This window comes from Nonomuraea endophytica, from assembly GCF_014203235.1.
GTDB lineage: Bacteria > Actinomycetota > Actinomycetes > Streptosporangiales > Streptosporangiaceae > Nonomuraea > Nonomuraea endophytica.
Genome location: NZ_JACHIN010000001.1, coordinates 56454 through 171796, shown reverse-complemented (window position 1 = coordinate 171796; position 115343 = coordinate 56454). Strand labels below are relative to the sequence as shown.

98 protein-coding genes and 1 other RNA gene (1 of these 99 only partly in view) are annotated in these 115343 nt (G+C 70.1%); 61 read left to right on the top strand and 38 right to left on the bottom strand.

Annotation, left to right across the window (positions count from 1 at the left end):
- Positions 1-692, top strand: the 3' portion of a protein-coding gene (locus HNR40_RS00745) for a serine hydrolase (RefSeq protein ID WP_184957705.1). The gene continues 166 nt to the left of window position 1, outside the view; 692 of the gene's 858 nt are visible here — the last part of the coding sequence; its start codon lies beyond the left edge, outside the window; the stop codon is at positions 690-692.
- Positions 693-749: 57 nt separating this feature from the next.
- Positions 750-2696: an acetoacetate--CoA ligase gene (locus tag HNR40_RS00740; protein ID WP_184957704.1), complete on the top strand. Its 1947-nt coding sequence runs from the start codon at positions 750-752 to the stop codon at positions 2694-2696.
- Here the strand turns inward: HNR40_RS00740 and HNR40_RS00735 are convergent.
- A complete protein-coding gene (locus HNR40_RS00735) occupies positions 2686-3249 on the bottom strand; it encodes an NADPH-dependent FMN reductase (protein WP_184957703.1) in 564 nt (187 codons plus the stop codon). The two genes, HNR40_RS00740 and HNR40_RS00735, sit on opposite strands and share 11 nt — an antisense overlap.
- Positions 3250-3338: 89 nt before the next feature.
- On the opposite strand from HNR40_RS00735, the gene HNR40_RS00730 reads away from it, so the two are divergent.
- Positions 3339-4313, top strand: a complete 975-nt coding sequence (locus HNR40_RS00730; protein WP_184957702.1) for an AraC family transcriptional regulator — start codon at positions 3339-3341, stop codon at positions 4311-4313.
- On the opposite strand, the gene HNR40_RS00725 is transcribed toward HNR40_RS00730, so the two are convergent.
- Together HNR40_RS00725 and HNR40_RS00720 are read right to left on the bottom strand one after the other, a co-directional pair.
- On the bottom strand, positions 4270-4902 hold the full coding sequence (locus HNR40_RS00725; protein ID WP_184957701.1) for a GNAT family N-acetyltransferase: 633 nt from the start codon (positions 4900-4902) through the stop codon (positions 4270-4272). The genes HNR40_RS00730 and HNR40_RS00725 overlap by 44 nt on opposite strands.
- A 19-nt stretch (positions 4903-4921) precedes the next feature.
- Entirely contained in the window at positions 4922-6286 is a 1365-nt protein-coding gene (locus tag HNR40_RS00720) for an FAD-binding oxidoreductase (RefSeq protein ID WP_184957700.1), read from the bottom strand.
- Between the two features lie 106 nt (positions 6287-6392).
- Here HNR40_RS00720 and HNR40_RS00715 point away from each other — a divergent pair, with 106 nt between their 5' ends.
- The 6 genes from HNR40_RS00715 (at position 6393) to HNR40_RS00690 (ending at position 12696) form a co-directional block, all read left to right on the top strand.
- Entirely contained in the window at positions 6393-7601 is a 1209-nt protein-coding gene (locus HNR40_RS00715) for a cytochrome P450 (RefSeq protein WP_184957699.1), read from the top strand.
- Between the two features lie 199 nt (positions 7602-7800).
- A complete protein-coding gene (locus tag HNR40_RS00710) occupies positions 7801-8811 on the top strand; it encodes a LacI family DNA-binding transcriptional regulator (RefSeq protein ID WP_221339869.1) in 1011 nt (336 codons plus the stop codon).
- A 47-nt stretch (positions 8812-8858) separates the two neighbouring features.
- Entirely contained in the window at positions 8859-9230 is a 372-nt protein-coding gene (gene rbsD, locus HNR40_RS00705) for a D-ribose pyranase (protein WP_184957697.1), read from the top strand.
- A gap of 12 nt (positions 9231-9242) precedes the next feature.
- Positions 9243-10217: a sugar ABC transporter substrate-binding protein gene (locus tag HNR40_RS00700; RefSeq protein WP_184957696.1), complete on the top strand. Its 975-nt coding sequence runs from the start codon at positions 9243-9245 to the stop codon at positions 10215-10217.
- On the top strand, positions 10214-11701 hold the full coding sequence (locus tag HNR40_RS00695; RefSeq protein WP_184957695.1) for a sugar ABC transporter ATP-binding protein: 1488 nt from the start codon (positions 10214-10216) through the stop codon (positions 11699-11701). Before HNR40_RS00700 ends, HNR40_RS00695 begins: the two co-directional genes overlap by 4 nt.
- On the top strand, positions 11698-12696 hold the full coding sequence (locus HNR40_RS00690) for an ABC transporter permease (RefSeq protein ID WP_184957694.1): 999 nt from the start codon (positions 11698-11700) through the stop codon (positions 12694-12696). The genes HNR40_RS00695 and HNR40_RS00690 overlap by 4 nt, the downstream gene beginning before the upstream one ends.
- A gap of 839 nt (positions 12697-13535) precedes the next feature.
- Here the strand turns inward: HNR40_RS00690 and HNR40_RS00685 are convergent.
- From HNR40_RS00685 to HNR40_RS00670, 4 genes are read right to left on the bottom strand one after another with little or no spacing between them, the layout of a single operon-like run.
- Positions 13536-15008, bottom strand: a complete 1473-nt coding sequence (locus tag HNR40_RS00685) for an NADH-quinone oxidoreductase subunit NuoF family protein (RefSeq protein WP_184957693.1) — start codon at positions 15006-15008, stop codon at positions 13536-13538.
- A gap of 16 nt (positions 15009-15024) precedes the next feature.
- Positions 15025-15747, bottom strand: a complete 723-nt coding sequence (locus HNR40_RS00680; protein WP_184957692.1) for a ferric reductase-like transmembrane domain-containing protein — start codon at positions 15745-15747, stop codon at positions 15025-15027.
- A gap of 59 nt (positions 15748-15806) precedes the next feature.
- Positions 15807-17165 (bottom strand): DUF1996 domain-containing protein, encoded by a 1359-nt coding sequence (locus HNR40_RS00675; protein ID WP_184957691.1) that lies wholly within the window; start codon positions 17163-17165, stop codon positions 15807-15809.
- 16 nt (positions 17166-17181) lie between these two features.
- Positions 17182-17793 (bottom strand): DUF4142 domain-containing protein, encoded by a 612-nt coding sequence (locus HNR40_RS00670; RefSeq protein ID WP_184957690.1) that lies wholly within the window; start codon positions 17791-17793, stop codon positions 17182-17184.
- A gap of 109 nt (positions 17794-17902) precedes the next feature.
- Here HNR40_RS00670 and HNR40_RS00665 point away from each other — a divergent pair, with 109 nt between their 5' ends.
- The 4 genes from HNR40_RS00665 to HNR40_RS00650 are packed head-to-tail and all read left to right on the top strand — an operon-like array spanning position 17903 to position 24398.
- On the top strand, positions 17903-18445 hold the full coding sequence (locus HNR40_RS00665) for a sigma-70 family RNA polymerase sigma factor (RefSeq protein ID WP_184957689.1): 543 nt from the start codon (positions 17903-17905) through the stop codon (positions 18443-18445).
- The gene (locus tag HNR40_RS00660) at positions 18445-18624 is read left to right on the top strand and encodes a zf-HC2 domain-containing protein (RefSeq protein WP_184957688.1); all 180 of its coding nucleotides are present in this window, start codon (positions 18445-18447) and stop codon (positions 18622-18624) included. Before HNR40_RS00665 ends, HNR40_RS00660 begins: the two co-directional genes overlap by 1 nt.
- Before the next feature lie 60 nt (positions 18625-18684).
- Positions 18685-19479 (top strand): tryptophan 2,3-dioxygenase, encoded by a 795-nt coding sequence (locus HNR40_RS57020; RefSeq protein ID WP_184957687.1) that lies wholly within the window; start codon positions 18685-18687, stop codon positions 19477-19479.
- Positions 19480-19526: 47 nt separating this feature from the next.
- Complete coding sequence (locus tag HNR40_RS00650) at positions 19527-24398, top strand: NAD-glutamate dehydrogenase (protein ID WP_184957686.1); 4872 nt, start codon at positions 19527-19529, stop codon at positions 24396-24398.
- A gap of 157 nt (positions 24399-24555) precedes the next feature.
- Here HNR40_RS00650 and HNR40_RS00645 read toward each other — a convergent pair whose 3' ends face one another.
- Positions 24556-25581, bottom strand: a complete 1026-nt coding sequence (locus HNR40_RS00645; protein ID WP_184957685.1) for a DUF8094 domain-containing protein — start codon at positions 25579-25581, stop codon at positions 24556-24558.
- 47 nt (positions 25582-25628) lie between these two features.
- Here HNR40_RS00645 and prfB point away from each other — a divergent pair, with 47 nt between their 5' ends.
- Positions 25629-26744 (top strand): peptide chain release factor 2, encoded by a 1116-nt coding sequence (gene prfB, locus HNR40_RS00640; RefSeq protein WP_184957684.1) that lies wholly within the window; start codon positions 25629-25631, stop codon positions 26742-26744.
- Here the strand turns inward: prfB and HNR40_RS00635 are convergent.
- Entirely contained in the window at positions 26730-26921 is a 192-nt protein-coding gene (locus HNR40_RS00635; protein WP_184957683.1) for a hypothetical protein, read from the bottom strand. The two genes, prfB and HNR40_RS00635, sit on opposite strands and share 15 nt — an antisense overlap.
- A gap of 202 nt (positions 26922-27123) precedes the next feature.
- Between HNR40_RS00635 and ftsE the strand changes: the two genes are divergently transcribed.
- From ftsE to HNR40_RS00600, 7 genes are all read left to right on the top strand, one after another.
- Positions 27124-27813, top strand: a complete 690-nt coding sequence (gene ftsE / locus HNR40_RS00630) for a cell division ATP-binding protein FtsE (RefSeq protein WP_091079803.1) — start codon at positions 27124-27126, stop codon at positions 27811-27813.
- A 20-nt stretch (positions 27814-27833) separates the two neighbouring features.
- A complete protein-coding gene (gene ftsX, locus HNR40_RS00625) occupies positions 27834-28739 on the top strand; it encodes a permease-like cell division protein FtsX (RefSeq protein ID WP_184957682.1) in 906 nt (301 codons plus the stop codon).
- A gap of 23 nt (positions 28740-28762) precedes the next feature.
- On the top strand, positions 28763-29230 hold the full coding sequence (smpB, locus tag HNR40_RS00620) for an SsrA-binding protein SmpB (RefSeq protein WP_184957681.1): 468 nt from the start codon (positions 28763-28765) through the stop codon (positions 29228-29230).
- Positions 29227-31086 carry a penicillin-binding transpeptidase domain-containing protein gene (locus HNR40_RS00615; RefSeq protein WP_184957680.1) on the top strand — a complete coding sequence of 620 codons (1860 nt, stop codon included), beginning with the start codon at positions 29227-29229 and terminating at the stop codon, positions 31084-31086. The genes smpB and HNR40_RS00615 overlap by 4 nt, the downstream gene beginning before the upstream one ends.
- Positions 31087-31381: 295 nt before the next feature.
- Positions 31382-31766: a transfer-messenger RNA gene (gene ssrA, locus HNR40_RS00610) on the top strand.
- A 571-nt stretch (positions 31767-32337) separates the two neighbouring features.
- Entirely contained in the window at positions 32338-32592 is a 255-nt protein-coding gene (locus HNR40_RS00605) for a type II toxin-antitoxin system VapB family antitoxin (RefSeq protein WP_184957679.1), read from the top strand.
- On the top strand, positions 32589-32981 hold the full coding sequence (locus HNR40_RS00600; RefSeq protein ID WP_184957678.1) for a type II toxin-antitoxin system VapC family toxin: 393 nt from the start codon (positions 32589-32591) through the stop codon (positions 32979-32981). Before HNR40_RS00605 ends, HNR40_RS00600 begins: the two co-directional genes overlap by 4 nt.
- 286 nt (positions 32982-33267) lie before the next feature.
- Here HNR40_RS00600 and HNR40_RS00595 read toward each other — a convergent pair whose 3' ends face one another.
- Complete coding sequence (locus HNR40_RS00595) at positions 33268-34479, bottom strand: SGNH/GDSL hydrolase family protein (RefSeq protein ID WP_221339867.1); 1212 nt, start codon at positions 34477-34479, stop codon at positions 33268-33270.
- A gap of 579 nt (positions 34480-35058) precedes the next feature.
- Between HNR40_RS00595 and HNR40_RS00590 the strand changes: the two genes are divergently transcribed.
- On the top strand, positions 35059-36309 hold the full coding sequence (locus HNR40_RS00590) for a M20/M25/M40 family metallo-hydrolase (protein WP_221339866.1): 1251 nt from the start codon (positions 35059-35061) through the stop codon (positions 36307-36309).
- Between the two features lie 243 nt (positions 36310-36552).
- On the opposite strand, the gene HNR40_RS00585 is transcribed toward HNR40_RS00590, so the two are convergent.
- Both HNR40_RS00585 and HNR40_RS00580 read right to left on the bottom strand, forming a co-directional pair.
- Positions 36553-38421 (bottom strand): CocE/NonD family hydrolase, encoded by a 1869-nt coding sequence (locus HNR40_RS00585; protein ID WP_184957675.1) that lies wholly within the window; start codon positions 38419-38421, stop codon positions 36553-36555.
- Between the two features lie 65 nt (positions 38422-38486).
- Positions 38487-39143, bottom strand: a complete 657-nt coding sequence (locus HNR40_RS00580) for a TetR/AcrR family transcriptional regulator (RefSeq protein WP_184959311.1) — start codon at positions 39141-39143, stop codon at positions 38487-38489.
- 162 nt (positions 39144-39305) lie between these two features.
- Between HNR40_RS00580 and HNR40_RS00575 the strand changes: the two genes are divergently transcribed.
- Entirely contained in the window at positions 39306-40523 is a 1218-nt protein-coding gene (locus HNR40_RS00575) for an oxygenase MpaB family protein (RefSeq protein ID WP_184957674.1), read from the top strand.
- 2 nt (positions 40524-40525) lie between these two features.
- Here the strand turns inward: HNR40_RS00575 and kilB are convergent, their stop codons facing one another.
- Both kilB and HNR40_RS00565 read right to left on the bottom strand, forming a co-directional pair.
- Positions 40526-41053, bottom strand: coding sequence for a plasmid transfer protein KilB (gene kilB / locus HNR40_RS00570; RefSeq protein ID WP_184957673.1), 528 nt, complete (start codon positions 41051-41053; stop codon positions 40526-40528).
- Positions 41054-41076: 23 nt separating this feature from the next.
- A complete protein-coding gene (locus HNR40_RS00565) occupies positions 41077-41895 on the bottom strand; it encodes an LLM class flavin-dependent oxidoreductase (RefSeq protein ID WP_184957672.1) in 819 nt (272 codons plus the stop codon).
- Positions 41896-41978: 83 nt separating this feature from the next.
- Between HNR40_RS00565 and HNR40_RS00560 the strand changes: the two genes are divergently transcribed.
- The gene (locus HNR40_RS00560; RefSeq protein ID WP_184957671.1) at positions 41979-42890 is read left to right on the top strand and encodes a LysR family transcriptional regulator; all 912 of its coding nucleotides are present in this window, start codon (positions 41979-41981) and stop codon (positions 42888-42890) included.
- Here the strand turns inward: HNR40_RS00560 and HNR40_RS00555 are convergent.
- Positions 42879-43481: a DUF2306 domain-containing protein gene (locus HNR40_RS00555; RefSeq protein ID WP_184957670.1), complete on the bottom strand. Its 603-nt coding sequence runs from the start codon at positions 43479-43481 to the stop codon at positions 42879-42881. The genes HNR40_RS00560 and HNR40_RS00555 overlap by 12 nt on opposite strands.
- Positions 43482-43622: 141 nt before the next feature.
- On the opposite strand from HNR40_RS00555, the gene sigJ reads away from it, so the two are divergent.
- From sigJ to HNR40_RS00525, 6 genes are all read left to right on the top strand, one after another.
- On the top strand, positions 43623-44579 hold the full coding sequence (sigJ, locus tag HNR40_RS00550) for an RNA polymerase sigma factor SigJ (protein ID WP_246508273.1): 957 nt from the start codon (positions 43623-43625) through the stop codon (positions 44577-44579).
- A gap of 90 nt (positions 44580-44669) precedes the next feature.
- Positions 44670-45518 (top strand): SDR family NAD(P)-dependent oxidoreductase, encoded by an 849-nt coding sequence (locus tag HNR40_RS00545; RefSeq protein ID WP_184957669.1) that lies wholly within the window; start codon positions 44670-44672, stop codon positions 45516-45518.
- 88 nt (positions 45519-45606) lie between these two features.
- Positions 45607-47004 (top strand): MFS transporter, encoded by a 1398-nt coding sequence (locus HNR40_RS00540; protein ID WP_184957668.1) that lies wholly within the window; start codon positions 45607-45609, stop codon positions 47002-47004.
- Positions 47001-47369, top strand: coding sequence for a cupin domain-containing protein (locus tag HNR40_RS00535; RefSeq protein ID WP_184957667.1), 369 nt, complete (start codon positions 47001-47003; stop codon positions 47367-47369). Before HNR40_RS00540 ends, HNR40_RS00535 begins: the two co-directional genes overlap by 4 nt.
- Positions 47366-49111 (top strand): ABC transporter ATP-binding protein, encoded by a 1746-nt coding sequence (locus HNR40_RS00530; RefSeq protein WP_246508271.1) that lies wholly within the window; start codon positions 47366-47368, stop codon positions 49109-49111. The genes HNR40_RS00535 and HNR40_RS00530 overlap by 4 nt, the downstream gene beginning before the upstream one ends.
- Positions 49111-50817, top strand: coding sequence for an ABC transporter ATP-binding protein (locus HNR40_RS00525; protein ID WP_184957666.1), 1707 nt, complete (start codon positions 49111-49113; stop codon positions 50815-50817). The genes HNR40_RS00530 and HNR40_RS00525 overlap by 1 nt, the downstream gene beginning before the upstream one ends.
- Position 50818: 1 nt before the next feature.
- Here HNR40_RS00525 and HNR40_RS00520 read toward each other — a convergent pair whose 3' ends face one another.
- On the bottom strand, positions 50819-51364 hold the full coding sequence (locus HNR40_RS00520; protein ID WP_184957665.1) for a dihydrofolate reductase family protein: 546 nt from the start codon (positions 51362-51364) through the stop codon (positions 50819-50821).
- A 55-nt stretch (positions 51365-51419) separates the two neighbouring features.
- Entirely contained in the window at positions 51420-52121 is a 702-nt protein-coding gene (locus HNR40_RS00515) for a helix-turn-helix domain-containing protein (RefSeq protein ID WP_184957664.1), read from the bottom strand.
- A gap of 86 nt (positions 52122-52207) precedes the next feature.
- On the opposite strand from HNR40_RS00515, the gene HNR40_RS00510 reads away from it, so the two are divergent.
- Both HNR40_RS00510 and HNR40_RS00505 read left to right on the top strand, forming a co-directional pair.
- On the top strand, positions 52208-53701 hold the full coding sequence (locus tag HNR40_RS00510; protein WP_184957663.1) for a serine/threonine-protein kinase: 1494 nt from the start codon (positions 52208-52210) through the stop codon (positions 53699-53701).
- Positions 53698-56454: an AfsR/SARP family transcriptional regulator gene (locus tag HNR40_RS00505; RefSeq protein WP_312896133.1), complete on the top strand. Its 2757-nt coding sequence runs from the start codon at positions 53698-53700 to the stop codon at positions 56452-56454. The genes HNR40_RS00510 and HNR40_RS00505 overlap by 4 nt, the downstream gene beginning before the upstream one ends.
- A gap of 9 nt (positions 56455-56463) precedes the next feature.
- Here the strand turns inward: HNR40_RS00505 and HNR40_RS00500 are convergent, their stop codons facing one another.
- Together HNR40_RS00500 and HNR40_RS00495 are read right to left on the bottom strand one after the other, a co-directional pair.
- Positions 56464-57522 (bottom strand): S1C family serine protease, encoded by a 1059-nt coding sequence (locus tag HNR40_RS00500; protein ID WP_184957662.1) that lies wholly within the window; start codon positions 57520-57522, stop codon positions 56464-56466.
- 19 nt (positions 57523-57541) lie between these two features.
- The gene (locus HNR40_RS00495; protein WP_184957661.1) at positions 57542-58963 is read right to left on the bottom strand and encodes an AMP-binding protein; all 1422 of its coding nucleotides are present in this window, start codon (positions 58961-58963) and stop codon (positions 57542-57544) included.
- A gap of 67 nt (positions 58964-59030) precedes the next feature.
- Between HNR40_RS00495 and HNR40_RS00490 the strand changes: the two genes are divergently transcribed.
- Positions 59031-60254 carry a hypothetical protein gene (locus HNR40_RS00490; protein WP_184957660.1) on the top strand — a complete coding sequence of 408 codons (1224 nt, stop codon included), beginning with the start codon at positions 59031-59033 and terminating at the stop codon, positions 60252-60254.
- A 60-nt stretch (positions 60255-60314) separates the two neighbouring features.
- Positions 60315-62504: an acyl-CoA dehydrogenase family protein gene (locus HNR40_RS00485; RefSeq protein WP_184957659.1), complete on the top strand. Its 2190-nt coding sequence runs from the start codon at positions 60315-60317 to the stop codon at positions 62502-62504.
- 45 nt (positions 62505-62549) lie between these two features.
- Here the strand turns inward: HNR40_RS00485 and HNR40_RS00480 are convergent, their stop codons facing one another.
- Positions 62550-63968, bottom strand: a complete 1419-nt coding sequence (locus HNR40_RS00480) for a serine hydrolase (RefSeq protein ID WP_221339865.1) — start codon at positions 63966-63968, stop codon at positions 62550-62552.
- A gap of 60 nt (positions 63969-64028) precedes the next feature.
- Positions 64029-65849, bottom strand: coding sequence for a hypothetical protein (locus HNR40_RS00475; RefSeq protein ID WP_184957658.1), 1821 nt, complete (start codon positions 65847-65849; stop codon positions 64029-64031).
- A gap of 73 nt (positions 65850-65922) precedes the next feature.
- Here HNR40_RS00475 and HNR40_RS00470 point away from each other — a divergent pair, with 73 nt between their 5' ends.
- Positions 65923-67599 carry an MmpA family trehalose lipid delivery protein gene (locus HNR40_RS00470; RefSeq protein WP_221339864.1) on the top strand — a complete coding sequence of 559 codons (1677 nt, stop codon included), beginning with the start codon at positions 65923-65925 and terminating at the stop codon, positions 67597-67599.
- Here HNR40_RS00470 and HNR40_RS57015 read toward each other — a convergent pair.
- Positions 67594-69621, bottom strand: coding sequence for a helicase-associated domain-containing protein (locus HNR40_RS57015; RefSeq protein ID WP_184957656.1), 2028 nt, complete (start codon positions 69619-69621; stop codon positions 67594-67596). The two genes, HNR40_RS00470 and HNR40_RS57015, sit on opposite strands and share 6 nt — an antisense overlap.
- Positions 69622-69779: 158 nt before the next feature.
- Between HNR40_RS57015 and HNR40_RS55995 the strand changes: the two genes are divergently transcribed.
- Genes HNR40_RS55995 through HNR40_RS00450 form a run of 4 tightly spaced genes read left to right on the top strand, consistent with a single transcriptional unit; the run spans position 69780 to position 76285 of the window.
- Positions 69780-69914 (top strand): hypothetical protein, encoded by a 135-nt coding sequence (locus HNR40_RS55995; RefSeq protein ID WP_281395023.1) that lies wholly within the window; start codon positions 69780-69782, stop codon positions 69912-69914.
- A 10-nt stretch (positions 69915-69924) separates the two neighbouring features.
- Positions 69925-70728 (top strand): glycosyltransferase, encoded by an 804-nt coding sequence (locus HNR40_RS00460; protein ID WP_184957655.1) that lies wholly within the window; start codon positions 69925-69927, stop codon positions 70726-70728.
- Entirely contained in the window at positions 70725-71879 is a 1155-nt protein-coding gene (locus HNR40_RS00455; protein ID WP_312896132.1) for a glycosyltransferase family 4 protein, read from the top strand. Before HNR40_RS00460 ends, HNR40_RS00455 begins: the two co-directional genes overlap by 4 nt.
- Positions 71876-76285, top strand: coding sequence for an alpha-(1->3)-arabinofuranosyltransferase domain-containing protein (locus HNR40_RS00450; RefSeq protein ID WP_184957654.1), 4410 nt, complete (start codon positions 71876-71878; stop codon positions 76283-76285). Before HNR40_RS00455 ends, HNR40_RS00450 begins: the two co-directional genes overlap by 4 nt.
- On the opposite strand, the gene HNR40_RS00445 is transcribed toward HNR40_RS00450, so the two are convergent.
- Positions 76209-77375 carry an acyltransferase family protein gene (locus HNR40_RS00445; RefSeq protein ID WP_312896230.1) on the bottom strand — a complete coding sequence of 389 codons (1167 nt, stop codon included), beginning with the start codon at positions 77373-77375 and terminating at the stop codon, positions 76209-76211. The two genes, HNR40_RS00450 and HNR40_RS00445, sit on opposite strands and share 77 nt — an antisense overlap.
- Before the next feature lie 359 nt (positions 77376-77734).
- Positions 77735-78454, bottom strand: coding sequence for a class I SAM-dependent methyltransferase (locus HNR40_RS00440; RefSeq protein WP_184957652.1), 720 nt, complete (start codon positions 78452-78454; stop codon positions 77735-77737).
- Positions 78455-78588: 134 nt separating this feature from the next.
- Between HNR40_RS00440 and pgfA the strand changes: the two genes are divergently transcribed.
- Both pgfA and HNR40_RS00430 read left to right on the top strand, forming a co-directional pair.
- Positions 78589-79500, top strand: coding sequence for a cell envelope lipid trafficking protein PgfA (pgfA, locus tag HNR40_RS00435; RefSeq protein WP_184957651.1), 912 nt, complete (start codon positions 78589-78591; stop codon positions 79498-79500).
- A gap of 167 nt (positions 79501-79667) precedes the next feature.
- Positions 79668-80768, top strand: a complete 1101-nt coding sequence (locus tag HNR40_RS00430) for an NAD(P)H-dependent flavin oxidoreductase (RefSeq protein ID WP_184957650.1) — start codon at positions 79668-79670, stop codon at positions 80766-80768.
- Here HNR40_RS00430 and HNR40_RS00425 read toward each other — a convergent pair.
- From HNR40_RS00425 to HNR40_RS53455, 7 genes are all read right to left on the bottom strand, one after another.
- Positions 80755-81156, bottom strand: a complete 402-nt coding sequence (locus HNR40_RS00425) for a hypothetical protein (protein WP_184957649.1) — start codon at positions 81154-81156, stop codon at positions 80755-80757. The genes HNR40_RS00430 and HNR40_RS00425 overlap by 14 nt on opposite strands.
- A 38-nt stretch (positions 81157-81194) precedes the next feature.
- Positions 81195-82106: an RNA polymerase subunit sigma-70 gene (locus HNR40_RS00420; protein ID WP_184957648.1), complete on the bottom strand. Its 912-nt coding sequence runs from the start codon at positions 82104-82106 to the stop codon at positions 81195-81197.
- 12 nt (positions 82107-82118) lie between these two features.
- Positions 82119-82385: a PIN domain-containing protein gene (locus tag HNR40_RS00415; protein WP_246508267.1), complete on the bottom strand. Its 267-nt coding sequence runs from the start codon at positions 82383-82385 to the stop codon at positions 82119-82121.
- An 86-nt stretch (positions 82386-82471) separates the two neighbouring features.
- A complete protein-coding gene (locus tag HNR40_RS00410) occupies positions 82472-82771 on the bottom strand; it encodes a type II toxin-antitoxin system Phd/YefM family antitoxin (RefSeq protein ID WP_221339863.1) in 300 nt (99 codons plus the stop codon).
- Positions 82772-82803: 32 nt separating this feature from the next.
- Positions 82804-83613, bottom strand: a complete 810-nt coding sequence (locus HNR40_RS00405) for a crotonase/enoyl-CoA hydratase family protein (protein WP_184957647.1) — start codon at positions 83611-83613, stop codon at positions 82804-82806.
- 44 nt (positions 83614-83657) lie between these two features.
- A complete protein-coding gene (locus HNR40_RS00400; protein ID WP_184957646.1) occupies positions 83658-84284 on the bottom strand; it encodes a class F sortase in 627 nt (208 codons plus the stop codon).
- A 220-nt stretch (positions 84285-84504) separates the two neighbouring features.
- Entirely contained in the window at positions 84505-86301 is a 1797-nt protein-coding gene (locus HNR40_RS53455; protein ID WP_221339862.1) for a hypothetical protein, read from the bottom strand.
- A 289-nt stretch (positions 86302-86590) separates the two neighbouring features.
- Between HNR40_RS53455 and HNR40_RS00390 the strand changes: the two genes are divergently transcribed.
- From HNR40_RS00390 to HNR40_RS00365, 6 genes are all read left to right on the top strand, one after another.
- Complete coding sequence (locus HNR40_RS00390; RefSeq protein WP_184957645.1) at positions 86591-88135, top strand: acyl-CoA synthetase; 1545 nt, start codon at positions 86591-86593, stop codon at positions 88133-88135.
- Positions 88125-89021, top strand: a complete 897-nt coding sequence (locus HNR40_RS00385) for a Zn-ribbon domain-containing OB-fold protein (protein WP_184957644.1) — start codon at positions 88125-88127, stop codon at positions 89019-89021. Before HNR40_RS00390 ends, HNR40_RS00385 begins: the two co-directional genes overlap by 11 nt.
- Positions 89021-90004, top strand: coding sequence for a thiolase family protein (locus HNR40_RS00380; protein ID WP_184957643.1), 984 nt, complete (start codon positions 89021-89023; stop codon positions 90002-90004). The genes HNR40_RS00385 and HNR40_RS00380 overlap by 1 nt, the downstream gene beginning before the upstream one ends.
- On the top strand, positions 90004-91152 hold the full coding sequence (locus tag HNR40_RS00375; RefSeq protein WP_184959303.1) for a thiolase family protein: 1149 nt from the start codon (positions 90004-90006) through the stop codon (positions 91150-91152). Before HNR40_RS00380 ends, HNR40_RS00375 begins: the two co-directional genes overlap by 1 nt.
- Positions 91152-92726, top strand: a complete 1575-nt coding sequence (locus HNR40_RS00370) for an acyl-CoA synthetase (RefSeq protein WP_184957642.1) — start codon at positions 91152-91154, stop codon at positions 92724-92726. Before HNR40_RS00375 ends, HNR40_RS00370 begins: the two co-directional genes overlap by 1 nt.
- A 69-nt stretch (positions 92727-92795) precedes the next feature.
- Positions 92796-93419 carry an HAD family hydrolase gene (locus HNR40_RS00365; protein ID WP_184957641.1) on the top strand — a complete coding sequence of 208 codons (624 nt, stop codon included), beginning with the start codon at positions 92796-92798 and terminating at the stop codon, positions 93417-93419.
- On the opposite strand, the gene HNR40_RS00360 is transcribed toward HNR40_RS00365, so the two are convergent.
- Both HNR40_RS00360 and HNR40_RS00355 read right to left on the bottom strand, forming a co-directional pair.
- A complete protein-coding gene (locus tag HNR40_RS00360) occupies positions 93400-94026 on the bottom strand; it encodes a LysE family translocator (protein WP_184957640.1) in 627 nt (208 codons plus the stop codon). The genes HNR40_RS00365 and HNR40_RS00360 overlap by 20 nt on opposite strands.
- A 339-nt stretch (positions 94027-94365) precedes the next feature.
- Positions 94366-95232, bottom strand: a complete 867-nt coding sequence (locus tag HNR40_RS00355) for a LysR family transcriptional regulator (RefSeq protein ID WP_184957639.1) — start codon at positions 95230-95232, stop codon at positions 94366-94368.
- Between the two features lie 99 nt (positions 95233-95331).
- Between HNR40_RS00355 and HNR40_RS00350 the strand changes: the two genes are divergently transcribed.
- From HNR40_RS00350 to HNR40_RS00330, 5 genes are all read left to right on the top strand, one after another.
- Complete coding sequence (locus HNR40_RS00350) at positions 95332-95853, top strand: cysteine dioxygenase family protein (protein ID WP_184957638.1); 522 nt, start codon at positions 95332-95334, stop codon at positions 95851-95853.
- Between the two features lie 95 nt (positions 95854-95948).
- A complete protein-coding gene (locus HNR40_RS00345) occupies positions 95949-97013 on the top strand; it encodes a LacI family DNA-binding transcriptional regulator (RefSeq protein WP_312896131.1) in 1065 nt (354 codons plus the stop codon).
- Positions 97014-97029: 16 nt separating this feature from the next.
- Positions 97030-98517, top strand: coding sequence for an ABC transporter substrate-binding protein (locus tag HNR40_RS00340; protein ID WP_184957636.1), 1488 nt, complete (start codon positions 97030-97032; stop codon positions 98515-98517).
- A gap of 2 nt (positions 98518-98519) precedes the next feature.
- Positions 98520-99497: a carbohydrate ABC transporter permease gene (locus tag HNR40_RS00335; RefSeq protein ID WP_184957635.1), complete on the top strand. Its 978-nt coding sequence runs from the start codon at positions 98520-98522 to the stop codon at positions 99495-99497.
- Positions 99494-100306: a carbohydrate ABC transporter permease gene (locus tag HNR40_RS00330; RefSeq protein WP_184957634.1), complete on the top strand. Its 813-nt coding sequence runs from the start codon at positions 99494-99496 to the stop codon at positions 100304-100306. Before HNR40_RS00335 ends, HNR40_RS00330 begins: the two co-directional genes overlap by 4 nt.
- A 6-nt stretch (positions 100307-100312) precedes the next feature.
- Here HNR40_RS00330 and HNR40_RS00325 read toward each other — a convergent pair whose 3' ends face one another.
- The gene (locus HNR40_RS00325; protein ID WP_312896130.1) at positions 100313-102067 is read right to left on the bottom strand and encodes a substrate-binding domain-containing protein; all 1755 of its coding nucleotides are present in this window, start codon (positions 102065-102067) and stop codon (positions 100313-100315) included.
- A gap of 168 nt (positions 102068-102235) precedes the next feature.
- Here HNR40_RS00325 and HNR40_RS00320 point away from each other — a divergent pair, with 168 nt between their 5' ends.
- The 6 genes from HNR40_RS00320 to HNR40_RS00295 are packed head-to-tail and all read left to right on the top strand — an operon-like array spanning position 102236 to position 108507.
- Positions 102236-102802 (top strand): ABC transporter ATP-binding protein, encoded by a 567-nt coding sequence (locus tag HNR40_RS00320; RefSeq protein ID WP_184957632.1) that lies wholly within the window; start codon positions 102236-102238, stop codon positions 102800-102802.
- Complete coding sequence (locus tag HNR40_RS00315) at positions 102799-105042, top strand: YhgE/Pip domain-containing protein (protein ID WP_184957631.1); 2244 nt, start codon at positions 102799-102801, stop codon at positions 105040-105042. Before HNR40_RS00320 ends, HNR40_RS00315 begins: the two co-directional genes overlap by 4 nt.
- Positions 105039-105605 carry a TetR/AcrR family transcriptional regulator gene (locus HNR40_RS00310; protein WP_312896129.1) on the top strand — a complete coding sequence of 189 codons (567 nt, stop codon included), beginning with the start codon at positions 105039-105041 and terminating at the stop codon, positions 105603-105605. Before HNR40_RS00315 ends, HNR40_RS00310 begins: the two co-directional genes overlap by 4 nt.
- Positions 105606-105628: 23 nt before the next feature.
- Entirely contained in the window at positions 105629-106090 is a 462-nt protein-coding gene (locus HNR40_RS00305) for an RrF2 family transcriptional regulator (RefSeq protein ID WP_184957630.1), read from the top strand.
- Between the two features lie 21 nt (positions 106091-106111).
- On the top strand, positions 106112-107275 hold the full coding sequence (locus tag HNR40_RS00300) for an MFS transporter (RefSeq protein ID WP_184957629.1): 1164 nt from the start codon (positions 106112-106114) through the stop codon (positions 107273-107275).
- Between the two features lie 29 nt (positions 107276-107304).
- Positions 107305-108507 carry a hypothetical protein gene (locus tag HNR40_RS00295; protein WP_184957628.1) on the top strand — a complete coding sequence of 401 codons (1203 nt, stop codon included), beginning with the start codon at positions 107305-107307 and terminating at the stop codon, positions 108505-108507.
- On the opposite strand, the gene HNR40_RS00290 is transcribed toward HNR40_RS00295, so the two are convergent.
- The 3 genes from HNR40_RS00290 to HNR40_RS00280 are packed head-to-tail and all read right to left on the bottom strand — an operon-like array spanning position 108504 to position 110548.
- Entirely contained in the window at positions 108504-108974 is a 471-nt protein-coding gene (locus HNR40_RS00290) for a hypothetical protein (protein ID WP_184957627.1), read from the bottom strand. The two genes, HNR40_RS00295 and HNR40_RS00290, sit on opposite strands and share 4 nt — an antisense overlap.
- Before the next feature lie 47 nt (positions 108975-109021).
- Positions 109022-109663, bottom strand: coding sequence for an alpha/beta hydrolase (locus tag HNR40_RS00285; protein ID WP_184957626.1), 642 nt, complete (start codon positions 109661-109663; stop codon positions 109022-109024).
- A 21-nt stretch (positions 109664-109684) separates the two neighbouring features.
- Positions 109685-110548 (bottom strand): CPBP family intramembrane glutamic endopeptidase, encoded by an 864-nt coding sequence (locus HNR40_RS00280; RefSeq protein ID WP_184957625.1) that lies wholly within the window; start codon positions 110546-110548, stop codon positions 109685-109687.
- Between the two features lie 95 nt (positions 110549-110643).
- On the opposite strand from HNR40_RS00280, the gene HNR40_RS00275 reads away from it, so the two are divergent.
- Entirely contained in the window at positions 110644-111117 is a 474-nt protein-coding gene (locus HNR40_RS00275) for a poly-gamma-glutamate hydrolase family protein (RefSeq protein WP_184957624.1), read from the top strand.
- Positions 111118-111175: 58 nt separating this feature from the next.
- On the opposite strand, the gene HNR40_RS00270 is transcribed toward HNR40_RS00275, so the two are convergent.
- Complete coding sequence (locus HNR40_RS00270; protein ID WP_184957623.1) at positions 111176-112531, bottom strand: dipeptidase; 1356 nt, start codon at positions 112529-112531, stop codon at positions 111176-111178.
- A gap of 221 nt (positions 112532-112752) precedes the next feature.
- Between HNR40_RS00270 and HNR40_RS00265 the strand changes: the two genes are divergently transcribed.
- Complete coding sequence (locus HNR40_RS00265; RefSeq protein WP_184957622.1) at positions 112753-114135, top strand: aspartate aminotransferase family protein; 1383 nt, start codon at positions 112753-112755, stop codon at positions 114133-114135.
- A 49-nt stretch (positions 114136-114184) separates the two neighbouring features.
- The gene (gene ald / locus HNR40_RS00260; RefSeq protein ID WP_184957621.1) at positions 114185-115297 is read left to right on the top strand and encodes an alanine dehydrogenase; all 1113 of its coding nucleotides are present in this window, start codon (positions 114185-114187) and stop codon (positions 115295-115297) included.
- The last annotated feature ends 46 nt before the right edge of the window (positions 115298-115343 follow it).

The window sequence follows — 115343 nt, the reverse complement described above, 5'->3', positions numbered from 1 at the left end:
CCGACGCGGGGCGGGTCGATCTGGCCGAGCGGGTGCTGGTGCCGGTGGCCGGGCGTACGTCGGGGCCGACGGGGCTCTCGGCGATGCGGGACGAGGTGTCGATCTCGCTGCGCGACCTGGCGTACCTGATGATCGCGGTCAGTGACAACGCCTCCGCCGACGTGCTGGTCGAGCGGGTGGGGCTGGAGGCGGTCAACGCCATGCTGGCCGGGTTCGGGCTGGACGCCACCCGGGTGACCATGAACGGCGCGACGATGCTGGACAGCATGGCCGAGGACAGCGGGCACGCGTGGCCGTTCCAGGACGTCGAGGAGCTGGCCCGGATGCGGGCGCTGGACCCGGCGCGGACCAACCGCGGCACGCCGAGGGAGCTGACGCGGCTGTTCGCGATGATCTGGCGGGACGAGGCGGCCTCGGCGGAGTTGTGCGGGTGGATGCGCGAGGTGTTCGCGCTGCAGGTGTGGCCGCACCGGCTGGCGGCGGGCTTCCCGTACGACGACGTGGATGTGAGCGGAAAGACCGGCACTCTGCCGACTATTCGCAATGAAGCGGGGGTAGTGGAGTATCCCGATGGCGGTCGCTACGCCGTGGCCGTTTTCACCCGATCGTTCAGCCCCGCGGTGAACCAGCCGAGGGCCGACGCGGTCATCGGCACCGCGGCGCATATGGCGGTGGACCACCTAAGAAGGTAGCGGGATGTGTGGGCGGTCGAGTGTGACTTTCCACCTGGTGAACGACAGGATGGGCGCATGGTTGAGGAAGGTGCACTTGTCTGGGAGCCGACCGCCGAGGTGGCCGGGCGGGCCAAGCTGACTGCCTATCTGCGCGAGCAGGACCGGATCGGCGCGCGGTACGAGGACGTGTGGCAGTGGTCGGTCGACAGCCCGGCGGAGTTCTGGCAGTCGATCTGGGACTACTTCGGGGTGGTCGGGGAGCGTGGTGACGGGCCCGTCATCACGGGAACGATGCCCGGCGCCGAGTGGTTCACCGGCTCCTCGCTGAACTACGCCGAGAACGCGCTCGCCAGCGGCGAGGGCACCGCGGTCGTCTTCGTCTCCGAGGACGGCGCCCGCCAGGAGATCGGCTACGACGAGCTGCGCTCGGAGGTGGGCAGGGTCCGCGCCGGTCTGGTGCGGCTCGGCGTGGGGCGCGGCGACCGCGTCGCCGGCTACCTGCCGAACATCCCGCAGGCGCTCATCGCCTTCCTCGCCACCGTGTCGCTGGGGGCGATCTGGTCGGCCGGTTCGCCCGACTTCGGGGTGCCCAGCATCGTCGACCGGTTCCGGCAGATCGAGCCCAAGGTGCTGATCGCGGTCGACGGCTACGCGTACAACGGCAAGAGCTTCGACCGCTCGGCCGCGGTCGCCGAGATCGCCGCCATGCTGCCCTCGCTGCGCGCGACCGTGTGGATCCCGTACCTGACCGCCGCCGAGGAGGGCCGCCCGCCGCAGCAGGCGGAGCCGGCGCCCGGCCACGCAGCCGCGGTGCCGTCCGGCGAGGTGGTCGGCTGGGAGGGGCTGCGCGCCGAGGAGGGGCCGCTGGAGTTCGAGCGCGTGCCCTTCGGCCACCCGCTGTGGATCGTGTACTCCAGCGGCACCACAGGACTGCCCAAGCCGATCGTGCACGGGCACGGCGGCGTGGTGCTGGAGCACCTGAAGTCGCTCTCCTTCCACCAGGACCTCGGTGAGGGGGATGTGTTCTTCTGGTACACCACCACCGGCTGGATGATGTGGAACTACCTCATCGGGGCCCTGCTGGTGGGCGCGGTGCCGGTCCTGTACGACGGGGCGCCCAACGACCTGTGGACGATCGCCGCCGCCGAGGGGGTCACCTACTTCGGGGTCGGCGCGCCGTACATCATCTCCTCGATGAAGTCCGGTGTACGGCCGGCCGGCCTCGACCGGCTGCGGGGCATCGGCTCGACCGGATCGCCCCTGCCGCCCGAGGGGTTCGCGTGGGTGGCCGAGATGTTGCCCGGCGTGCCGCTGGGCTCCTTCTCCGGCGGCACGGACGTGTGCACCGGCTTCGTCGGCGCCACCCCGCTGCACGAGATCAGGGCGGGCGTGATCCCGTGCCGCTCGCTGGGCGCGGCGATCGCCGCCTTCGACCCGACGGGCAAGCCGGTCATCGGTGAGGTGGGCGAGTTGGTGCTGACCGCGCCGATGCCCTCGATGCCGGTGATGTTCTGGAACGACCCCGACGGCGAGCGCTACCGCGACAGCTACTTCGACGTCTACCCCGGCGTCTGGCGGCACGGCGACTGGATCAAGATCAACGAAGACGGCTCCTGCGTGATCTACGGCCGTTCCGACTCGACGCTGAACCGCGGCGGCGTGCGGATGGGCACCAGCGAGTTCTACCGGGTCGTCGAGCGCTTCGAGGACATCGCCGACAGCCTGGTCATCGACACCGGGCAGCTCGGCCAGGAGGGCCGCCTGCTGCTCTACGTCACGCTGGCCGAGGGCTCCACTCTCACCGACGAGCTGGTGACGGCGCTGAAGACCACGCTGCGCGAGGAGCTGTCACCCCGGCACGTGCCCAACGAGATCCGCGAGGTGCCCGGCATCCCGCGGACCCTGTCGGGCAAGAAGCTGGAGGTGCCGGTGCGCAAGATCCTGCTCGGCGCCCCCGTCGAGCAGGCCGCCAACCTCGACGCCATGGCCAACCCCGAGGTGCTGCGCCACTTCAGACTCTGACCGTCGCCAGCGCCCGGCTCCAGGCGACGACCTGGTCGAGCATCGCGGTGACCTGGTCCTCCTGATGCGGGCGCGGCCTGAAGACGCTGAAGTTCTCGAAGTCGGCGTGCAGCAGCAGCTCCACGCCGGCCTGCACGTTGGCCACCTTGACCTGGCCGAGCACCTGCCGCAGGTGCTCGGCCGCGCGTACGCCGCCGCTCACGCCGTAGCCGACCACTCCGGCGGACTTGTCATGCCATTCGGAGTACAGGAAGTCGATGGCGGTCTTCAGCACGCCCGGGGTGCCCCGGTTGTACTCCGGGGTCACGAAGACGAAGCCGTCGTATCCGGCGATCGTCTCCGACCAGACCTTGGTGTGCGGGTGGTCGTAAACGCCGGAAGCCGCCGCCGCGGCCAGCGTCTCGTCGAGGTGGGGCAGCTGATGGTCCTTGAGGTCGACCAGTTCGTACGCGGCGTCGTCGCGCTTGGTCGCCAGTTCGTGCACCCAGCGGGCGACGGCCTCGCCGTTGCGGCCGGGACGGGTGCTGCCGATGATGATGCCGATCTTCGTCATGCGTTCCAGAGTAGGAAAACGGATGAAGACATCCAATGCGCTGCCGTCTGCATTTTATACGTGAGCGTCTCGCGAGCTATACTTCCGGTGTGGATCTGCTGAGTGACGTGATCGCTTCCATGCGCGTCGGGCGGGCAAACTCGGTCCGGGTCGAGTGGCGCGCCCCCTGGGGCCACGCCTTCCCCGCCGCGGCGGGTTCGGCCGGTTTCCAGGTGGTTCTGCAAGGTTCGTGCTGGCTGCTTCCGCCCGAGGGCGAGCCCATCGCGCTCAGTGTCGGCGACGTCGTCTTCCTCCCACAAGGCCACCCTTACGTGCTGGCCGACTCGCCCGACAGCGCGGTCGCCACGGCCGACTGCGGCGAGGCGGGGCCCGAGCTGTTCGCCTCCGCCGTCATGGGCGGCGACGGCTCCAGCACGGTGCTGCTGGGCGGCGGTTATCGTCTCGACCCCTCCAGGCTCCACCCGGTCCTGCGCTCACTGCCCGAGGTCGTCCACCTGCCGGCCCGCCTCGGCCACCACCCCGAGCTGCGCGCCGCCGTCGACCTGCTCGGCGCCGAGATCGACCGGCCGCGCGCCGGGGCCGACCTGCTCGTCTCCTCGCTGCTCGACATGCTCCTGCTGCTGATCCTGCGCACCTGGTTCGACGGCTCGCACGAGCACTGCAAGGTCGACAACTGGGCGCGGGCGCTGGCCGACCCGTCGATCAGGTCCGCCCTCGACGCCATCCACCGCGACCCCGCCGCGCCGTGGACGGTCGAGTCGCTCGGCCGCGAGGCGGGACTGTCGCGGGCCGCCTTCTCCCGCCGCTTCACGCAGCTCGTCGGTCAGCCGCCGCTCGGCTATCTGACGTGGTGGCGGCTGGGCACCGCCGCCCACCTGCTGCGCGAGAGCGACGCGCCGCTCGGGGAGATCTCCGCGCGGGTCGGCTACGGCTCGGAGTTCGCCTTCGCCAACGCCTTCAAGCGCGAGTACGGCCTGGCCCCCGGCAGGTTCCGCCGCGAGTCGTGCCGGCTGCCGACGATCAGCGCGCTCCCAGATGCGGCAGGCACGGCTCCAGCCCGGTGATCGTGTAGCCCTCCTCCGGCTTCCAGTCCTCGCGGGCCATGCGGAAACGCCTGCTCGGCACCGCCTCGCCCTTGCGGTTGTCGACCTGGACGCCGTCCTCCCGGTAGCCGAGCTTCCTGGTCACGCCGAGCGAGGGCAGATTGTCCTCGAACGCCACCGTCCTGGCCCAGCGCGCGCCCAGCCCCTCGAAGGCCAGGTGCAGCGCGGCCTTGCGCATCTCGGTGCCGATGCCCTGGCCCTGGAAGCGATGGCCCAGCCAGGATCCGGTGACCACCTCGCGGGTGACCGCGAAGTCGACCGCCGCCACTTCCTGTGTGCCGACCACCTGGCCGTCGCGTACCACCACGAAGTTGGCCGTCCAGTCCTCCGGCTTCCAGGTGCCCCAGGACTTGAAGTGGTAGAGCACCGTCGCCTTGGCCCGCTCCTCGGGCTCGGCCTCGGTCCACGGGATGACGAAGGGCATGAATCCCTCCGCGTGCACGCCTTCGGCGGCCCGTTCGGCCAGCTCGTCGAGCTCTTTGAACGACGGCATGTGGAGCTGGAGGTTCGGGGTGGTGATCCGGAGATCGAACAGGGGCCAGTGACGCATGCATGCAGGTTTATGCCAGCTAGACGCCTTGAGGCAACCGAAATACGCGGCCCGGGTCGTAGGTGGCCTTGACCTCGGCCAGCCGGGCGGCGTTCGGGCCGTAGTAGGCCGAGCGCCACGCGCGCAGGTCGGGGTCGACGTAGTTCACGTAGGCGTGGTCGCCCAGGAACGCGCGCATCTCGCCGTGGACGCCGCGCAGCCAGGTGCGGGAGGTGCCGTCGGCGTAGTACTGCACGCTGTAGAGAGCGGCCCGGTGCGGGAAGGCGGTGTCGCGCACGCCCACCCGGCCGATGGCGCCGCCGAACGCGTCCAGCAGGACCGCGTGCTGCCCCGGCCCGGCCACCCAGGCGACCAGCTTGGCGATGCCCGCGGTGGGGAGCTTGCCGTAGGCGAGGTGCGACTTGGCGGAGAACGTCGTGCGCAGCCCCGGCCCGCCGGCCATGATCCGCATCGCCGTCAGGTACGGGACCACCCGTGCCGTGCGGGCCTGCGGCTGCCCGACCTTGGCCACCAGTGCGGCGAGGTGCCGGTTGAGCCCGGTCAGGCCGCCCAGGAAGGTCCCGGCCAGCTGGACGTGGAGGCCGCTACGGTCGCGTACCAGGTGCAGGGACGACCACAGCTCGTCGGGCGCGCCCGGCGCCCAGTCCTGCCAGGCGGCGACCGCTGCGGCCGCCTTCGGCCAGGGCCAGCGCAGGTAGAAGTGGCCGATCTCGCGCGCGGTGTGGGTGCGGAACGTGAACGAGGTGACGACGCCGAAGTTGCCGCCGCCACCGCCGCGGCAGGCCCAGAACAGCGCGGGATGCCGGTTCGCGTCGCAGTCCAGAATCCGCCCGTCGGCGGTGACCACCCGCGCGGACACCAGCCGGTCGCAGGTCAGCCCGTACTTCCTGGACACCGCCCCGATCCCGCCGCCCAGCGCCAGCCCGCCCACGCCGACCGTGGGACAGGAGCCGGCCGGGATGCTCACGCCGTGCCTGGCCAGCTTGGTGTAGACGTCCATGAGCCGGGCGCCGGGCCCGATCGTGGCCAGGCCCGCGCGGTGCGCGACGCCGTCCATCCGCGACAGGTCGACGACGAGGCCGGAGCCGGTGGACCAGCCCGCGTAGGAGTGCCCGCCCGAACGTGCGGTGACCGCGACGCCGGTGCGCCGGGCGAACGCCAGACATTTCGCAACATCTTCCGATGTTTCGCAGTACGCGATGCCGCCTGGGCGGATGCCGTCGAAGGCCGGGTTGAACAGCCGCTTCGACCGGTCGTACGCGGCGTCGCCGGGGCGAACCAGGGTGCCCTTGAGCCCGCGGCGCAGGCCCGCCCAGTCGGGAGGCGCGGTGGAGAGGGACAGGGGGACCAGCGCGGCGGCGCCCAGAAAGTCACGGCGGTTCACAGCTCATGTGACGAGGCACGGGCCCGACGGGTTGGTTACGACTGCATCACCTTCGTGTCAGCGCGGTGACGGCCCCGTGTCAGGACGGTCGGCGAGGGTGGACGCCATGAGCGAATCTCTCCACACCCTCCCGGCGATGCCGGCGGCGCGTCAGCCCGGCTGTCCCTTCGACCCGCCCAAGGAGCTGGTCGAGGCCCGCGACCACGGCCCGATCAGCCGCTTCACCTTCCCCGACGGGCACGAGGGCTGGCTGGTCACCGGCTACGACCTGGTCCGATCCGTCCTGGCGGACTCGCGGTTCAGCTCGCGCAAGGAGCTCATGCGCCACCATCCGCTGATCGACTTCGGCGACGTCGAGGTGCCGCCCGCGCCGCCGGGTGAGTTCCTGCTGATGGACGACCCGCAGCACAGCCGCTACCGCAAGCCACTGGCGGGCAAGTTCACGGTACGGCGCATGCGCCTGCTGACCGAGCGGATCGAGCAGGTCACCGCCGAGCACCTGGACGCCATGGAGAAGGCCGGGCCGTCCACGGACCTGGTGACCGCGTTCGCCAAGCCCATCCCCGCTGTCATGATCTGTGAGCTCCTCGGCGTGCCCTATGCGGACCGGGGTTCTTTCCAGGGGAACGTCGAGAAGTTCATGGACGGTCAGACCCCCGATGACGAGCTGATCGCGGCCTACACGGCGGTGCAGACGTATCTCGCCGAGCTGGTGGCGGCCAAGCGGGCCAACCCGACCGACGACGTGCTCAGCGATCTTCTCGACGGTGATCTGACCGACGAGGAGCTGCGGGGGGTCAGCCTGATCCTGCTGGCGGCGGGGCTGGACACGACCGCGAACATGCTCGCGCTGGGCACGTTCGCGCTGCTGCGGAATCCTGCGCAGCTGGCCGCTCTGCGCGCCGACCCTTCGCTCACCGAGCGGGCCGTGGAGGAGCTGCTGCGGTATCTGACCGTGGCCAAGTCGTCCATGCGGACGGCGCTGGAGGACGTCGAGCTGGGCGGGCACACCATCCCGGCGGGTTCGGCGATGATCCTGTCGTACCACACGGCCAATCGCGACCCGGAGCGGTTCTCCGACCCGCACCTGCTTGACCTGCGCAGGCAGGACGGCGGGCATCTGGCCTTCGGGCACGGTATTCACCAGTGCCTGGGGCAGCAGCTGGCCAGGATCGAGATGCAGGTCGCCTTCGCCGCGCTGATCCAGCGCTTCCCGACGCTGCGGCTGGCCGTACCGGCTGAAGAAGTTGATCTGCGGCCGGAGACGGCCGACATCTTCGGGGTCAACAGCCTTCCGGTCACCTGGGACGTGTGACCCGCAGGTCCTGGTAGCGACGTGCGCGGCGGCCGGTCATCCCGGCCGTCGCGCATTTTTGCCGCCCCGATCTGGGGTAACACCTGGATAACGTCCCATCTACACGTGTTGCCAATCCCGGAAAGGCGGACGAATACTGCGAAATCAACACGAGTTGATTCAACCGAAGGGCGAACCCGCAGTGGTCACACGCCGTGATGTGGCACGACTGGCCGGCACCTCAGAGGCCGTCGTCAGCTACGTGCTCAACAACGGGCCGCGCAACGTCGCCCCCCATACCCGCGAACGGATCCTGCGCGCGATCGACGAGCTCGGCTACCGGCCGAACGTCGTGGCCAGGTCGCTGCGCACCAGCCGTACCCACACGATCGGGCTCGTCGTCCCCGACAACGCCAACCCGTTCTTCGCCGAGCTGGCCCGCGAGATCGAGGACGTCGCGTTCGAGCACGGCCTGACGCTGCTGCTCGGCAACGCCATGGACGACGACGAGCGCGAGGCCGCGTACGTGCGGACCCTGATCGACCGGCAGGTCGACGGCCTGATCCTCATCCCCGCCCACGGCCCGCGCGCCTGGCGGTCCCTGCTGGCCGCCTCCCGGGTGCCCTGCATCGTGCTGGACCGCGAGCTCGACGACACTCCCGCCAGCCACCTGCTGCTCGACAACGAGGGCGGCGCCCACGAGGCCACCAGCCACCTGCTCGGCCACGGCCAGCGGCGCATCGGCTGCGTGGCCGGTCCCAAGGACATCCACCCCACCGTCGACCGCGTCGCCGGGTGGGCGCGGGCGCTCACCGAGGCGGGGCTCGATCCGTCGCGAATGCCGCTCGCGCACGGGCCGTTCGGACGGCGGCAGGGCTACCTGAGCGGGCGCGAGCTGCTGTCCCAGGAGGACCGGCCCACGGCGCTGTTCGTGACCAGCGACGAGCAGGCCATCGGCGTGATGCGCGCGGCGGCCGAGCTGGGGCTGACCGTCCCGGGTGACGTCGCCCTGTGCTCCTTCGACGGGATCGCCGCCTCGTCGTACACCGTGCCCGCCCTGACGACCATGCGGCAGCCGATCGAGGAGCTCGGCCGGCGCGCCGTCGAGCTGCTCGCCGCCAAGATCGGCGGCGAGGTCACGCCGGGGGAGCGGGTGGTGCTGGAGGCGACGCTGATCCGGCGCGGGTCCTGCGGCTGTCCCGACCCGGTGGGCGGAGTGGACGATGGCTGAGCCCCTGGAGAGCATCCGGTACGGCGAGCCGGCCGGGAGGGCGCCACATGCGCCCTGACGGACTCTGGCACCCGCGCCTGCTGCAGATCCTTTCGGCGGCCGGGCACACCGACCTGATCGTGGTGGCCGATCCCGGCCTGCCCGTGCCGCCCGGCGTCGAGACGGTGGACCTCGTCTGGCGCAGGGGCGAGCCGGCCTTCCTCCCCGTCCTGCGCGAGGTGCTCGCCGAACTCGTCGTCGAGACCGCCTACATCGCCGAGGAGTCGCCCGACGGCTTCCTCGACGGCGTCCTGACCCGGCCAGAACGTATCCCGCACACCCAGCTCAAAGGGCTTGCCGCCCAGGCCCGCGCGGTCGTCAGGACCGGCGAGGCCACGCCGTACAGCAACGTCGTGCTCCAAGCGGGCGTTCCCTTCTGAAGGAGACACCAGATGAACAAGAAGATCGTCGTTGTGGCCGGTCTGGCCCTCGCGCTCGCCGCGTGCGGCAAGGAGGGCGGCGGCACGACCGGTGGAGAGAGCGCCGCCGCGCCCAAGCCCGGTGAGAAGCCGGGCGTGTGCTTGGTGATGAAGTCGCTGGCCAACGAGTTCTTCCAGCAGATGCAGAAGGGCGCGGAAGAGCATGCGGCCAAGCGCGGCGACCTCACGCTGAGCGTCGTCGGCATCCAGAACGAGACCGACATCGACAACCAGGTCGCCGCGATCGAGAAGTGCGTGACACAGCAGGCCAAGGCGATCGTCATCGCCCCGGCCGACTCGCGCGCGCTGGTCGCCCCGCTCAAGCGCGCCGTCGACTCCGGCGTGAAGGTCGTCAACATCGACGTCCAGCTTGAGGAAGGCGCGATGAAGTCGGCCGGGATCGCGGACAAGGTGCCGTTCGTCGGCCCTGACAACCGCGAAGGCGCCAAGCAGTCCGGCCTGGAGCTGGTCAAGGCCGTCGGCAAGGACGCCGAGGTGGTCATCCTGGAGGGCAACCCGGGCGCGGCCAACGCCACCCAGCGCAAGGCCGGGTTCGAGGACGCGATCAAGGAGGGCGGCCTCAAACTGGTCGACTCCAAGACCGCCCACTGGGAGACGAACGAGGCCCACACCGTCTTCGGCAACATGCTCACCGCCCACCCGAACATCAAGGGTGTGCTGGCCGCCAACGACAACATGGCGCTCGGCGCGCTCAAGGCCATCGAGGAGCAGGGCAAGAAGGAGCAGATCAAGGTCGCCGCGTTCGACAACATCCCGGCCATCGCCTCCTACGTCAGGAGCGGCGCGGTCGTCTCGACCCTCGACCAGTACGGCGCGCAGCAGGCCGCCAACGGCATCGACTACGCGATGAAGATGATCGCGGGCGAGAACATCAGCGGCTGGCAGAAGACCGAGATCAAGCTCATCACCAAGGACAACGTCGGATGATGCGGGTCACCGGCCTCGTCAAGCGCTTCCCCGGCGTGGTGGCGCTGGACGGCGTCGACCTGGACATCCGGGCCGGCGAGATCCACGCCCTGGTCGGCGAGAACGGCGCCGGCAAGTCCACGCTGGTCAAGGCGCTGGCCGGGATCCACCCGCCGGACGGCGGCTCGATGACGCTGGACGGCCGGCCGTACAAGCCGGGCAGCGCCGCCGACGGGCTGGCGGCGGGCATCTCGGTCGTTCATCAGGAGCTGGCGCTGCTGCCGTACCTCACCGTGGCCGAGAACCTCTTCCTGCGCGCGCTCCCGCGCAAGGCCGGAGTGGTCGACCGGCGGCGGCTGCGCACGGACGCGGCGGCGTTGCTGGCCGAGATCGGGCTGGACGTCGCGCCCGACACCCCCGTCGAACGGCTCGGCATCGCGCAGATGCAGCTCGTGGAGATCGCCAAGGCGATCTCCACCGAGGCCAGGCTCCTGATCATGGACGAGCCGACCGCGACGCTCACCTCGCGCGAGTCCGGGCGGCTGTTCGGCATCCTGCGCGGGCTGCGCGAGCGCGGCGTCGCGATCGTCTACATCTCGCACCACCTGCAGGAGGTGCTGGAGCTGGCCGATCGGGTGACCGTGCTACGGAACGGCCGCAGCGTCGTCAGCCGTCCCATGGCCGGTGTCACCGCGCCCGACCTGGTGCGGGCGATGGTGGGGCGGGATCTGGCCCAGGAATATCCGCCGCTGCCGGAGCGGGCGGCGGGCGAGGAGATGCTCAAGGTCACGGGGCTGCGGGTGAGCGGCTTCGACGGGCCGTTGTCGTTCTCGGTGCGGGCAGGGGAGGTGGTGGGGTTCGCCGGGCTGGTGGGGGCGGGCCGTACCGAGGCGATGCGCGCGATCTTCGGCGCGGACACGGCCTTGGCCGGAACCATCGAGCTTCACGGGCGTAAAGTCCGAGTCCGGCACCCCAAGGACGCCGTGCGGCACGGCATCAGCCTGCTCACCGAGGACCGCAAGTCACAGGGCCTCGTCCTGGACCTGCCCATCAGCGCCAACGTCACCCTGGCCAAGCTGCGCGGCGCCCTGCTGTCCTTCAAGCGGGAACGCGCCCTCGCCCAGCAGTACGGCAGCCGCCTGCACCTGCGCTCGGCCGGAGTCTCCCAGCACGTGCGCACGCTGTCCGGCGGCAATCAGCAGAAGGTCGTCCTGGCCAAATGGCTCAACGCCGGATCCGACGTGCTCATCGTCGACGAACCCACCCGAGGCATCGACGTAGGCGCCAAATACGAGATCCACGAGCTCCTGCTCGGCCTGGCCGCCGAGGGCAAAGCCCTGCTCGTCGTCTCCTCCGACCTGCCCGAGCTGATGGGCATCTGCGACCGCATCCTCGTCTTCTCCCGCGGCAAGATCGCCGGAGAGGTGGCCAGAGCCGACTTCGACGCCGAGCACATCCTCACGCTGGCCTACTCCGGCTACCTCAAGAACGGTGAAAAACCATGATCAAACGGCTCGTCCTCGGCGAGGCGGGCATCGGTGTCGCCCTGGTGGTGCTCGCGGGATTCTTCGTCCTGGCCGCCCCGAACTTCGCCACCGAGCAGAACCTCCGCAACATCATGACCCAGATCACGCTGAACACCGTGCTGGCCGTCGGCATGACGTTCGTGATCCTGGTGGGCGGCATCGACCTGTCGGTGGGCTCGTCGATGGCGCTGTGCGCCGTCGTCTCCGGCACCATGATGGCCGGATCCTCATCCCCCGCGACCCTGATCGGCGCGATCCTGGTCAGCGTGCTCGTCGGCGGAGTCGTCGGCTGGCTGAACGGCTTCATCTCCGAACAGTGGCGGGTCCCGTCGTTCATCGTGACCCTGGCCATGCTCAACATCGCCCGCGGCGCGGCCGAGCGCTACACCGACGCCGCCACCATCTACAACCTCCCCGCCGCCCTGAACGACTTCGGCACCCTCACCCTGATCGGCATCCCCGCCGTGTTCTGGGTGGCCGTGCTGCTGGCCGGAGCCGGGTGGTTCGTGCTGTCCAGGACGGTGTTCGGGCGCCTCATCTACGCTACGGGCAACAACGAGGAAGCCGTACGCCTGTCCGGGCACAAGACGTCCCGCATCAAGATCGCGGCCTTTGTCATCGCCGGGTTCACCGTCGGCATCGCGGCGATCCTCTACATGGCCCGCCTGAACATCGCCAGCCCGATCCTTGGCCAGGGCTACGAGCTGAACGCTATCGCGGCCGTGGTGATCGGCGGGGCTTCGCTGATGGGCGGGCGCGGTTCCATGGTCGGCACCTTCTTGGGCGCCTGTCTGCTGGGTGTCCTCACTAACGGGCTGTTGCTGATGGGGGTGTCCGACTTCGAACGCCAGATCATTACTGGGCTGGTCATTCTGGTGGCTGTGGTTCTGGACGCTTACCGGTTGAGGTTGGCCCGCAAACTCGCTGTCACTCAACCTGCGCAGCCTGCCGCTCCCAATCCGGTGGCGTCCTGACCTCGACCTGGTTGTTGGGTTAGTCCCGCTAGCCTGCCTTCCGGCCCCGGGCATCTGGTTGACGTCCGGGGCTTGGCCTATCGGCTCCGCCGGTAGATCGCCTGTTGTCATGCGGTGCCCACCCGTCCGGCCAGCTTTTCTGGGCACCGCGCCGGTTTGGCGTCACCTGGCCGACCAGGCAGAGGAGGAATCTGCTACCAGCGGCAAAGGTAAAACCTACGGCGACTTTGACCTTCCCGCTGTGCCCGACGTAGGCGCGGTTTGAGGATGAGGGAATGCGCAGAGCTCGCTCCCACTGGGTGCTACCGGTCGCGTTCGGCATCATCGGCGCAGCGGGTGCCGCCTTGGCTGGTGCGTTGGCGGAGGGCACTCCTGCCGCCGGCGTAACGGCGGTGGTTGGGGGAACGGTCGCAGCGGTTGCGGGCTTGGTACTGGATCGCGGCTGGGAGAGGCGGGAAGCAAAGAAGACGCAGGAACGCGAGGACGAGGCTCAACGTGAGCGGGCGCGCGCAGGTCTGCGCGCGACCCAGGAGCCGATGGCCTCTGAAGTGAGTTTGACGGGGTTGCAATCCGGTGCCCGGGATCGATCACACACTGCGCCGGTTGGGGGTGGGCGTGATCGGGCCGACCACCCAACCGGGCAACGGGTGGGAATCTCAAAGCAAGGCAGCCCGAGCGGAGCGAGGCCCTACAGGGGTCGGGCCTCGGCCCGACTGGGAGTGCGCGCGGAGCGTAGCGGAGCACCTTGCATCGGGGCGGGCTCCAACTGCCCAACCACTTGGCCGGGCAACGGGTGGGCCCAGAGTAAGACAGCCCGAGCGCAGCGAGGTCCGAGCTTTTCAGGCTAGGCGGAGGGCAAGGGCGGGGCACATGCCTACTGCTCGTTTGGCCTCCTTCAGCATCCATTCCGGCACTGGCCGGAAGCTTGGGTAGCCGAAATCGTCGAGTTCCACGAACTCGGGGAGTAGGTGGGCGCACAGGCCGTGGCCCTGGCAGCGGGTCCAGTCGACGCCCAGCCTGTACTCCGGTTCCGCCACCTCCTCGGGCAAGGGCAGGACGCCGCGCACCGGGCGGCCGCAGCTTCCTCCGTCCTGGTGGGCCGCGATGTCGTCGGCGAACACGTCCAGTGCCGACAGGATGAACCGCGCGGTCCCGTCCGGGTGGAAGCAGGCGCCGCGTCTCTCGATCGCGCGTACGGCCCGCCGTACCGCATCGGGGGACCCCGACCCCCCCGCCAGCGAGCCCAGCGCCCGGGCGACGTCCGGCAGCCCTAGCCGGCACGGACCGCACTGACCCGACGACTGCGCCGACAGGTACGACGCCACCCGCGCGGCTTCCCCGAGCGGGCAGGTGGCGGTGCCGATGGGGACGACGATCCCGGCCCCGAGTTCTCCTCCGGCCAGTTTCATGCCCTCGCGGGAGATGGTGGCGGCCGCGGCGGCCGCGGGGTCTAACCAGGCTCCGTGGTAGCCGCCGACGAGCACGCCGTCGCCGGGTTCCGCGTCGCACAGGTCCAGTACGGTCGCCAGCGGCATGCCCGCCGCCACCTCGACGACCGACTCGGACGCGGCGCCGCCGCTCACGGTGAGCAGCAGGGTGCCGGGTTCGCGGGAGGTTCCGGCGTCGGCGTAGCCTTCGGTGCCGAGCTCGGCCAGTACGGCGACCTGCGCGTACGTCTCGGCGTTGGACAGCAGTGTCGGCAGCCCGTTGACGCCGGAGCTGCTGGCCCGCTTCTTGCGTCCGGGTGGCGTCGCTTCGAGCCCGTTGACCCCGCGCACCAGCGCGCCGCCCTCACCGGACACGAACCGTTCCGGCAGCCCGACGACGCGGATGCGCAGGTGGCTCTCTTCGGCGCCGGCGACGGCGGCGGCCTTGCGTTCGGCCACCGCCGCCGCCATGGACCCTTCGGCCACCTCGCCCTCGACGGTGGCGATGACCACCTCGCGGGCGTGGAGCGCCTCGGCGGCGAGCACCGCGCCGTCGAGCACCAGGTGGGGCGTGCGGACGAGGAGCATGGCGTCCTTGGAGCTGGCCGGCTCGCCTTCGACGGCGTTGACCAGCACGACGCTCTCGCGCGCGCCGGCCGCCTCGGCGACGGCCCGCATCTTGCGGGCGAACGGGAAGGCCGCCCCGCCGCGCCCCCTCAGGTCGACCTCCTCGACCTGGGCGAGGAGGTTCTCGAGGTCGCGTGGGGCTGGTGTGCCGTGGACGGTGCGGTGGGCGGGCAGGTCGAGCCGCCGGCAGTGGTCGAGGCCGGCGGTGAGCCTGGCGGGGCCGAGCCGCTGAACGCGCGGCACCCTGTGCGGAATCATCGGTGGGACTCCTTTCTCAGCCCGCCGCCCGGAACTTCCGGCGAGCGGCGTCGAGGCTGACGGGCGCCTCGGTGACCTTGGGTTCGGTGCGCGTCTGCGGCACCGCTTCCGGCGTCTCCACCGGTTCTGGTACGGCCGGCGGCCGCACCATCGTGGCCACGACCCGTACCAGCAGAGCCGCGCCCACGGCCGCGAGACAGGCCACGTACGACCAGCTCACCCATGCCGATGGCGCCCGCCCGGCGGTCAGCCCGTGCAGGACGGCGACCGGCCAGGCCAGGTACGCGCAGGCGTGCAGCGAGCGCCAGATCCAGGGCTGCGGCGAGCCGGCGAACATGCCGCGCAGCAGCCCGCTGGTGGCGGAGATGACGAGGAGCCCGGCCGCGATCGCGCCCAGTACCGGCGGCCGTTCGATCTTCAACGCCACGTGCACTGCCAGTGCCCCCATCCCGGCCATGGCCACGATCCGGTGGGCGAACTGGGCGTACACGCGGTGGCGGGCGGACAGGAAGACCCGTTCGGTGGCGATGAGGCCGAGGGCCACGGTCGCGGTCAGCGTCACCAGAGCGATCACGCCTACGTAGAAATCGAGGAAGCCCAGCAGTTCCAGCCCGCGTGGCGATCTGGCCAGCGCGTAGCCGGACAGCAGCAGTGCGGTGATCCCGGCGGTGAGGCCGAGGCGGACCGGTCGCGTGTCCAGCTTGGACGGCGCGTGCCGGGGATTTCGTCGGTGGAGCATGCGTTCCTCCCAGGGTCGGTTGAGGGTGCGACTCGGGGGAGCGCCGTCGCCGGGGGCGCCTAGCAGCGGCGCCCGCGGTTGATGCAGTTGACGGCGAAGGCCATCAGCCGGTCCGGCATCACGTTGGCGAAGTCGGCGTGGTCGGTGACCGGGTTGTGCTTCTGTTCGGGGAAGGCGTCGAGGGCGTAGGAGGCGCCCTGCGGGACGGTGTAGGTCAGGACCATCCGGAGCTGGGGTACGGCCCGGGTGCCCTGGGGGCATCTGCCCTGGCTGGGGAAGACCACGTGGGTGCGGTGGTTGGCGCTGTCGGTGTTCTGCCCGTCCCAGCAGCTGGGGAAGTCCAGGACGCGGACGACCTGGCTGAAGCGCGGGCACAGCGGGTACTGGGTGGTGATCCGGTTGGTGAAGCCGGTGCAGGTCCATTGGGCCCGCGCGTTGGCGCCGCCGTTCGTGGCGGCCTTGGCGTCACCGGTGATCAGCCTGAGGAACCTCGGCATGGCGACGACCCGGCTGTTGGACGCCGCGCGGAACTGCAGCGTGACCGAGCGGGGGCGCAGCACGCGGCCGACGTTTCCGTCCGGGTCGCTGGTGTTGTCGTCGACCTTGCGGTCTCGGAGCACCGGCCAGAAATATGTGGATTTGTCGCCCAGGCGGCAGGTGGTGCCGGCGGCGGCGAGGCTCTGGTCGGTGGAGAAGGCGTCCGTGGACAGGTTGCCCACGTAGTCGTGCAGGTGGTGGGCGCCGTTGCGGACACCCGGCGCGACGATGAAGTTGTCGGGGTTGTTGTGGCCGTTGCCGTTGGTGCCGCACGCGGACACGAACGAGCCCCTGGCCTGCAGGAGGTTGCCGCGCGAGTTCGGCCGCACCCGCCTGATATCGATGAAGTCCTCCACGAACGGTCCCAGGTCGGCGCACTCCTCCTCGGCGCTGTCACTTTCGCTGGGGGAGGGCGACGGCGAGGGGTCCTGACTCGGGTCCTGGCTGGGGTCCTGCGACGGGTCCTGACTCGGGTCCTGGCTGGGGTCCTGGCTGGGGTTCTGTGACGGGGTGCGGGTGGGCGCCCTGCTGGGTTCCCGCGATCGGGTACGGCTGTCCGCCTGCTCGGGATCCGGAGACAGGATGCCGCCACCCGCGCCGAAGTCGTCCTGCTGGTCCTGGTTGCCCTGAGGGTCGCCTTGAGGGTTGCCCTGCTGGTTCTGGTCGCCTTGCTGGTCGAGCTGGGGGTTGTCCTGCTGGTTCTGGTCGTCCGGGTTCTGCCGGTCGGCCTGGCGGTTCTGGGACTGCTGGCGGCCCTGCTCGGCCGGATCGCAGTGGTCGGCCCGCGCGGGGACCACGCCGATGACGGCCGCGGACACCAGCCCGCCGGCCACCAGGGCCAGCGCGGACACGACCGCGGCCACAGGTTTGGATCTGCTCATCGCATCTCTCCTTGGGTTAGCGCGGTGCCTGAGGTTCGGGCAGGTCGGAGTAGTTGACCAGGCCGATCGACTCCAGCAGCGTCATGTGCCTGAGCACCGCGGCGTTCGCCTTGGCGGCGAACTTCCTGACCTCGTCGTTGCGCGTTCCCGCCCGGACGGCCGCCACGACCGCGAAGACCTTCCCGTGCGCCTGGCGCAGCAGGTTGGTGTACTCGCGGTCGTAGTCGGCGGCCGAGGCGGCGGAGATCTGCGCCATCCAGGTCTGCTGGTCGGCCGAGGCGGTGCTGGGCAGCGCGACGTCGAGCTCCGCTGCCACGGCTCTGACCTCGACGTCGAGTTTGAGGTGGTCTTCGATGATGTGCCCGGCGACCTCCTTGAGCCGGGCGCTCTGGCCGCGTTGCTGGGCCTGCTGGCTGGTGGGGATCTCCCAGAGTCCGGCCTGCCGTACCTTGATCAGAAGATCGCGGTCGGCCGGCCCGAGCGGGCCCGAGTCCGTCATCGTCCAGCCCGCCTGCGCTGTTGTGCTGCCGGGAGGCAGCACCAGCAGGACCGTCACCACGGCCGCCACGGCGAACGAGCCGAGCATGAAGAACTCTCCCGCCCCCAAACGGCGGCGAAACCTACGCATGGTCGGGGATACGCGGGTTTGCGGGGGGCGGTTCACCTCTTGGGGCGAGATAGTCAGAAATGACTGGAGTTATCGGAGTGACTACCGAAGTGGTAACGAAGGTGTAAAGATGTGGGCCGTGCTAGCTCACTTCGACGGTACAGACGCCGACGAGGAGCATCGCATCTTGGTGCTCTACCAGGAGTTTCGCGGCCCGCTTCTGCGTCACGTGCGCAAGGCGACCGGAAACGACCTCCAATGGGCGGAGGACGTCGTCCAGGAGACGATCGTCCGCGCCTGGCGGAATTCGGCGAGACTGCAATGGGAACCCAGCCTCATCTGGGCGTGGCTGCTGACAGTGGCCCGCCGTATCGTGATCGACGGGCGCCGCCGCCGCAGCGCCCGGCCGCAGGAGGTAGAACCCCCGGAGGTGGATACCGTCGCCGTGCCCGACGCCTCCGATCGCGCGCTGTCGGCGATCGTCGTCGCGGACGCGCTGCGCGCTCTGTCGGACGAACACCGCGAAGTCATTGAACAGACCTACCTACGGGATCGTACGATAAGTGAAGCGGCGGAGATTCTGGGGATCCCGCCCGGCACTGTCAAGTCCCGTCTCTACTACGGGATCAGGGCACTGCGCGAACTTCTGCGTGAGAAGGGGGCAGCTGGCTGATGCACCACGAGGTGGCGGCTTATGTCCTCGGTGTCCTGGACGAAGAGGAGCATGAGGCGTTCGAGCGCCACCTCGACGCGTGCCAAGACTGTCAGGTGCAGCTCAGGGAGCTGAGTGAGGTTCCCGAGCTGCTGGACGAACTGAAGCATTCCCCCACCGCCTCGGAAGACTCACATTGACGTAGGGGTTCCTTTTGAGGTGGTATCGGTACGGCCGGTAGAAGTTGGGGGAGGTGCCCGGTGGGGTTCAACGCTGATCCCCCGGACAGGCGGTTCGGCGAAGAGGGCGGGCAGCTGTCCTACGGTGGCTATTTGCGCCTGACGGAGCTGCTCGCACAGCAGCAACCCCAATCGCAGGCCCCGGACGAGCTGCTGTTCATCACCGTGCACCAGGTCTACGAGCTGTGGTTCAAGCTGCTCCTGCACGAGCTGGAGGCGGCCCGCTCGGCCATGTTCAACGGCGAGCTGTGGCAGGCCCGGCACGTCTTCCAGCGCGTGCACTCCGTTGAACGCGTGCTCGTCGAGCAGGTCCAGGTCCTGGAGACGATGACGCCCCAGGACTTCCTGGAGTTCCGCTCGAAGCTGTCACCGGCCAGCGGATTCCAGTCGGTGCAGTTTCGCGAGCTGGAGTTCCTGTCCGGCGCCAAGGACGCCCGCTATCTCGACCGCCTCAGGGACGCCAGCGAGGAAGAACTCGCCAGGCTCCGCAGGCGGCTCATCGAGCCCTCGCTGTGGGATGCTTATCTCACCGCCCTCTCCCAGCGTGATCTGCCGGTCTCCGACGCGGAGATCATGGATTCGCTGCTGGCCGTGGCGAGGGACCGCCGGTCGCACGACGACCTGTGGCAACTGGCCGAAGACCTGCTGACCCACGACGAGACCGCTCAGCTTTGGCGGATGCGGCACGTCCAGATGGTCGAGCGCCAGATCGGCACCAAGTCCGGCACCGGAGGCTCGACCGGCGCGCCCTACCTGCGAGGCAGGACGCGCCTGCACTACTTCCCCTTGCTGTGGGAACTGAGAGCCTGGCTATGACCAGCCAGGCGATGTTTGGCAAACCCTCACAAAGGAGTGAGAGCGAGATGCCGCTCGACGAGGCCAAGGATGAGCTGCTCCAGCGAGCCGCCCAGAGATGCGCCGCCGGAAACGACCATGTGACCCCCGACGAGGCGCTGGCTTTCCTGCGCGTCTACTACCGGCATGTCGCCCCGGAGGACCTGCTCGACCGCAACCCCATTGACGTGTACGGCCCGGCGATGTCGCACAAGCAGCTGGCCGAAGTGCGCCCGCAGGGCAGGGCGGTGGTCAGGGCGTTCACCCCCACTTTGGAGGACAACGGCTGGGATCCCGGCCATTCGGTGGTCGAGGTCGTCACCGACGACATGCCGTTCCTCGTGGACTCGGTGACGATGGAGCTGGACCGCCTCGACATCGGCATCCATCTGGTCGTCCACCCGCAGATGCGGGTACGCCGCGACATGACGGGCAAGATGCTCGGCCGCGGCCAGGAGGACGTGACCGGGCAGATGCTGGTCGAGTCGTGGATCCACATCGAGATCGACCGGCAGGCCGACCCCGAGGTGCTCAGGGGCCTTGAAGCCGACGTCCTGCGCGTGCTGTCGGACGTGCGCCACGCGGTCGAGGACTTCGCCAAGATGCGGGCCCTCGCCGTGCAGACCGCTGAAGACCTCACGCTCAATCCGCCGCCGCTGGAGCCCGCCGAGGTCGAGGACAGCCTCGACCTGCTGCGCTGGCTGGCCGACGGGCACTTCACCTTCCTCGGCTACCGCGAGTACCGCCTGGAGGAGACCGAGGAGGGCGACGCGCTGCGCTCCCTGCCCGGCGCGGCGCTCGGCATCCTGCGTGACGACCGGGTCGGCTCGGAAAGCTTCTCCACCCTGCCGGCCGAGGTACGCGCCAAGGCCCGCGAGAAGCAGCTGCTCATCATCACCAAGGCCAACTCGCGGGCGACCGTCCACCGGGCCGCCTACCTCGACTACATCGGGGTCAAGCTCTTCTCGCCCGACGGCGAGGTCGTGGGCGAGCGCCGCTTCCTCGGCCTGTTCACGCACGTGGCGTACAACGAGTCGATCTCCCGTATCCCGGTGCTGCGCCGTAAGCTCGCCGAGGTGCTGGACCAGGCGGGCCTGGCCGCCGACAGCCACGACGGCAAGGACCTCATCGAGATTCTGGAGACCTTCCCGCGCGACGAGCTGTTCCAGACCTCCGTCGAGCAGCTGGTCCCGATCGCGATGGGCGTGCTGCGGCTGCGTGAGCGCAAGCAGGTCCGGCTGTTCCTGCGGCGCGACGACTACGGCCGCTACATCTCCTGCCTCATCTACCTGCCGCGCGACCGCTACACCACCAAGGTCCGGCTCAAGATGCAGGAGCTCCTGCTCAAGGCCCTCGGCGGCAGCTCGCTCGACTACAGCGCGATGATCGGCGAGTCCGCGCTGGCCCGTCTGCACCTGGTAGTGCGGGGCGAGCGCGGCAAGCAGCTCCCGCCCCCCGGCGTGGACGTCGAGGAGCTGGAGTCGCGGCTGGCCGCGATCACCCGCTCCTGGGAGGACGACCTGGCGACCGCCCTGTCCGAGATGACCTCGGAGGAGGAGGCGCCGGGGCTCATCCGGCGCTACCAGTCGGCCTTCCCCGAGGGCTACAAGGCCGACTTCCCGCCGAAGATGGCCGTGGTCGACCTGCGCCGGCTGGAGCAGCTCGTCGGCGCGACCGACGGCGAGGTCGGGATCAACCTCTACGAGCCCTACGACGCCGCCGAGGGCGAGCGCCGGCTCAAGATCTACAAGCTCGGCACCCCGATCTCCCTGTCCAAGGTGCTCCCGCTCATCCAGCGCCTCGGCGTCGAGGTGGTCGACGAGCGGCCGTACGAGGTCGACAGGGACAACGACCCGGCCACCAAGAACGCCTGGATCTACGACTTCGGGCTGCACTACACACCCTCGCCCGAGGTCGACCGCAACGACTTCAAGCGCCTGTTCCAGGACGCGCTCGGCGCGCTGTGGAAGGGCGAGATCCAGGCCGACAACTTCAACGCGCTCGTGCTGTTGGCCGGGCTCACCTGGGAACAGGTCGAGATCCTGCGCGTCTACGCCAAGTACCTGCGCCAGGCCGGCACCACCTTCAGCCAGCGCTACATGGAACGTGTGCTCGGCGGCAACGTACGGCTGGCCAGGCTGCTGGTGCGCCTGTTCGAGGCCAGGCTCGACCCGCGGCGGGCCGACGACGTCCGCGCCGACCTGGTCGAGGCGCTGACCGAGGAGATCCTGGGCGCGCTGGACGAGGTGGCCTCGCTCGACGAGGACCGCATCCTGCGGGCCTACCTGGAGATGATCCAGGCCACCCTGCGCACGAACTACTTCCAGTCCGGTGCCGACGGGCAGCGCAAGGCGTACATCGCGCTGAAGTTCGACCCGCTGGCGATCAGCGTGCTACCGCTGCCCCGGCCGAAGTACGAGATCTTCGTCTACTCGCCGCGGGTCGAGGGCGTCCACCTGCGCTTCGGCAAGGTCGCGCGCGGCGGCCTGCGCTGGTCGGACCGGATGGAGGACTTCAGGACCGAGATCCTCGGCCTGGTCAAGGCGCAGATGGTGAAGAACACCGTCATCGTGCCCACGGGCTCCAAGGGCGGCTTCGTGGTCAAGCGCCCGCCGGCCGGCGGCGGCAGGGAGGAGCTGATGGCGGAGGGCATCGACTGCTACCGCACCTTCATCTCCGGCCTGCTCGACGTCACCGACAACCTGGTCGACGGCAAGGTCGTGCCGCCGCCGGACACCGTCAGGCACGACGGTGACGACACCTACCTGGTCGTCGCCGCCGACAAGGGCACCGCGACGTTCTCCGACATCGCCAACAGCGTGGCCAAGGAGTACGGGTTTTGGCTCGGCGACGCGTTCGCCTCAGGCGGGTCCGTCGGCTACGACCACAAGGCCATGGGCATCACGGCGCGCGGCGCCTGGGAGTCGGTGAAGTACCACTTCCGCACCACCGGCGTGGACATCCAGCACACCGACTTCACCGTGGCCGGCATCGGCGACATGTCCGGCGACGTCTTCGGCAACGGCATGCTGCTGTCCCAGCACATCCGGCTCCTGGCCGCCTTCGACCACCGGCACATCTTCATCGACCCCGACCCCGACGCGGACCGTTCGTTCGCCGAGCGGCGCCGGTTGTTCGAGCTGCCGCGCAGCTCCTGGGCCGACTACGACGCCGAGCTGATCTCGGCCGGCGGCGGCGTGTTCCCGCGCACCGCCAAGTCCGTCCAGATCTCCCCGCAGATCCGCCAGGCGCTGGGCATCGCCGACGGCATCACCTCGATGGCGCCCAACGACCTGATCAGCGCCATCCTCAAGGCCCCGGTCGACCTGCTGTGGAACGGCGGCATCGGCACCTACGTCAAGGCCTCCACCGAGTCCAACGCCGACGTCGGCGACAAGGCCAACGACGGGCTGCGGGTCAACGCCGCCGAACTGCGCTGCAAGGTCATCGGCGAGGGCGGCAACCTGGGCTTCACCCAGCTCGCCCGCGTCGAGTTCGCGCTCAACGGCGGCCTGGTCAACACCGACTTCATCGACAACTCCGCCGGCGTCGACACTTCCGACCACGAGGTCAACATCAAGATCCTGCTCGACCAGGTCGTACGCGACGGCGAGCTGACCGACAAGCAGCGCAACCAGGTCTTCACCTCGATGACCAACGAGGTCGCCGACCTGGTCCTGCGCGACAACTACAACCAGAACGTGGTCCTGGCCGCAGCCCGCGCCCAGGGCCCCGAGATGCTCCACATCCACGCCCGCTACCTGCGCAAGCTGGAACGCGACGGGCTGGTCAACCGCGAGCTGGAGTTCCTGCCGTCGGACAAGCAGCTCGCCGAACGCCGCCAGGCCAGGCTCGGCCTGACCGCGCCGGAGTTCTCCGTCCTGCTCGCCTACACCAAGCTCGTGGTCGACGCCGAACTGCTCGGCTCCGACCTGCCCGACGACCCCGCGCTGGCCTCGTGGCTGGTGTCGTACTTCCCGTCGGCGCTACGCGAACGCTTCCGCTCCTACATGGACGCGCACCCGCTGCGCCGCGAGATCATCACCACCTGCGTGGTGAACGAGCTGGTCAACTCGGCCGGAACCACGTTCATGTTCCGCCTCGGCGAGGAGAGCGGCGCGTCCACGCCGGACATCGTGCGCGCCTGGCTGGTCACCCGTGAGGTCTTCGACCTGGCCAGCTTCTTCCGCGCGGTGGAGTCGCTCGACAACAAGGCCGACACCTCCACCCAGATCGCCATGCTCCTGGAGGCCCGCAAGCTCGCCGAACGCGGCACCCGGTGGCTGCTCAACAACCGCCGCCCGCCGATGGACCTGTCCGGTTCGGTGAACTTCTTCGTCAAGGGCGTCAACGGGCTCCTCTCGCACATCCCCAAGCTGCTCACCGGCCCCGACCTGGCCGCCTTCGAGGAGCGCCGCGACGCGTTCGTGGCCCGCGGGGTGCCGATGGAACTGGCCGAGCGGTCGGCCTCGATGGTGCCCGCCTACTCCACGTTCGACCTGGTCGAGGTCAGCTCGCTGACGGACCGGCCGGTCAACGAGGTGGCCGAGGTCTACTTCGACCTCGCCGACCGCCTGCAGCTCGCCCAGCTCCGTGAACGCGTCATCGCGCTGCCCCGGGACAACCGGTGGAACGCCATGGCCCGCTCCGCGCTGCGCGACGACCTGTATGCCGCGCACGCCTCCCTCACCCGCGACGTCCTGGCCCACACGGCGCCGGGCGCGTCACCGGAGGAGCGGCTGGCCCGGTGGTCGGAGTCCAACTCGGCGGCGGTCGGGCGGGCCCGCCAGACGCTGTCGGAGATCTGGGAGAGCGACAACTTCGACCTCGCCACCCTGTCGGTCGCCCTCCGCGCCATCCGGACCCTGGTCTCGGCCAGCAACCTGCCACACGCGGGGTGACACCTGACGGTCCCGGGTCCGATCTGGGCCCGGGACCGGTCAACGGCGCGGCGTCGCGGCGCGCTGCCACGTCCGACGTGAGAAGCGCCCGACGATCGGCGGCCACCCGCTGCGGCGGGAGGCGCCCACTTGGCTTGCCGTAAGGGATGGAGAGGGGTTAGTCACCAGAGGCGCGCGTGACGCCGCCGTCGTGGGCGATCACTTCGGCGCGCGTTGGCGCGGACGCCGGCGGGACCGACGTCGCATATTGGTGGATCTCCGACACCTTCAGCGACCGCCGCAGCTTGGCGTCCGAGATCGCCCACCGCGCGTCGTCCGGCACCGGGATGCCGTCGCTCTCCGCGCTCTTCGTCGCGGGCGTGGTGGTGGAGGTCCTGGTCAGCGAGTATTGGATGAGCGCGCCGCCGTCCTTGGTGCGCAGCGAGAACACGGGGTTCTCGCCCGCGCTCAGGATCGAGTCGTAGGTGAACCCGTCCTGCTCCCAGCGCGCCCGGTCCTCGGCGATCTGCGAGGCGATGTCCGTCGTGTACGGCCCCGCCGACAGCAGATCGGCGGCCACCCCACCCGAGCCCGCCTCGGCCACCGTGGCATGCAGCGGCGCCATGAACTTGGGCCCGATCAGCACGCCCTTGTCGTCCGGCGGCACCGCCGTGGCATACCCCTGGGCGTCCACCTCGACCTCCGGCGCCTTCTCCCCGGGCAGCAGCCGCGCCGCCGAGCTCAGCCGCCACTTGTCGCTCGACTTCGCGAAGATGAGGAACGTCGGCTGCCCGTCGCGCGGCACCAGCACGCTGAACCACGGCGACGTCGCGTCCGCGGGGAAGCGCGGCACGAGCATCGTCGGCTGCCCCCACGTGTGCAGCGGCGGCCGGCCGCCGCTGGAGTCGAACGCGGCGGAGGTGAGGTCGCGCAGCCCGTCGCGGGTCAGGTCGACGGCGAACCTGAGGTCGCCGGCCCGGCGCAGCACGTCGTCGGTCGCGGTGATCTCGGTGAAGATCTCGCGCGCCTCGTCCGGCGTGATGGCGGGCGCCTCGGGCGAGGTCGTGGGCGTGGCGGTGACCGGTCCGCCGGTGACGTTCGCGGCCCGCGTGGGCGTGGTGTCAGGGGAGCCCGAGCAGGCGACCGTCGCGGCCAGCAGGCCGGCGGCGAGCGCCAGCACCTTCCGCCGACCGTAAGCACGCACCTCGCCATGTTATTCGGGCGGGCGAGGGTCGCGTACCCTTGGGAGACGTGGCACTCATCGATCCGGCAGAAGAGATCAACGAGCTCGCGGGCACGCTCCGGAGCATTCAGGACGTGCTCGACCTCGACGCGATGCGCAAGCAGATCGCGGAGCTGGAGGAGCAGGTCGCCGCGCCGGATCTGTGGGACGACCCCGACCAGGCGCAGAAGGTGACGAGCAAGCTCTCCCACCTTCAGGGCGAGCTCAACCGGGTCGAGGGCCTCAGCCGGCGCCTTGAGGACATCACCGTCCTCTACGAGCTGGCCGCCGAGGAGGGCGACGAGGACACCCGGGCCGAGGCCGATAAGGAGCTGGCCACGCTGCGCACCGACATCGGCGCGATGGAGGTCCGCACGCTGCTGTCGGGCGAGTACGACGCGCGCGAGGCGCTGATCACGATCAACTCCCAGGCCGGCGGCGTCGACGCGGCCGACTGGGCGGAGATGCTGCTGCGCATGTATCTGCGCTGGGCCGAGCGCAAGGGCTACTCCACCGAGGTCTACGAGACCTCCTACGCGGAGGAGGCCGGCATCAAGTCCGCCACCTTCAGCGTCAAGGCCCCCTACGCCTATGGCACGCTCCGCGGCGAGCACGGCACCCACCGGCTGGTCCGCATCAGCCCCTTCGACAACCAGGGCCGGCGACAGACCTCCTTCGCGGGCGTGGACATCGTCCCCGTCGTGGAGCAGACCGACCACATCGACATCAACGAGGACGAGCTCCGCATCGACGTCTACCGCTCCAGCGGTCCCGGCGGCCAGGGCGTCAACACCACCGACTCGGCGGTGCGCATCACCCACCTGCCGACCGGCATCGTGGTCTCCTGCCAGAACGAGCGCTCCCAGCTGCAAAACCGCGCCACTGCGATGGTCGTGCTGCAGGCCAAGCTGCTGGAGCGCAAGCGGCAGGAGGAGGCGGAGAAGATGTCGGAGCTGCGCGGCGCCACCACCACCTCATGGGGCACGCAGATCCGTAACTACGTGCTGCACCCGTACCAGATCGTGAAGGACCTGCGCACGGGCACCGAGGCGGGCAATCCGACCGCCGTGCTCGACGGCGACCTGGACGGGTTCATCGAGTCGGAGATCCGCTGGATGCGCCGTCAGGAGTCAGGCGCCCATTAGGTGCCTGGCCGCGAGGGCGAAAAAGAGGAGCACGAGCAGCACCAGGATGATCACGGCGGGTGAGAGCCCGCCGAATCCGTGCTGGTGCATCCGGTCGCGGTTGGCGCGGCAAAGTGCGCAGCGGCCCTCGATGACCGGATGGGCGCAGCGCGCGCAGACGAGGTCTTCGCAACTCATGTCAGCCCCAAGTGTAGCCGCACAATCGTTTTGTTTCCGTTATGGACGTTCCATGCCAGTCTTCCCCCTAGACTGTGCTCTGGCCAATCGGAACGTCGATCATCAGTAAAGATGGACGCCCCCGGTGGGCCGCGGCGGGAAGTGGGCATGTGCCACCCTTGCTTCCGTCCTGACCCCTAGACTGGCATGCCGTGATGCTCTCGTGATCCATTTCGATAATGTCACCAAGGTCTACGCGAACCAGAACCGGCCCGCTCTCGACCACGTCTCCGTTGACGTGGACAAGGGCGAGTTCGTGTTCCTCGTCGGTCCGTCCGGATCAGGCAAGTCCACGTTTCTCCGCCTGATCCTCAAGGAAGAACGACCCAATTCGGGTGCGATCCATGTCGCCGGCAAGGATCTGGCCCGTCTGTCGAACTTCAAGGTGCCGCACCTGCGCCGCCGTATCGGCTGCGTCTTCCAGGACTTCCGCCTGCTCCCGAACAAGAACGTCTACGAGAACGTGGCGTTCGCGCTCGAGGTCATCGGAAAGCCGCGGCGGTTCATCCGCAAGGTGGTCCCGGAAGTCATCGAGCTGGTCGGCCTCGAAGGCAAGGCACACCGCATGCCCGACGAGCTGTCCGGCGGCGAGCAGCAGCGTGTCGCCATGGCCCGCGCCTTCGTCAACAGGCCAATGATCCTGCTGGCCGACGAGCCGACGGGCAACATCGACCCCGCGACGAGCATCGGCATCATGAAGGTGCTCGACCGCATCAACCGGACCGGTACGACGGTCGTGATGGCCACGCACGATGCGGCCATCGTCGACTCCATGCGCAAGAGGGTCGTGGAACTCGAGGACGGCAAGATCGTCCGCGACCAGTCGCGTGGCGTCTACGGCCAGGCGTACTGACAGGGAGTTACAGACACAACATGCGGGCGAACTTCATCTTCTCCGAGGTCTGGATCGGCCTCCGCCGCAACCTGACCATGACCATCGCAGTGATCATCACGGTCGCGGTCGGCATGGCGATGCTGGGTGTCGGCCTGATGATCAACACCCAGGTCGGCATGATGAAGACCTTCTGGTACGACAAGGTCGAGATCTCGGTCTTCCTGTGCAGCAAGGACTCCGCCATGCCCGCCTGTAAGGGCAAGGGAGCCACCCCGGCCCAGGTCGAGACGCTCAAGGGCGAGATCCAGGGCATCCAGGGTGTCAAAGACGTGATCTTTGAGAACCAGACGGAGGCCTACAAGAACTTCCAGCAGTCCTTCGGCAGCAACCAGGCGCTCGTCCAGGCCGCCCGGGCCGAGGACATGCCGGAGTCGTTCCGCGTGAAGCTGCACGACCCCGACAACTACCAGCCGGTGATCCAGGCGCTGACCGGGAAGACCGGCGTCGCCCAGGTGATCAACCACAAGGACCTGATCGGCAAGTTCTTCGAGATGCTCGACACCCTGAGATGGGCCGCCGTCATCGTGGCCATCGTCCTGGTGCTCGCCGCCGCCCTGCTGATCGGCAACACCGTCCGGTTGTCGGCCTACAACAGACGCCGGGAAACGGGCATCATGCGCCTGGTCGGGGCCTCGAACCTGTACATCCAGCTGCCGTTCGTCATGGAAGGCGTCATCGCCGGCCTGGTCGGCGGCGTCGTCGCGGCCGTCATGCTGATCGTCACGAAGGTCTTCATCTTCGAGGCACTGTCCAAGTACCTGGGCACCTCCACCGCCCTGGGCTGGGACTCCGTGGCCTCGGTCATCTCGGCCACGATGGTGATCGGCGTGTTCATCTGTGTGCTCGCCTCGTTCGTGACGCTCCGCCGATACCTCAGGGTGTAGCGGAACGCCGGTACAGTCGAACCATGCCACGTGAGACCGGGCGGAAGGTCATCGCCCAGAACAAGCGTGCCCGGCACGACTTCCACGTCGAGGACACCTTCGAGGCGGGGCTCGTGCTGCAGGGCACTGAGGTGAAGTCGCTGCGTGAGGGCCGCGCCTCACTCGCCGACGGCTATGCCAGCATCGACGACGGCGAAGCGTGGCTGATGAACGTCCACATCCCCGAGTACGCCCAGGGGACGTGGACCAACCACACCGCCCGCCGCAAGCGCAAGCTGCTCCTGCACCGCAAGGAGATCGACAAGCTGGCCGCCAAGACGAAGGAGGGCGGGCTGACGATCGTGCCGTTGGTCCTCTACTTCAAGGACGGCAAGGCCAAGGTCGAGATCGGCATCGCGCGCGGCAAGAAAGACTGGGACAAGCGGCAGACCCTGGCCGATCAGCAGGCCAAGCGCGAAATGGCCAGGGCCCTACGGCAACGCAACCGATGAGCAGGGCCCGCCGTATCCTCGCCGCGGCCGTCACGCTGACGGCCGCGAGCATGACGCTGACCGGCTGCTTCGAGGAGCCGTCGGCGCACGACGCCGTGCGCGACTTCCTGGTCGGCTGGCAGTCGGAGGACTACGAGCTGGCCGCGAGCCGCGCCGACGGAGACCCGGCCGTCGTGCGCAAGGCGCTCGAAGCCGCCAAGCTCGACCTTGACGCCGCCTCCTTCCGCTTTCGTGTGAAGTCACTCAACCGGCAGGGCGACGCCACGACCGCCCAGTTCGGCGCCGAGGTGGACCTGGGCGAGAACAGCCCGTTGTGGGAGTACGAGAGCACGCTTCCGCTGCACCTGGTCAACGGGGTGTGGAAGGTGCGCTGGTCGCAGTCGGTGCTGCATCCGCAGCTCAAGGACGGGCAGCGGCTCGCCGTACGCCCGAGCTCTGAGCCCCGCCAGAAGGTCGTCGACCGCACCGGAGAGGCGCTGCAGCGGCCCGGCAGGCTCTACGTCGTCGGCGTGACTCCGTCCGCGCTCGGCGACGAGACCTCAAGCGTCGTCAAGCAGCTGGCCGCGATCACCGGCTTCGCCGAGGACCGGCTGCTGAGCCGGGTCAGGTCCTCGCCGCCCGGCGACTTCGTGCAGCTCGCCACGTTCGGCCGGGACCGCTATCTGCAGGTGCAGCAGAAGATCGCGGAGATCCGCCCGAAGGTCCACGTCCAGCCCCAGGACCAGCCGGTCGACCCGGCCCCGCCGCGCGACATCGTCGGCAAGGTCGGCGCGCTCACCCCGGAGACCGAGGTCAAGCTCGGCGGCCCGCAGCGCGCCGGCGACTCCGTGGGCCGCAACGGCCTGCAGAAGGCCTACCAGAACCACCTGACGGGCTCCACGAAGACCCAGGTGATCACCCTCGACCTCAAGACCGGCGAGGACGTCGCCGTCCTGAAGGAGTGGCCCGGCCGTCCCAACGGCCCCGTCCACACCACCCTCGACAGCCTCACCCAGCAGGCCGCCGACGCCGCCGTGAGCACCACCCAGTCCGGCACGCTCGTCGCCGTCAAGGCCTCCACCGGTGAGGTACTCGCGGTGGGCGCCAAGGACATGGGCCAGGTCAAGGACGCCCTGGGCGGCAAATACCCGGCCGGCACCGCCTTCTCCATCGTGGCCGCCGACGCGCTGATCAAGGCGGGCGTGAAGCCCAGCCAGCGGCTGCGCTGCCCCGCCGAGCGGACGGTGGGCGGCGCCAGGTTCGTCTTCACCGGCCAGACGCAGCAGCCCGCCGCCACCTTCCAGGAGAGCTTCGCCAGCGGCTGCGTGACCGCCCTCGCCTCGTTGGCCCGCCGGGTAGGGGCCGAGCAGCTCAAGCGCAGCGCCGAGGCCTATGGCATCGGCGTCAACTGGCAGCTCCCCCTCAAGGCGTTCACCGGCAAGATGCCCAGCCTGGTCACCGACGCGGAGAAGGCCCAGGCCATCGCCGGCCAGAACGTCGAGGTCAGCCCGCTGACCATGGCGCTCGTGGCCGCGGCGGTCAAATCCGGCACCTGGCGGCCGCCGTCGCTGGTGACCAGCCCCGACCGCCCCGACCCCGCCGCCGAACAACTCGCCACCAAGCCGCCCGCGAGCGTGCCGGTCGATCCCGCCGTCCGCACCGCCCTCACCGCGATGATGAAGGCGGGCGTCGCCAGCTCACCGTCCGCACAGGCGGGAGCGGGCAGAGTGTACGGCGTGGCCGCCGCCCTGCCGAGCCAGCAACTCGGCTGGTTCGTCGGCTGGCAGGGGGATGTGGCGGTAGCCGTACTCACCAAGAACTCCGACGCCGCGGCGACGGCAGGCCGCTTCTTCGGAGCGCTTCGTAACCCTAGGTGATTTTCTGATGACGTTGAGCAACCAATCCGACCCCCGGCTGCGTCTTACTGGATGACTGGGCCCGCTCGGGGGGTTGCGGACTCAGTCACCGCGACGAGACAGGACTTCATCTCGGGGGAAGTCCTGCCGTCCGGACCGGCTCGACCCTGCCGGTCGACCCCGGGGACGCGTGCTGCTGTGCCGCGTCTCCGGGGTTTCGGCATGTCCGGCGGAATATGAGTTGGCGTTGGTGGCGTTGTGAGGAGTATCTTCTTGTTGCTCGGCCGCTTCGGTGGCCGTGTTGACAACAGAACATGGGGGTGACTGGCTTCGACTTCGACTTTGCAAGTCAGGGGAAGCGGGCCGAGGACGGCGGACATAACCTCGTTAACACTGTGACCGCAAACAATAAGTGCCAATAAGAAGCACTCTGAGGTCAGCCAGGGTTCCCTGGCTCTCGCTGCCTAAGTAGCGAAACCTCTGTCAGCCTGGGCACGCCCTCGGCTCAGGACCTGGCATCGTTAGAGGGCTCCACCGCTCGACCCGGCCACGGGGGAGAGCGGGAAAACAAACAGTGGCTGAGCCTGTCGGCGACGCGCCTGCGTGAGCGCCGGGGCTGAGAAAGCGTTAAGCAGGCTGCGCCCGGAGAAGCCCTGATTTGGGGTTGAAGGACGCGGGTTCGATTCCCGCCACCTCCACCAGCATGGTCTTGCCCTCTGCGCCCTTCGGGCGTGGGGGGCAAGTCTGTTTTTCTGGCCTTATGGGCATGCTTCGCTCCGCGCGTCCCTCCAGTCGGGGCACAGCCCCGACCCCTGTGGGTGCTTCGCGCGCTCTTTCTGGCCCGCCCGTTGCCCGGCTGGGTGGTTGGGCAGTTGGAGCCCACCCTGGTCAATGGTCCTCGCTGCGCTCGGGCGTCTTGATCGGGCGCGCCTGCGGCGCACGGCTTGCGCACTCGGTCAGCATGTTCAGGCGTCGATGGAGCTGAACTGGTGCTCTGAACACGGGCGAAAGGCGCTGAACTCCACGCCGGTTGCGGGCTGGGCAGTTGGGCGGATGCTCTGATCGACGTGGCGCGTCCACGCGTGAGGCCCGGAGGGTATGTGTGCGGGATGTCGTGCGCGCAGACATGCGCTTGCCTGTCGTCCAGCGGTGTGCGTCACCTGACACGTCTCTCGTCGCGCCGAACGATGAGATCGCGGACTCCTGTTTCTTCCCTTCAGCCTGATCTCGACGGTAGAATTCTTCTGTGCCGAGGTGGAAAGGTGGACTCCCGTGAGTTTGAACATCAAGAACGCCGAGGCCGAAGAGCTCGCACGCAAGCTCCAGCGGCTGACGGGAGAGAGCCTGACGCAGACGGTCATCGTCGCGATGACCGAGCGGCTGAGGCGTCTCGAACAGCGGGAGACGGACAAGGCGGAGCGGTTGCTGGCGATCGGCCGGGACATGGCGCGACGCATGGGTGAGGGCTACACGTCCCAGGATTTCGACGCGATGTTGTATGACGAGGCGACGGGGCTGCCCAAGTGATCGTCGATTCGAGCGCGATCATCGCGATCATCACCGCCGAGCCCGACGCTGCTGTCTTCGCCAAGGCGATAGCGGAGGCCAGGTCTGCCCGAATGTCGGCCGCGAACTGGTTGGAGGCTTCGATCGTCGCTGACGGGCGGGGGGATCCGGTGGTTCGCCGTGAGTTCGACGAGCTCATCGCGCAGGCTGACATCGTGGTGGAAGCGGTGACGTTGGAACAGGCCCGTATCGCCCGGGAGGCCTATCGTGACTTCGGGCGGGGCAGCGGTCATCCGGCGAAGCTGAACTTCGGCGACTGCTTCGCCTATGCGCTGGCGAAGGATACCGGGGAGCCGTTGCTGTACAAGGGCAATGACTTCTCGCACACAGACCTGCCCTCTGCTCTCTAGAGCCAAGGCGTGTCCCATCCAGCGGCTAGTCTGACCGGTTCCTGTTGATGCTTCGCGCTCTTTCCGGGGCCTGCCCGTTTGCCCGGCTGGGCAGTTGGAACCCTGTTCCATGGACCTCGCTCCAAGCACGCCTGCGGTGCGAGGCTGGCGCGTTCAGTCGGCATGTCAGTCGTTGAAGGCGCTGAACTGGTGCTCGGAACACGGGCGGAAGGTGCTGAACTCCACGCCGGTTGCCTCTTCGCTTCGCGTCCGGCTCTTGACGGCCGGACGCGAAGTTGAGGGGGCGTCAGGAGATGGTGAGTGTGCCGTTCGCGTTACGGGCGCACGAGACGGTCGCGCGTGGCGCTGCGGTGAAGGCGCCGGCGAGGCACTGGCCAAGGACTACATGGCCTGCGGCGTTCGGGTGCCAGGACTCCTGGCAGGTCTGGAAGTGGGTGACGCAGGTGTTCGCCGCCCGCTGGATGCCGATCTTGTCCCAGCCGGACAGGCTGGTGATGAACGTGCCGGACGGGCCGTCCATTACCCGGACCGGTGTGGCGAGCGCGCCTGTCGGGCTGTTGGGGTTCTCGCAGAGTCTGGCGCCGTCGAAGGCCTGCTGGACGTCCAGCACGCGCACATCGGCCGCTGGGCGTTCGGCTGCCAGTGTGCTGTGCGCGTTCCTGACCAGGGAGCCGAGGTTCTGGGAGAACACATGGCCGGGGGCGAGGCTGGCGCGGTGGATCGGGCAGCCGGCGGCGTACCGTTCGGCGCCGAGGGCGCGGAACTTGTCGCGGGTGTCGCTGCGGTTGTCCTCTTCGTGGTACTGCGAGGCGATCTCCGGGGGGAGTGGGTTGGTGTAGGTCTGCAGGATCACCTGGTGGATGCCGTCGGCGTCGACTTGGGCGAGGGTGTCGAGGATCTGGCGTAGGGCCGCGGTCGTTTCCGTGGTGGCGGCGGCTACCTCGGCGTTGGTGGCCAGGTCGGAGGCGGTGCAGGGCTTCTGCGGTACTTCGCCCTTCAGGTAGGCCCAGAACTCCCACCAGCCGGTCCAGGCGTCGGCGATGAAGCGGTTGGCGCACAGCGAGGCCACGTCGCCGAAGGTGAACTGGGTGTTGTTGGAGCCGAGGCCGACGAGGACGACGTCGATGTCGTGCGTCTGGGCGACGGCGCGCAGCTGGTCGAGTTGCGAGGCTACGGCGCGGCCCTCGGCTCGGGCGCTTGAGGGGGCGGCGATGTCGGCGGGCTGGCCGCCGGAGCACGCGAGGTTGAAGCGTTGCTGGATACCCGGGAGGGACGCGGTGAACAGGGAGGCGTTCGCCGACCGGTGACAGAAGTAGGCGTTGCTGTTGGCCGCGGACCAGCCGGGGAAACCCTGTGACGTACCGGAGGTGTCGACTACGGGCTGGTAGTTCCCGGCGCCCTCTCCGCTGACGAAGCTGTCGCCGAGCGCGACGGCGGCGGTGGGCAGAGCCGCCTGCGCCGGTCCGCCCTGGACGACCTGGATGCCTGCCGCGCTCACCAGGAGCATGGCAACCGCGGCGGCACGCTGGAGTAACCTCAAAACCGCCTCATTTCCTACTAAATAAGTACGAAATAGCGCATGAGTGGATCACAACATGCCGCACCAACGGCGTCAACATCTCCCAGGGGCCACGCTGATGACTGGCCGCCCCGGGCGGAGTTCAGTGCCCGGTTTTGCCTTCGTGGAGGCTGGAAGGGGCGGGCATCCTCGACGAGCGCGGTATCGGCTCGTCCGGCCATCCAAAGGTGTGGCCAACTGCTAGGTCGTGGCCAACCCCTCGTAGGGCGGACGGTGTGCGAGGGGTGAGCGAGCGCGGGGCTGTTGATGATGCTTCCGGCCGGATCGTGGGTGGTGGACATTGTGTGAGATCGGAGTTGGATGCGAGTCATGGAAAAGAGTCAGCCTCCCTTAGGTTCGCAATCCACTCGGCGCGCTTTCCTCTTCGTCTCCGCCGCCACGGCGGCCGCGGCACCCCTTCTCGCGGACACCGCGTTCGCCGAGGTCAACCATGGTCACGTCCCAGGGCCGGGGCGGCCCGTCACCCCGCAGAAGCCTGAAAAGGAACTGCGGAAACTGTTGCGTGAGATCGACCGCGAGCGCCTCAGGGCCACGGTCGGACGGCTGACCCGGTTCGGGACCCGGCACACGTTGTCCAGTCAGACCGATCCGGTAAGGGGCATCGGCGCGGCCACCGAGTGGGTGTACGCGCAGATGCAGGCCATCGCCGCCACCTCCGGCGGCCGGATGACGGTTCAGAAGCAGTCGTTCGTCCAGCCCGTCTCCCCGCGCATCCCGGCGCCGACCACCATCACCAACGTCATCGCGACCCTGCGCGGAACCGCCGCGCCCGAGCGGGTGTATGTGATCACCGGTCACCTCGACTCCCGCGTCACCGACGTCATGGACTTCACCAGCGACGCCCCTGGCGCCGACGACGACGCCTCCGGCGTCGCCGTCGTGCTGGAACTCGCCCGCGTCTTCGCCACCCGTCAGACCAGCGGCACGCTGGTGTTCGCCGCGGTCTCGGGCGAGGAGCAGGGCCTGTACGGCTCGACGCACATGGCCGCCCAGATGAAGGCGGCCGGTACGGACGTGCAAGGCATGTTCAGCAACGACATCGTCGGAGCCAGCTCCGCATGGGACGGCAGCCGCCCCGATCCGCGCACGCTGCGCCTGTTCGTGGAGGGTGTGCCCACCGCTGAGACCCCGGCCGAGGCGTCCGTCCGTCAGTCGATCGGCGGCGAGAACGACGGGCCTTCACGTCAGCTGGGCCGCTTCGCCAAGGACGTGGCGGAGAACGACGCGACCGACATGAAGGTCTGGGTGATCTGGCGGCGCGACCGCTTCCTGCGCGGAAGCGATCACATCCCGTTCCTGCGCAACGGCTACCCGGCGGCCAGGTTCACCGAGCCGCGCGAGAACTTCAACCACCAGCACCAGAACACTCGCGTCGAGAACGGCGTGCAGTTCGGTGATCTGACCGAGTTCCTGGACTTCGACTACCTCACCCGGGTGGCCAAGGTGAACGGCGCGACCTTGTGGTCGCTGGCCCAGGGGCCGGGCACCCCGAAGAACGTCAAGATCGTCACCGCGGCCCTCACCAACGACACCACCCTCACCTGGAGCCGCGGCACCGATGCCGGTCTGGCCGGGTACGAGGTGGTCTGGCGGGAGACCACGTCGCCGTACTGGACCCACGCCATCGACGTCGGCGACGTCATCACGGCGACGATCGGGCTGTCCAAGGACAACGTGCAGTTCGGTCTGCGCGCGGTGGACCGTGAGGGCCGGCGCAGCCCGGTCGCGTTCCCGCAACCGGCCACGTGATCGACCCGGCGCGAGGCGGGAACCCGGGCACCTGCCTCGCGCCGTGGCGGGGTCTCGCCGTCATGCAGCCGGGTCACGTAGCCGTTGATCAGTCCGGCCGTGCTGTGCGGCGTGGCCAGCGGGCCCGGGTGGAGGAGCTCAAGCGCTCCGGCTACGAGCGCGACGGCTACGTGGTGCTGAACCGCCCCTCCGGCCCGTGGTCGCGACCGCAAGGGCCGCGATCACGGGCGATGATCTGCTGGGCTACTTTCTGGTCGAGGCGCCGGTGAGCAGCGGTAGCTTGACCGAGGTGCCGCCCAGGTCGACGGTGACCTTGGCGCCGGTGCCGGGTTCGGCGTCTTCGCCGCCGGTGTCGTTGAGGTTGGCGTCGTCGTTGGTTCCGGTCAGGATCAGGCCGAGGCGGTGCCCGGCCTTGAACTCGTAGTCCTGCGGCTGCAGCTTCCAGGTGATCTGGTACGCCTTGCCCGGCGTCAGCGGCGTCGAGTGGCTCAGCGACTTGTGGTTCTGGGCGTCGATGATTCCGCGGGTGACGACGTTGAAGGCGGAGGCCGCCGTGTTGTCGGCGGCCTTCAGGTAGCAGCCGTCGTCGTCGCTCGTGCTCTGGCCGACGCAGTCTTCGCCGCCGATGAACTTGAGGCCGTGCGCGCGGTCGGGGCCGATCTCGCGGTAGTCGATGCGGGTGTCGGTGCCGTAGTCGACCAGCAGGACACCCAGGTTGGCGGCCGGCTTGTCCAGTTTGACGCGCATGGTCACCGTCGGAGTTCCGGACAACCTGGTCGCGGTCTTCAGGGGCGAGGTCAGGTAGGCCAGCCGGTTGGTGTGGGTGGTGGCGGGGTTCTCGGACATCGCGATCTCGGTCCTGGCGAGGTCGACGTAGCCGCCGGTGCCCGTGGACGGCGTCCCGGCCAGTGAGCCGTTCTTCTGCGGTCGCAGGGTGACGGTCTTGGCGGGTGCGGGCCACTCGGCCTGCGTGATCCAGCGGTCCGGTCCGTGCTGTACGTCGATGCGGGGCCGGCGCAGGATGTCGTTGTCGACGCCCATGAGCTCGTGGTCGAACCACTTGTGCAGGGTGTCGACCCACACGTCGCGGCGTGCCCAGAAGGGGTCGAGGTGGGCGTACTGCGTCACCCACGCCTTGCGCTGGACGTTGCCGGGCAGGGCGGCCCACCAGGTGGAGAACTGGCTGGCGACCACGTTCCGGTCCTGGAATCCCATCACCGAGAAGACGCTGGCGCGCACGTCGCTCGCCTTGGACAGCGGCCCGTTGACGTAGTCGCGCTCGTGCCAAAACTTGTTGTGGTCGCCGGTCGCGTCGTCGGCGTCCTCCTGCATCTTCTGCCGTACGGCCGCGCACTTCTCGTCCGGGTCCTTGTCCACCCGCTTGGCCTGCCAGGCCGCCGCGCCCTTGAACACGGTGAGGGTGCCGTTCGCGCGCCACATCTCATAGCCTCGGCTGAACGACGCCACCGGCACGATCGTTTCCAAACCCCGCACACCGGTGCCGGCGAGGGCGACGGCGAGCGAGCCCTCGTAGGAGTGACCGATCATCCCGGTACGCCCGGTGGTCCAGGTCGCCTTGACCAGGTCGCCCTTGGCGTCGTAGGCGGTGGCCCGGCCATTGAGCCAGTCGACGACCGCCTTGCCGCCCAGCACGTCCGACGGACCATAGGTGGTCGGGCAGCCCTCCGACAGCCTGGTGCCGATCATGTCGACGGACACGAACGCGTAGCCGCGCGGCAAGAAGTAGTTGTCGTAGAACATCGGGAACTTCGTGACGTTGCCGTTCGCGTCGTACTTCTTCTTCTCAACCTCGAAACCGACACCGGGGTCGTCGTGGTACGGGCTCTCATGCATGATCACCGGGACCTTGAGGCCGGAACCGGACTCCTTCGGCCGGATGATGTCCACGCGGACCAGGTCCTTCTTGCCGTCACCGTCGCTGTCGACGGTCGACTGGACGCGGACGTGCTCGCGGATCGCGTCCTCATAGGAGAAGACGGGCTGGGTGCGACCGCCGGAGACGTCGATCGCCGGCTTGTCCACCGCGGACGCGGCGGGGGCCGCGGCGGCCACGAGGGCGCTCGCGAGTACCGCAATCACTGAGTACTTCATGGCGCCACGGTTGTGGGCCGCGCTGATACCGGGCCGTCGCGCCGCTGACACGACCGCTGACACGGCTAAACCGCAGGAGTCGGTGGCTCCAGCATGGGGACGAGGAACCGGCGGGCCACAGCGGCCAGCTGTTCGTCGTCGTCCAGGTCGACGATCGCGCTGGGGATCGTCAGGAAGGAGGAGGAGATCCGCACCATCATCTCGGCCACCAGGTCGACGTCGAGGTGGGCCGAGACGTTGCCCGCGCGTTGCTCGCTGCGGAGCTGGCCGGCGACGAAATGCCGGACCGTGGCGAGGGTCTGGCCGCCGTCGGCGGTCATGGAGGGGACCAGCAGGTCGGGTTCGGTGGCGATGAGGCCGCCGATCAGCGGGTTGCCGCGGATCGCCCGCAGCGAGCTGACGAAGCCGAGGACCACCCGGTCGGCGGCGGTGCCGGCTTGTTCGATGTCGATGAGGAACTGGTCGAAGTAGCGGCGGAACTCCCGGCGTACCACGTGTTCGACCAGTGTGTCCTTGGTGTCGAAGCGGCGGTAGACGGTGATGCGGGAGACCTTCGCCAGCCGGGCGACGTCCTCCATGGTGGAGCGCCTGATGCCCATGCGGCAGAGCTGCTCGTACGCCGCGTCGAGAATGCGCGTCCGCAGCTCGTCGGTGTCGTCGACGCGCTCGACGGCGTCGACGTAGGCGCGCTCCAGCAACGACTCCGAGTCTGACGGCGCCATGAATCCGGACAGCACTGATTCCTCCTGTAGGGATTCTGCCTCAAACGCGGTCTTGTGATGCCCGTCACCCTGTGCTCTGATGATGATACACGGACTCAAAAGTTGTATCTCCGTATCATTCTAGGCCCTGAGTGGACCCCCCACCTCGAAGGAGTGCGGAGCATGGCAGAGTTGAGCAGGCGCGAGGCACTGATCTCGGGCGCGGCCTTGGGCGCGCTCGGCGCGTTAGGGGCGGCCTCTCCGGCCCAAGCCCTGACAGGCGACTGGGGCTGGCCCGCCAGTGGTTCGATCGCGGGTTCGGGCAGTGGCGCCGACCCGCGCTGGGTGTGGGACGAGGTGGCCGATCCGCTGCTCGCCTCACTGTTCGAGCGCGGCGTCATCCCCGAGGTCAACCGGCTGCTGTACGACTGGAACCGCAACGACCAGCCCCTGCCCGCCGGACTGCCGGAGGATCTGCGGGCCTTCATCGAGCAGGCGCGTCAGCTGCCGTCGTGGGCCGACCCCGCCAAGCTGGACGCCGGGGCGAGCTTCCACGCGCTCAAGGGCAACTACCTCGTCGTCCTCACCATCGTCGGCGCCGGGATGCTGGCCACCGCCATCCCCAAGGAGGCCCGCGCGGTCTACTACTCCGCCGGCGGCGCGGATCTGAAGGACCGGATCGCCAAGACGAACATCCTGGCCTACGCGGTCCGCCCCCGGAACGCCTGGGGCCCCGGCGGCACGGCCGTGGTCGAGGCGGTGAAGACCCGGCTGGTGCACGCGGCGGTACGGCACCTGCTGAAGTCGTCCCCCCACTGGTCGGGCCCCATCCCGATCACCCAGGAAGACATGCTCGTCACGTGGCACACGCTGGCGACGTACTCCATGCGTGGCCTGCGGGAGTGGAAGGTACGCATGTCCGCCACCGAGACCGAGGGATACCTGCACTCGGTCCAGATGCTGGGGCACATGCTCGGCATCAGGGACGAGTTCCTCCCCGCCACCTGGGACACCTCCTACACCCAGTCGGACCTGGTCCTGCCCAGGAACATGGGCTCCACCCGGGAGGGCGTGGAGCTCAACGCCATCCTGCGGGACATGCTCGCGGAGCTGACCAGCCCTGGCGGCATCGACAAGCCGCTCGTCAACGCGTTCTCCAGGTATCTGACCGGCAACCAGGTCGCCGACTGGAACGGCATCCGCCGCGAGCCGCTGTGGGACCCGGTGGTCAAGACCGCCTGGCCACTGCTGGTGCGCTTCCGGGAGGGGCTGATCGGGCTGCCGCTGGTGCCCGCCTCCGCCTGGCTCCTGGACGAGATGGTCAAGAAGTGGACCACCTACTACCTCACCCGCGGCGCGCAGACCAAGATCGTGATCCCGACGGGCAACCGGCCCGGCTGAAGCTAGGGGCGGGCTTCATCGGGATATGCGGGCAGCTCTCGCACTGCGGGGGATGTTTCCCATCCCATCACGTCCCGCGAGGCGTGCGCCACGAAGTCGGCGAGCAGCAGCCGGCTGTTCTCCAGCTTCGCCTGGAACTCCGGCCGTGACAGGCCGGGACGGATCTCATCGATCGCGTCGAGGGCGTTCTGGGCGCTGGCCGTCACGTCGTTCTCACCGGCGACGATCTGCGCACGGAAGAGGGCGTGCAGCGCGACTCCCTGGGCCTGGTCGCTTGCCGCGCGAGCCTCGCTGTAGGCGGAACCTCCGGAGTCGTCCTGCCGTCGGTACCACCGCGTGGTCCGTGCCTGCCGGAGGGTGGTCGCCGCCGCGGCGAAGGCGCCGTAGGCCTCGATCCGCTCCTGTCTCAGCTGGGAGCTTCTGAGTCGCTTCTCGCCATGATCGGACGCACGCCGTTGTAACCAGTAGGTGACGATAGATCCGAGGAGAGTGCCCACAACGGCGACTGCTCCGGCCAGTACGGTCTCCATGGCCTCATATGATCACATGCGGCTCATCGTCGCGCTGGGCCGTCGCGGATGACGTCACGTACGGTCGCCGGCCGTACTCCGGGATCGAACTCGGCCAGCCACCACGTCGCGCCCGCCTTCGCGTACGGCGCGGGATCGGCGCCGGGCGGCAGGGCCAGGGCGATGTCGTAGGGGCCCGTCTGGCCGTCGCGCAGTTCGGCGAGGGTGGCGGCGACCTCGGCGAGCTGGTCGGGGTGTTCGAGGTTGGCCGGGAAGAAGCCGTCGAGCCGGGCGGCGCGGCGGATCGGCTTGATGTTGCCGGGGAACCCGGCGGCCCACACCGGCACGCCGGGCCGTTGAGCCGGCCGGGGGAGGAACGTGAGGTCGTCGACGGTGTAGTGCTCGCCGCGATGGCGCACCGGCGCGCCGGACCAGGCGGCGGACAGGATCGTCAGCGACTCGTCGAGCATCTGCCCGCGCCGCCGGTCGTCGAGTTGTTCGCCGGTCCTGGACAGCTCGCCGCCGTACCGGTCGCTGCCGAGGCCGACGCCGAGCGTGAGGCGGCCGCCGCTGAGCCGGTCCAGCGTCGCGGTCTCCCGCGCGAGCTTGGTGGGGCGGCGGCGGGCGAGCGGGGTCACCATCGGGCCGAGCCGTAGCCGCTCGGTCGCGGTCGCGATCGCTGCCAGCACGATCCACGGGTCGGCGACCGGTCGGACCGGTCCCCGCCAGGACAGCTGATCCCACACGAAGAAGCCGTCCCACCCGGCTTCCTCCGCTTCGGCGGCGAGGCGGGCGATCACTCGCGGGTCGGCGAGTTCGTCGAAGAGCGGCAGCCAGAGCGCCGACCGCAGGTGGTGTGTCATGTCTGCCACGCTAGGCAGCGGAATCAATCGTGAAAAGCGATGATTTCCGATTGAGTCAATCGTAACGAGCTATGGTGGTACGCGTGTCCGACATCGAGCTACGCCACCTGGCGGCGATGGCCGCCATCGCCGAGGAGGGTTCGTTCGGCCGGGCGGCCGCCCGGCTCGGCTACACCCAGTCAACCGTGAGCCAGCAGGTCGCCGCGCTGGAGAAGGCCGTCGGCGGCCTGGTGTTCGACCGGCCGGGCGGCCCTAAACCCGTCCGCCTCACCCCGCTCGGCTCCGTGGTGCTCGGCCACGCCAAGGACCTCCTGGCCAAGGCCGACGCGCTTACCGACGCCGTGGACCGCTTCAAGGCGGGCGACGGCCGGATCGACATCGGCACCTTCCAGAGCGTGTCCAACGTGATCCTGCCCTCGGTGGTACGGCGACTGCGTGCCGAGCACCCCGGCTGCGACATCAGGCTGTCGGAGGAGGAGCCGGACCAGCCGCAGCTCGGCGACCTCGACCTGCTGTTCTACGACGGCCGCGTCGACGGCGACGTCGAGCACGTCAAGCTGCTCGACGATCCGTACCTGCTGGTGGCGGGCGCCGGCGACTTCCCCGACGGGCCGGTCCCGCTGAACCGGCTCGACGGCGCCCCGATGGTGGCCTGGCCGCTGATCTGCGACCAGACCCTGATGGAACAGGCCATGGCCCGCGGCGGCGCCCGCCCGCAGGTGGTGTTCCGCAGCGCGGTCAACGACACCCTGCTGTCGATGGTGCGGGCCGGTCTGGGTTCGGCGGTGCTGCCGTGGCTCGCCATCCGCGGGGCCGGCGTCTCATCCGACGACCGGCTCCGCGTCCACGAGCTGCGGCCGTCCCCGCCGCCGCGAGAGATCTACCTGCACTGGCGGTCCGGCCGCACCCACTCACCGCTCGCCGGCCGGGCCATCGAGATCGCGATCGAGGTCGCGGGCGAACTCGCGCCGCCGGCCGGTGCTTCAGACGGGTAGAACCTCCCGCTTGGACGGGGCCGGGGTGAAGTGGATGGCGATGAGGAGGTTGGGGACCCAGCACAACCAGGCGATCGCCACGTAGGCCGTGGTGAAGTCGAGCGTGATGAGGTCGGCCGAGGCCAGCCCGCCGTACGTGAGGAGCATGAGGCGCAGCGTGACGGCGGAGAAGGTGAGGGCGAAGCTGCGGATCATCCAGCGGCGGTGGTCGGCCACCCGGCCGGTGAGGATCATGCGGAGGCCGACCGCGCCGGTCACCAGCCAGCTGATGGCCAGGCCGGCGAAGCCCACACTGGCGATGGGGCCGCCGTGGGCGGTGGGCGCCAGGAGGAGGCCGCCGATGCCGCCGGCCAGGCAGCCCAGGAGGTAGAGGATTCCGATGGCGCGGTGGAGGCGGGGCAGGCGGCGCCGTATCGCTCCGACGAACTGCAGAGGTCCGATCGCAAGGGCGACGATCGCACCGGAGACGTGCAGTCCGAGGGCCAGGACACGTTCGACGTAGATCTCGCGTTGCTGCTCGAAGTACACCGCCGGGTCGAAGGTCAGGTATTTCGCGGCGATGGAGACGATGAACAGGGATAGCACAGTCATGAGGGCCCAACCGGCCCAGCTGATCCGCATGTGCACAGCATGATCCGGGCGCGTTCGGCCGGGCATCGGGTGCGCCCCTGAGTACTTCCCTGGGGTCACCCCTGTCTCATCTCAGGGGGCGGTTGGAGGGGTGAGACCCGCATGGTTGAGCATGGAGGCATGTCGCACGAGGCCGATTTCTTCGAGAGCTTCCGAGGCCGCCTGGAGGCGATCGCCTACCGGCTGCTGGGGTCGGCCGGTGACGCCGAGGACGTGGTGCAGGACACCTTCCTGCGGTGGCACGCGGCGGACCGGAAGCTGATCGAGACGCCCGAGGCGTGGCTGACGAAGGTGCTCACCAATCTCTGCCTCACCCAGCTCGGCTCGGCGCGGGTCCGGCGGGAGACCTACGTGGGGCATTGGCTGCCGGAGCCGGTCCTGGCCGGGGATCGTATGCTCGGCCCGGCCGACACCGCCGAGCAGCGCGAGTCGGTGTCGCTGGCGATGCTCACCCTCATGGAACGGCTGTCGCCCAACGAGCGCGCCGTCTACGTGCTGCGCGAGGCGTTCGGATACCCGCATCGCGAGATCGCGGAGATCCTCGACCTGACCGAGGTGAACTGCCAGCAGGTTTACCGGCGCGCCAAGCAGCACCTGGCCGCCGGGCGCTCCCGGGCAGAGGTCGACGCGGGCGTGGCGGAGAAGATCGTTCAGGGTTTCCTCGCCGCGACGCTCAGCGGCGACACCGAGCCGCTGGTCCGGCTGCTCACCGATGACGCGGTCAGCGTGGCCGACGGCGGCGGCCGGATTCGGGCCCGCAGGACTCCGGTCGTCGGCGCGCCGGACATCGCGCGTTATCTGGCGCACGTGTTCCGGCCGACCGACGCCAAGCGGGCCATCCTCGGCGGGATCGATCCGGTCTTCCACGCCGTCGTCGTCAACGGCGGCCCCGCCCTGCTGATCCAGGCCGGGGAGCGGATCTTCGGCCTCGTCTGCCTCGACGTGGGTCCCGACGGGGTCGAGGCGATCCGCCTTCAGGTCAACCCCGACAAGCTCGAGCGCTTCACCCGCCAGTGGGCGGCCGCCGGGCCGCACCAGCCGCTCGTGGCCACGTGGTGAGTCACGTCACGTTCCTTCGCTGTCAGGGATCGGGCGGCTGTCCGGTTCAGGAGGTGAACGCAGCCGACAGCGAAGGAACGGGAACACGTCATGAGCAAGGTTTGGTTCGTCACCGGGTCGTCGCGCGGGCTCGGCCGTAGCTTCGTCGAGGCGGCGCTCGCGCGCGGCGACAAGGTGGCGGCCACCGCCCGGAACGCCGGAAGCCTGGACGGACTGGTCGCCGCCTACGGCGACGCGGTGCTCCCGCTGGAGCTGGACGTGACCGACAGGGCCGCGGTCTTCGAGAGCGTGAAGCTGGCCAAGGAGCGCTTCGGGCGGCTCGACGTCGTGGTGAACAACGCCGGATACGCCCAGATCGGCGCGGTCGAGGAGCTTACCGAGCGGGAGCTGCGCGACCAGTTCGAGACGAACCTGTTCGGGGCGGTCTGGGTTGTCCAGGCTGTGCTGCCCCACCTGCGCGAGCAGGGCTCCGGGCACATCGTCCAGCTGTCCTCGGTGGCTGGGCTGGTCGCCATGCCGCTCGGGGGCGCGTACCAGGCCTCCAAGTGGGCTCTCGAAGCGCTCAACGAGACCCTCGCCCGTGAGGTCGCGGGGTTCGGGATCAAGGTGACCGTGATCGAGCCCGCCGGGTTCGCCACCAGGGACGGGAAGAACCCCGATCCGCTCGACAACGGGTTCATGGCGGAGACCAGCCCGGCCTACGACGATGTGCGGCGGAGCCTCGCCGGGGTCATGAAGAATCAGCCTTCCGGGGACCCGGCAGCCGCGGCCCGGACGCTGCTCACGATCGTCGACTCGGCCGAGCCGCCGCTGCGGGTGCTCTTCGGGCAGGGCTTCTATCCGATGATCCAGCAGGTCTACGCCGACCGGCTCAAGACCTGGGCCGACGGGCAGGACCTTTCGACGGCGTCCCACGGCGGACTACTCCCGCCGTCGTAGTCGGGCCCGCCACTGGTGCGGGGGCGGTAGCGGCAATTGACTTCGCGGGTACGACGCCCCTGAGCTGCGGTCCGACCACGATTGCGGCATGACAATCTCGGTCGGCGCGCGAACGGGCGCCACCCTCGCCACGGTGGCCGTCGTGCAGTTCATGGTGTCGCTGGACCTGTCCGTGGTGAACGTCGGGCTGCCGCAGATCGCGGCCGGACTCGGCTTCAGCGCGGTGGGACTGACCTGGGTGATCCACGCCTACGCGCTCACCTTCGGCGGGCTGCTCCTGCTCGGCGGCAAGGCGGCCGACCGATATGGCCGCAAACAGGTTCTTCTGCTGGGGCTCGGGCTGTTCGGCCTCGCCTCGCTCATCGGCGGCTTCGCCCAGGAACCCGGCCATCTGGTCGCCGCCCGCGCCGTCCAGGGCATCGGGGCCGCCGCGCTGGCTCCGGCCGCGTTGTCGCTGCTGGCCACGACGTTCCCGGCGGGCCGGGCGCGGGTGCGGGCCTTCGGGATCTGGAGTGCCACCAACGCCGCGGGCGGCGCGCTCGGCGTGCTGATCGGGGGACTGCTCACCGAGTACGCGAGCTGGCGCTGGGTGATGTTCGTGAGCGTGCCGATGGCCGCCGGTGCGCTGGCCCTGGCCTGGAGGGGTGTCGCCGCCGGCCCGGCTGGGGTTCGCGGTGGTCGCCCGGACGTGCTCGGAGCGGTCCTGGCCACGGCCGGGGTGACCCTGCTGGTGTTCGGCGTCGTGCGTACCGAACACCACGCGTGGACCTCGCCGACCACGGTGACGACGCTCGCGGTCGCGATCGTGCTGCTGGTGGCGTTCGTCCGGGTCGAGCTGACCACCCGGCGCGAGCCGCTGATCCGGCTCGGCCTGTTCGCCAACCGGTCGGTGCTCGCAGCGAACCTGTTCCAACTGCTGGTCGGCGCGGCCATGGCCGCGTCCTTCTACTTCGCCTCGCTCTATCTCCAGCGCGTGCTCGGCGCGGGTCCGGCGCTGACCGGGCTCATGTTCCTGCCGATGGCGCTGGCGGTGATCGCCGGGTCCGTGCTCGCGGTCAAGCTCGGCTACCGGGCCGCGCCGCGGACGTTGCTGGTCGCCGGCGGGCTGCTGACCGGGGCGGGGTTCGCCTGGTTCGGGCTGATCACCCCGGACGGCGCCTTCCTCACCCACGTCCTGGCGCCGTCGATCGTGATCGGCGTCGGGTTCGGGCTCTGCCTCGGGCCGGTCGTCGCCACGGCCACCACCGGCGTCGCGGCCCATGAGAGCGGCACCGCGTCGGGCCTGCTCAACAGCTCACGCCAGATCGGCGCCTCGCTCGGGCTGGCCGTGCTCGGCACCGTGGCGCACCACCGCACCGGCCAGGTCGTCACGCCCCAGACCCTCACCGACGGCTACGCGCTCAGCCTGACCGTCTGCGCCGCGCTCCTGGCCGCCGCCGTCCTCATCGCCCTCACCGTCCGGCCCAGGAAGGTCGTCCCGGCATGACCGTCACCCCGATCGATCTGTTCGCCTCCTCCCTCCATCTCCACCAAGACGGCCGGGTCAAGGCCGGGACGCCCGACCAGGACGGCTGGCGGCTGACCACCGTCCACGCGAAGACCGGCGCCGACGTCCACGCCGACCACTGGGAGATCCACCCCGACGCCGAGGAGCTCGTGTCCTGTCTCATCGGGAAGATCCGCCTCTATCTGCGTCCGGAACGGCCCGGCCAGCCGGAGGAGGAGATCAGGCTGATCGCCGGAACCGCGGCCGTCGTCCCGCGCGGCCGCTGGCACCGCATCGAGCTGGACATCCCCAGCAACATCATGGCCGTCACCCTGCCGCGCGGCAGCCGTCTGGAGAAGCGATGAACGCCACCGAGTCGCCGAGCATGACCCGGCTGCTGCGGCCGCATGTGCCGAGCTTCGCGGCCGTGGTCGTCCTGCAGGTCATCGGCGCCGTCGCGGGGCTGGCGCCGCTGCTGGCGGTCGTCGAGCTGGGCCGTACGCTGCTGTCGCCGGGCCCGCTCGACCACGGCCACGTCTGGACCGTCGTGATCGTGGGAGCGGCCGGGTTGTTCGTCCGGCTGCTGTTCACCGCCGCGTCCTCCGGGATCGGGCATCTGGTCGACGGCCGGGTGCAGCTCATGTTCCGCCGGCAGCTGGCGGCGCGGCTGGGTCGGGTGCCGATCGGCTGGTTCTCCCGGCGGCACAGCGGCGAACTGGCCAAGGTGGTCGGCGACGACGTGAGCGCCGTGCACCCGTTCATCGCCCACACCCCGGGCGAGCTCGTCTCCGCGTTCGTGGTGCCGCTGGTGTCGCTCGTCTACCTGTTCACCGTCGACTGGCGGCTCACGCTGATCACGCTCGTCCCGGTCGTGCTGGCCCTGGCGCTGGTGCCCCTGATGATGACCCCGGCCAGGCTGCGCGAGCAGAAGGCGTTCGACGCGGCCATGGGACGGATCACGAGCTCGGTCGTCGAGTTCGTGCAGGGGATCGCGGTGGTGAAGGCGTTCGGCGGATCCGGGCGGGCGCACCGCAGGTTCGTGACGGCGGTGGACGAGTTCGTCGGCATCTTCTCCCGGCTGGTCTACGGCATCTCCGGGATCGGCGCGGGCATGCAGGTGGCGTTGTCGCCGCCGTTCGTGCTGCTGGTGGTGCTGGTCGGCGGCACGTTCCTGATCACCTCCGGAGGGCTCGCGCCCGCGGACCTGCTGCCCTTCCTGCTGCTCGGGCTGGGACTCACCGCCCCGGTGGCCGCCCTCGGCCACGGCTTCGACGAGATGCAGGCCGCCGGGCGCGCGGTCGGCCGGATCAAGGACGTGCTCGCGGTGCCGTCCCTGCGCGAGCCCGCCCACCCGGTCACGCCGCGGGGGCACCGGGTGGAGCTGCGCGACGTCCGCTTCGGCTACGACGACGATCACGAGGTGCTGCGCGGAATCGACCTGGTCCTGGAGCCCGGAACGGTCACCGCCGTCGTCGGCCCGTCGGGTGGCGGCAAGTCCACGCTGGTCCAGCTGCTGCCACGGTTCTTCGACCCGAGCCACGGATCGGTCCTGCTGGGCGGAGTCGACCTGCGCGAGCTCGGCAGCCGCGACCTCTACCGGACGGTCTCCTTCGTCTTCCAGGACGTGCGCCTGCTGCGCGCCTCGGTCACGGACAACATCGCGCTGGCCGTACCGCACGCCGACCCCGACGACGTGGTACGCGCCGCGCGCATGGCCAACATCCACGAGCGTGTGCTCGAACTCCCGCGGGGCTACGACACGGTCATCGGCGAGGACGTGAAGCTGTCGGGCGGCGAGGCGCAGCGGATCTCGCTGGCCCGCGCCCTGCTCGCCGACGCGCCCGTCCTCGTGCTCGACGAGGCGACCTCCTTCGCCGACCCGCACACCGAACAGGCGGTGCGCCAGGCCCTGGCCAGGCTGGCGGGCGAGCGCACGATCCTGGTCATCGCCCACCGCCTGGAGACGGTCGCCGACGCCGACACCGTCGTCCTGCTGGAGGACGGCGTGATCGTCGAGCGTGGCGCGCCCGCCGAGCTGCTGGAGCGGGGCGGCAGGTTCGCCGCGTTCTGGCAGTCCCATCGATCACCGCAGGGAGACGAGCTCTGATGATCCGCATGCTGCTTCGTGTGCTGGGCGATGAGTACGCCCGGCCGTTGCGCCGCACCGTGGCATTGATGACGGCGACCGCAGTGGCCGAGGGGCTGTCGTACGCACTGCTGGTGCCGGTGCTGCGGGCCTTGTTCGGGAGCACGCCGGGGGAGGCCGTGCCCTGGCTGGTCGCGTTCGGGGTCGCGGTCGCGCTCTACGCGGCGCTGCGCTACTTCAGTGATCTGTCCGGATTCCGGGTGGGGATCTCGCTGCTGCGCGGCATGTACCACCGGCTCGGCGGTCACCTGGCCCGGCTGCCCATCGGCTGGTACGACGCCCGGCGCGTCGGCCAGGTGTCGGTCCTGGCCGGTGAGGGCGTTTTGCAGGCGATGAGCGTGATCGCGCACCTGCTGTCGCCGTTCATCGCCGCCGGGGTCACACCGCTGACGATCGTGGCCGTGATGCTCGCCTTCAACTGGCAGATGGGGCTGGCCGCGCTGGTCGCCGTGCCGGTCGTGGCGGCGATCCAGGTCTGGTCGGGCCGCTCGGTGGCCGCCGCCGACGCGCGGACCGCGGAACGCGGCCACGAGGCGACCGGGCGGGTCATCGAGTACCTGCAGGCCCAGCCGGTGCTGCGCGCCGGCGGCCGGACGCACGAGCGGTTCCGGCTGCTGGACGACTCGCTGCGCGAACTCCAGCGGGCCGCCCGCCGTACCGTTCTGTCGGCGTTGTCTGGCGCGGTGGCCATGACGCTCACCGTGCAGGCGGTGTTCACCGCGCTGCTGGTCCTGGGCGCCTACCTCGCGCTCGGCGGCGGCATCGGGGTGGCGGAGGTGCTGGCCGTCCTGGTGCTGGCCGCCCGCAGCGCCGACCCGCTGCTGTCACTGTCGGACATCGGCGGCAAGGTACGCGGCGCGCGTGCCGAGCTGGCCAGGCTCGACGCGGTGCTGCGGACCGAACCGCTGCCGGAACCTCGCGAACCGGCCCTGCCGGGCAGCCACGACCTGGAGTTCGAGTCCGTCACCTTCCGGCACGGCGAGCGCACCGTGCTCGACGAGGTGTCACTGTCGGTGCCGCAGGGACAGCGGCTGGCCGTGGTCGGGCCGTCCGGCGCGGGCAAGAGCACGCTGCTGCAACTCCTCGCCCGCTTCTACGACGTGGACGCCGGCGCCGTCCGGCTGGGCGGCGTGGACGTGCGCGCGATGAGCTCCGAGGCGCTGATGGAGCGGATCTCCTTCGTCTTCCAGGACGTCTACCTGTTCGACGGCACCATCGAGGAGAACGTACGGCTCGGCCGCCCCGACGCCGACGACGCCGACGTGCGGGCCGCGGCCACCGCCGCCCGGCTGGACGAGGTGATCGAGCGGCTGCCCGGCGGCTGGGCCACCAACGTAGGTGAGGGCGGCGCGCTGCTGTCGGGCGGCGAGCGCCAGCGGGTCTCGATCGCGCGGGCGCTGCTGAAGGACGCGCCCATCGTGCTGCTGGACGAGGTCACCTCCGCCCTGGACCCGGTGAACGAGGCGGCCGTTCACCAGGGGATCGAACACCTGATGGCCGGCCGTACCGTGGTGATGGTGGCGCATCGGATGCGGACGGTCCGGCGCGCGGACCGCATCGTCTTCCTCGACGACGGCGGGATCGTGGAGGAGGGCGGCCACGACGAACTGCTGCGCCGCGACGGCCGCTACGCCGCCTTCTGGAACGTCTCGCTGAACAGTTCCTGAGTCAGGCGGGGGCCGGGACGTAGGAGAGGTTCAGGACGCCGGTGTCGAAGGTCACGGAGTTGGTGAGCTTCAGCGGGTGGGTCGGGGTGTCCTCGAACAGCCGCTGGCCGTGGCCGACGACGATGGGGTGGACCAGCAGGTTCAGCTGGTCCAGGAGGCCGTGGGCCAGGAGCCAGCGGACCGTCGTCGCGGAGCCGGACATCTGGATGTCGCCCTCGGTCCGCTCCTTGAGGTCGCGGATCTGGGCGGCCACGTCGCCGGAGATGATCGTGGTGTTGTTCCAGTCGGCCTTTTCGAGGCTGCCGGACACGACCCACTTGGGGCTCTCGTTGAGCGACCTGCCGGCGTCCGGATCGGCTTCGGCGGTCGGCCAGTAGGAGGACCACTCGTCGTACAGCTTGCGGCCCATGAGGTAGCCGGCGGCGCTGCCCATGCCCTCCATGACCACGGCGCCCATCTCATCGCTCCAGTACGGGAAGTGCCACTTGTCCGGCGACTCGACGACGCCGTCCAGGGAGATGAAGAAGCTGGAGATGATCTTCGCCATAGCGGGGCTCCTTAGGTCGTGCGGTACGAGTGGGAGGGTAGGCGGGAACAAGCGGTCAGGTCTTGTACAGAAGCGACAGCGGCTCCGGCGAAGGCGGGTCGGCCAGCTGCGTGGCGGTCCGGCCGACGAAGCGGCTCAGTGAGCGGGCCAGGTGGGGCTGGTCGAAGTAGCCGAGCTCGTGGACCACCTCCTGGGCGGGCAGGCCCTCCTGGAGAAGGATCGCCGCGTGTCTCGCTCGGTCGATCTGGCGTACGGCGCCGCGGGTCAGCCCGGTGGCCGCCAGGAACCGTCGCTGGAGCGTGCGGTCCGAGACCTCAGGCCGGGACCCGTCGAGCGCGGCGGCGACGACGGGGTCGCGGGCCAGGACGTCCTCGCGGACCAGCCGCCGGACCAGCGCCTCGGCGTCGTCGTAGCCGGGCAGGCGCCAGGTCGAGCCCTTCAGCCAGAACGAGCTGCCGGTCGTGCCGGGGATCGGCGCGGAGTTGTCGACGAGCCGGTCGATGGGCAGGTGGGGCATCGCGGTGCCGAGCGAGAAGGTGATGCCGAAGAACGTCGCGTCCTCGGGCACGGGCGCCGGGCGCGCCCGCGTCTCCGGTCCCTGTACGGCACCGCACACCTGGCTCCGGTGCTCCCAGAAGACGAGGTCCCATCGGGCAGCCGCGACGGACATCATCTGGGCGACGCCGGAGCTCCGGCTGCGCCATATCCGATCGATGTAGGGCGAGTCGGAGGCCCGGCTTTCGACGTGCAAGCCCATCGCAATCCCTCCTGGCCGCCGAGCAGGCAGTCTGACATGTGCGAAGCGTCCGGCAAAAGCGGTATCTGGCTAATGTGTGTCCTGCGATGAACGGTACGGAACGGGTGGTGGGCGGGTACACGCTGCGGCGGTTGCTCGGCCGGGGCGGCATGGGCGAGGTCTACCTCGCCACCGGGCCCACGGGCGGCATGGCGGCGGTGAAGCTGATCCATCCGCAGCTGGCCAGGGAGCCGGCGTTCCGGCGGCGGTTCGAGCGGGAGGTCGCCGCGGCGCGCAGGGTCGCCCGGTTCTGCACCGCCCCGGTGATCGACGCCGGGCTGGACGGGGAGACCGCCTACCTGCTCACCGAGTACGTGAAGGGCCCGGATCTGGCCGCCGCCGTACGGGATCAGGGAGCCTTCGGCGGCTCGAACCTGGAGGCGCTCGCGGTCGGCATCGCGACGGCGCTGAGCGCGATCCACGGGGCCGGAGTCGTGCATCGCGACCTCAAGCCGTCCAACGTGCTGCTGTCGCCGCTCGGGCCCAGGGTGATCGACTTCGGCATCGCCCAGCTCGTGGACGCGCAGAGCCTGGTCAGCCAGGCCGTGCTGGGGACGCCCGCGTTCATGGCGCCCGAGCAGGTACGGGCCGAGCCGGTGACGCCCGCCGCCGACGTCTACGCGTGGGGCGGGGTGATCGCGTTCGCCGGGACCGGGCGGCTGCCGTTCGGCGGTGGTGCGCCGCACGAGGTGCTGTACCGGATCGTCAACGAGGGACCGAACCTCGACGGGCTCGACGAGCGGATGCGCGGGCTCGTGGAGTGGGCGCTGGCCAAGGACCCGGCCGCGCGGCCCACGGCCCAGCAGTTGCTCGACGCGCTGGTCGGGACGCGGCGGTCGGCTCCGGCCGAGGCCAGCCAGGTGGTCGAGCGCACCTGGACGGTTCAGGAGCCGCCTGTTCGTCGCGGGCGGTGGAAGTGGTGGCTGGCCGGTGGGCTGGCGGTGCTGGTCGCGGGTGGGGCGGCGGTCGCCGTACCGGCTGTGCTGGGGGAGAAATGGCCGTATCAGGCCGGGTTCGGTGAGGCCTGGGCGGTGGGCGCGTCGCAGGGCGGCGAGGCGCGGGTGGACGGCGCGGCGTACGTGCTGACGGCCAAGCCGGGGTGGCGGCTGTGGAAGTCGGCGCCCAGGGAAGAGCCCGAGCGGGGGGTGACGGTCAGCGCTCGGGCGAAGATTGAGGAGGGCGCGGGCGAGTTCGGCGTGTGGTGCCACGGGACCGAGCGGGCGGGCGACCGCTACGAGTTCTCGGTGAGCGCGTCGGGGCAGGCCACGATCGTCAAGCGCCGCGCGGGCGCCGAGCCGACCATCCTGTACGGCCCCGCCCGCGTCAAGCCCACCACCGAGACCCGCGTCACCGCCCGCTGCACCCGGGAGAGCGGCAAGGCCGCCCTGGGCATGTGGGTCGACGGCCGCAAGGTCGGCGAGGTGAACGACACCGACCAGGCGCACCTGAACACGGTGGCCGGCGTCCACGCGGCGCCGTCCGGCGAGCGGGCGATGCGGGTGCGGTTCAGCGCGTTCACGCTGGAGCCGGTCGAGCCGTGAACGACGCCGTGGCCTTCGGGGTGCTGGGGCCGCTCCTGCTGCCGGACGGCGCGCCGCCGCCCGGTCCGGCCAAGCATCGGGCGCTGCTGGCCGCGTTGCTGCTGTCGCCCGGCCGGATGGTGCCGATCGAGCGGCTCATGGCGCTCGTGTGGGACGGCGAGCCGCCCGCGTCAGCCGAGTCGGTGCTGCGCGTGTACGTGAGCGCGCTGCGCAAGGTCGTCGCCGGGATCCAGACGGTTCCCGGCGGCTACCTGCTGGCGGTCGAGCCGGAGCGGGTCGACTGGCACCGGTTCGAGCGGCTGGTGGAGCGGGGGCGGCGGGCCAGGGAGGCGGGCAGCCTGGCCCAGGCGGCCGATCAGCTGCGGGCCGCGCTCGGGTTGTGGCGTGGGTCCGCGCTGGCTGACGTGGACTCCGGTCAGTTGCGGCGGGCGCATGCCGTACCGCTGGAGGAGCTTCGGTTGCGGGCGCTCGAAGAGCGCGTGGAGCTGGACCTGTTGCTCGGGCGCGGCGGTGAGGTGGTCGGCGAGCTGCGGGCGCTGGTCGGCGCCTACCCGCTGCGCGAGCGGGCCTGGGCGCAACTGATCACGGCGCTGCGGCTGGCCGGGCGGCGGTCCGAGGCGCTGGATGCCTATCAGGAGGCCCGGCGGGTGCTCGTGGACGAGCTCGGCCTGGAGCCGGGCGCGGAGCTGCGGCAGGCGCACGCGGACGTGCTGGCCGGGCAGGAACCGTCCGCGCGGACGCCCAACGAGACGCCGCCCGACATCGCGGACTTCACCGGGCGGGCCGAGGTGCTGCGCTGGATCCGCGAGGCGGTGCCGATGGCGGGTGGCGCGCCGGTCCACCTGGTGCTGCACGGGGCGCCGGGGTGCGGGAAGAGCGCGGTCGCGGTGCGCGCGGCGGCGTCGGCGGGCGGCGAGTTCACCGGCGGCGTGCTGTTCGCGACGTTGCGCGAGCGTGCGCCGGGGGCGGTGCTGGAGGATCTGCTGCGCTCGCTCGGGTGTCCGGAGGGCGGGGTTCCGGCAGCGGTGACCGAGCGGATCCGGCTTTATCGGAGTATGACGGCGTCGCGGCGGCTGCTCGTCGTGCTCGACGACGCCTCGGGCGAGGCCCAGGTACGCCCGCTGCTGCCCACGGGCGCCGGGAGCATGACGCTGGTCACGAGCCGCTCGCCGCTGTCGGGGCTGGAGGCGTCCAGGGCCTGGGAGCTGGGCGTGCTCTCTCCACAGGAGGCGCTCGACCTGCTCGCGGTCGTCGCCGGACGGCAGCGGGTCACGGCGGAGCCCGAGGCGGCGGCCAGGATCGCGCTGCTGTGCGGGCACCTGCCGCTCGCCCTGCGCGTGGCCGGATCCCGCCTGGCCAGGAAGCCCGGATGGACCCTTGAGCACCTGGCCGGACGGCTGGGCGACTCGCGGCGTCGCCTGGACGAGCTGAGCGCGGGCGACCTGGCGGTGCGGGGGAGTCTCGCGCTGGGGTACGACGGGCTGGGCGACCGGGAGCGCTCGCTGTTTCGCCGCCTGGGCGCGCTGTCGGCCCCCGACGTCGCCCCATGGGTCTTCGGCGACCTGGAGCCGCTGGCCGAGGCGGGACTGCTGCAGTCGCGCGGCCTCGACGAGTCCGGCCAGGAGCGCTACGGCTGGCACGACCTCACCCGCCTCTACGCCGCCGAACTCCTGGCCGCGGAGCGCCGCGAGGTGCTGGCCGGAGTGGCGGGAGAGATCCTCGACCGGGCCAGACGGGCCAGGCAACTGCTGCTGCCCGCCGAGCCCGGCTCCGGCCGGACCGTCGCGCGGACCGAGGAACAGGTGCTGGAGACCACGCTGCTGCGCGAGTCGGCCGGATGGCTGCGGTCGGAACGACGGTTCCTGTCCGCGTGCGTGACCGACTTCCACGACGCCGGGCTGCACGAGGCCGCCTGGCGGCTGGCCTTCTACCTCGCGCCGTTCTACGAGCTGGGCGCCCATCACGACAACTGGCACCAGTCCACGGCCACCGGCCTGGACGCCGCCCGATCAGCGGGCCACCGGCAGGGCGAGGCTCTGCTGCTGCGCGGCCTGGCCGACCTGCACCGGATCGAGGGCAACCCGGAGGCCGCCGCGGCCGCGCTGCGTGCCGCCCAGCCGCTGGTCGAGGGGCTGGAACTGGCCCGGATCACGCTCAGGCTCGGGCTGGTGACGGGTGACGAGCGCGCGTACGCCCGCTGTCTGGCCGTCTTCGAGCAGGCCGGAGACCAGCGCGGCAGGACGGACACGCTGCGCGCGCTCGGCGCGCTGAAGGGCGAGCGGGGGCTGCTGGAGGAGAGCCTGGCCGGATACCTGGCGCTGGGCGATCCGCGCGGCGAGGCCGAGGCGCTGCTCGACCTGGCGAACCTGCACCTGTCGGCGCGTCGGCTGCCGGAGGCGCGCGAGTGCGCGGAGCGCCGCCTGCGGATCAACCGGCGGCTCGGCGACCGGCTGCCGGAGGCGTACGGGCTCCTGGTGCTGGCCAGGATCGCGGGTGCCGAAGGCCGGCCGGATCCCCGTGCCGCGTCCGCCGCCCTGGAGATCTTCCAGACGTTCGGCGACCGCAAGGGCGCCGGACAGGCCCTGCTCGCCGTGGCTGAGGCGCATCTCGACCTCGATGAGGTGGATGCGGCGGTTGAGGGGCTTGAGCGTGCCAGGGGAGAGTTCGTCCTGCTCGGCGATCAGCGTGGCCTCACCGAAGCGGAAGGGCTGGCGCGGGAGGCGCGGCGGCGTCGCGGGCTATACGGATCCTGAATGGCGGTTCTAGGCCTTGAGTTCGCCCAGGGTGGCCGTCACGGTGTCGGTGGAGCCGTCGGGTCTGATCACCTCGACCTTGACCTGGTCGCCCGGCTTGAGGGTGGTGAGGATCTCCGACAAGTCGGACATGGTGGGCGTGGGCTTGCCGTTGACCGAGACGATCACGTCGCCGGTGTCGATGCCCGCCTTCGCCGCCGCCCCACCAGGCTCCACCCCGGCCACCGCCACGCCCACGGGCTGCCCGTTCTCGCCCAGGACAGTACGGCCCCTGACGCCGAGTGCCGCGCGGTGGCTGTTGGTGACCTTGCCGCTCTTGACGATCTGGCCGGCGATGTCCGCGGCGGTGTTGCTCGGGATGGCGAAGCCGATGCCCGGCGCGGCGCCGCCGCCGAGCTCCGGGTCGGTGGCGGCGAGGGTCGGGATGCCGATCACCTGGCCGCTCATGTCGACCAGCGCGCCGCCGCTGTTGCCGGGGTTGATCGCGGCCGAGGTCTGGATGGCTCCGGCGATCGTCGCGCCGGGTGAGCCGGGGTTCTGCGGCTCGCTGACCGTGCGGCCGAGCGCCGAGACGATGCCCTGGGTGACGCTGCCCGACAGGCCCAGCGGGTTGCCCATGGCCAGGACGAGCTGGCCCACGCGCAGCTTGGACGAGTCGCCGAACGTGGCCGGCTTCAGCCCGTTCGGGTCCTCCACCTTGATCACCGCGAGGTCGCCGGCCGGGAACGACGAGACGAGCTTGGCCTTGCGCGGAGTGCCGCCGGTGGCCAGCGACACCTCCATCTCGGTGGCCTGGCCGACGACGTGGGCGTTGGTCACCACGTGGCCGGAGGTGTCGTACACGATGCCGGAGCCGAGCCCCACCTTGGTGGTGATCTGCACGATGGACGGCAGCACCTGGCTGATGACCTGCTCGTAGCCGGATTCCAGCTCGCGGGTGCCCGGGGCGGCCTGAGGGGTGCCGCCGGACGGGCTGCCGGACGGCGTGGCCGTACCCGTGCCCCGTGGTGTGGACGCGCCGCACCCGGCGGCCAGAACGACGGCGAGACCCGCCGCGATCAACCTCATACGAGGGTATCTTCCCAGGTCAGGCGGAAAGATACTCTTCTCTGACGTTGCTCCTGCTGAGCTTGCCGGTGGGGGTTCTGGGGAGAGACGTCCGGTACTCGATGAGCCGCGGATGCTTGAGCCGGGCCAGCCGGGGCTCGCAGTGGGCCAGCAGCGCGGCGGTCAGCGCCTCGTCCGGGGTCGCGCCGGGCGCGGGCTGGACGAGCGCCACGACCTTGTGTCCCCATTCGGGGTCGGGCACGCCGATCACGGCCACGTCGGCCACCGCGGGATGTTCCAGGAGCGCCGCCTCGATCTCGGCCGGGTAGATGTTGACGCCGCCGGAGATGATCAGGTCGGTCCTGCGGTCGAGCAGGAAGAGGTAACCGTCCTCGTCCACGTAGCCGATGTCGCCGGGGGCGTAGGCGCGCTCGCGCATGGCCGCAGCGGTCTTCCCGGGGTCGCCGTGGTACTCGAACCGGTTGATGCCGCCGATGTACACCAGGCCGGGCGCGCCGGGCGCGGCCTCGCCGCCGACCTCGTCCACGATCGTGAACGACATCCCGTCCAGCGCGCGGCCGACCGTGCCCGGACGCTCCAGCCACTCCCGCGAGGAGACCATCGTGGCGACCGCCGCCTCGGTGGAGCCGTAGTACTCCCACAGCACCGGGCCCAGCCACTCGATCATCGCCTGCTTGGTCGCGGGCGGGCAGGGAGCCGCGCCGTGGTACAGGTGGGTGAGCGAGGACAGGTCGTACTTCTCCCGATCCGGTACGGCCAGCAGCCGGTGGAACATGGTCGGGACCATGAAGGCGTTCGTCACCCGGTACTCCTGGATCATGCGCAGCGTGGCCTCGGCGTCGAAGCGGTCCGGGGCCACGATCGCGTGGCCGTACTGCAGGGCCATCATGACCTGGCCGTAGGGGGCCGAGTGGTAGAGCTGCGAGCAGACCAGGTGCACGCCGTCGGCGGGCAGGCCGAAGTGCCGCCAGCTCTTGCGCATCAGGATCGGGTGGACGTCCTCGGGGGAGAGGTCGAGCAGCCGCCTGCGCACGCCCTTGGGACGGCCGGTGGTGCCGGAGGTGTAGAGCATCATCGATCCGGCCCTGCGGTCCTCGGGCGGGGTGCCGGGCAGGTGGTCGAAGCGGTCGCCGATCGGGCCGCGGAAGACCGCGGCGGTGCCGCAGTCGGCGATGATGTAGTCGATCTCGTCGTCGGTGTAGTGCCAGTTGACCGGCACGTGGTAGGCGCCGATCTGGTAGGTGGCCAGCATCATGGCGAGGGCGTCGAGGCCGTTGCGCAGGACGCTGACGACGGCGTCGCCCCGCTCCACGCCTTCGCTGCGAAGGCCGTGGGACAGGCGGTTGGCGCGTTCGTGCAGGGCGCCGTAGGTGGTCGGCTCCTCTCCCAGCAGGGCGGGACGTCCGGGGTCGGCGGCGGCGATCTCGTAAAAGCCCCTCATGTCAGGCGAGACTACAGAATTAGATTCTGTCCCGGGAATAGTCTCAATCTCGTCTAGCCTCGACGTCATGGCGGACGTCGGCGACCAAGTGCCCACCTACGATGCTCCGACCACCCCCTTTCAGCGGGTGGTCGTGCCCGCCGACGCCGAGCCCGACGACACCGTGCAGATGCCCAGGATCGTCCTGCCCGACGAGCCGGCCCCCGATCCGGACCCGGAACCCGAGGTCGACGACACGACAACGGCCTATGTCCGCCGCCCCGTCATCAAGCCCGCCTCGAAGCCGGTGGAAAAACCAAGCTCGAAACCCACGGAGAAGCCTGCCGCGAGGCCCGTGAAAAAGCCCGCCGCGAAGCCCGTGGAGCAACCCGCCGCGAGGCCCGTGGAGCAACCCGCCGCGAGGCCCGTGGAGCAACCTGCCGCGAGGCCTGTGGAGAAACCTGCCGCGAGGCCCGTGGAAAGACCGGTCGAGAAGCCCGTCGTGAAGCCTGCCGGACGGCCGGTCGAGAAGTCCAAGGCGGCGGTCGAGACGGTGACGGTGCCGCGCGTGTCGCCGCCGCGCATGCCGATGATCCCGCCCCCGCCCAAACGGGGCATCAGCGAGATCCCCTTCCGGGTCGTCTACATGGTCGGCGCCGTCATCGCCACGATCATCGCCGTCCTGCTCATCTTCGTCTTCTTCTCCGGCGACACCCCCGACGCGAACCCCACCAGGGCCACCTCGACCGCCAGCCTGGCCGGGGCATCCCCGTCCGAACTGGCCCTCCCTCCGGCCCCGGAGGCCAAGGCCTTCCCCGCCTACAAGGGCAAGGCCGCGGTCGTGATCGGCCTGGTGGCCGACACCAAGACGGGCATCGTGTATCCCAGGCTCGGCACGCCGTGGCAGTCCAAGTCGTACGCGCCGTTCACCGTGGCTCAGCGGATCGGCAAGGTGGCGCAGCCGTACACGATGATCGTCTCGGCGAAGTACCCGATCGCGGCCCCCAAGACCAAGCCCGCGGAGGAGTCCGGCTACCGCGAGCTGGCGGTGCGGGCGGCGCGCTGGTCGCTGCGCACGCAGTTCCCGGCGGGCTCGACGCTGGCCTGGACGGGCTCGCAGCCGCTGGCCACGGGCAAGGGCTGGCTGCTCGGCTATCAGGTCACCTATGGCGCGAAGTCCTCGCAGGCGGTGGTGGCCGTGGTCGAGGTGGGTAAGACGAAGCCCGCGATGATGCTGGCGACCGTCGCCGACGGCCGCAAGACGCAGTGGCGCGATCTGACGACACTTCTGAAAGGTGTGCGCCCGCTATAGACAGAAGCATCCTCTAGAATATGGTTCTGCCATGGCATGGGACGCGCTGGAGGATGAGTAATGGCGATCGGGTTGAGCGAGGAGCACGAGGCGCTCCGCGAGTCTGTCACCGGCTGGGCGGAGCGCAACATCCCCGCCGAGCTGCTGCGATCCGGCCCTGAGGCCGATGCTGGGGAGCGCCCCGCGTTCTGGTCCGGGCTGGCCGAGCAGGGGCTGCTGGGCCTGCACCTGCCCGAGGAGTACGGCGGCTCCGGCTACGGGCTGCTTGAGGCTGCCGTCGCGGTCGAGGCGCTGGCCGAGCGGATGGCGCCGGGGCCGTACGTGCCGACGGTCCTGGCCGCCGCGGTCGTCCACGCCTCCAAGCAGCACGCGCTGCTGTCCGGCCTGGCCGACGGCACGCTGACCGGCGCCGTCGCGCTCGGCTCCGCGCTGACGGGCGAGCGCGCCGCCGACGGCTCCCTCGTCGTCTCCGGTACGGCCGAGCCCGTCCTGGGCGGCGCGATGGCCGACATCCTGGTCCTGCCGGTGTCCACCGGCGACGGCGAGGAGTGGATCGCGCTCGACGCCTCCGCGGCCACGGTGACGGCCGTCAGGTCGCTGGACATCACGCGCTCGGTGGCCAAGGTGGAGGTGGCGGCGGCAGCCGTACCGGCTGAGCGGGTTCTGGACGGGGTCGAGGGTCCCGACGTGCTCAACCTCGCCGCCATCCTGCTGGGCGCCGAGGCGGCGGGCCTCGCGTCGTGGTGCGTGCGGGCCGCCTCCGACTACGCGAAGGTACGCGAGCAGTTCGGCCGGCCGATCGGCCAGTTCCAGGGCATCAAGCACAAGCTCTCGCGCATGCTGGTGGCGCTGGAGCAGGCCAGGGCCACCGTCTGGGACGCCACCCGCGCCGAGGGCCGCGAGCTGGAGTACGCCGCCGCGATCGCCGGCGTCATGGCCCCGGACGCCGCCGTCCAGTGCGCCAAGGACGCGATCCAGACCTTCGGCGGCATCGGCTACACCTTCGAGCACGACGCCCACCTCTACTACCGCCGGGCGCTCACCCTGCGCGCGCTGCTCGGCCCGAGCGCCGAGTGGGCAGCCTCGGTCACCGCGCTGGCGCTGCAGGGCGTCACCCGCGAGATGGAGATCGACCTGCCCGAGGGCGCGGAGGAGCTGCGCACCTCGATCCGCGCCGAGATCGCCGAGCTCGCGAAGCTGGAGGGACAGGAGCAGAAGCGGGCGCTGGCCACCCAGGGCTTCGTGATGTCCCACCTGGCCAAGCCGTGGGGCCGCGCCGCCAAGCCGCTGGAGCAGGTGCTCATCCAGCAGGAGCTCAAGGCCGCCAAGGTCAAGCTCCCGCAGATGATCATCGGCGCGTGGGTGGTGCCGTCCATCGCCACGTACGGCACGCCCGAGCAGCAGGAGCGCTTCCTGCCCAAGACGCTCAGCGGCGAGATGATCTGGTGCCAGCTTTTCTCCGAGCCCGGCGCCGGATCCGACCTGGCCAACGTGCAGATGAAGGCGGAGAAGGTCGAGGGCGGCTGGCGCCTGAACGGCCAGAAGATCTGGACATCGGTCGCGCATGTCGCCGAATGGGGCATCTGCATCGCGCGTACCGACCCGTCCAAGCCCAAGCACGACGGCATCACCTACTTCCTCGTCGACATGAAGGGCGCGGGCGTCACGGTCCGGCCGTTGACGGAGATGACCGGCGAGAACCTGTTCAACGAGGTCTTCCTCGACGACGTCTTCGTCCCCGACGACCTGGTGGTCGGCGAGGTCGACAACGGCTGGCGGGTGGCGCGCAACACGCTGTCCAACGAGCGTGTCTCGCTGTCGTCCGGCTCGGGCGGGACCGGCTCGTCCGTGTCCGACCTGCTGGGCCTGACCTCCCGCCTGGGCCGCGAGCTCACCCCGGTCGAGGCCGTGGAGCTCGCCGGCGTCATCTGCGAGGGCCACTCGATCAACGCGCTCTCCCTGCGGGTCACGCTCAAGCAGCTGGCCGGAGGCGAGCCCGGCGCCGACGCGTCGGTGCGCAAGCTGCTGTCCACCTCGCACGCGCAGCACGTCTCGGAGACCGCGGTCGGCCTGCTCGGCGCCCAGGCCGTGGTCGCCGCCGACATGAAGCTCGGCGACGCCGGCTACTGGAACCGTGCCGTGCTGGCGACCAGGGCCATGACCATCTACGGCGGCACCACCGAGGTGCAGCTGAACATCATCGGCGAGCGCATGCTCGGCCTCCCTCGGGACCCCGAGCCGGGCCGCTAGCCGGAATCATCGGGTACGGCCCGGCCGGGCCGTACCCGAGACGGTTCAGCGGCGCGACCACCGGCCGGACTCGTAGGTGTCCACCGCGCGGCCGAGCCGCGCCAGCTTCTCCGTGTAGGTCACGGGGATGAGGCCGGGCTCGGCGGGCGGACGGTTCGCGTCCACGTACTGGGTGCCGAGGTTGGTCAGGGCGACGACGATGTAGTGCCTGCCGTCCTTGCCGGGCAGCGACCTGACGATGCCGGCGTCGGCGCCGGAGTTGCCGACCCAGCCGGTCTTGTGCGAGTAGGTCACCTCGGCCTTGGCGTTGCAGGGGCGTACGTCGCGGCCGAACTTGTTGCCCGCGACGGTGACGGTCCCGTCGGCGCCGATCCAGCGGTCCGCGACGGCGTGCGGGATGCCCGCGGCCGGGTACGCGCTGCCGCACCGGTTGGCCGAGGAGAGCATGTCGTTCCAGCCCTGGGCGCCGAGGTGCCGCTTGAACACCTGGCGGGAGGACGCGCTCAGCACCGCGCCGGTCACCGGCTTGCCGGCCGGAGTGGTCCACGCCCTGCCGGGCAGGCCGTTGACCAGGGCGAGCAGCTTGGCGGTGTCGAGCGAGCTCATCGTGACGGGGTTCGACCAGCGCCCGCCGGTGGCCGGGTTGGTGTTCTTGAACTGCAGCGTCTCCAGGCCGAGGCTCTGGAAGGTCTGGTTGAGCTCGTCGACGGCGCCCTTGTCGTGCAGGAGCTTGACGAGCGCGCAGGTGGCGGGGTTGTTGGAGGAGGTGAGGGAGGCTTCGAGGTAGTTGGCGACCGTGTTGCTGGTGTCGCCCTGGCACAGCGAGCTGGTCTCGGTGGGACGGTAGTCGTAGGTGTCGGCCAGCGCGACGGTGCCCTTGTCGACCAGGCGCAGCACGCCGAAGGCGACCATCAGCTTCAGCACCGAGGCCGGGTAGGGCGACATGAAGTCGATGGGCGCCTGCTCACGGCCCGGGACGATGTCGATCGTGCCCTTGCCCTGGTTGGCGTACCAGCCGTTGTCGTCCCACTGCCGCCAGCGCACGGCGCTGGTGTGGAAGTTCCCGTCGACGGGGACGACGACGCCCCGCGGGTGCTGCGGGCTCATCAGCACGGTGCCGGAGGAGACCGGCCTGCCGAGCCGGTCGAGTTCGAGGACGGTGACGTCGAGCTGCGGCTGCTGCGTGATCGGCTGCGGATCGGCCGAGGCGAACAGGCGGGCGTAGTCCTCGGGCGGCGTGGCCTCCTTCTCCTCGGCGGAGGAGGCGAGCACCCGTGCCTGGGAGGAACCCGGCGGGGCCAGGTCGAGCACCTCCTGGAAACGCGCCCGGTCCATGGCCTGCTGGAGGAAGCGGGCGACGTGCCCGCTCTCCGCTGCCTGGGCGGGCATCGTGGTGAGGCTCAGGAAGAGAGTGCCGGCGGCGACCCCCGCGGCGGTTCGGCGGCTCTTCTGAAGGAATGACATGTGACTTGATCTTATTTACCGATCTTGGTTGGCGGCTACCGGTTCGCCGATTCGGGGATGTCAGGGGGTGACCGGCTGCAGCGGGATGGGGGTGCCGGTCTTGGCGGGCATGGGCACGCCGACCCTGATCTCGCCCACACAGGGCCGGGCGCCGTCGGGGGAGCGGATGGTCAGCTCCTGCCCGCCGCCCTTCACCGTGGCGTACGTCCAGCCGAGGTCCTTGCCCGTCTCCGCGTCGGCCGATCCGGCGCCCAGGCCGACGGTCAGCCGGGCGGGGCGGGGGTTGAGGTAGCTGACCTGCACGGTCCAGGTGCCCTGCGGCAGGGGGAGCGGGAGGCGGAAACGTTCCGGGGCGGAGCCGATCGGGCGGCAGGCGGTTCCCGGCGGGACGGTCAGGCCCTCGATGTTGACCGGGCGCAGCCGTCCGCGCTCGTCGAAGGTCATCAGGTTGCGCAGCGGGCCGTCGAGCTGCCGGACCCAGGTGACCGGGCGGGCCGCGATCGGGCCGAGGACCTTGGAGGCCAGCGCGTAGTCGTAGAAGAAGATCGGGTAGACGACCTTGGCGGGGACGTGGGTGTCCAGGACGACGAGGTCGGCGGGCGCCCTGCGCAGCGCGACGCGGCCGGTCTCGATGTAGGACTTGACGTTCTCGCCGAGGGGCAGGCGCGTGTACTGGGTGATGGACCAGATCGAGCCCGCGGCGAAGACGGCGGCCAGCGGGATCCACACGATCCGCAGCGGGCGCTCGCCCTCGCGCGGGATGAAGGCCAGGGCCACCACGACGGCCAGCAGCGAGGCCGTGGGCGCGATGTAGCGCAGCTCGAAGCCGCCGAGGTCGGGCCCGAGCTGCTCGATTCTGCCGATCATGACGGGGACGACGTCGGCCGGCAAAAAGTACCCGAGCAGCATGAGCCATGCGAGCCACGCGCGCCGCCGGAAACGGATCGTCAGCGCCACGACCAGCGCGGCCACGCCGAGCCCGGCCCAGACGGCGGCGTCCGGGGTCGCGGCGATGGCGTAGTCGTCGCCGATCGGGTGCCAGCGCCAGGGGCCGCCCAGGGAGGAGGCCACCAGCGAGCCGGAGAACAACCGCCAGGCGAACGCCGCCGCCACGGCGAGCGGGGGCAGGCTGGGCTGGACAGTGTCGTTGGTGAGCTGCACGGAGGTGAACACGGCCGGGAACAGGATCGCCGCGTACCCGGCCACGATCGTGGCGTACAGGGCCCAGGCCGGCCACTGCCACTTCCTGACGCCGCCGAGCCAGCCCGCGGTGATCACGAAGGCCAGGACCGGGATGAACGGGGCCTTGACGAAGAACACCATCGCGAAGACGGTCCAGCCGGCGGCGGCAAGGGCGTGGCGCAAGCGCCGCGTGCGCACGTAGAGGACGTGCGCGGCCAGGGCCATCGGCAGCGCGACCTGGAACGGGAGGGTCTCGATCACCACTGCCCACCAGGACAGCGACGAGATCGTCATCGGGGTGAGCAGGTAGAAGGCGAAGGGGATCAGGATGGCGGGGCGGGAGCCGTACAGGAGGAAGAGCAGGCGCAGCAGGGCCAGCGCGGCCGCGCCCATGAGCACGATGGTGATCACGTGCATCAGCACGTCGTTGTAGACGCCGAGGCGGCCCATCGCCCAGTGCACGCCGAACGGGCCGGGCATCAGGTGCCCGTACTCGGCGCGCATGAGGTAGTCCCAGGTCAGGTCGTTCTCCAGGCCGCGGGCGATGAAGGTGAAGTCGTCCTGCCTGAAGTAGGTCCTGCGGACCAGGTCGAACTTCCAGACGAGCTGGACGGCGACCATGACCATCGCGGCAGCGAGCACGCCGTCGCCGCGCAGCCACTGCCTGGGCTCCACCACGGTCTCGCTCGCCGCCGTCACGCATGAAGGCTAACGACGCCGTTGATCCTGATGGAATGGGCGTTGTCCGGTTGTGATGTGGTGTTATATCGGAATGTTTCCGCAGGTGTCGCGCTATGGGTGGTGGGCTGCCCTGCTCGGCACCGGCCTGGGCGCCCTCTGCCTCGGGCCCGGACTCGCTCCCGGGTACATCCTCATCCAGGACATGGTCTTCGTCCCCGACCCGGTCTTCTCGCCGTTCACCTTCGGGCTGGCGGGCGGGGCGCCCCGCGCGGTGCCCAGCGACCTGGCGGTCACCGTGCTGGCCCAGGTGCTTCCCGCGGACCTGGTGCAGAAGCTCGTGCTGCTCGGCGTCTTCGCGCTGGGGTGTTCCGGGGCCGCGCTGCTGGTGCCCGGGGCCGCGCTGGCGCCCCGGCTGGTCGCGGGCGCCTTCTACGTCTGGAACCCCTACGTGGCCGAGCGGCTGCTCATGGGGCAGTGGGCGTTGCTGCTCGGCTATGCGGGGCTGCCGTGGGTGGTGCTGGCGCTGGCCCGTGGGCGGTTGCCCGCCGTCGCGCTGCTGCCCGCCGCGGTGGGCGGGTTCGCCGCGATGATCGTCACCGCCGTCACGGCCCTCCCTGTCGCCCTCTCCGGTACGGCGAGGCTCTCCGGTACGGCGAGGCTTCCCGGTACGGCTCAGCGGTGGAAGCGGGCCGGAGGCGTGGCGCTGTTGCTGGTGGCGTTCAGCCTGCCGTGGCTGGTGACCGCGCTGACCAGGGCCGACGGGCTGACCGGCGACCCGGTGGGGGTGGACGCCTTCGCCGCCCGCGCCGACGGGCCGTTCGGCACGGTGGTGAGCCTCCTGTCCCTGGGCGGCATCTGGAACGCCTGGGCCGTCCCCCCGGGCTTCGACCACCCGGTGACGGCGGCGGCCCGGCTGGCCCTGGTCCTGGCGGGCGTCGCGGGCTTCTGGCTGACACTCAAGGACCCGAAGCAACTGCTCAAGGACCCGAAGCAACCGCTCAAGGACCCGAAGCAACTGCTCAAGGACCCGAAGCAACCGCTCAAGGACCCGAAGCAACTGCTCAAGGACCCGGAGTCGCGTGAAGGGGCCGAGGCGGTGCGGTTCGGGCCGGGGCTTGTGGTGGCGGCTGGTCTGGGGTTCCTCATCGCCTGCCTCGGGGTCACCGAGCCGGGCCGGGACCTGCTCAAGTGGCTCATCGGGGTCTGGAGCGGGTTCGCGGTGCTGCGTGACGCCCAGCAGTATCTCGCCCCACTGGCCCTCCTGGCCGCCGTCGGCCTGGGGATGCTCACCGCCCGGGTGACCTCGCGCTGGGCCGTCGCGCTGGCGCTGGTGCCGCTGGCCGTGGTGCCGACGCTGGCGTGGGGGGCGTCGGGTGCGCTGGCGGCGGTGCCGTACCCGCTGAGCTGGGTGGAGGCGCGCGAGGTCATCGGCCGGGACCCCGTGAGGGGCGATGTGCTGGTGCTGCCGTTCGAGTCCTACCGGCGCTTCCCGTGGAACGGCGATCGGGCGGTGCTCGATCCGGCGCAGCGGTTCTTCGCCACGCCGGGCCGCGAGGTGGTGGTCAACGACTCCGTCAGGGTCGGCGAGTTGGTGGTCGGCACCGAGGACTCGCGGGCGAAGCGGGTGGCCGCGGTGCTGGGTGATCCTCGGCGGCTGGCGGAGGAGGGCATCAGGTACGTGGTGGTGGACGCGGGGACCTCCGGCCTGCCTGGTGCCCGGCTGGTACTGGACCGCCCGGAACTACGGCTCTACGTCGTGGATCTATGAGAAGCGCGTCGGCGCGCGGGTGGCGTCGGCCAGTTCCATCACGGTCGCGCCGGTCTCGGCTTCGAGTGCCGGGGTGTAGCCCCCCGCTCGCAGGGCTTCCAGGGTCTCCCGCTCCGACGCGGCGCTGATGAGCACCGTCGGGGCGATCCGCCGCAGCCCCAGCCGGCGCAGGGAACGAGCGGCGGCCAGTTCGGTCAGCAGCGCCTCGTCGTCCGAGCGGATGCAACAGCCCGAGCGCACCACGCGCATCCGGCCGTGTGTCCTGCCGACATCGTTGATCAGGTAGACCAGTGGCTGAGGAAGCTCGCCCTGGGCGACGGCGGCCAGTGACTCGGCGAGGGCGTCCGGGTCGGTTCCCGCGTCGAGCGCGCGGCGTACCGACGCGGTGCTGAAACGCCACACGACCGCGTGTCCTTCCGATTCGCGTGTGGCGACGGATCCGAGGAGCTCGGCCAGCGACGCCTCCGGCGGGCCGGAGACCACGGCGGTCAGGTCGGCCTGGAACCGCGCTGTGGTCGCGGGAGGGGGCAGCAGATCGGCCAGCACAGCGGCCAGGTCCGGCAGCGGCTCTTTCAGGACCTGCGGGTATGAGGCGCCGGAACGGAGCAGTGCGAGAGCTGCCCGGCCGAGGGCGGTGAGCGCGCCGTGCGCGGTGACGCCGAGGTGTTCGGCCTCGTTCATCACCGAGGCCATCTGGGAGGCGTTCTCCGGCGAGCCGTCCACGACGAAGGGACGGTGCCAGCGCGCCGCCGCGAACAGGTAGGCCATGTCCCGTTGCTCGTCGAGGCCGTGGCCGTCGGGGATCGCGGCCAGCGATTCGAGCACCGCGAGGCGCAGGTCGGGGGCGGCCGGATCGTGCACGAAGGAGATCGCCGCCGGCGGCTCCTCGTCATCGGGCCACCAGGTGAGCAGCCCGGGCAGAGTGGCCCAGGCCGCGATCACGGGAAGCAGCCGTCCGGCGGGGGAGCGGCCGAGCCATTGATCATAGGCCGAGGTCGGCACGACGCGAACGGTGGGCGCGGGCTCGGGCCGACGCCGCCGGCCGGACGGCTTCTCGACCGGGTCGGCGATGCCGCCGAGCAGGTCGGCGGTGAAGCACAGGTCGACGCAGAACCTGACGATCGCCTCGTCGAGGGCGATCGACTTGGCGATCCGTCTGACGTCACGGACGGCGACGCCGCCGTTCTTCCTCATGGTCAGTGGCGTCGCCGAGCACGCGCTGACCACCCGCTCCAACTGCCCGGCGAAGGCGGTGGCCTGGGCCTGGGCCGTCGCACGTGCTCGCGTGACGGCGGGCGAATCCGGCGGCGGCGCGGGCGGCAGCGGATCGAAGAGGGCGAGCCGGTCGCCACGGATCGCCAACGCCACCTCCGCGGGCATCTCGGCGAGATCGTGCTGACCAGAGGGCAGGACGAGCCCGCGGGCGGCCAGCCAGTCGGTCGCGGGGTCGCGCGCGCCCCCTTCGCGGAAGGTGTACCTGGCGGGGCCATAAGGGCTGGCCCCGACGAAGACGTGAGTGGCCAGGTAAGGACCCTCGAAGGCCAGGGTCTCCAGCAATTCGGCGGCGTCCGCGGGGGCGAGCGCGAGAACGCCGCCGAGCAGGGCCCGCTCCGAGAGCGTCGCGACGATCTGCTCACGGGCCGCGGCCCGGTTGGACGCCTTGGCGAGCCCGAGGCCGGCCGCGACCTGATGTACTTCGGCGGCGTTGAAGTACGCGTCGATCAACTCGGCCGCCGGGCGGCCCAGCTTGAGGCCGCCGGAGACGGGAGCGCGGACCTCGGCCGGGAGATCCAACCCGTCTGAGCTTTGGTGGAGCAGTTTCCGCTCCGCCAAAGAGGCCAGCAGGGACTTGGCGACGGGGAGTGCGGAGGGCTCGAACATCCGCAGCACGTCCGCTTCTGGCACCGGCCGAGGGCCGCGCCACCAGGAAGCCGGCGGAAGCGGACCGTGCCGTTCGGCGGCCACCCAGGAGATCGCGGCGAGGATCTGATACTCCGGCAGCGTGCAGACATGGAAATCCACCGGTCAAGGGTAGCGTCGCCGGTTTACGGATGAGGTTGACACGCCTGGTAGACAAGTCCGGAATATTAAGATTCCATCTAGCTACTTCCGAGTAGCTAGAATTGGTTCTAGGTTTGTGACGGCCCCCACATCACAGCCCGCAAGAGGAGGAACCCCCCGTGATCAAGATCCTCTTAGCAGCGATCATCGGCATCGCCGTGGCCGCTCTGGTGACGACGGTGACAACCGTCTCGCTCACGGGTTCTACCGCGACACCTGTCAACAGGCCGCTTTACAACTACGGCGACCGGTAAGCCGCACGTCATGCCGCCGTCCCGCCGAGGGGACGCGCGGGTAAGCCGTACACCACTGCTTGAGATCGTCGTCCCTGCCTACAACGAGGAACGACGACTCCCCGGGGGCCTCCTGCAGCTGTGCGCGAAGCTTGCCCAAATGCCGTTCCCGGCCGCCGTCATCGTCGTCGACAACAACAGCACGGACACCACAGCCGAGATCGTCAAGACGTGGCCGGAAGGCGAGGTTCCGGTCCGCCTGATCGCCTGCCCCGTCCCCGGCAAGGGCGCCGCGGTGCGGGCGGGACTTCTGGAGACGCGGGCCCCGCTGGTCGGGTTCTGCGACGCTGACATGGCCACCGACCTCGACGCCCTCGACGTGGCCGTCGGTCTGCTGCTCTCCGGAGAGCGCGTGGTCATCGGCTCGCGGGCGCACACGTTCTCCCAGGTCGAGAACCGGCACAGCCGGGTCCGCGAACTGGGCGCCGTGGGCTTCCGCGCGCTCGCCCGCCGGCTCGTCCGCGGGGTGAGCGACACCCAGTGCGGCTTCAAGTTCTTCGACGGGCGGCTCGCCCGCGAGGTGGCCGCACGCATGCGCACGCCCGGATTCGCCTTCGACGTGGAGTTCCTCGCCCGCTGCGCGGCGCTCGGCTCCGCGGCGATGGAGATCCCCATCCAGTGGCACGACATGCCGGGATCGCGGTTCTCCCCGGCCAGGCACAGCGCCGGGATCCTGCTGGAGCTCGGCGGGATCTGGCTGCGGCTGCACGCCGAGTCACGCGGCGTCGTACGCCCGGCGTGGGAGCACGCGCCCGACCCCGTCGGATATTCGTGATCCCGTCCGAACTCATCCCGTCCGAACTGGAAGGACTGCGCGTCGCCGTCGTCAACTGGCGGGATCCGTGGCACCCGGCCGCCGGCGGCGCCGAGACGTACGCCTGGCAGATGGCCAGGCGCTTCGCCCGCGCGGGCGCGCGGGTGCGCTTCGTGACGGCGCGCGCGCCCGGCCAGGCCCGCCACGAAACCGTCGACGGGGTACGGCTGGCCAGGATGGGCGGCCTGTTCACCGTCTACCCGCTGGTGCTGGCCTGGCTGCTGCGCCGCAGGACGAGGTTCGACGTGGTGCTCGACTGCCAGAACGGCATCCCGTTCTTCACGCCGTGGGTGCTGCACCGCCGTACCAGAGTGATCTGCGTCGTGCACCACGTGCACGACCGGCAGTTCGACGTGCACCTGCCGCGATGGCTGGCCGTGCTGGGCTGCTTCCTGGAGGGGCCGGCCTCGCGCTGGACCTACCGCCGGCGGCGCAGCGTCGCGGTCTCGCCCTCGACGGTGGCGGCCATGCGCGAACGGCTCGGCTGGCTGGGCCCGATCGACATCGTCCCGAACGGCGTCGAGCCGAGCACGGATGGCCAGGCGGCGCGCAGCCGTACACCCAAGCTCGTCTGCGTGGGCAGGCTGGTCGCGCACAAGCGTGTTGACCTGCTGCTCGACGCCGTGCCCGAGCTGCGCGAACGCTGGCCCGAGCTGACCGTGGACATCGTCGGCCGCGGCCCCGAGGAGGAACGGCTGCGCGCGCGGCTGCCGGAAGGCGTGACCATGCGCGGCTACGTCTCCGAGGAGGAGAAAGAGCGGCTCATCTCGACCGCATGGCTGCAGGTCAACGCCTCGCAGGGCGAGGGCTGGGGCCTGTGCGTGCTGGAGGCGGCCGCGCTCGGCGTGCCCACGGTCGCCTTCGACGTGGACGGGCTCAGGGACGCCATCCGCCACGGCGAGACCGGCTGGCTCGTGTCCGAGGGCGCCGACCTGGCCAAGGGCATCGCCGCCGCGCTCGACGAGCTCGACGAGTTTGACGGCGCGCAGGGCGCGAGCTGCCGCCGCTGGGCGTCGAGGTTCCGCTGGGACAACAGCGCCGAACGGCTGGCCACGCTGGCGCTGGGCCGTCCGGTCGCGCCGATGCGGGTCTCCGGTTGGGAGCGGTCGTGAACGACACCCCAGTCAGCGGGCGGGCCAGGCACCGGCTCTGGCTGGCGATCTGCTGCCTCGGCTTCGCCGTCCTGGCGTTCACCACCAGTCCTGGCGACATCATCGCGGACACCAAGATCGACCTCGCGCTCAACCCGGTCGGCTGGCTGGAACGGCTGGCCCACCTCTGGGACCTCCAGCACTTCGGCCAGCTCCAGAACCAGGTCGCCGGCTACCTCTTCCCCATGGGCCCGTTCTTCGCCCTCGGCGAGCTGATCGGCCTGGACCCCTGGATCACCCAGCGGCTCTGGCTGACGTTGCTCATGTGCGTCGCGTTCCTCGGCGGGGAACGGCTGGCCAGGCAGCTCGGCATCGGCAACCCCGGCACGCGTGTCGCGGGCGCGCTGGCGTACGCGCTGGCGCCCCGGGTGCTGTCGATCATCGGCGAGATCTCCGCCGAGTGGCTGCCCGCCGCGATGCTGCCGTGGATCCTGCTCCCGCTGCTGACCGCCGCCGAGACCGGCCAGCGGGCCCGGGCGGCGATCAGGTCGGGCCTCGCCGTCGCCCTGTGCGGCGGCGTCAACGCCGTCGCCGTGCTGGCCGTGCTCATCGCCCCCGTGCTCTACATCGTGACCAGGCCCAGGCCCGTCCCACGCTGGCGCATGCTGGCCTGGTGGAGCGGCGCGGTCGGCGTGGCCACGCTGTTCTGGTGGCTGCCGCTGCTGCTCGTCGGCCGCTACGCCTTCTCCTTCCTGCCCTACACCGAGACCTCCACCGCCACCACGCAGGTCACCTCGCTGACCAACGTGCTGCGCGGCGCCTCCGACTGGGTGCGCTTCCTGACCGTCAACGGCGTGGAAACCCAGCCCGCGAGCTTCGCCATCGCCACCTCAGCGCTCATGATCGTCGTCACCGGCGTGATCGCCGCGCTCGGCCTGGCCGGCCTCGCCCACCGCGACCTGCCCGCGCGCGGCTTCGTGATCGCGCTCTTCCTCGTCGGCGTGACCGCGCTGACCGCCGGCCACATGAGCGCGCTGGAGCCCGTCGTCGCCGAGCCCGTGCGCTGGCTGCTCGACGGTCCGCTGGCCCCGCTGCGCAACCTGCGCAAATTCGATCCTCTGGTACGGCTGCCGCTCGCCCTCGGCCTGGCCCACCTGCTCGTCAAGGTGCGCCTGCCGGTCAAGGCGGTGGCCGCGACCGCCTTCGCCTGCCTGGTGCTGCCCGTGTTCAACGTGGGCCTGGGCGCTCCTGGACACTTCAAGGAGGTCCCGCTCTACTGGCGCCAGGCCGCCGCCTGGGTCAACGAGAACGCCGGCGGCGAAGGCGTCCTGGTCGTGCCCGGCGCCAAGTTCGGCGAGTACCTGTGGGGCCGGCCCATGGACGACCCCATGCAGCCCATGTTCGCCGCCCGCTGGACGACCAGGCAGGTGACGGCGGCCGGCTCGATCGGGCTGAGCCGGCTGCTCGACGCCGTCGACCAGCGCTTCGCGGCCGGGCACGGCTCGCCCGGCCTGACCGAGGTCCTGCGCCGCATGGGCGTGCGCTACCTGCTCGTCCGCAACGACCTCAACCGGGCCGCCATCGCCGGCGCCTACCCCTCCAGGATCTACGAGGCGCTGCGCGAGTCACCCGGCATCACCCGGCTGCAGTCGTTCGGCGGCGAGGTGGGCGACACCAAGACCGACGACGCCGAGAACTCCGTCGACTGGCCCTTCCCTGCCCTGGACCTGTATGAGGTGTCGGGCAGTTCGGGGGCGGTCGGGGTGCTTCCTGCCGGCGACGCGCTGGCCGTACACGGTGGGCCGGATTCCTTGCTGTCCATGGGCGACCTCGGCCTGCTGGGAGACTCGCCCGTCCTGGTCAACGGCGACGCCGGCACCCGCGAGGCGCCCACCGTCGTCAGCGACGCGCTCCGGCTGCGCGAGCGCCACTTCGGCGAGATCCGCTCCAACTGGACCCAGACGCTCACCGCCGACCAGCGCGAGGACTTCACCGGCGTACGCGCCCTCGACCTGCTCGAAGACGGCTGGCTGGACGACACCGCCACCGCCGAGTACGAGGGCGTCTCCGCCGTGACCGCCTCCTCCTCGGCCGCCGACGCCGGGGCCGTACCCGGCATCAGCAGTTCGGGACGCAGCCCTTGGGCCGCCCTCGACGGCGACTACGAGACCAACTGGGAGACCAGCGGCTGGAAACCGCCCACCGGCGAGTGGCTGCGCCTCGACTTCCCCGCCGAACGCACGCTGCCCGGCATGAAGGTGACCTTCACCAACAACGTGCTGCTCGGCCAGTCCATCAAGACCGTGGCCGTGGAGACCGAGAACGGGCGGATCGTCCAGGACGTCCAGCAGACCAACAGCCCCCAGAGCCTGCGCGTCCCACCGGGCACCACCGGGTGGGTACGCATCAAGGTCGTCGCCACCACCAGCCGCTCCTGGAACTTCGTCGAACGGGTCGGCATCAGCGAGATCGCCATCCCCGGCCTGCTGCCCGGCCGTACCATCCGGCTGCCGCAGGCCACCGGCGACGTCTACGTCATGGACCGCGGCGTCGACGAACGCCCCCGCTGCATGCGCAACCAGGCCCGCTGGATCTGCAACCCCCTCCTGGAACGCCCCGGCGAGGAAGGAGCCGGCTTCGACCGCACCTTCACCGCCGCCGAGGCCGCCAAGAACGGGCTGACCGGCTTCGCCGTCCTACGCGACCCCGCGCTCGTCGACCGCTACACCCGCCTGACCGACGACCTCCCCTCCGTCAAGGGCACCTCCCAGGTCAGCAAGGACCCCGTCGTCGCCCCCCGATCCGCCTTCGACGCCGACGCCGGCACCACCTGGATCCCCGCCGGCCCCGACGCCGAACCCGCCCTGACCATCGGCTGGAAGAAGCCGAAGACGATCTCCCGCATCCAGATCGCCCGGCCCGGCGGCGACAAGGAACCCCTCGACGTCATCGTCAGCGGCGACAAGGGCGCCACCCGCGGCGCCCGCGTCGACGCCGGCGGCAACCTGGTCTTCAAGCCCATGACCACCCGCACGCTCAAACTCCGCTTCTTCGCCGCCTCCCGCCGCCTCCAGGTGACCGAACTGATCATCCCCGGAGCGACGCCGGCCAGCCGTCCCGAGGGCATCCCGTTCCGCCTGGGCTGCGGACAGGGCCCCACCCTTCAGCTGAACGGCAAGCCCGTCCAGACCAAGGTCAGCGGCACCTACGCCGACCTGCTGGAACAGCGGCCCGTCCGGTTCGTCAGCTGCGCCAAGGCGGCGATCTCCCCGGGCGCCAACCGCGTCAGGATCCCCGGCTGGGAGCCGTGGGCGGTGTCCAGCCTGATGGTCGGCTCGCTGCGGCCCGGCTCACCCGCCGTCGCCGGCGCCGCCGTACAGGGCACCTGGACGCCGTCCCTGCGCGAGGTACGCGTCACCGCGCCCAAGGACTCCTTCCTCATCGTCAACGAGAACTTCAACGAGGGCTGGCGGGCCGAACTCGACGGCCAGACACTGCGGCCGGTGCGGATCGACGGCTGGAAGCAAGCCTGGGAACTGCCCGCCGGCACCACCGGGACCGTCCGCCTCGAGTACCAGCCCGACCGCACTTACTGGCTGGCACTGGCGGCCGGGCTGGCGGGCATCGCCTGCCTGGCCCTGCTGGCCCTGGTCATGCGTGGCCCCCGTCCCGAGCACGTCCTCCAGACCGCGCCCGCTCACTGGTCTCGGCTGGACCGGTGGCGGGTGCCGTACGTGATCGTGCTGGGTCTCGCCTTCGGCGGCTGGGTGGCCAGCTGGCCCGGCATGGCCGCCGTCCTGGCCACAACCGCCCTAACCCTCCTAACCCGCCCCCACCCCACCCACACCCAGAGCCGTACTATCCCCCAGAGCCGCACCCCCGCGCCCTCACCCGATCCCACCCCCGTGCCCTCTGGCACCTCCGCGCTCCCGCACGCCCACACCGCCACACCTGCCCACGGCGGCGCCCTCTCGTCTCCGCAGTCCCGCACCCACGCGCCATTGCCCGGCCACGAGCACGCGCCTGTCCCGACACCCACCACGTCCCCTGCACCGGCGTCCGTGCCAATGCGCGGTTCGGCCGCAGTCTCCGCCTCGGCAACCTTGCCCGGCACTGCTACCGAGGCTGTGGTTCCTGGGCAGGCGGCGGGAGGCGTACCCGTGGCAGACCAGGGGCGGAGGGGTGGCCGGATCGCGGGGATGGTGGCGTCGCCGTGGTTGGGTGCGGTGCTGTTCGTGCTGGCGGCGGCGTCCGTGGCGGCCGGGATCCGGCTGGATGTGCCGGTCCTGGCCGACCAGGTGGCTCAGCTGATCGCCTGCGCCGCCATGGGAGCGCTGTTCGGGGCGCTGGTCACCGTGCCGCCCCGGAGGGCTCCCGAGCCGGAGGTTCCGGCGGTGGAGCAGGAACTCGCCGCCGCAACCCGCTGAGCCGCAAGGCGTTCTCCTCAACAAGGTGGTAGCTCCCCGCACTGATCAGCAGCGTCCCGATCAGCGTGAAGGTCGCGACAGGCCAGAAGTTGCCATTGAACGGCTCCGCGTCCGTCACCTTGTAATACAAAGTGATCACCGGCGCATGCCAGAGGAACACACTGTAGGAGATCCGCCCCAGGTAAGCCGAAACCGGATTCCCCAGAACCCGATGCCGCAAAGAGTCAGCCCGAGGCGCCAAGGCGAACGGCGCCACGATCAGCACCGCCACCGCTGTCTCCAACACCATCCGCCAGAGCGACTGCGAAAGCGAAGGCAACGTCAACGTACGCGGCCCCGCCAACTCGGTACTGAGCATCGCGTAAAGCAGCACAGCCAGCACCAGCAACTGCGGCGCCAGCGAGTCCAGAGCCCGTGACTCCTTGATCCACACCGAAAGAACGGCCATGGCCATCCCAGCGGCGAAGTAGATGAGGTGATGCGGCAACCACAAGGCCATCTGCGGCTGATCCCACACATGCGCAGCCACCACAGTGGCGATAGAGATCACCGGCAGTACAGCGATGCCGCCCAACAGCCGAACCGGCCGATTCCCACGCCGAGCCCAAACCCCCAGACACCAGGCGATAAGCGGCAAAGCCAGATAGAAGGCCAGCTCAATAGGCATGGTCCACATCTGATAGAGCCCGTCAGGAGCTTGCCCCTGGGCGGTGTAGTTCTGGAGCATCAGCATCCAGGTGGCCCAGCCGAACCCGTCGAGAGAACTCCAGGCCCACAACGCCAGCGCAGTCACCAGCCAGTAGGCAGGAAACACCCGCAAAAGCCGCCGCCACAGGTAGCGCGGCGTACCGGGCGCCTGAGTCCCCTCGATGAACGCCTTGGCCCAAGGCCGAAACAGCAGCAACCCGGAGAGCAGAAAGAAGATCGGCACCGCGATGCCAAGCCGCGTGGTCATCCACGCGAACATCCCATCCCGATAGATGACCCCGGTGTTCCCCCCCACATGCAACAGCCAGACCCCCAGCGCCGCCAACCCCCGAATCCCATCCAACGCCGCATCCCGCCCGCCCCCGCCCCCCAAACCGCGCACCGAGCCCACCTCAACCCCGCCACCATTTACCGACTGACCGGTGGCTTCCAGCGGGGCCGCAGCACCTGCCGACCGGTTGGTAGGTGCCGAGGGCTGGGGCGGCCGGGTGCCTGCCGACTGGTCGGTGGGTTTGGCGGCGCGGGGTGTTGTCCCGGTGCCCGCCGATGGGTTGGTAGGTACCGGGGGCTGGGGCGGTTCGGTGTCGTGGGGTGTTGCCCCACCACTTGCCGGCTGGTTGGTAGGCGGGTTGGGGCGGGGGCCCGGGTGGGTGTCGGGGGTGGGGTGGGGGTTGGGGCGGGGGTCCGGGTGGGCGTGGGGGGTGGGGGTGCCGGCTACGAGTTTGTCTTTGGGGGGTTTTCTCACGGGCGTTTCCTCAGGACGAGCACCAGGTTCCACGTTGCGAACTCCCTGACGAGCGGGACCTTCAGCATCGGGCGGTACCACCAGGGCAGGTAGCGGGGGATCGCGTCCACCAGGTCGACCTCGCTGGTGGTTCGGGCCCAGCGGAGGCCGGCGGCCACCGAGACCGGGTACAGGCTCTCCTTGTACCGGTTTTTCGGGGGTTTGCCGTGTTTTTCGTGGTATTTCCGGGCGGCCAGCTCCCCACCCAAGTAGTGCCACGGCGACGTCTCGTGCCCACCCCACGGCGACAGCCAGTTCGTGTAGGCGAGGAAGATCAGGCCGCCTGGTCTCGTGACCCGGGCCATCTCCGATGCCATCCGCCAGGGGTCGGGCACATGCTCCAGCACGTTCGAGGAGAAGCAGACGTCCACGCTGCCGTCGCGGAACGGCAGGTCCATCGCGCTGCCCAGCAGGCCGCCGCCCGCCAGCTCCCCGGCGTTCACGTCGACGCAGACGCAGCGTGCGCCCCTGCGGCGGAACTCGCGGGCGAAGTATCCGGGGCCGCCGCCCACGTCCAGCACCGTGCTGTCGTTCAGGTCGGCGTACCTCACCAGCTGGGCGGCGGTGTCGGCGGCCAGCGTCGTGTAGTAGGCGTCCCCGTCGCTCTGCTCGGAGCGGAAGGCGCGGAACAGCCGTAAGGACCGCGCGAGATCGGCGCGTACCGGAGTGTCTCCCATAACCCAACCCACGTTAGAACCTGTTTCTATCGATTTGGTTGCGGCTCTATACCGCCCGGTGACGCATGTCACTCACTGTCATACTTTTGTCCCCTAGCGCCGGGTCATACGACAACACGTTCTAGGAGCCGTTGATGGGTCGCATTTCCACGCTTGTTCTCATCGGGGTCGGAGCGTTCTTCATCGCATTAGCCCCGCTGGTGAAGTTCTGGGCGGCGGAAAAGATCATCGCCGCCCCGGCCAACCAGTTCGGCATCACCCGGCTGACGGCGACGGGCGCGCAGTACTTCTCCAAGCAGGACCTCAAGGTCCTCACCGCCGATCTCGACATCATCGTCACGACCCGCGGCGACGTGAAGGAGTCCAAGGACGACGTGGTCGTCTGGGACGAGGCCACGGTCGTCAACGACGTGACCAACCGGCGCCCCCAGATCGACCTGTCGGACCGCCGCAGCGCGTTCGACAAGTACACCGGCGCCGGCGTGAACTGCTGCGCCGTCAACGTCAAGAAGGCCCCGGTCACCCTTGAGGGCCAGATCTACAAGTTCCCGTTCGGCGTGGAGAAGAAGACCTACAAGGTGTTCAACTCCAGCGTGCAGAAGGCCTTCGACGCCACGTTCGTCCGCGAGGAGGCGGTGAACGGCCTGCCCGTCTACGTCTTCGAGCAGCAGATCCCCTCCACCAAGACCGAGACCCTCACCGCTCCGGCCTCGGTGCTCGGCATGACCGAGGAGGGCGACGTCCAGGTTGACCGCTACTACGACGGCAAGGTCACCTTCTGGATCGAGCCGGCCACCGGAGCCCCGGTCAAGCAGGAGCAGCAGCGCCACGAGGTGCTGAAGACGCAGGACGGCGTCGAGCGTTCGCTGGCCTTCGTGGCCACGGCGAAGATGACCGACCAGACCGTCTCCGACCTGGTCTCCAGCGCCCAGAAGAGCAAGAGCCAGATCAACCTGCTGAAGAACATCATCCCGCTGGTGCTGCTGATCGTCGGCATCGCCTTCGTGCTCGTGGGCGTCCTGCTGGGCCGCCGCGCCGAGCGCTGACACAAGTCGAGAAAGGCCCGTCCCTGAAGAAGGGGCGGGCCTTCCGCATTCCCACCACGAAGCGTAGTTAGAACACGTTCTTGCAAGATGTTACCCGTCAGTACCGACGTGATGTTCTAGAGTAGAACGTGTTGCAATTAGCCTGATGACGGGATTAACGTCAGGCCATGCGGACCCGTGTCACCGAGATGTTCGGGATCGAACTGCCGATCTTCGCCTTCAGTCACTGCCGGGATGTCGTCGCCGCCGTCAGCCGGGCGGGCGGCATGGGTGTCCTCGGCGCCCTCTACTTCACGCCGGAAGAGCTCGAGATGGAGCTCAAATGGATCGACGACCACGTGGACGGCAAGCCGTACGGCGTGGACGTGGTCATGCCCGCCTCCTACGAGGGCGCGGACTTCGCGCCCGAGGATCTCGTCGGCAAGCTGCAGGGGATGATCCCCGAGGGGCACCGCGCGTTCGTGGAGGACCTTCTCCAGCGCCACGGCGTCGCGGAGTCGTCGGCCGACGCGGGCAGGGTCCTGCTCGGGTGGACGGACGCCACCGCCAGGCCGCAGGTCGAGGTGGCGTTGCGGCACCCGATCGCGCTGCTGGCGAACGCGCTCGGGCCGCCGCCCGCCGACGTCGTCGACTTGGCGCACCGGCACGGCGTCAAGGTGGCCGCGCTGGCCTCCACGCCCCGCCACGCGCTCAAGCAGGTCGAGGTGGGCGTCGACGTCGTGGTCGCCCAGGGCACCGAGGCCGGCGGGCACACCGGGGAGATCTCCACGATGGTGCTGATCCCGCAGGTCGTGGATGCCGTGGACGTTCCCGTGCTGGCCGCCGGCGGCATCGGCAACGGGCGTCAGATGGCGGCCGGGATGGCGCTGGGCGCGGAGGGCGTGTGGACCGGCTCGCTCTGGCTCACCGTCGAGGAGGCCGACACCCCGGCCATGGCCAAGGCGCGCATTCTCGAAGCCACCTCGCGCGACACCGTCCGTTCGCGCAGCTGGACGGGCAAGCCCGCGCGCCTGCTCAAGAACGAGTGGACCGACGCCTGGGAAGCCGCGGACTCCCCAGGGACGTTGCCGATGCCGCTGCAGTTCATGCTGGTGTCCGACGCGCTGCGGCGGATCGGGCGATCTGACGCCGCCGAGCTGGCCACGTTCCCGGCGGGTCAGATCATCGGCATCACCAATCAGGTCCGGCCGGTCAAGGAGGTGATGTTCGGGCTGGTGGAGGAGTACGTCGAGGCGATCGAACGGCTCGGCGGGATCACGGAGTCCTGACGGAGACCGAGTCGTACCCGCCGCCGCCCGGGTAGTGCCAGGCGCCGGTCAGGGTGTCGCCGTCCGCGCTGAACGAGCCCCGGTAGTAGGCGGGCGAGCCCTTCTCGCCACCCCAGATCGTCAGCGTGTCGCCGTCGAGTTCGTAGACGTAGTCGTAGGTCTCGCCGCCGGAGCCGTAGTAGCGGGACTTGACCTCGTCGCCGGGCTTGTCCGCGCCGAACGGCATCTCCCGGCCGATGACCTCCATGCCCAGGACGGGGCCGGACTCGCTGTCCATCGCGATGTCCTGGATGAGGAACTTGCGGCCTTCCATCCAGCGGTAGGTGATCGTGCCGGTGGTGCCGCCGGAGACATTCCAGGTGCCGATGAGCCTGTCGTAAGTGTTCATGCCCCTATGACCGGGCGGCGCGCGGAAAGGAATCGGTCTCAGTCGAAGATTCTTTCCGGCAGTCCGAACGCGGGCAGCGTCTCCGGCCCGAACGTGGTGATCTCCGCGATCAGGCCGTCCTCGATGCGCAGCACGTCGAGGTTGACCGCGGTGAAGAACTCCTCGCCGGGCCGCCGTACGTAGTTGGCCACGGCGGGCATCCTGTTGGCGGTGGTGGTACGCGCCCGCCACTCGCCCCACGCCCCCTGGCCCGCCATGACCGGCGCCCACATGTCGAGGATCGCCCGGCGGCCGGGGAAGAACTGCATCGACGGCGGCATGGCCTGGATCGCGTCCTCGCGCAACAAGGTCGCCAGCGTGCCCATGTCGGCCTTCATCGACGCCTCGACGAAGCGCTTGAGCACGACCCGCTCCTCGGCGCTCGGCTCAGTGGCGGCGGCCCACTCGCTGCGCCGTTCGGGAAGATGTTTGCGGAGCGTGGCCCGGCCACGCTGCAGCGCGCTCTTGACGGACGGCACCGTCATCTCCAGCGTCTCGGCGGTCTCCTCGGCGGGCCAGCCGAGGACGTCGCGCATGACCAGCACCGCGCGCTGGCGCGCCGGAAGATGCTGGATGACCGCCAGAAAGGCCAGCTCGATGGTCTCCCTCGCCACGGCCAGCTCCTCAGGGAGCTGTTGGTCGGGGTACGGCTCCAGCCACGGCACATCCGACAACGGCGCCTCGGACAGCACCACGTCCTTGCGTTTGGCCAGAAGGTCGAGGCAGACGTTGGTCGCGATCTTGTAGAGCCAGGCCCGGTAGGTGGAACGCCCCTCGTAGGTGTCGGCCCGGCGCCAGGCGCGCAGCATCGTCTCCTGAACGGCGTCCTCGGCCTCGGTGTAGGAGCCGAGCATGCGATAGCAGTGGACGTGCAGCTCACGCCGGTGCTGCTCCGCCTCCTCCACCGCCATCCCGCCACCTTCTCAGATGGGAACGACCACGACCAAATCCTCCAGCCCGATGAACTCGCCGGTGTTATGCGTGTAGAGGGGCAGGCCATGAACAGACGCCACCGCAGCGATCATCAAGTCCAGGCGCCTCGGCCGCGGATCGCGCTTGGCTGCGACTGTCAAAGCGACCAGGGTTCCGTATCGAGCTGCGGCCTCGGCGTCAAAGGGCAGCGCGTCGAAGTCAACGGCCGCCGCCAGCGTCTCCATACGGACCGCACGCGCGGTCTCGGTCTTCGCCATCACGACACCTTGATGGAGCTCGGCGAGGGTGATGGTGGTGATCTCCGAGATGCCGGGGAGGTCCTCAATGGGGATCTTGACCAGGTCTATGACGACATAGGTGTCGATCCCCCACGTCGCCGGTCCCAGGGGTCGTCGTCGACACGATCTTCGTTGCCGAAGAACTCGTCGGCTTCCTGCCGCATTTCCGCGTAGTCGACCTTCGGAAGGTGGCGGCGGTGTGCGATGAGTTCTTCGGTGCTCAGATGCCGCCTGCGCGGTATGGGGCGCAACTCAGCGATCTCGACGCCGTTACGGGTGATGTGGAAGATCTCGCCAGCTTCGACCTGATCCATGACGGCGGCCGAGTTGTCGCGAAACTCTCGTTGAGTGATGACCTTCACCATGGCCACCACCGTAGCGATGTGTAGCCGGCGTGCTACACGCCTCGGTAGGTGGCGGGGCGCTTTTCCTTGAAGGCGCGGGAGCCCTCGCGGGCGTCCTCGGAGCCGATGACCGGCCAGCCGTACTCGTCGGAGACCTTCAGGGCCTCCGGCTCGGCGAGGCCGAGGGTGTCGCGATAGGTGCGCAGGATCGCCTGTACGGCCAGCGGCCCCGACGCCGCGATGTCGTCGGCGATCTCCCTGGCCACCGCCAGCGCCCGGCCGTCGGCGACCACGCGGTTGACCAGGCCCATCGACAGCGCCTCGGCGGCGGTCACCGAACGGCCGGTGAGCAATAGGTCCATGGCGTGGCAATAGGGGATCTGGCGCGGCAGCCGGATCGCCGCCCCGCCCATGGGGAACAGCGCGCGCTTGGCCTCGAACAGCCCCAGCGTCGCCGACTCGGCCACGACGCGCAGGTCGGTGCCGATGAGCAGCTCGGTGCCGCCCGCGACGGCGTAGCCCTCGGCCGCGCAGACGATCGGTTTCGTAGGCAGGTCCTCCCGCAGCAGGCCCTTCCAGTGGAAGTTGGGGATCTGTGCCGCCCGTGCCTGTACGTCCGGGTCCTGGGACGGCTGGCCCATGGCCTTGAGGTCGGCTCCGGCGCAGAACGTGCCTTCCGCCCCGGTCAGGACGGCCACGCGTACCTCGGGCTCGGCCGAGACATAGGCCCAGGCCGAGGCCAGGCCGATCAACATGTCGGAGGAGAGCGCGTTGCGGGCCTCCGGCCGGTTCATGGTGACGATCACGACGTGGCCGTCGCGCTCGATCCGGCAGTGCGGGGTGCTGATCGGCAGGAGTTCCACGGGGCAACCTCCGGAAGGCGCTGAGTTATCAAGCGCTTGCTAGGTTACACGGTGAGGTGCGCGTAGACGATGACGTTGTCCTCGTAGTGGCCCGTCGCCGGATCGAACGCGCCGCCGCAGGTCACCAGCCGCAGCTCCGCCCCCTCCGTCGCGCCGTACACCTTCTCGGTGGGGAAGGCGTCCTTGTCCACCCGCTCCACCGAGTCCACGGCGAACTCCGCCACCGAGCCGTCCGCCCGTTTCACCGAGATCGTGTCGCCCTGTCCGAGCGTGCCGGCCTTGTGGAAGACCGCTGGCCTGCCGTGCGCGTCCACATGCCCCAGCAGTACGGCCGGCCCGTCCTCACCCGGCGTCGGCCGATGCTTGTACCAGCCCACCAGCTCCGGCCGGTCCAGCGGCGGCACCTCCACCGACTGGTCGGGCTCGAGTCCCACCGGGTCGATCGGCGCGTCCTTCACCCCGATCTTCCCGATCGAGACACTGACCGGCTCCGACCTCTTCAAGGCCGTGTCCGCCTCGGCGAACATCGGCGCCTGCTGTGGTGCCGCGGCCGCGGGAGCCTCGGCCGCCTGCGCGGGCAGAGGCTCGCCCTTGAACGAACCGGCGACCGCCAGGCCGCCGGAGAACACCAGTACGGCCGCCGCGGCCTGGACCAGCGTGCTCCTGATCATGACTGTTCCCCGATCGGTCGACAAAGTGAGGAAGGGGCACGGCCCGCGTGCTGCCGGGCCGTACCCCCGAGGAACGGCCCGACCAGGCGGCCGGGCCGTACCCGAGAGGAGCGCCCCGCCGCCAGAACGGACCGCACCTCTGAGAGGCGCGGCCCGGCGCTGGGACGGACCGCACCTCTGAGGAGCGCGGCCCGGCGTCAGGCCGGGGCGCGCTCCACGATCAGGCCTCGTCGGTGCGACGGCGGACGAACAGGGCCGAGCCCGCGCCGCCCGCGATCAGCATGCCGCCGAGCGCCACCTCGCTGTAGTTGGCGTTGCCCTGGGGCAGGCCGCCGCCGGTGTCCGCGCCGCCCTTGGGGGTCAGCGTGAAGCCGCTGGCCCGGTAGCGGGGCTTGACGGTGAGCTTCGCCCAGTCGGTGGCGCCGTTGGCCAGCTTGGCCTTGAACCAGTAGGTGCCCGCGCGGGTGCTGGAGGGCACGTGGAACTTCTTGGCGCCCACGCCCGACTTGCCGACCTTCACGGTGAACCGCTTGCCGGACGGGTCGGTGATCGTCGCCTTCGTCGTCTTGCCGAACGACGAGGTGGCCACGATGGCGGTGAACTTGCCGCCCGCGTGCACCTTGTCCGGGTCGAGGATCAGCGCGAGCTGGGTCTGCGGGTGCCGCTTGACCACGGTGAGGCGTGCCGAGGTGCTCTGGCCGCTGTCCAGGGAGGCCCGGACGGTGTAGCCGCCGGGACGCGTGCCCTTGGGCGAGGTCAGCTTGACGTGCGCCTCACCCCAGGCGTCGACACGCACGACGTGCTTGCGGCCGGCCGGGTCGGTGATGGTGACCGGGGTGCCGGCCTTGACGTTCGTGGTGGTGACGGCGGCGTAGTAGGTCTGGCCCGCCACGATCTTGCTCGGTGACAGGTCCAGCTCCAGCCCGGTCACCGGCACCGGCTTGACCGGGCCCTTCACGGTGATCGAGGTCGAGGCGGTCCCCACGGTACGGCCCGCGGCGTCCTTGAACACGACGTCGACCGGGTAGACGCCGGGCTTGGCGTCCGGGCGGATCGGGACGGTGCCGGTCCTGGTGGTGCCGAGCGTCATGTTCTCGGTGATCTTCGCCCAGAACGCCGGCGACTCGATGTACGCGTCGGCGGCCTTGCCGGTGACGGTGTAGGAGACCTTGTCACCGGGCTCGGCGGCGCTGGGGCTGACGGCGATGCCGTACTTGACCTCGGCCGACTTCTCGACGGTCAGGGTCGTCCTGGCGTAGGAGCCGTCGGCGAAGTGCGCGTCGACCGGGTGCTCGCCGAGCTCGCCGGAGACGCGGACCTGGAAGCGGTACTCCTTGTAGCCGGCGGGGACGTTCCACGAACCGGGGGAGAAGGCACGCGAGGTGATCGCCTTCACGTCCGGGCCGTCCGACTTGACGGTCACGTTGACGATGTCGCCGGGCTGGGCGGTGGCCCGGTCGACGGTGATGCTCGTCTTGGCGGCGGCCGGCTTCTCGACGGTCAGGATCGCGCGGGCGGAGGAGCCGCCGGCGAAGTGGGCGTCGACCGGGTACTGGCCGGGGGTCTCCGACACGCGGACCTGGAAGCGGTACTCCGTGCGGTCGCCCGGCACGTTCCAGGACGGCGGGTTGAAGCCGCGCGAGGTGATGGCCTTGATGGCCTCGCGCGTGGAGGTGACCGAGACCGTGATGGTCTCGCCCGGCTTGGCCGTGGTGGAGCTGAGGGTGATGGAGCCCTTCTGCTCCACCTCCTTCTCGGAGGCCTTCGCCGAGGGCTTGGCCGAAGGCTTCTCGGAAGGCTTCGGCGCGGGCTTGTCAGAGGGCTTCTCGGAAGGCTTCTCGGAGGGCTTCGACGAGGGCTTGTCGGAGGGCTTGGGCGTCTCGACCGGCGCCTCGGGAGAGCTGGTCTCGACCGGGGCGACGGGGAGGTCCGTGGGGGTGTCGGCGAGAGCCGGGCTCGCGGTGAGTACGGCGAGGCCGAGGGCACCGGCGGCTGCCAGGGACTTGTTGAAGCGCATGTTCTCCCAATCGATGAGGCGGCGCGGAGTTCAGGAGACCCCCGTGCTCGGGAACACGCCGCCTCGCGACGAACATCATCTCGCAACAAAAGTGACAGAAGTGACCAAAGTGGACAAAAGCCAAGTTTCTTGACTATTTCATTACGTGTAGGCAGGTAAGCGCCCAAATGGGTAACTCTAGCGGAGTCGTGGGGCACGGCGAGACTCGTGTGAAATCAAGCGCTTGCTCGGGGGTTTGCTCGCGCGTTACGCTCGCCTGAGGCTCTACCCCCCGACACGAGGGAGCGCGATGGGCACGCTCGGATTCTGGCGGCTGGCGCAGGCTGATCCCGGCTGGATCGCCGCCGTGGACCCCGACGGCACCGAGCATCGGGCCGGTGACCTCTTAGCCCGTTCCAACCAGCTCGTCCACGGCCTGCGCGAACTCGGGCTCCAGCCCGGCGACGGCATCTGCGGCCTGGTGCCCAACGGCGCCGACGGACTCGTCCTCTATCTGGCCGCGCTCCAGGCGGGCTGGTACTACACCCCGGTCAACTGGCATCTCACCGGCCCCGAGATCGCCTACATCGTCGAGGACAGCGAGGCCAAGGCCTTCATCGTCGACCCGCGCTACGCGGCAGAGGGCAGCAGGGGCGCCCAGGTCATCGAGCCGCACCGCCGCTTCGCCGTACAGCCGATCGAGGGTTTCCGCCCGATCACCGACCTGACCGAGGGCCGGCCCACGACGGCGCCGCAGGACCGCACGGCGGGCGCCACGATGCACTACACCTCCGGCACCACCGGCAAGCCCAAGGGCGTCCGGCGGAAGCTGAGCGGCCTGGACCCCGACGACGGCGCGGAGCTGATGACGTTCCTGCTGACGTTGTTCGGCATCACGCCCGGCCGGCCCAACGCGCACCTCGTGACCGCGCCGAACTACCACACCGCCGTCACGCAGTTCGGCGGTACGGCGCTGCACATGGGCCACACGCTCGTCTACATGGACCGATGGGACGCCGAGGAGACCCTGCGGCTGTGCGAACGCCACGGCGTGACCAACTCCCACATGGTCCCCACCCACTTCAAGCGGCTGCTCACGCTGCCCGCCGAGACGCGGGAGAAGTACGACCTGTCCTCGCTGAAGTGGATGATCCACGCGGCGGCCCCCTGCCCGGTCCCGGTCAAGCACCAGATGCTCGACTGGTGGGGCGAGGTGGTCTACGAGTACTACGCGGCCACCGAGGGCGGCGGCACGCTGGCCACGCCCCAGGAGTGGAAGGCGCACCCGGGCACGGTCGGCAAGGCCTGGCCGATCAGCGAACTGCTCATCGTGGACGACTCGGGCGAGCCGGTGCCCACGGGCACCCCCGGGACGATCTACATGAAGATGATGGGCGTCGCCTTCGAGTACAAGGGCGATCCCGACAAGACCGCGGCGAACCGCCTCAAGGACCACTTCACCGTCGGTGACATCGGTTACCTGGACGAGGACGGCTTCCTGTTCCTCTGCGACCGCAAGGCCGACATGATCATCTCAGGCGGCGCGAACATCTACCCGGCCGAGATCGAGAACGAGCTCATGATCCACCCCAAGGTCGCCGACGTCGCCGTCTTCGGCATCCCCGACGAGGAGTGGGGCGAGCAGATCAAGGCGGTCGTGGAGCCCGCCGAGGGCTGCGAACCCGGCCCCGAACTGGCCGAGGAGATCCTGGCCTCGCTGGAGGGACGGCTGGCGCGGATGAAGTGGCCCAAGTCCGTCGACTTCATCGCCGAGATGCCCCGCGAACCCAACGGCAAGCTGCTCAAGCGCAAGCTGCGCGCGCCCTACTGGGAGGGACACGGCCGTGCCATCTGAGCCCTTGGTCGCCGACCACGTCCTGGAGTTCCCCGGCGGATACACGCGCACGACGGGCCCGGTCATCGGCAGGTTCCTGACCGAACTGCGTGACGGGCGGATCGTCGGCGTCCGCACGGCGGCGGGGCGGGTGCTGGTGCCGCCGCTGGAGTACGACCCGGACAGCGGCGACGCGGTCACCGGCGAGTACGTGGAGGTCGGCCCGGCCGGCACCGTCACCGCCTGGACCTGGGTGGAGACGCCGCTGGAGCAGCATCCGCTGGACCGGCCGTTCGCCTGGGCGCTGATCCGGCTGGACGGCGCCGACACGGCGCTGGTGCACGCGGTGGACGCGGGCAACGCGAAGGCGCTGGAGGCGGGCACGCGGGTGCGTCCCGTCTGGAGCACCAACCGCCGGGGCCACATCACCGACATCTCATACTTCGCGCCCGAGGTGACGAAGATCGTCTCGCCGGTGAAGGCAGCCTACAAGATCACCGCGAGCAGGTCGCTGACCCACTTCCTCGAAGGCGTCAAGCGCGGCGTCTTCGTCGGCTGCCGGTGCGCGAACTGCCACAAGGTGTACGTCCCCTACCGCCTGTCGTGCCCGGAATGCGGGATCGCGATCACCGACGAAGTGGAACTGCCGGACACCGGCACCATCACCACCTTCGCCATCAACAACCTGCCCGACCCGCGCGCCCCCGAGGTGCCGTTCGTCTCCGCCTACATCCTGCTCGACGGCGCGGACGTCCCCATGATCGCCCTCGTCGGCGGCGTCCCCGCCCACCAGGTCCGCCAGGGCATGCGGGTACGCGCCGAATGGGTGCCCGAGGCCGAACGCACCCTGTCGATGTCCAACATCCGGTGGTTCACCCCCACCGGAGAACCAGACGCGGAGCTCTAATGCGGGACGTGGCCGTCGTCGCCTTCGCCCAGACCCACCACACCGACCACGACACCGGCGTCTCGGAGCCGGAGCTGATCCTTCCGGCCATCGACGAGGTCCGCGAGAAGACCGGGCTGCGCTCCTTCGGCTTCACCTGCTCGGGCAGCTGCGACTACCTGGCCGGAGCGCCGTTCTCGTTCGTCTCCGCGCTCGACGCGCTCGGCGCCTGGCCGCCGATCTCCGAGAGCCACGTCGAGATGGACGGAGCCTGGGCGCTCTACGAGGCGTGGGTACGCCTGCAGCACGGCGACGTCGACACCGCGCTCGTCTACGGTTTCGGCAAGTCGTCGCTCGGGAACCTGCGCACGATCATGACGCTCCAGCTCGACCCGTACTACCTCGAACCGCTCGGGCTCGATCAGCTGTCCATGGCGGGCCTTCAGGCCTCGGCGCTGGGCGCGCCTCAGGAAGAGCTCGACGAGATCGTACGGCGCAGCCGTGCCGACGGACGGGCCAATCCCTACGCGCTGGACCTTCCGCTGGAAGGCGGCGAGCCACCCATCACGGACGGCGCCGCGGCGGTGGTCCTGGCGGCCGGGGACAGGGCCGGGGAGCTGTGCGCGAACCCCGCCTACATCAGGGGCATCGCCCACCGGATCGAACCCCACTACCTGGGCATGCGGGACCTGTCCCGCTCGGTCTCGGCCGCCGACGCCGCACGCGCGGCGGGGGTCGGCAAGGGCCGGGTCGAGGTCGCCGAGCTGCACGCCCAGTTCGCCCACGAGGAGATCATCCTCAGACAGGCGCTGGAACTGCCAGCCGAGACCGTGATCAACCCCAGCGGCGGCCCGCTGGCCGCCAACCCCGTCATGGCCACCGGCCTGATCCGCATCGGCGAGGCGGCGAGCCACATCCTCGACGGCCGGGCCGCGCGCACCGTCGGCCACGCCGCCGGGGGCCCCTGCCTGCAGCACAACCTCGTCACCGTTCTGGAGGCATGATGGGTAACTCTTGCGCGGTGATCGGCGTCGGGCAGACGTACTACACGACGAAGCGGCGCGACGTCTCCATCGCCGGGCTGGTGCGCGAGGCCGCGCTGCGCGCGCTGGAGGACGCCGGGCTGACGTTCAAGGACATCGACGCCGTCGTCGTCGGCAAGGCGCCCGACCTGTTCGAGGGCGTGATGATGCCCGAGGCCTACCTGGCCGACGCGCTCGGCGCCGCGGGCAAGCCGATGATGCGGGTGCACACCGCAGGATCGGTCGGCGGCTCCACCGCGCTGGTCGGAGCCTCGCTGATCCAGGGCGGCGTACACGACCGGGTCCTCGTCGTCGCCTTCGAGAAGCAGTCGGAGTCGAACGCCACCTGGGCCCTGTCGACGCACCTGCCGTTCAACGCCTCGCTGGTCGTGGGCGCGGGCGGCTACTTCGCGCCGCACATCCGCGAGTACATGCGGCGCTCCGGCGCGCCCGAGCACATCGGGACGCTCGTCGCCGTCAAGGACCGCCAGAACGCGCTGAAGAACCCCTACGCGCACCTGAAGATCCCCGGCATCAACCGCCAGATGGTCGAGTCCACGCCCATGCTCTGGGAGCCCATCCGCTACCTGGAGACCTGCCCGTCCAGCGACGGCGCCTGCGCGATGGTGCTCGCGTCGGAGTCGGCCGTGACCGGCACCCCCGCATGGGTCCACGGTACGGCGATGCGCTCCGAGCCGATCTTCCGGGCCGGTCGCGACACGGTGAACCCGCAGGGCGGCAAGGACTGCGCCGCCGACGTCTACCGGCAGGCCGGGATCGCCGACCCGCGCAGGGACATCGACGTGGCCGAGACCTACGTGCCGTTCTCCTGGTACGAGCCCATGTGGCTGGAGAACCTCGGCTTCGCCGCCGAGGGCGAGGGATGGAAGCTCACCGAGTCGGGCGCGACCGCGCTCGACGGCGACATCCCGTGGAACGCCTCGGGCGGCGTCCTGTCGTCCAACCCGATCGGCGCCTCCGGGCTGATCAGGTTCGCCGAGGCGGCGCAGCAGGTCCGGGGGATGGCGGGGGAGCACCAGGTGGACGGCGCCCGGCGGGCGCTCGGCCACGCCTATGGCGGGGGAGCCCAGTTCTTCGCGATGTGGGTCGTCGGACGGGAGAAGCCCTGATGGAGTTCAACCACGCGGACCTGTTCGAAGCGCTCGCCGACCAGATCGGCGAGCGGGTCGCGGTCGTCTGCGGCGACCAGCGCCGCACCTACGCCGAGCTGGACGCCGAGGCGAACCGGCTGGCGCACTACCTGGAGAGCCTGGGCGTGGGCCCCGGCCAGCACGTGGGCCTGCACCTGTACAACGGCGTCGAGTACGTGGCCGGGCTGCTGGCCGCGCTCAAGCTGCGCGCGGTGCCGATCAACGTCAACTACCGCTACGTCGAGGCCGAACTGCTCTACCTCTACAACGACTCCGACATCGTGGCGCTGGTCTACGACGTGGAGTTCGCCGGCCGGGTGGCGGCCGTGGCGCCCGAGGCGGGCAAGCTGCGGCACCTGATCTCGGTGGGCGGGGAGGCCGTCGGGGCGGTGCCGTACGAAAAGGCGCTGGAAGGTCAGCCGGAGACGCGCGGCTTCCCCGAGCGCAGCGGCGAGGACGTCTACATCATCTACACCGGCGGCACCACGGGCATGCCCAAGGGCGCGATGTGGCACGTCGAGGACCTGTTCATGGCGTTCGGGGGCGGCAACCCGTACGGCGAGCCGCGCGCGACCCCGCAGGAGGTCGTCGACGAGGCCGTCAAGGCGAACCCGATGGTCATGATGGCGGCGCCGCCGCTGATGCACGGGGCGGCGCAGATGGGCACGTTCATCGCCTGGTGGATGGGGGCGACGATCGCGTACGTGCGCCGGTTCGAGGCCGGTGACGTGTGGCGGACGGTGGAGCGCGAGCGGGTGTTCACCATGAACATCACCGGCGACGCGATGGCCAGGCCGCTGACCGAGGCGCTGGAGGCCGGCTCCTACGATCTGTCGTCGTTGTTCGTGATCAGCTCGACCGGCGCGATCCTCAGCGGGACGGTACGCGACCGGCTGCAGGAGCTGCTGCCGAACGTCATGATCCTCGACAACTTCGGCTCCACCGAGTCCGGCTACACCGCCTCCGGCGTGGCCGGCTCCACGCCCGAGAAGGGGCTGCGCTACCAGCCGAACGCCACCGCCAACCTGGTCGTGCTGGACGAGAACCTCAAGCCGGTCCCCGAGGGGCAGCTCGGCACCGTGGCCAAGTCGGGCCGGGTCGCCTTCGGCTACTACAACGACCCGGAGAAGACGGCCCGCACGTTCGTCACCGACGCCGACGGCACCCGCTGGCTGCTGACCGGCGACCTGGCCACCGTGGACCCCGACGGCACCGTCAACATCTTCGGCCGCGGCTCCCAGTGCATCAACACCGGCGGCGAGAAGGTCTTCCCCGAAGAGGTGGAGGCGGTGCTCAAGGGGCATCCGGCGGTCTTCGACGCGGTGGTGACCGGGATTCCGGACGAGCGCTGGGGCAGCAGGGTGGCCGCGGTGGTCGAGCCCAGGCCGGGGGTCGAGGTGGCCCCGGCCGACCTCGACGCGCACTGCAGGGAGCGGCTGTCGAGCTACAAGGTGCCGCGGACCTACGCGTTCGTGGAGGAGATCATGCGCTCGCCCGCCGGAAAGGCCGACTACCGCTGGGCGCGCGAGACGGCCGAACAGGCGTGGCGGTGAGCGCCATCGCCACAGGGCCTCTATAGAGTTCCATGACCCCCCGAAACAGTCATCTATGTCGGGGGAAGAGTGGACGCGCTGCTGTTCGACTTGTTCGGGGTCATCGCGCCGGGCCAGACCGCGCAGGACCGTGCCGGGATCGAGGCGGCGGCGGGTATCAAGGGATCGGTGTTCTGGAACGCCTACTGGGACGCGCGCGACGGCTACGACCGGGGCGAGCTGACCGGGCGGCAGTACTGGCAGGCGGTGGGCGAGCGGCTGGGACGATCGTTCGACGACGCGGACACGCTGGTCGCGCTGGACGTGGCCAGCTGGAGCCGGGTGGACACCGAGCTGATCGCCTACATCCGGACCCTGGCCACCCGAGGCATTCGCGTGGGTTTGCTATCCAACATCCCCAGCGACTTGTCCCAATATTTCGCGACTTATCATGCCGAAGTCTTCAAGATCTTCGATGTCCTGGGACTGTCGTGCCTGATCGGCCACGCCAAGCCTTCACCCGAGGCGTACCTCTGGTGCGTCGAGCAGTTCGGCCTGCCCGCCGACCGGATCATGTTCGTCGACGCGCGCCCGGCCAACGTGGCGGGCGCGCTGGCCGAGGGCATGCAGGCGCACCACTACACCTCGCTGCCCACCCTGCGGGCGCACCTGCTGGCGCGCACGTACGGGATGCCTATGCCTTCTCGCCGGTGAGCAGCGCGGCGAGGCCGATGTAGATCACGCCGCTGCCCACGTCCAGGCGCCGCCTGGCCTTGATCGAACGGCGCATCCGCCCGGCCAGCGCCGACGAGGCCAGCGCGACCACACCGTCGGAGGCCAGGCCCAGGACCACCCAGATGGCGCCGAGCAGCAGGATCTGCGGCCCGATCGGGCCCGTCTCCGGGCTGGTGAAGTTCGGCAGGAAGGCCAGGAAGAAGATGGCCGTCTTCGGGTTGAGCACGTTGACCACGAACCCCTCCCAGAACATCCGCCGGCGCGACTGGACCGGGAACTCGACCGCTTCCTCCTCGGCGGGCTTCGACAGCAGCTTCCTGACCCCGAGGAACAGCAGGTACGCGACGCCGGCGAACTTCACGATCGTGAAGGCCGTGGCGGAGGCGGCCAGCAGCGCGCTGATCCCGAGCGCGGCGGCGGCCACGTGGACCAGCGAGCCCGCGTGCACCCCGAGCACCGACACCATCCCCGCCGCCCGGCCTTGTGCGACGCTCCGGGTCACGATGAACAGCACCGCGGGTCCCGGCACGACCAGGATGGCCAGCGTGGCCACTGCGAACAGGGCAAGAGTCGAGATGTCCGGCATAACCCGAGCGTAGGGTCCACCCCACCCCAACCGCCACAACTTTCCCCACCCCGCCCCTCAACCCCCCTCACGCCCTGGCCTGAGCCGCCGCCCTGAGCACCCGCGCTGAGCGAGACCGGGATGAGGCCCGCGAGGTGAGACCGAGGGTGAGGCCCGCGAGGTGAGACCGAGGGTGAGGCCCGCGAGGTGAGACCGAGGGTGAGGCCCGCGAGGTGAGACCGAGGGGCTCTGGCCGGAGCGTGAGGCCGGGGGCTGAAGGCGGGGGCTGAGGGAGGGGGCCTCGGTCTCACGCCGCGGGTCTCGTGTCCCGGTCTCGGTGTCTGGCCTTACGTTTTGGGGTCAGGTTGGGCAGGCTTCGGTGAGGGCGGCGAGGAGGGCTTCTGTGGCGGGTGGGTATGGGGGGTCGCCGTAGGTGGCGGCGAAGACGTGCCGGGTCGAGCCGGGTATCTCGGCCACCTCCACCGCCGCGCTCCGGTGGGCGCTCAGCGCCAGGCCGGGCAGCACCGTCAGCCCCATCCCGGCCGCCACCAGCGCCTGGACGGCCACGATGTCGTCGCTGGTGAAGGAGATGCGCGGCTCGAAGCCCGCCTTGGCGCAGATGTCGAGCAGGTGGCTGCGGCAGCGGTCGCAGCCCGCGATCCACATGGAGTCGGCGTGGGTGGCCAGCGGGCCGGGGGGTTCGGGGGAGACCAGGTAGCTCGGGTCGTCCAGCAGGTGGAGCATCCGGACGCCGGTGTCCTCGGGGGCGGTGTCGTCGTAGCGGAACATGACCGCCACGTCCACCCGTCCGGCGCGCAGCAGCCGCAGGGCCTCGGGTGGTTCGGTCTCGATCAGGCTCAGTTGCAGGCCGGGGTATTCGGCTGACAGGCGGCGTACCGCTCGGGGCACGAAGGTGCCGAGGGCGGAGGGGAAGGCGGCCAGCCGTACGCGGCCGGAGCGAAGGCCCACGTGGGCGGCGAGCTCCTCCGCGGTGGCGTCCAGGCGGGTGATGATCTCCGCGGCGCGTTCGGCGAGCAGGTGCCCGGCCTCGGTGAGGCGGATGCCGCGCCCGACGCGCTGGATGAGCTGGGCGCCGGTCTCGGCTTCCAGGCGGGCCAGGTGGTGGCTGACCGAGGGCTGCGAGTAGTGCAGCTCCTTGGCGGCGGCGGTGACGGAGCCCTTGCGGGCCACGGCGACCAGGACGCGTAGCCGCGTGACATCAAGCATGTCTATGAATATCCCCAAATACTTCTGTTGGACCTATGAATCTCATTAGAGCACTGTAGAAGGGGAAGGCGGAATACCACCATTCCCTAGGGGGAAACCATGGAAATCATGCTGGCCAGGCCCGGACTCGACCAGCTCGTGTCCGGAATCAGGGACATCGTGGCCAAGGACCTTTCGCCGAGAGACACCGCCTTCGCCGTAGCGGACTTCCTGCGGCTGAACCTTCCCGGCCTTGACGTGCTCACCGACGAGGAGCGCGCGGGGGACCCGGAGACCTACCGCTCCTTCCCGTTGCACACGCAGGAGGAGTTCTCCGTCGTGGCCGTCGTGTGGCGGCCCGGCCAGCAGACGCGCATCCATGACCATGTGTCCTGGTGCACGTTCGGCATCCTGAGTGGCGTGGAGTACGAGACGCTTTATCGGGACATGGGCGACCACCTGGTGGAGATCGGCCGCGCCGCCAACCAGCCGGGCGAGGTCAGCGGCTTCGCGCCGCCCGGCGACATCCACAAGGTCGAGAACACCAGCGACGAGATCGGCGTCTCCCTCCACGTCTACGGGGCCGACGTGGGCAGGCTCGGCTCCAGCGTCCGCCGCTACTACGACCTGCCGATCCGCTAGCCGATAAGACCCGAAGGGCCGCCCAGCACACCCGGGCGGCCCTTCGCCGTTTCAGTAAGCGGCTATTGACATCCTCCGACGTGTGGCACTACTAAATGCATTTAGTTCCTTACGTCCAACCCAGGGGTGCCATGGCCAGCGAGACACCTCCGACGATTGCCGACGTTGCGCGCCTGGCAGGCGTGTCGAAGGGCGCCGTTTCCCTGGCGCTCAACGACAAGCCGGGCGTCAGCGACGAGACCCGCCGCCGCATCAAGCAGGCCGCCCAGGACCTCAACTGGCGTCCCAGCATCCACGCGCGGGCGATGCTGAGCTCGCGGGCGTTCGCGGTCGGGCTCGTGCTCGCCCGCGACACCCGCCACCTGGCCGTCGATCCGTTCTTCGCCGGCTTCCTCGGCGGGGTCGAGACCGTGCTGCAGGGCAGCGGTTCGGTGCTGGTGCTGCAGGTCGTGGGCGAGGACGAGGAGGTCGAGGCCGCCGCGTACCGGCGGCTGGTCACCGAGCGGCGCATCGACGGCGCGTTCCTGCTCGACATCCGCGACGGCGACCAGCGCCCCGCGCTCCTCGGCGAGCTCGGGCTGCCCACCGTCGCGGTCGGTCCCGCGGGCGCGGACTACGGGGACATGGCCGCCGTGGGCGTGCGCGACGGCGACGGCATCGCCGCCGCGGTCGACCATCTGGTACGGCTCGGCCACCGCGACATCGCCTTCGTCGAGGGCGCGCCCGCCTACCGGCACTCCACCTCCCGCCTTCAAGCCTGGAGCCGGGCCATGGAGGGTCACGGGCTGCCCGCCGTACTGCGAGATGCCGGGCATTTCACCGGCGACGGCGGCGCGGCCGCGACCAGGCGGCTGCTCGAACACGGACCCACCGCGATCGTCTACGCCAGCGACCTGATGGCCATCGCCGGCATGTCCGTGGTCAGGGAGAAGGGCCTGGACGTGCCCGGCGACATCTCCATCACCGGCTTCGACGACAACCCCGAGGCGGCGCACCTGCATCCGCCGCTGACCACCGTCCGCCAGGACCCGATCGGCATCGGCGCGATCGCCGCCGAACTGCTCCTGGCCAGGATCGACGGCCGCCCGGCCGATCCCGACCCCCCTTCGCCCGAGCTGATCGTGCGGGCCTCCACCGCGCCACCGCGGGTCACCCCCTAACACCGAAGGAACCCCCATGCCAGAATCCCGTCACCTGTCCCGGCGCGGCTTTCTCGCCGGCGCCCTCGCCACCTCGGCCCTGGCCGCCTGCGGGACCTCCAAGAAGAGCACCTCGCCCGGCAAAGGCGCCGAGCTGACCCACTGGGACCAGATGGTCAGCCAGGAGCCCTGGATCAAGAAGGAGATCGAGCTCTTCCAGGCCGCCCGTCCGGACATCGTGGTCAAGCGCACCCAGCAGGCCAGCGGCGACCTGGAGAAGCTGCTCGACCTGGCCTGGCGCGGCGGCAACGCGCCGGACGTCTTCAAGGTGCCCAGCGACAAGCTCGACGACTACGTGGAGGAGGGCCGCGTGCTGGCCCTCGACAAGTACGCGACGCTGGAGTGGCAGAAGACCTTCCCCGCCTACTCGTTCGTGGAGGGCGTCAACGCCATCAACGGCAAGGTGTACGGCGCGCCGTTCGACGGCGAGGCCCCCTGGGTGCAGCTCTACGTGAACAACAAGGTGTTCAAGGACGCCGGCCTCGTCGAGGCGGACGGCACCGTCAAGATCCCGAAGACGTGGGACGAGGTGACGCTGTTCGCCGAGCAGATCGTGAGGAAGGGCAACGGGAGCGTCCACGGGATCGGGTTCGGCAACAGCGCGTTCGCGATGATCCCGTGGTGGATGGAGCTGTTCACGGCGGGGGCCGGGTATCCGGGTTCGGTGCCGCCCGGCTTCCCCGGCGGGCTCGACCCGCGTACCGGGAAGTTCACCCGGAGCACCGACCGGGTGGTCAGCGACTTCCTCACGCTGTTCCTGGAGTGGAAGACCAAGGGCTTCATCGTGCCGAACGCGCTCAGCGTGGACGACGAGATCTCCCGCCAGCACTTCGCCCGCGGCAAGTTCGGCATGATCGTCGGCGGCGTCTGGAACCAGCCCGGCTGGACGGAGCTCGGCTTCACCGACTACTCGGTGACCACGCTGATCACGCCGGAGGCGCAGCAGAAGAGCTTCTTCTACCACGGGCCCGGCAAGTACAGCCTGGCCATTTCCGCCTCCACCAAGAGCCCGGACCAGGCGTGGGAGTGGTTCAAGTGGTACCACGGCCTCGACGCCGGCAGCAGGTGGGTGCAGGAGCTGAAGGGCGGCCTGTCCTCGCACCCCGAGGCCAACGACCCCAGCAAGATCGACTTCGCGCCCTTCGCCGCCTATGTCGGCATGGCCAAGCTCATCCTGCCCGGCCCCAGCCCGGCCCTGCGCAACCCGGCCACCGCCAACGTCGTGCCCAAGAAGATCACCCCGGACTTCGACGCCATCACCACCGGCCTCTACACCGGGCAGATCAAGGACCTGTCCGGAGCGCTCGCCAAGCTCGCCGAAGAGCAGGAGCGCGTCTTCACCGAGGCGCTGGACAAGGCCAAGAAGAAGGGCCACAAGGTGAGCCTGGACGACTACGTGTTCGCCGACTGGGATCTCACCAAGCCCTACAAGTGGGACATCCCCGAGTACATCGGCGCCAAGTAGGGATGGCGACGGCACAGCTCACCCGGGTGAGCGCCCCCACCCCCGCCACCCAGCGCCCCGGCCCCATCCGCCGCCACGGCTGGACCTACGTCTACCTCGCCCCGTTCGCGATCCTGACCTCGGTCTTCGTGATCTACCCGATCTTCGCCTCGCTCGGCTACACCTTGTACGAGTGGGACGGGCTCGGCGAGCCCACCGACTTCATCGGGCTGCGGAACTTCGCCGACGTGGCGGCCGACGAGTTCTTCTGGAGCTCCTTCCGGCACGCCGCCATGTACACGCTGGTGCTCGTGCCGGTGCAACTCGTGCTCGCGCTGGCGCTGGCCCTCGTGCTCAACAACCCCAAGCTGCGCGGCTCCACCTTCTACCGGGCGATCTACTTCCTGCCCGCGGTCACCTCGGTGGCCATCGTCGGCATCGTGCTCAAGCTCATGCTGTCGAACTTCAGCGACGTGCTCAGCCGGCCGCTGATGGCGGTGGGCCTGACCGACCAGCCGCTCGACTTCCTCGGCAACCCCGACACCGCGCTCTGGGCGGTGATCGTCATCGGCATCTGGAACACGCTCGGCTACAACATGGTCTACTTCCTGGCCGGGCTCCAGACCATCCCCAAGGAGCAGTACGAGGCGGCGCAGATCGACGGGGCCGGGAAGATCGCCCGGTTCGTCCACGTCACCGTGCCCGGACTGCGCGGCGTCGGGGTGGTCATCGTCTTCCTCGCCATCATCGGCAGCCTCCAGGTGTTCGACCTGGTGATGGTGCTGACCGGCGGCGGGCCGTACTTCGCGACCGAGGTCGTGAACACCTACATCTACCACCAGGCCTTCGGCGGCAGCATCGGCAGCGGCGGCTCGGCCGAACCCAACGTCGGCTACGCCTCGGCGGCCTCGTTCTTCTTCGGGATCATCCTGCTCGTGCTCACGCTGGGGCAGATGTGGGCCATCAAGGTCATGCGAGCACGGAAGGCGGCGCGCGCATGAAGGTGACACGGCACATCCTGCTGCTGGGCTTCGGGCTCGCCTACGTCTATCCGTTCCTGTGGGCGCTCGGCAGCTCGCTGAAGACGCCCATGGACTTCCTCGACTCCGGCCTCAGCCTGATCCCGGCGGAGATGCGGTGGGAGAACTACGCCAAGGCCTGGGACCAGGCCAGCTTCGGCACGTACTTCGTCAACACGCTCGTGATCTCGCTCGTCACGGTGGTCTTCACGCTGCTGCTGACCGCGATGGCCGGGTACGCGCTGGCCAGGCACACCTTCCCGGGCCGCAAGACCCTGCTCTTCGTCATCGGCGCGACGTTCCTGCTGCCGCACGGCTACACGATCATCCCGGTCTTCGACATCGTGAAGGCCCTGGGGCTGCTGGACACCATCTGGTCGGTGATCCTCGTGCAGGTCGGCGGCGGGCTGGTGTTCGGCACGTTCATGTTCATGGCGTACTTCCAGGCGATGCCCAAGGAGCTTGAGGAGGCGGCCAGGGTGGACGGCGCGGGCTACAACACGCTGTTCTTCCGGGTGATCCTGCCGCTGTCGCGGCCGATGGCGGCGACGCTGGGGTTGTTCACGTTCATCGGCTCGTGGAACAACTTCTTCCTGCCGCTGGTGTTCACCCTGGGCAAGCCGGAGCTCCGCACGCTGGGAGTGGGCCTTTATGCCTTCACCAGCCAGACCTCCACCAACTGGACGCTGCTGTGCGCGGCCGCCATCATCTCCCTCGCGCCCATCGTCGTGGTGTTCGTCGTCGCCCAGCGCTACGTGGTCGACGCCATCGCGGGTGCCGTGAAGGCGTGAGCGGCGTCAGAAGTTGCTCACGACCGCGGTGAACACCTGGTCGATGCTGCCCGGTTTGCGGGAGTCGTAGGCGGCCGCGTTCGTGGCCTCGGAGATCTTCTTGAGCACCCCGAGGTCGGCGTCCTTGCCGTAGGCGATGGTGAACAGGCGGACCGTCTCCGCGCCCTGCTCCGTCCTCAGCTGGGACAGCAGGTTCTTCAGGGAGATGCTCCTCTTGTCCTCGTTCTGGCCGTCGGTGAGGAAGACCACGGCGTTGATCGCGTCCTGGCTCTGGGTGTCTGACACCCGGCGGTGGGCGGCGAGCGCGGTGTCGTACAGGCCGGTGCCGCCCTCGGGGGTCAGGCCCTCGATGCGCCGTCTGATCTCGTCGCGGTGCCCGGGGGTCATCGGGGCGATCTCGGCCAGGCGCAGATGGTCCTTGTCGCCGTCGCGTCTGAGGGAGAACATCCAGAGCCCCACCCGGTCGGCGGGGCCGAACTGGGGAAGCGTCTTCACGGCCGCCTGCCGGGCCAGTTCGAGCTTGCTCTTGCCGGTCTTGGGCGCCGGCGCGCCCATCGAGCCGGAGGTGTCGATCACGAGCAGCACGTTGGCGGGCTTGCGGAGCTCGGTCCAGCTCTGGAGCACCTTGTCGAGCACGTCCGGCGCGGGCGGCTTGAGCTCCTTGGCCGGCTGGCCGGGCAGCAGGCCGTTGGCCTCGGTGATCAGCTTGCCCGGGGTGCCGTCGTGGCGGCGGAAGGCGTACTCGGCGAACCGGGCCTGCTGTTCGGGCGCCTGCAGATATTTCACGAAGTCGGCGGCGGCCTGTGCTTTCGCCGGGTTGAGCAGGGCGAAGGGGTTGTCGGAGTAGAGCGTGCCCTCCTTCGGGTAGATGGCCACCAGCGGGACCTTGGGCTTGGCGTGCTTGCCCAGCGTCTTCGGGTCGCCGGTCGGGTTGCCCTGGTTGTAGTCCCATACGGACTTCTCCTCGACGGTCACCGCCGAGATGTAGGTCAGGCCGGCGCCGGCGTCGTCGGCGCGGCGCAGGTTCGACAGGAACGTGAGCGTCGTGTCGCCGTAGTGCACGATCGAACGTTCCGTCGCCTGGACGAACCTGCGTGTCGCGGCGTCGGCCACGTTCTTCCCGGTGAGGTCGCCGGACAGGCCGGTGGCGGCGAAGTAGGCGCCGACGGTCGCGTTGAGGCCGGAGGTGGAGAAGTTCGGGTTGGTCTTGCCGAGGCGGAAGCTGCCCCACTCCGGATGGCCGTACTTGGCCCAGCCCTGCCCGGACAGTTCGAGGACGTCGGACCAGCCGAGCGCCTTGGCCGGCCAGCCCAGCGCCTCCGCCATGGGCCGCGGCATCGCGATGACCAGCGGTGTCCTGGCGATCGACGGGTTGTCTTCGGCGACCGGGGAGGGCTTGCCCGCGGCGGCCGCGCGCTGGCGCAGCAGCGTCAGCCAGCTGCTGCCGGCCGGTGACCAGACGTCGGGGCGGGGGCCGTCGAGGCGTTTGTCCCAGGTGGTGGCCAGCGCGGTGAGCGCGGCGCCGCTGGCCTTGGTGACGACGATCACGTCGGCGCACGGGGCGCCGCTTGTCTTGCGGCCGTTGTAGGCGGCGGCCATCTTCCTGAGCAGCTCGGACTTCTCCGGCGATGCGAGGACCCTGAGCTTGGCGCCGCCGTCCTCGCAGGAGTATTGCCGGGCCGGTCGCGGGGCGGCGTCCGTCCCGGCCCCGACGAAGATCACCCGCAGTGCCACGACGAGCCCGCCCGCCAGGATGGTCACGACGATGAAGGGCGCTAACCGGCGCCTCCGCCGCTGAGTCGGTGCGTACACCCCAGCCTCCCCGTGTCGCTACCTGTCCGACGAACGAGAACCCCGCGGAGTTGCAGCGCGCATTCGTGGGTGTACGCTGAAATTTGTACTGACTGGTCAGTTCAAGAGGTGAGTGTCGTGATTGTCGCCAAGGGGTTGGCGGTGGACGGGGTGTTTCCCGAGGTCACGTTCGAGTCCGGGAAAGGGACTCTGACGGTGGTCGCGGGTCCGGCGGGCAGCGGGCGGACGAGCCTGCTGCTCACGCTGGCCGGCCGGATGAAGCCGACGGGAGGCACGCTCAGCGTCGCCGGGCACACCCGGCCGCGCGCCATCCGCAAGGCCGCCGCACTGGCGCTGGTCGACGGGGTGACCGACCTCGACCGCTCGCTCACCGTGCGCGAGCATCTGCGGGAGCGGCGGCGGAAGCCGTACACCCAAGCTTTGAAGAGGGCGGGCGTGGTCGCGGACGAGCGCGCGCTCACCCGCGAGCTCGACCGCGAGCAGCGTGTACGGCTCGGCCTCGCCCTTGCCCTGCTCGACGAGCCCCAGGTGATCGTCGCCGACAACGTGGACCTCGGGCTGCCCGACGACCGGCGGCTCGCGGTCTGGCAGGCCCTGCGGGACCTGGCCGCGGCCGGGCACACCGTGGTGGCCTCGGCCGTCGAGGCCCCCGCCCGCGTCGACACCCTGGTGGAGCTGTCATGAAGGCGATGTTGCGCTCCCGGCTGACCAGGGCGGCGCTGGCCGCCGTGGTGGTGCTGCCACTGCTCTACGCGGGCCTGTACCTGTGGTCGTTCTGGGACCCGCAGGGCAACCTCGACCGGGTGCCGGTGGCGCTGGTCATGGAGGACCGGCCGGCCACCGTGGACGGCAAGACCGTCGACGCCGGCAAGGAACTGGCCGACGAACTGGCCGATCGCGAGGTCTTCGACTGGCGCCGCACGACCGCTCAGGAGGCGGCCGACGGCGTCAACGACGGCAGCTTCTACCTGTCGCTGACGATCCCGCGCGACTTCAGCGCCAACCTCTCCTCGCCGTCCGACGACAAGAGCACGCCGTCTCCCGCCCAGCTCGGGCTGCGGGTGGACACCGGGCGCAGCTACATCGTCGGCACCATCTCCGACGCGGTCTTCAACGAGGTGCGCTCGGCCGCCGCGCGCACCGCCGTACGCGACTACTTCGACAAGGTCTTCGTCTCCATCGGCGACATCCACGACAAGACCACCGAGGCCGCCGACGGCGCGGGCGAGCTGCGCGACGGCACGGTCAAGGCCGGTGACGGCGTCTCCCAGCTCAACACCGGGCTCGGCAGCGCCGAGGACGGCGCCGAGCAGCTCTCGGTGGGCCTCAACAGCGCCAACACCGCCACCGGCAAGCTCCAGAACGGCTCCGCCAAGGTCACCCAGGGCATCGGCAAGGCCACGGACGCGATGGGCAAGCTCAAGAAGGGCCTGGACGAGCTGGGCGACGGCGCGGGGAAGCTGGCCGACGGCAACCGGCAGGCGTACGAGCAGGTGCACGCGCAGCGCGGCACGGTCAACCAGCTCGCCGACAAGTACGTGCCGGTGCTCAACGAGTACGGGCCCAGGGTGGCCGAGTCGGCCAACGCGGTCGCCGACGCTGCCGACCAGCTCGCCGACGGCCTGGAAGGGCTGGCCGCGCGCACCGGCGGCAACGCCCAGGAGGCCGCGTCCCAGGCGCGGGCCGCCCTCGACCTGCTGGACGGCGAGTCCGACCCGCAGCTGCGCGACCTGCTCAGGAGCACGGCGAACGCGGCCGAGCGCGCCGCCGAGCAGGCGGGCCAGCTCCAGGAACGCCTCGGCGGCACCTCGACGCTGCCCGAGCGCGCCCGCGAGCTGGCCGCGAACGCGCGCAAGGTCGCCGCCCTGGCGCCCGAACTCGGCCCCAAGCTCGACCAGGTCAGGGAGCAGGTCAACGCGCTCGACGCGGGCCTGGCCAAGCTGGCCGACGGCGCGGCGAAGCTGGACACGGGCGCCACCAAGGCCGGGCAGGGCGTCACCAAGCTGCACGCCGCCGCCACGAAGCTCCAGGACGGATCCCAGCAGGTCACCGACGGGATCGGCAAGCTCGGCGGCGGACTGGTCAAGCTCGGCGACGGCGCCACCCAGCTCCACTCGGGCGTCGGCAAGCTGCACGACGGCGCGGGCAAGGTCGACGACGGCATGAACAAGCTGACCAAGGGCTCGCAGGACCTCGCCGACGGCCTCGGCGACGGCGCCGAGAAGATCCCCGACTATTCCCAGCAGCAGCGCGAGTCCCGCACCGACGTCATGAGCGATCCGGTACGGCTGGCCAAGACGGTCGACAACGAGGTGCCGAACTACGGCACCGGATTCGCCCCGTTCTTCCTGCCGCTGGCGCTGTGGGTGGGCGCGATGATCGCGTTCATGGTGCTGAAGCCGCTCAACCAGAGGCTGCTGGCCGGCGCCTCCGGCCCGCTGCGGATCGTCATGGCTGGCTGGCTGCCCGCCCTCGCGCTGGGTGTGGCCCAGGTGGGTGTGCTGCTGGCCGTGCTGAGGTTCGCCCTCGGGCTGGAGGCGGCGCACTGGGCGGGGGTGGCCGGGCTGCTGCTGCTGACCGCGGCGGCGTTCATGGCGATCGTCCAGGCGGTCAACGCGCTGCTCGGCGCGCCCGGCCGGGTGGCGGCGCTGGCGCTGCTCATGCTGCAGCTGACCTCGGCTGCGGGCACGTACCCGATCGAGACCTCGCCCGGGTTCTTCCAGACGATCTCGCCGTGGCTGCCGATGAGCTGGGTGGTCTCGGCACTGCGCCGGCTCATCAGCGGCGGTGATCTGACCGTGGTGTGGCAGGCTTGCGGGGTGTTGTCAGCCTTCCTCCTGCTCGCGCTCGCGCTGACCGCGCTGGCCGTGGAGCGCAGCCGCGTCTGGTCCGTGAAGCGCCTGCACCCGGAGCTGTCGCTGTGAGTCGCGCCGACACCCGCATGAAGGTGTTCGGCGCGGCCGTCGCGCTGATCGCCGAGCAGGGCTACTCGGCCACGACGGTCGACGCGATCGCCGAGCGGGCCGGGGTGGCCAAGGGCACCGTGTTCTACAACTTCGGCAGCAAGGAAGGGCTGTTCGGCGCTCTGCTGGAGCACTCGATCGGCAAGCTGGCCGAGGCGCTGTCGGAGGCGGCGGTGGGCTCGACCGCGCTGGAGCGCCTGGACGCCGTGGTGCTCGGGCAACTGCGCTTCTTCGAGCAGTACGGCCCGTTCGCCCGGGTCCTGCTGGCCGAGATGTGGCGCACGGCCTGGCAGGAGGCCGTGGCCCAGCTCCGCGCGCGGGCCCTCGGCGTCTACGCCGAGGTGCTGCGCCAGGCGGCCGACAGCGGCGAGGTCCGTGCCGACCTCGACGTGGAGACGGCGGCCACGGCCATCTTCGGCATGGTGCTGACGGTCTCGATCGAACGCCGGGTCATGCACCCGGAGCGTCTGCTGGAGGAGACGCACGCGACGCTGGTCGAGCTGCTGCACGGCAGGGTTCGCTAACCGGGACCTGTAATATCCCGGTTATGCGGATCGGTGAAGGGGTGGAGTGGGGGCTGCACTGCTGCCTCACGCTCGCGTGGCTCGGTGAGCGGCCGGTGTCGACGGCCAAGTTCGCGACGTTGTTCGAGCTGCCTCCCGCGTACCTGAAGAAGAGGTTGCAGGCGCTGGTCAGGGCAGGTGTGCTCACCTCCGCGCCGGGGGCCAAGGGCGGTTTCCTGCTGGCCAGGGCGCCCGAGCGGATCACGCTGATGGACGTGGTGACCGCGCTGGAAGGGCCGGACGAGGCGTTCCGCTGCACCGAGATCCGGCAGCGCGGGGTGGAGCCGTCGCCGGAGTTCGCCCGGCCGTGCGGGGTGGCCACCGCCATGCGCAGGGCGGAGCTGGCCTGGAGGCGGGAGCTGGCCGGGCAGACCGTGGCCGACCTCGTGGCCACCGCGCCGCCGGGCGCGGCGGCCCGGATGCGTCAGCGGTTCGACCGGCTGTAGTTTTTCGTGAGGAGAATAGGGATGTCTACTATCCCGGTTAGAAGCTGGGTGCTGGCGCTCGGCACGTTCGCGGTCGGGACCGACGCCTTCGTGGTGGCCGGGTTCCTGCCGGAGATGGCCGCCGATCTCCGGGTGTCCGAGGCGGCGGCGGGGCAGTCGGTGACGGTGTTCGCGTTCGCCTACGCGCTGGGCTCGCCGGTGCTGGCCACGCTGACGGCCCGGGTGCCGCGGCGCGGGCTTGTGCTGACGGCGCTGGTCGTGCTCGGGCTGGCGAACCTGGGGTCGGCGCTGGCGTGCGATCTGGGTGTGCTGATGGTGACGCGGGTGGTCGCCGCTCTGGGCGCGGCCGCGTATACGCCGAACGCGGGCGCGGCGGCGGCCGCCCTGTCCGCGCCTCGGCACCGGGCGCGGGCGTTGAGCGTCGTCGTGGGCGGGCTGACGATCGCCACCGCGCTCGGCGTGCCGCTGGGCAGCCTGGCCGCGCAGCAGCTCGGCTGGCGGGGCGCGCTCGCGCTGGTGGCCGTGCTCGCGCTGGCCGCCGCGCCCGCCGCCCGCGCCGTGCTGCCCGAACTGCCCGGCAACCCGCGCGTGCCGTTGCGCGAACGGCTGGCGGTGCTGCGCCATCCCTCCGTCGTGCGTGTGCTGCCGCTGACCGTGATGGGGATGGGCGCGGCGTACACGGCCTACGCCTACAGCGTCCCGGCGCTGGCGGGCGTCGGAGTGGGGGCGATCGGGCCGATGCTCTTCCTGTACGGCGCCGGCGCCGTGGCGGGCAACCTGCTGTCCGGCCACGCCACCGACCGGTGGGGCGCCCGACCTGTCCTGGCCGCGGGATACACGGTCATGGCGCTCACCATGGCCGCCCTGGCCTGTCTGGCCTGGCTGGCCGCCTCGGGCGTGCGGCTGCCGGTGCTGGTGGGCGTCCTGATGGCGGCGTGGGGCGCGAGCAGCTGGTGCCAGACCCCGCCGCAGCAGCACCGCCTCATCACCGCCGCCCCGGCGGAGGCCGCGCTCCTGGTCTCCCTGAACTCCTCGGCGATCTACTCCGGCATCGGGCTGGGCACCGTACTCGGCGGCCTGGCCCTCACCGCCGGAACCACCTGGCTGTACGGCGCCGCCGCCCTGCTCGCCACCCTCTCCCTGGCCTACACGGCGCGGCAGGCCGATACCGAGATGTCGTCTTGACGACGGCGGACCCGCGGGAGAAGTGTGGAATGCCGCGGATCGAGGAGATGGGCATGTCCAGGAGCTGGTTCATCGTGCCGGCCGCGCGGCAGGTGCCGAAGGCCGTGGCGCACGAGCAGACCGTGACACCTGAGCAGGCCCTGCGGGGCCGGAGCAGTGAGATCCCCCGCCTCAAGCCCGTCGAGAGCGCCCACCCCGTCGAGAGCACGCGCCCCGTCGAGAGCGCCCACCCTCTTGTGCCGTCGCCGCCCGAACCGCTGGCCGCGCGGATCGAGCGGCTGACGGCGGCCGTGGAAGAAGTGGAGCGCCGGCCGCCGGCGACGCACCGGACCGCCCGGGCGCAGCGCCTTCTGGCCGAGGTGGAAAGCCTGGTTGAGGAGGTCCGGCCGAAGCGGCAGTGGAGGGCGTTCGAGCCGGTGGCCAAGCCTCCGGCCGAACTGGCGGACCTGAGGCAGCGGCTGGAGGCGGTCATCGCCCCGCCGGCCCCCGAGGCGAAGCTGACCGCGGGACGGCAGGACGCGGACGGCGTCACCGTCGAGGAGACCGTGCTGGACGGACGGACCCGCAAGGTGGAGATCGACGGGTCCTTCGGCGTGGTGGTCGGTGACGACAACCGGCAGAACAACCACTTCCACTACGAGGTGGCCGACCGCCCGGTCTCGCTGCCGGAGGTGCTCACCGCGACGCCCGCCCTCGAACGCGCACTGGCCAACCTCATCGAAGATCCAGGGAACGCCCGTGCAGCGCGCACCATGAAAACCCTCCTGGAACAGCAGGCCGACACGCTCCTGTCCGGCAAGAGCGCCATCACCACCACGTCGGAGCCCAAGCGCGCCCGGCTGACCGGCGTGCTCGGTCCCGGCGGCGAGATCGTGCTGACCCGGCCGCAGGGTCTCGTCGTCGGCAGGGGCAACGTGCAGAACAACCACTTCCACTTCCGGGTGGAAGAGCCGAAGGCGCTCCTGGCCAGGGCCCTGGCCCAGAACGCGGGCGCGCTGAAGCGCATCGCCGAGACCTACGGCAAGCCCGGCACCCGGGGCGCCGACCGGGATCTGGGCGCCATGCTGGCCACGCTCATCACCGCGAAGCCGCAGGTGAAGCAGGTCATCGGCAGCGCACCGGCCAGGCGGGTGCGCAACGCGACAGGCGTCACGCTCGGCGCGCGCAACATCCGCACCGACACGATCCACCCCCGGCTCCGCTACACGCGGAGGGTGGCCGTCCGGGACTAGCGCGCGCCGAACGTCGCCAGCAGGGGAGACACCAGGTCGACGGCAGGGCTGATGTCGGAGCGCCACGCGTCGGTGTCGCGCAGCCTGAGCAGGGACAGGTGGGAGCCGTCGCGCAGCACGCCGACGGCCAGGTGACCGGGCCGCCACCGGACGCTCATGCCGCAGTGCCACCTGACCAGGCCGGTCCGCACGGTCATCTCGGTGACCAGCACACAACCGTGCACGTCATCGGGCCAGGTCACCTTGGCCAGTTCCGTGGGGAGGTCGCCGCAGCCGAGAGGGGTGAGCGGCACCGCCAGGAGGGCGTCCGGCGGCAGGTCCGTCAGCGCGTCCAGCGGGTAGGCGGTGTCGAGGTAGGTGTCGCGGTCGGTCAGCGCGTAGAGGCGGTGGAGGCCGTCCCACCCCTCGGCATCGGCGTCGCGCTCGGCGGCGATCACCGCGGCCGCCAGCGCATCGTGACCTGCCATGCCGGGATCATCCCGCCGGACGGCCGCGAGGGATAGCCCCTCGCCGGTCAGAGGTAGGACTCCAGGCGGTCGGCCAGGTCCTTGGGACGCGACAGCATGGGGGAATGGCCGCCGTCCATCTCGTCGGGAACGACGCCCAGCCGTTCGCGCACCATCCGGCGCATGAACGCGGCCTCGAACCACCGGTCCTCCCGGCACAGCAGGAACCGGGTCGGCACGTCCGGCCAGGCGGCCAGCGGCCACGGCTCCAGCAGCGCCTTCTCCTTGTGCTCGCGCCCGGTCGAGACCACCTCGGCGGCCAGGCCGGGGGGCACGTCCTGAAGGAACAGCGCGATCTCGTCGTCGATGTCCTTCATGCCGAAGCCGGTGTTGGCCCACCAGTCGGCCGGCGGCTCGCCCGGGACCGGGACCATCGCCGCGACCAGCACCAGCAGCTTCGCGGCCGGCAGCCGGTCGCAGACCAGCGGGCCGATGACGCCGCCCCACGAGTGGGCCACGACCACGACGTCGTCACGCGACCCGAGCGCCCGCACGACCGTGTCGGCGTAGTCGAGCAGCCCGGCGTCCGGGTCCTCAAGCGGCAGGTCGACGGCGACCGTCTCGTGCCCGCGCGAACGGAGCTGGGCCTCCAGGAGCCGCCAGTGCCAGCCGTTCCCGCCGCCGCCGTGGATCAGTGCGAATGTGGCCATGTGCCCCATCCTGACAGCCGGTCACAGCGCGTCCAGCACCATCTGTACGAAGACCAGGTTCGTCACCACGTGGACGAACACCGGCACCCACAGGTTGCGGTAGCGCGACCACAGGTAACCGGTCAGCAGCCCGAACACCCCCTGGAAGGCGATGATCGTGGCGATGCCGAGCAGCGGGTTCCCGGGGTCGATCCGGCTGGTGTGCATGAACGCGAACAACAACGAGGAGGCCATGATCGCCGGCCACCTGCCGAACAAAACCTCCAGGCGGGTCTGCAGCCACGCCCGGTAGAAGAACTCCTCCAGCACGCTCGCGGTCAGCAGCGTGAGCAGGGAGAGCACCACGAGCGTGACCATGTCCGGCAGCTCACCGGGCGGCGGCGGCGACAGCGGCCCGATCTGTGACAGCACGAACCAGGCCACCACGGCGGGCAGCGGCGCCAGCCACGTCACCGGCTTCGGGATCGCCCTGGCCTTCGGCTGTCCTCCGCGGATCAGCCGGAAGGCCACCAGCGGGACGACCAGCAGGCAGACGACCTTCGCGCCGTGGTAGAGAAGGCCCTGGGCGAACGGCGCGGCGATCGCCATGAGCACGGCGGCGCCCACCAGAACCTGCGTCTCCCTGACCAGCCGCGCGCGGGGCAGCTCCTGGAGCGGCAGCGGCGGCTCGGTCTTCGGCGGCACCAGCATCGCCAGCACGATCGCGGCCAGCGCGGGCACGAAGGCGGACCACAGGGAGATGCTCGGCGCGCCGGAGCCGGACGCCGGAACGATCTCGGTGTGGCCGGTCAGCACCAGCCAGCCGTACGCCAGGACGAACAGCGCGCCGCCCGCCACCGCGAAGGTGAGGCGCGGACGGGACGTCTGGGACACAGTGGAGCGCATGAGGACCATCATCTCGGGGTCCGGTTCACCTGACAGTCCCCCAAAAGCAGGATGCCCTGGCCTGCTGGTGATGATCTCCCACTGAAAGGTGTCACGTGAAGAAGGCCCTGGTCACCGGTTCCAGGTACGCCTTCTACTCCTTCGTCGGCCTCAAGCCCGACGGCAACAGCAAGCTCCACATCACCTCGACCCGCTTCGACGAGCCCCGGGCGCTGAAGCTGGTCGGCGCGGTCGGCACCACCGTCTCCTGGCACGCCGCCGCGGGCGACAAGGTCACCACGTACGTGGGCGGCCGGGACAAGGCGCTGATCAAGAAGGTGAGCCGCGCGTTGCGGGCGGCCGGGTTCAGCGTCGCGGCCGAGGTGCCCCAGGAGATCGGCGGCGACGGCCCCCGCGACATCGCCAACCGCAACCGCCGCGGGATGGGCGTGCAACTGGAGATCAGCAGAGGACAACGGGAGCGGTTCTTCGAGGACGGCAAGCTGGCCAGGGCCTGGGTCGAGGACCCCGCGCACCGGACCAAGGACTTCCACTCCTACGTCGCGGCCGTCAACCGCGCGCTGCGATGAAGCTGCGACAAAGCCGAAGGGCCCGCCCCCCCGGCGGGGGAGCGGGCCCTTGACGACGCTAGACGCCGAGAGCGGAGGGCAGGCTCAGCTCGTGGAGGAACAGGGCCTCCGTGGTGGCGATGCGGCGCAGCTCCTCCAGGTCCACCCGCTCGTTCGGGGCGTGGATGGCCGCGTCCTCGTCCTCCGCGCCGAACAGCAGGATCTCCGCCGCGGGATATTGCTTGAGCAGCGTGTTCACCAGCGGGATCGAGCCACCGGCGCCCACGTCGCGGGGCGGGCGGCCGAAGGCGCGGTCCATGGCCCGGTTGAGCGCCGAGCGGGCCTTGCCGCCCGAGTCGGCCTGGAAGCCGGAGCCCACCGTGAAGTCGGTGAAGCCGACCTGCGCGCCCCACGGGGTCGCCTGGCGCAGGAAGTCGACGACCGCGTCCACGGTCGTCTTGGGGTCGGCGGCCGGCGGGATCCGGACCGTGACGCGCGCCCTGGCCGTCGGCTGGACGGCGTTGACCGCGCCCGACACCGACGGGACGTCCAGGCCGGTGACGGTGATCGCGTACGACGACCAGAGGCGGTCGGCCAGGCTGCCGGAACCGACCAGGCTCACGTGGTCCAGCACACCGGCGGTCTGGCGGAACTCGTCCTCCGACGGGCCCTGGCCGAGGAACGTGCCACGCGGCAGGCCGGGGACGCGGATGTCGCCGTTGTCGTCGTGCAGGGTGGTCAGCATGCGCATCAGCGCCGCCAGCGCGTCGGGCGCCGCGCCGCCGAACGAGCCGCTGTGGACGGCCTCCTTCAGCGTGCGCACCTCGATGGTGAAGGCCGCCATGCCGCGCAGCGACGTGGTCACCGACGGGTCGCCGATCTTCGGGTTGCCGGTGTCGGCCACCACGATGGCGTCGGCGCGCAGCAGGTCGGGGTTGCGCTCGACGAAGGCCTCCAGGCGCTCGCCGGCATATTCCTCCTGGCCCTCGATGATGACCTTGATGCCCACAGGGAACTGGCCCTGGAAGGCACGCAGTGCGAGGACATGGCTGATGATGCCGGACTTGTCGTCGGCGGTGCCCCGGCCGAAGAGCTGGCCGTTGATGAGCGTCGGCTCGAACGGCGGGGTGCGCCACGCGGCCGGGTCGCCTGCCGGCTGCACGTCGTAGTGCGCGTACAACAGGACGGTGGGGGCGCCGGGAGGCGCGGGGGCCTCGCCGTACACCGCGGGAAAGCTTCCCTCGACCGCGATCTGCTGGACGCGCGGCAGGCCGGCGGAGCGTAGCAGTTCCTCGGTCGCGGCAGCCGCGGCGTGAACCGGCTCTGCGGGGTGCCCGGGAAAGGCCACGGAGGGGATGGCGGCGAGGCGCTTGAGTTCCTCGACGGCCTGCGGCATCGCGGCGGCGACGGCGCTCTCGATCTGGTCAGGAGTCACGGGACGGTCCCCCGGGTCGGTCTAACAGTACAACTCATTGGATCACAGAAGGTTCCACAGGGTGGAAACCGACCAAGCTAATCTACCTGCGGATTTCGTTGCCGTTACATATAGGTTCTACGGATCTCGGTTTTCTTGCATATTGGTGCGACGCTTTCACTTGGCAATACCCCAGGTGAAAGGGCAGACTGTTGGGAGCTCAGACACGAGGGAAGATAACCATGACGCAGCCGGAATCCGACATCCTCAGGGCCGCGCAAGACAACCTGTGGCTGCACTTCACCAGGCACAGCGCCTACCAGCAGAACGAGATTCCCACCATCGTGCGTGGTGAGGGCTCCTACATCTACGACATCCACGGCAAGCGCTACCTCGACGGTCTCGCGGGGCTCTTCGTCGTCCAGGCCGGGCACGGGCGCAGCGAGCTCGCGGAGGCCGCCGCCAAGCAGGCCCAGGAGCTGGCCTTCTTCCCGCTGTGGTCCTACGCGCACCCCAAGGCGATCGAGCTGGCCGCGCGCCTGGCCGAGCACGCGCCGGGCGAGCTCAACCGCGTCTTCTTCACCACCGGCGGCGGCGAGGCGGTCGAGACCGCGTGGAAGCTGGCCAAGCAGTACTACAAGCTGGTCGGCAAGCCGCTCAAGCACAAGGTCATCAGCCGCCAGATCGCCTACCACGGCACCCCGCAGGGCGCCCTGTCGATCACCGGCATCCCCGCGTTCAAGCAGATGTTCGAGCCGCTGGTACCGGGCTCGATCCGGGTGCCCAACACGAACTATTACCGCGCCGAGGAGATCTCCGGCGTCGCCGGGATGACGGCGGAGGAGTACGGCCGCTGGGCCGCCGACCGCGTCGCCCAGGCCATCGAGATGGAGGGCCCGGACACCGTCGCCGCCGTCTTCGCCGAGCCGGTGCAGAACGCGGGCGGCTGTTTCCCGCCCCCGCCCGGCTACTTCCAGCGCCTGCGCGAGATCTGCGACGAGTACGACGTGCTGCTCGTCTCCGACGAGGTCATCTGCGCCTTCGGCCGACTCGGCACCATGTTCGGCGGCCAGAAGTTCGACTACGTGCCCGACATCATCACCTGCGCCAAGGGCATGACCAGCGGCTACTCGCCGATCGGCGCGATGATCGCGCACGAGCGGCTGTTCGAGCCGTTCAAGAGCGGCGACACGATGTTCGCCCACGGCTACACCTTCGGCGGCCACCCGGTCAGCGCCGCCGTGGCCCTCGCCAACCTCGACATCTTCGAGCGCGAGGACCTGCTCGGCCACGTGACCCGCAACGAGCCCGTCTTCCGCGGCAGGCTCGAAAGCCTGAAGGACCTGCCGATCGTCGGCGACGTGCGCGGCGCCGGGTACTTCTGGGGCATCGAGCTGGTCAAGGACAAGGACACCAAGGAGACCTTCGACGCGGCCGAGTCCGAGCGGCTGATCCGCGGCTACCTGTCGCACGCCCTCTACGACGCCGGCCTCTACTGCCGCGCCGACGACCGCGGCGACCCCGTGATCCAGCTCGCGCCGCCGCTGATCGCGGGTGAGAAGGAGTTCGACGAGATCGAGTCGATCCTGCGCTCCGTCCTCACCGAGGCGTGGAAACGCCTCTGACACCCTCCGTCCGGCACAGCGTGGTGCCGGAGAACGAAAGGAACGACCCATGAAGATCGGCGTGCCTGCCGAGGTCAAGAACCACGAGTATCGCGTCGCCGCCACCCCCGCGGGAGTCCACGAACTGACCCGCGGTGGCCACGAGGTTTTCGTCCAGCGTGGTGCCGGACTCGGCTCGTCCATCACCGACGAGGAGTTCCTCGGCGCGGGCGCGAAGATCCTCGACACGGCCGACGCCGTGTGGGGCGAGGCGGACATGGTGCTCAAGGTCAAGGAGCCCATCGCCCAGGAGTACCACCGCATGCGCGAGGGCCAGGTGCTGTTCACCTACCTCCACCTCGCCGCGGGCAAGGAGTGCGCCCAGGCCCTCCTGGACAACAAGGTCACCGGCATCGCGTACGAGACCGTCCAGGTGGGCAACGCCCTTCCGCTGCTCGCCCCGATGTCGGAGGTGGCCGGTCGGCTGGCTCCGCAGGTCGGCGCGTACAACCTGATGCGGTTCAACGGCGGGCGCGGCGTGCTGCCGGGCGGCGTGCCCGGCGTCTCGCCCGCCAAGATCGTCGTCATCGGCGGCGGCGTGTCCGGCCTCAACGCGGCGCAGATCGCCGTCGGCATGGGCGCCGACGTCACCGTCCTCGACACCAACGTGGACCGCCTGCGCTTCATCGACGCCATCTACCAGGGCCGCCTCAAGACCCTGGTCTCCACCTCCTACGCCATCGAGCGCGAGGTCCTGCAGGCCGACCTGGTGATCGGCGCGGTCCTCATCCCCGGCGCCAAGGCCCCGACGCTCGTCTCCAACGAACTGGTGTCGCGCATGAAGCCGGGCTCCGTGCTCGTCGACATCGCCATCGACCAGGGCGGCTGCTTCGAGGACTCCCGCCCGACCACGCACGCCGAGCCGACGTACATGGTGCACAACTCGGTGTTCTACTGCGTGGCGAACATGCCGGGCTCGGTGGCCAACACCTCCACCTACGCGCTGACCAACGCGACCCTGCCGTATGCGGTCAAGCTGGCCAACCAGGGGTGGAAGGCGGCCCTCAAGAGCGACCCCGCTCTCGCCCTCGGCCTCAACACGCACCACGGCGCCCTCACCAACGCTCCGGTCGCCGTCGCGCTGGGTCTTCCGTCCGTTTCCGTCGCAGAGGTCCTTGTGTAGTTCTTTCCGTTACGGCCAGCCCGGTTGCCCCCACCCCCGCACGGGG

Coding starts and splice junctions, on each gene's coding strand:
- HNR40_RS00740 (WP_184957704.1), top strand. CDS start 750: ATGGTTGAGGAAGGTGCACTTGTCTGGGAGCCGACCGCCGAGGTGGCC.
- HNR40_RS00735 (WP_184957703.1), bottom strand. CDS start 3,249: ATGACGAAGATCGGCATCATCATCGGCAGCACCCGTCCCGGCCGCAAC.
- HNR40_RS00725 (WP_184957701.1), bottom strand. CDS start 4,902: ATGCGTCACTGGCCCCTGTTCGATCTCCGGATCACCACCCCGAACCTC.
- HNR40_RS00715 (WP_184957699.1), top strand. CDS start 6,393: ATGAGCGAATCTCTCCACACCCTCCCGGCGATGCCGGCGGCGCGTCAG.
- rbsD (WP_184957697.1), top strand. CDS start 8,859: ATGCGCCCTGACGGACTCTGGCACCCGCGCCTGCTGCAGATCCTTTCG.
- HNR40_RS00700 (WP_184957696.1), top strand. CDS start 9,243: ATGAACAAGAAGATCGTCGTTGTGGCCGGTCTGGCCCTCGCGCTCGCC.
- HNR40_RS00695 (WP_184957695.1), top strand. CDS start 10,214: ATGATGCGGGTCACCGGCCTCGTCAAGCGCTTCCCCGGCGTGGTGGCG.
- HNR40_RS00690 (WP_184957694.1), top strand. CDS start 11,698: ATGATCAAACGGCTCGTCCTCGGCGAGGCGGGCATCGGTGTCGCCCTG.
- HNR40_RS00685 (WP_184957693.1), bottom strand. CDS start 15,008: ATGATTCCGCACAGGGTGCCGCGCGTTCAGCGGCTCGGCCCCGCCAGG.
- HNR40_RS00680 (WP_184957692.1), bottom strand. CDS start 15,747: ATGCTCCACCGACGAAATCCCCGGCACGCGCCGTCCAAGCTGGACACG.
- HNR40_RS00675 (WP_184957691.1), bottom strand. CDS start 17,165: ATGAGCAGATCCAAACCTGTGGCCGCGGTCGTGTCCGCGCTGGCCCTG.
- HNR40_RS00670 (WP_184957690.1), bottom strand. CDS start 17,793: ATGCGTAGGTTTCGCCGCCGTTTGGGGGCGGGAGAGTTCTTCATGCTC.
- HNR40_RS00665 (WP_184957689.1), top strand. CDS start 17,903: ATGTGGGCCGTGCTAGCTCACTTCGACGGTACAGACGCCGACGAGGAG.
- HNR40_RS00660 (WP_184957688.1), top strand. CDS start 18,445: ATGCACCACGAGGTGGCGGCTTATGTCCTCGGTGTCCTGGACGAAGAG.
- HNR40_RS00650 (WP_184957686.1), top strand. CDS start 19,527: ATGCCGCTCGACGAGGCCAAGGATGAGCTGCTCCAGCGAGCCGCCCAG.
- HNR40_RS00635 (WP_184957683.1), bottom strand. CDS start 26,921: ATGAGTTGCGAAGACCTCGTCTGCGCGCGCTGCGCCCATCCGGTCATC.
- ftsX (WP_184957682.1), top strand. CDS start 27,834: ATGCGGGCGAACTTCATCTTCTCCGAGGTCTGGATCGGCCTCCGCCGC.
- smpB (WP_184957681.1), top strand. CDS start 28,763: ATGCCACGTGAGACCGGGCGGAAGGTCATCGCCCAGAACAAGCGTGCC.
- HNR40_RS00615 (WP_184957680.1), top strand. CDS start 29,227: ATGAGCAGGGCCCGCCGTATCCTCGCCGCGGCCGTCACGCTGACGGCC.
- HNR40_RS00585 (WP_184957675.1), bottom strand. CDS start 38,421: ATGAAGTACTCAGTGATTGCGGTACTCGCGAGCGCCCTCGTGGCCGCC.
- HNR40_RS00580 (WP_184959311.1), bottom strand. CDS start 39,143: ATGGCGCCGTCAGACTCGGAGTCGTTGCTGGAGCGCGCCTACGTCGAC.
- HNR40_RS00575 (WP_184957674.1), top strand. CDS start 39,306: ATGGCAGAGTTGAGCAGGCGCGAGGCACTGATCTCGGGCGCGGCCTTG.
- kilB (WP_184957673.1), bottom strand. CDS start 41,053: ATGGAGACCGTACTGGCCGGAGCAGTCGCCGTTGTGGGCACTCTCCTC.
- HNR40_RS00565 (WP_184957672.1), bottom strand. CDS start 41,895: ATGACACACCACCTGCGGTCGGCGCTCTGGCTGCCGCTCTTCGACGAA.
- HNR40_RS00555 (WP_184957670.1), bottom strand. CDS start 43,481: ATGACTGTGCTATCCCTGTTCATCGTCTCCATCGCCGCGAAATACCTG.
- sigJ (WP_246508273.1), top strand. CDS start 43,623: ATGGTTGAGCATGGAGGCATGTCGCACGAGGCCGATTTCTTCGAGAGC.
- HNR40_RS00545 (WP_184957669.1), top strand. CDS start 44,670: ATGAGCAAGGTTTGGTTCGTCACCGGGTCGTCGCGCGGGCTCGGCCGT.
- HNR40_RS00540 (WP_184957668.1), top strand. CDS start 45,607: ATGACAATCTCGGTCGGCGCGCGAACGGGCGCCACCCTCGCCACGGTG.
- HNR40_RS00535 (WP_184957667.1), top strand. CDS start 47,001: ATGACCGTCACCCCGATCGATCTGTTCGCCTCCTCCCTCCATCTCCAC.
- HNR40_RS00530 (WP_246508271.1), top strand. CDS start 47,366: ATGAACGCCACCGAGTCGCCGAGCATGACCCGGCTGCTGCGGCCGCAT.
- HNR40_RS00525 (WP_184957666.1), top strand. CDS start 49,111: ATGATCCGCATGCTGCTTCGTGTGCTGGGCGATGAGTACGCCCGGCCG.
- HNR40_RS00520 (WP_184957665.1), bottom strand. CDS start 51,364: ATGGCGAAGATCATCTCCAGCTTCTTCATCTCCCTGGACGGCGTCGTC.
- HNR40_RS00515 (WP_184957664.1), bottom strand. CDS start 52,121: ATGGGCTTGCACGTCGAAAGCCGGGCCTCCGACTCGCCCTACATCGAT.
- HNR40_RS00510 (WP_184957663.1), top strand. CDS start 52,208: ATGAACGGTACGGAACGGGTGGTGGGCGGGTACACGCTGCGGCGGTTG.
- HNR40_RS00500 (WP_184957662.1), bottom strand. CDS start 57,522: ATGAGGTTGATCGCGGCGGGTCTCGCCGTCGTTCTGGCCGCCGGGTGC.
- HNR40_RS00495 (WP_184957661.1), bottom strand. CDS start 58,963: ATGAGGGGCTTTTACGAGATCGCCGCCGCCGACCCCGGACGTCCCGCC.
- HNR40_RS00490 (WP_184957660.1), top strand. CDS start 59,031: ATGGCGGACGTCGGCGACCAAGTGCCCACCTACGATGCTCCGACCACC.
- HNR40_RS00485 (WP_184957659.1), top strand. CDS start 60,315: ATGGCGATCGGGTTGAGCGAGGAGCACGAGGCGCTCCGCGAGTCTGTC.
- HNR40_RS00480 (WP_221339865.1), bottom strand. CDS start 63,968: ATGTCATTCCTTCAGAAGAGCCGCCGAACCGCCGCGGGGGTCGCCGCC.
- HNR40_RS00470 (WP_221339864.1), top strand. CDS start 65,923: ATGTTTCCGCAGGTGTCGCGCTATGGGTGGTGGGCTGCCCTGCTCGGC.
- HNR40_RS00460 (WP_184957655.1), top strand. CDS start 69,925: ATGCCGCCGTCCCGCCGAGGGGACGCGCGGGTAAGCCGTACACCACTG.
- HNR40_RS00440 (WP_184957652.1), bottom strand. CDS start 78,454: ATGGGAGACACTCCGGTACGCGCCGATCTCGCGCGGTCCTTACGGCTG.
- pgfA (WP_184957651.1), top strand. CDS start 78,589: ATGGGTCGCATTTCCACGCTTGTTCTCATCGGGGTCGGAGCGTTCTTC.
- HNR40_RS00430 (WP_184957650.1), top strand. CDS start 79,668: ATGCGGACCCGTGTCACCGAGATGTTCGGGATCGAACTGCCGATCTTC.
- HNR40_RS00425 (WP_184957649.1), bottom strand. CDS start 81,156: ATGAACACTTACGACAGGCTCATCGGCACCTGGAATGTCTCCGGCGGC.
- HNR40_RS00420 (WP_184957648.1), bottom strand. CDS start 82,106: ATGGCGGTGGAGGAGGCGGAGCAGCACCGGCGTGAGCTGCACGTCCAC.
- HNR40_RS00415 (WP_246508267.1), bottom strand. CDS start 82,385: ATGGCGAAGACCGAGACCGCGCGTGCGGTCCGTATGGAGACGCTGGCG.
- HNR40_RS00410 (WP_221339863.1), bottom strand. CDS start 82,771: ATGGTGAAGGTCATCACTCAACGAGAGTTTCGCGACAACTCGGCCGCC.
- HNR40_RS00400 (WP_184957646.1), bottom strand. CDS start 84,284: ATGATCAGGAGCACGCTGGTCCAGGCCGCGGCGGCCGTACTGGTGTTC.
- HNR40_RS53455 (WP_221339862.1), bottom strand. CDS start 86,301: ATGCGCTTCAACAAGTCCCTGGCAGCCGCCGGTGCCCTCGGCCTCGCC.
- HNR40_RS00390 (WP_184957645.1), top strand. CDS start 86,591: ATGGGCACGCTCGGATTCTGGCGGCTGGCGCAGGCTGATCCCGGCTGG.
- HNR40_RS00380 (WP_184957643.1), top strand. CDS start 89,021: ATGCGGGACGTGGCCGTCGTCGCCTTCGCCCAGACCCACCACACCGAC.
- HNR40_RS00375 (WP_184959303.1), top strand. CDS start 90,004: ATGGGTAACTCTTGCGCGGTGATCGGCGTCGGGCAGACGTACTACACG.
- HNR40_RS00370 (WP_184957642.1), top strand. CDS start 91,152: ATGGAGTTCAACCACGCGGACCTGTTCGAAGCGCTCGCCGACCAGATC.
- HNR40_RS00360 (WP_184957640.1), bottom strand. CDS start 94,026: ATGCCGGACATCTCGACTCTTGCCCTGTTCGCAGTGGCCACGCTGGCC.
- HNR40_RS00355 (WP_184957639.1), bottom strand. CDS start 95,232: ATGCTTGATGTCACGCGGCTACGCGTCCTGGTCGCCGTGGCCCGCAAG.
- HNR40_RS00350 (WP_184957638.1), top strand. CDS start 95,332: ATGGAAATCATGCTGGCCAGGCCCGGACTCGACCAGCTCGTGTCCGGA.
- HNR40_RS00345 (WP_312896131.1), top strand. CDS start 95,949: ATGCATTTAGTTCCTTACGTCCAACCCAGGGGTGCCATGGCCAGCGAG.
- HNR40_RS00340 (WP_184957636.1), top strand. CDS start 97,030: ATGCCAGAATCCCGTCACCTGTCCCGGCGCGGCTTTCTCGCCGGCGCC.
- HNR40_RS00335 (WP_184957635.1), top strand. CDS start 98,520: ATGGCGACGGCACAGCTCACCCGGGTGAGCGCCCCCACCCCCGCCACC.
- HNR40_RS00330 (WP_184957634.1), top strand. CDS start 99,494: ATGAAGGTGACACGGCACATCCTGCTGCTGGGCTTCGGGCTCGCCTAC.
- HNR40_RS00315 (WP_184957631.1), top strand. CDS start 102,799: ATGAAGGCGATGTTGCGCTCCCGGCTGACCAGGGCGGCGCTGGCCGCC.
- HNR40_RS00305 (WP_184957630.1), top strand. CDS start 105,629: ATGCGGATCGGTGAAGGGGTGGAGTGGGGGCTGCACTGCTGCCTCACG.
- HNR40_RS00300 (WP_184957629.1), top strand. CDS start 106,112: ATGTCTACTATCCCGGTTAGAAGCTGGGTGCTGGCGCTCGGCACGTTC.
- HNR40_RS00295 (WP_184957628.1), top strand. CDS start 107,305: ATGCCGCGGATCGAGGAGATGGGCATGTCCAGGAGCTGGTTCATCGTG.
- HNR40_RS00290 (WP_184957627.1), bottom strand. CDS start 108,974: ATGGCAGGTCACGATGCGCTGGCGGCCGCGGTGATCGCCGCCGAGCGC.
- HNR40_RS00285 (WP_184957626.1), bottom strand. CDS start 109,663: ATGGCCACATTCGCACTGATCCACGGCGGCGGCGGGAACGGCTGGCAC.
- HNR40_RS00280 (WP_184957625.1), bottom strand. CDS start 110,548: ATGCGCTCCACTGTGTCCCAGACGTCCCGTCCGCGCCTCACCTTCGCG.
- HNR40_RS00265 (WP_184957622.1), top strand. CDS start 112,753: ATGACGCAGCCGGAATCCGACATCCTCAGGGCCGCGCAAGACAACCTG.
- ald (WP_184957621.1), top strand. CDS start 114,185: ATGAAGATCGGCGTGCCTGCCGAGGTCAAGAACCACGAGTATCGCGTC.